The sequence below is a fragment of the Methylibium petroleiphilum PM1 genome, assembly GCF_000015725.1.
Classification (GTDB): domain Bacteria; phylum Pseudomonadota; class Gammaproteobacteria; order Burkholderiales; family Burkholderiaceae_C; genus Methylibium; species Methylibium petroleiphilum.
Genome location: NC_008826.1, coordinates 438,257 through 553,599 on the forward strand (window position 1 = coordinate 438,257; position 115,343 = coordinate 553,599).

The 115,343-nt window shown below is 65.1% G+C and carries 91 protein-coding genes, 9 pseudogenes and 1 riboswitch (2 of these 101 running past the window's edge); of the genes and pseudogenes, 56 read left to right on the forward strand and 44 right to left on the reverse strand.

Annotated features, from left to right (window positions below):
- Positions 1 to 85, reverse strand: partial view of a Tn3 family transposase gene (locus MPE_RS21905; RefSeq protein WP_011831781.1) — the beginning only. It extends 2,825 nt beyond the left edge of the window; the window shows 85 of its 2,910 coding nt (coding positions 1-85); its start codon is at positions 83 to 85; its stop codon lies beyond the left edge, outside the window.
- Positions 86 to 742: 657 nt separating this feature from the next.
- Between MPE_RS21905 and MPE_RS21910 the strand changes: the two genes are divergently transcribed.
- The gene (locus MPE_RS21910; protein ID WP_011831816.1) at positions 743 to 2,596 is read left to right on the forward strand and encodes an ATP-binding response regulator; all 1,854 of its coding nucleotides are present in this window, start codon (positions 743 to 745) and stop codon (positions 2,594 to 2,596) included.
- A gap of 33 nt (positions 2,597 to 2,629) precedes the next feature.
- Here MPE_RS21910 and MPE_RS21915 read toward each other — a convergent pair whose 3' ends face one another.
- Positions 2,630 to 2,908, reverse strand: a complete 279-nt coding sequence (locus MPE_RS21915; protein ID WP_112191486.1) for a hypothetical protein — start codon at positions 2,906 to 2,908, stop codon at positions 2,630 to 2,632.
- A gap of 118 nt (positions 2,909 to 3,026) precedes the next feature.
- Positions 3,027 to 4,244: a hypothetical protein gene (locus MPE_RS21920; protein WP_011831818.1), complete on the reverse strand. Its 1,218-nt coding sequence runs from the start codon at positions 4,242 to 4,244 to the stop codon at positions 3,027 to 3,029.
- 258 nt (positions 4,245 to 4,502) lie between these two features.
- Here MPE_RS21920 and MPE_RS24220 point away from each other — a divergent pair, with 258 nt between their 5' ends.
- Entirely contained in the window at positions 4,503 to 4,775 is a 273-nt protein-coding gene (locus tag MPE_RS24220; protein ID WP_041930423.1) for a hypothetical protein, read from the forward strand.
- 193 nt (positions 4,776 to 4,968) lie between these two features.
- Here the strand turns inward: MPE_RS24220 and MPE_RS21930 are convergent, their stop codons facing one another.
- From MPE_RS21930 to MPE_RS21965, 9 genes are all read right to left on the reverse strand, one after another.
- On the reverse strand, positions 4,969 to 7,191 hold the full coding sequence (locus tag MPE_RS21930) for a helix-turn-helix domain-containing protein (RefSeq protein ID WP_148211121.1): 2,223 nt from the start codon (positions 7,189 to 7,191) through the stop codon (positions 4,969 to 4,971).
- Between the two features lie 34 nt (positions 7,192 to 7,225).
- Entirely contained in the window at positions 7,226 to 8,263 is a 1,038-nt protein-coding gene (locus tag MPE_RS21935; protein ID WP_011831821.1) for an alcohol dehydrogenase catalytic domain-containing protein, read from the reverse strand.
- Positions 8,264 to 8,407: 144 nt separating this feature from the next.
- Positions 8,408 to 8,578 (reverse strand): hypothetical protein, encoded by a 171-nt coding sequence (locus MPE_RS24400; protein ID WP_158304650.1) that lies wholly within the window; start codon positions 8,576 to 8,578, stop codon positions 8,408 to 8,410.
- Positions 8,579 to 8,615: 37 nt separating this feature from the next.
- Positions 8,616 to 9,914, reverse strand: coding sequence for a malate dehydrogenase (locus MPE_RS21940; RefSeq protein WP_011831822.1), 1,299 nt, complete (start codon positions 9,912 to 9,914; stop codon positions 8,616 to 8,618).
- Complete coding sequence (locus tag MPE_RS21945; protein ID WP_011831823.1) at positions 9,914 to 10,531, reverse strand: BMC domain-containing protein; 618 nt, start codon at positions 10,529 to 10,531, stop codon at positions 9,914 to 9,916. The genes MPE_RS21940 and MPE_RS21945 overlap by 1 nt, the downstream gene beginning before the upstream one ends.
- A 3-nt stretch (positions 10,532 to 10,534) precedes the next feature.
- Entirely contained in the window at positions 10,535 to 11,353 is an 819-nt protein-coding gene (gene eutJ / locus MPE_RS21950) for an ethanolamine utilization protein EutJ (RefSeq protein ID WP_158304651.1), read from the reverse strand.
- 6 nt (positions 11,354 to 11,359) lie between these two features.
- Positions 11,360 to 12,757 carry an aldehyde dehydrogenase family protein gene (locus tag MPE_RS21955; RefSeq protein WP_011831825.1) on the reverse strand — a complete coding sequence of 466 codons (1,398 nt, stop codon included), beginning with the start codon at positions 12,755 to 12,757 and terminating at the stop codon, positions 11,360 to 11,362.
- Positions 12,758 to 12,932: 175 nt separating this feature from the next.
- Positions 12,933 to 13,250, reverse strand: a complete 318-nt coding sequence (gene eutM, locus MPE_RS21960; RefSeq protein WP_011831826.1) for an ethanolamine utilization microcompartment protein EutM — start codon at positions 13,248 to 13,250, stop codon at positions 12,933 to 12,935.
- 39 nt (positions 13,251 to 13,289) lie between these two features.
- Positions 13,290 to 13,601 carry a EutN/CcmL family microcompartment protein gene (locus tag MPE_RS21965; RefSeq protein ID WP_011831827.1) on the reverse strand — a complete coding sequence of 104 codons (312 nt, stop codon included), beginning with the start codon at positions 13,599 to 13,601 and terminating at the stop codon, positions 13,290 to 13,292.
- A gap of 200 nt (positions 13,602 to 13,801) precedes the next feature.
- Here MPE_RS21965 and MPE_RS21970 point away from each other — a divergent pair, with 200 nt between their 5' ends.
- The 23 genes from MPE_RS21970 (at position 13,802) to MPE_RS22075 (ending at position 38,859) form a co-directional block, all read left to right on the forward strand.
- The gene (locus MPE_RS21970) at positions 13,802 to 14,800 is read left to right on the forward strand and encodes a DUF7064 domain-containing protein (RefSeq protein WP_011831828.1); all 999 of its coding nucleotides are present in this window, start codon (positions 13,802 to 13,804) and stop codon (positions 14,798 to 14,800) included.
- A gap of 33 nt (positions 14,801 to 14,833) precedes the next feature.
- Positions 14,834 to 15,808: an HAD family hydrolase gene (locus MPE_RS21975; protein WP_011831829.1), complete on the forward strand. Its 975-nt coding sequence runs from the start codon at positions 14,834 to 14,836 to the stop codon at positions 15,806 to 15,808.
- 382 nt (positions 15,809 to 16,190) lie between these two features.
- The gene (locus MPE_RS21980; RefSeq protein ID WP_011831830.1) at positions 16,191 to 16,505 is read left to right on the forward strand and encodes a hypothetical protein; all 315 of its coding nucleotides are present in this window, start codon (positions 16,191 to 16,193) and stop codon (positions 16,503 to 16,505) included.
- Positions 16,502 to 19,036, forward strand: a complete 2,535-nt coding sequence (locus MPE_RS23075) for a pyruvate, phosphate dikinase (RefSeq protein WP_011831831.1) — start codon at positions 16,502 to 16,504, stop codon at positions 19,034 to 19,036. Before MPE_RS21980 ends, MPE_RS23075 begins: the two co-directional genes overlap by 4 nt.
- The gene (locus MPE_RS21990) at positions 19,033 to 19,335 is read left to right on the forward strand and encodes a BMC domain-containing protein (RefSeq protein ID WP_011831832.1); all 303 of its coding nucleotides are present in this window, start codon (positions 19,033 to 19,035) and stop codon (positions 19,333 to 19,335) included. The genes MPE_RS23075 and MPE_RS21990 overlap by 4 nt, the downstream gene beginning before the upstream one ends.
- Positions 19,336 to 20,062: 727 nt before the next feature.
- Positions 20,063 to 20,328: riboswitch (cobalamin riboswitch) on the forward strand.
- A 70-nt stretch (positions 20,329 to 20,398) separates the two neighbouring features.
- Positions 20,399 to 22,243, forward strand: a complete 1,845-nt coding sequence (locus MPE_RS21995) for a TonB-dependent receptor domain-containing protein (protein WP_011831834.1) — start codon at positions 20,399 to 20,401, stop codon at positions 22,241 to 22,243.
- A gap of 47 nt (positions 22,244 to 22,290) precedes the next feature.
- Complete coding sequence (locus MPE_RS22000; RefSeq protein ID WP_011831835.1) at positions 22,291 to 23,649, forward strand: cobyrinic acid a,c-diamide synthase CobB; 1,359 nt, start codon at positions 22,291 to 22,293, stop codon at positions 23,647 to 23,649.
- On the forward strand, positions 23,646 to 24,227 hold the full coding sequence (locus MPE_RS22005) for a bifunctional adenosylcobinamide kinase/adenosylcobinamide-phosphate guanylyltransferase (protein WP_011831836.1): 582 nt from the start codon (positions 23,646 to 23,648) through the stop codon (positions 24,225 to 24,227). Before MPE_RS22000 ends, MPE_RS22005 begins: the two co-directional genes overlap by 4 nt.
- A gap of 65 nt (positions 24,228 to 24,292) precedes the next feature.
- Positions 24,293 to 25,168, forward strand: a complete 876-nt coding sequence (locus MPE_RS22010) for an ABC transporter substrate-binding protein (protein WP_041930428.1) — start codon at positions 24,293 to 24,295, stop codon at positions 25,166 to 25,168.
- Positions 25,165 to 26,226 carry a FecCD family ABC transporter permease gene (locus MPE_RS22015; protein WP_011831838.1) on the forward strand — a complete coding sequence of 354 codons (1,062 nt, stop codon included), beginning with the start codon at positions 25,165 to 25,167 and terminating at the stop codon, positions 26,224 to 26,226. The genes MPE_RS22010 and MPE_RS22015 overlap by 4 nt, the downstream gene beginning before the upstream one ends.
- Positions 26,223 to 27,026, forward strand: a complete 804-nt coding sequence (locus MPE_RS22020) for an ABC transporter ATP-binding protein (RefSeq protein ID WP_011831839.1) — start codon at positions 26,223 to 26,225, stop codon at positions 27,024 to 27,026. Before MPE_RS22015 ends, MPE_RS22020 begins: the two co-directional genes overlap by 4 nt.
- Before the next feature lie 20 nt (positions 27,027 to 27,046).
- On the forward strand, positions 27,047 to 27,613 hold the full coding sequence (gene cobO, locus MPE_RS22025; RefSeq protein ID WP_011831840.1) for a cob(I)yrinic acid a,c-diamide adenosyltransferase: 567 nt from the start codon (positions 27,047 to 27,049) through the stop codon (positions 27,611 to 27,613).
- Complete coding sequence (gene cbiB / locus MPE_RS22030) at positions 27,613 to 28,515, forward strand: adenosylcobinamide-phosphate synthase CbiB (protein WP_011831841.1); 903 nt, start codon at positions 27,613 to 27,615, stop codon at positions 28,513 to 28,515. Before cobO ends, cbiB begins: the two co-directional genes overlap by 1 nt.
- Entirely contained in the window at positions 28,512 to 29,543 is a 1,032-nt protein-coding gene (locus MPE_RS22035; protein WP_112185775.1) for an aminotransferase class I/II-fold pyridoxal phosphate-dependent enzyme, read from the forward strand. Before cbiB ends, MPE_RS22035 begins: the two co-directional genes overlap by 4 nt.
- Positions 29,540 to 31,051, forward strand: a complete 1,512-nt coding sequence (locus MPE_RS22040) for a cobyric acid synthase (RefSeq protein ID WP_011831843.1) — start codon at positions 29,540 to 29,542, stop codon at positions 31,049 to 31,051. The genes MPE_RS22035 and MPE_RS22040 overlap by 4 nt, the downstream gene beginning before the upstream one ends.
- A 3-nt stretch (positions 31,052 to 31,054) precedes the next feature.
- The gene (gene cobT / locus MPE_RS22045; protein WP_011831844.1) at positions 31,055 to 32,113 is read left to right on the forward strand and encodes a nicotinate-nucleotide--dimethylbenzimidazole phosphoribosyltransferase; all 1,059 of its coding nucleotides are present in this window, start codon (positions 31,055 to 31,057) and stop codon (positions 32,111 to 32,113) included.
- 29 nt (positions 32,114 to 32,142) lie between these two features.
- Positions 32,143 to 32,913 (forward strand): adenosylcobinamide-GDP ribazoletransferase, encoded by a 771-nt coding sequence (gene cobS / locus MPE_RS22050; RefSeq protein WP_237706437.1) that lies wholly within the window; start codon positions 32,143 to 32,145, stop codon positions 32,911 to 32,913.
- Positions 32,910 to 33,461 carry a histidine phosphatase family protein gene (locus tag MPE_RS22055; protein WP_011831846.1) on the forward strand — a complete coding sequence of 184 codons (552 nt, stop codon included), beginning with the start codon at positions 32,910 to 32,912 and terminating at the stop codon, positions 33,459 to 33,461. The genes cobS and MPE_RS22055 overlap by 4 nt, the downstream gene beginning before the upstream one ends.
- Positions 33,461 to 34,189: a 2'-5' RNA ligase family protein gene (locus MPE_RS22060; protein ID WP_049820971.1), complete on the forward strand. Its 729-nt coding sequence runs from the start codon at positions 33,461 to 33,463 to the stop codon at positions 34,187 to 34,189. The genes MPE_RS22055 and MPE_RS22060 overlap by 1 nt, the downstream gene beginning before the upstream one ends.
- Entirely contained in the window at positions 34,186 to 34,806 is a 621-nt protein-coding gene (locus tag MPE_RS22065; protein ID WP_011831848.1) for a hypothetical protein, read from the forward strand. The genes MPE_RS22060 and MPE_RS22065 overlap by 4 nt, the downstream gene beginning before the upstream one ends.
- A gap of 499 nt (positions 34,807 to 35,305) precedes the next feature.
- Positions 35,306 to 36,325: a transposase gene (locus MPE_RS24805; RefSeq protein ID WP_237706438.1), complete on the forward strand. Its 1,020-nt coding sequence runs from the start codon at positions 35,306 to 35,308 to the stop codon at positions 36,323 to 36,325.
- Between the two features lie 11 nt (positions 36,326 to 36,336).
- Positions 36,337 to 37,455 carry a glutathione S-transferase family protein gene (locus MPE_RS22070; protein ID WP_011831850.1) on the forward strand — a complete coding sequence of 373 codons (1,119 nt, stop codon included), beginning with the start codon at positions 36,337 to 36,339 and terminating at the stop codon, positions 37,453 to 37,455.
- 312 nt (positions 37,456 to 37,767) lie between these two features.
- Positions 37,768 to 38,859 carry an IS630 family transposase gene (locus MPE_RS22075; RefSeq protein WP_011831851.1) on the forward strand — a complete coding sequence of 364 codons (1,092 nt, stop codon included), beginning with the start codon at positions 37,768 to 37,770 and terminating at the stop codon, positions 38,857 to 38,859.
- A gap of 258 nt (positions 38,860 to 39,117) precedes the next feature.
- On the opposite strand, the gene MPE_RS22080 is transcribed toward MPE_RS22075, so the two are convergent.
- Positions 39,118 to 40,422, reverse strand: a complete 1,305-nt coding sequence (locus tag MPE_RS22080) for an IS256 family transposase (protein ID WP_011831852.1) — start codon at positions 40,420 to 40,422, stop codon at positions 39,118 to 39,120.
- A gap of 88 nt (positions 40,423 to 40,510) precedes the next feature.
- Positions 40,511 to 41,582, reverse strand: a pseudogene (locus MPE_RS22085) (IS5 family transposase).
- A 254-nt stretch (positions 41,583 to 41,836) separates the two neighbouring features.
- Here MPE_RS22085 and MPE_RS22090 point away from each other — a divergent pair.
- From MPE_RS22090 to MPE_RS22115, 6 genes are all read left to right on the forward strand, one after another.
- On the forward strand, positions 41,837 to 42,841 hold the full coding sequence (locus MPE_RS22090; RefSeq protein WP_011831853.1) for a DUF7064 domain-containing protein: 1,005 nt from the start codon (positions 41,837 to 41,839) through the stop codon (positions 42,839 to 42,841).
- 570 nt (positions 42,842 to 43,411) lie between these two features.
- On the forward strand, positions 43,412 to 44,659 hold the full coding sequence (locus MPE_RS22095; RefSeq protein ID WP_011831855.1) for a hypothetical protein: 1,248 nt from the start codon (positions 43,412 to 43,414) through the stop codon (positions 44,657 to 44,659).
- 36 nt (positions 44,660 to 44,695) lie between these two features.
- Positions 44,696 to 45,157, forward strand: coding sequence for a hypothetical protein (locus MPE_RS22100; protein ID WP_011831856.1), 462 nt, complete (start codon positions 44,696 to 44,698; stop codon positions 45,155 to 45,157).
- A gap of 21 nt (positions 45,158 to 45,178) precedes the next feature.
- Positions 45,179 to 45,628, forward strand: a complete 450-nt coding sequence (locus MPE_RS23080; RefSeq protein ID WP_011831857.1) for a PEP-utilizing enzyme — start codon at positions 45,179 to 45,181, stop codon at positions 45,626 to 45,628.
- Positions 45,629 to 45,728: 100 nt separating this feature from the next.
- On the forward strand, positions 45,729 to 46,301 hold the full coding sequence (locus MPE_RS22110; RefSeq protein ID WP_011831858.1) for a MarR family transcriptional regulator: 573 nt from the start codon (positions 45,729 to 45,731) through the stop codon (positions 46,299 to 46,301).
- A gap of 290 nt (positions 46,302 to 46,591) precedes the next feature.
- On the forward strand, positions 46,592 to 48,874 hold the full coding sequence (locus MPE_RS22115; protein ID WP_237706453.1) for a helix-turn-helix domain-containing protein: 2,283 nt from the start codon (positions 46,592 to 46,594) through the stop codon (positions 48,872 to 48,874).
- A 74-nt stretch (positions 48,875 to 48,948) separates the two neighbouring features.
- On the opposite strand, the gene MPE_RS22120 is transcribed toward MPE_RS22115, so the two are convergent.
- A complete protein-coding gene (locus MPE_RS22120) occupies positions 48,949 to 49,620 on the reverse strand; it encodes a GntR family transcriptional regulator (RefSeq protein ID WP_112185765.1) in 672 nt (223 codons plus the stop codon).
- 119 nt (positions 49,621 to 49,739) lie between these two features.
- On the opposite strand from MPE_RS22120, the gene MPE_RS22125 reads away from it, so the two are divergent.
- From MPE_RS22125 to MPE_RS22170, 10 genes are read left to right on the forward strand one after another with little or no spacing between them, the layout of a single operon-like run.
- The gene (locus MPE_RS22125) at positions 49,740 to 50,150 is read left to right on the forward strand and encodes a cobalamin B12-binding domain-containing protein (RefSeq protein WP_011831861.1); all 411 of its coding nucleotides are present in this window, start codon (positions 49,740 to 49,742) and stop codon (positions 50,148 to 50,150) included.
- Between the two features lie 21 nt (positions 50,151 to 50,171).
- A complete protein-coding gene (locus MPE_RS22130) occupies positions 50,172 to 51,605 on the forward strand; it encodes a phenylacetate--CoA ligase family protein (protein ID WP_011831862.1) in 1,434 nt (477 codons plus the stop codon).
- A 16-nt stretch (positions 51,606 to 51,621) separates the two neighbouring features.
- A complete protein-coding gene (gene meaB / locus MPE_RS22135) occupies positions 51,622 to 52,605 on the forward strand; it encodes a methylmalonyl Co-A mutase-associated GTPase MeaB (RefSeq protein WP_011831863.1) in 984 nt (327 codons plus the stop codon).
- Positions 52,592 to 54,280, forward strand: a complete 1,689-nt coding sequence (locus tag MPE_RS22140) for a methylmalonyl-CoA mutase family protein (RefSeq protein WP_011831864.1) — start codon at positions 52,592 to 52,594, stop codon at positions 54,278 to 54,280. The genes meaB and MPE_RS22140 overlap by 14 nt, the downstream gene beginning before the upstream one ends.
- 28 nt (positions 54,281 to 54,308) lie before the next feature.
- Complete coding sequence (locus MPE_RS22145; RefSeq protein WP_128003303.1) at positions 54,309 to 54,563, forward strand: hypothetical protein; 255 nt, start codon at positions 54,309 to 54,311, stop codon at positions 54,561 to 54,563.
- Positions 54,564 to 54,593: 30 nt separating this feature from the next.
- Positions 54,594 to 55,175 (forward strand): cob(I)yrinic acid a,c-diamide adenosyltransferase, encoded by a 582-nt coding sequence (locus tag MPE_RS22150; RefSeq protein ID WP_011831866.1) that lies wholly within the window; start codon positions 54,594 to 54,596, stop codon positions 55,173 to 55,175.
- A gap of 25 nt (positions 55,176 to 55,200) precedes the next feature.
- Positions 55,201 to 56,961, forward strand: coding sequence for a 2-hydroxyacyl-CoA lyase (locus MPE_RS22155; RefSeq protein ID WP_011831867.1), 1,761 nt, complete (start codon positions 55,201 to 55,203; stop codon positions 56,959 to 56,961).
- Positions 56,958 to 57,980, forward strand: coding sequence for a gamma carbonic anhydrase family protein (locus MPE_RS22160; protein ID WP_011831868.1), 1,023 nt, complete (start codon positions 56,958 to 56,960; stop codon positions 57,978 to 57,980). Before MPE_RS22155 ends, MPE_RS22160 begins: the two co-directional genes overlap by 4 nt.
- Before the next feature lie 34 nt (positions 57,981 to 58,014).
- On the forward strand, positions 58,015 to 58,572 hold the full coding sequence (locus MPE_RS22165) for a cob(I)yrinic acid a,c-diamide adenosyltransferase (protein WP_011831869.1): 558 nt from the start codon (positions 58,015 to 58,017) through the stop codon (positions 58,570 to 58,572).
- Between the two features lie 51 nt (positions 58,573 to 58,623).
- Positions 58,624 to 59,481: a 3-hydroxybutyryl-CoA dehydrogenase gene (locus MPE_RS22170; protein WP_011831870.1), complete on the forward strand. Its 858-nt coding sequence runs from the start codon at positions 58,624 to 58,626 to the stop codon at positions 59,479 to 59,481.
- A gap of 61 nt (positions 59,482 to 59,542) precedes the next feature.
- On the opposite strand, the pseudogene MPE_RS22175 reads toward MPE_RS22170, so the two are convergent.
- The 7 genes and pseudogenes from MPE_RS22175 to MPE_RS22210 form a co-directional block, all read right to left on the reverse strand.
- Positions 59,543 to 60,028 (reverse strand): annotated as a pseudogene (locus MPE_RS22175) (transporter); the annotation flags it as partial.
- Positions 60,029 to 60,067: 39 nt separating this feature from the next.
- Positions 60,068 to 61,260 (reverse strand): IS3-like element ISMpe1 family transposase gene (locus MPE_RS22180; protein ID WP_085984391.1). Its coding sequence is split into 2 segments (ribosomal slippage): positions 60,068 to 61,005 and positions 61,005 to 61,260, totalling 1,194 coding nucleotides; the frame shifts between segments, so codons are not numbered across the junction.
- A 60-nt stretch (positions 61,261 to 61,320) separates the two neighbouring features.
- A complete protein-coding gene (locus MPE_RS22190; RefSeq protein ID WP_011831872.1) occupies positions 61,321 to 61,776 on the reverse strand; it encodes a transporter in 456 nt (151 codons plus the stop codon).
- Between the two features lie 412 nt (positions 61,777 to 62,188).
- Positions 62,189 to 63,040 (reverse strand): tyrosine-protein phosphatase, encoded by an 852-nt coding sequence (locus MPE_RS22195; RefSeq protein WP_049820973.1) that lies wholly within the window; start codon positions 63,038 to 63,040, stop codon positions 62,189 to 62,191.
- Positions 63,041 to 63,051: 11 nt separating this feature from the next.
- Positions 63,052 to 64,191, reverse strand: a complete 1,140-nt coding sequence (locus MPE_RS22200) for a PDR/VanB family oxidoreductase (protein ID WP_237706439.1) — start codon at positions 64,189 to 64,191, stop codon at positions 63,052 to 63,054.
- Positions 64,151 to 65,614: a Rieske 2Fe-2S domain-containing protein gene (locus MPE_RS22205; RefSeq protein ID WP_237706440.1), complete on the reverse strand. Its 1,464-nt coding sequence runs from the start codon at positions 65,612 to 65,614 to the stop codon at positions 64,151 to 64,153. The genes MPE_RS22200 and MPE_RS22205 overlap by 41 nt, the downstream gene beginning before the upstream one ends.
- 249 nt (positions 65,615 to 65,863) lie before the next feature.
- Positions 65,864 to 66,638 (reverse strand): annotated as a pseudogene (locus MPE_RS22210) (IS5 family transposase); the annotation flags it as partial.
- A 327-nt stretch (positions 66,639 to 66,965) separates the two neighbouring features.
- Between MPE_RS22210 and MPE_RS22215 the strand changes: the two are divergent.
- The 5 genes from MPE_RS22215 to MPE_RS22235 are packed head-to-tail and all read left to right on the forward strand — an operon-like array spanning position 66,966 to position 72,662.
- Positions 66,966 to 68,063, forward strand: a complete 1,098-nt coding sequence (locus MPE_RS22215; protein ID WP_011831877.1) for an Ldh family oxidoreductase — start codon at positions 66,966 to 66,968, stop codon at positions 68,061 to 68,063.
- Positions 68,063 to 68,503, forward strand: coding sequence for an HIT family protein (locus tag MPE_RS22220; protein ID WP_148211123.1), 441 nt, complete (start codon positions 68,063 to 68,065; stop codon positions 68,501 to 68,503). Before MPE_RS22215 ends, MPE_RS22220 begins: the two co-directional genes overlap by 1 nt.
- A 22-nt stretch (positions 68,504 to 68,525) precedes the next feature.
- Positions 68,526 to 71,057, forward strand: coding sequence for a pyruvate, phosphate dikinase (locus tag MPE_RS23085; protein ID WP_049820974.1), 2,532 nt, complete (start codon positions 68,526 to 68,528; stop codon positions 71,055 to 71,057).
- Positions 71,058 to 71,116: 59 nt separating this feature from the next.
- Positions 71,117 to 72,010, forward strand: coding sequence for an NAD(P)-dependent oxidoreductase (locus tag MPE_RS22230; RefSeq protein WP_011831880.1), 894 nt, complete (start codon positions 71,117 to 71,119; stop codon positions 72,008 to 72,010).
- A gap of 19 nt (positions 72,011 to 72,029) precedes the next feature.
- Entirely contained in the window at positions 72,030 to 72,662 is a 633-nt protein-coding gene (locus MPE_RS22235) for a histidine phosphatase family protein (RefSeq protein WP_041930431.1), read from the forward strand.
- A gap of 102 nt (positions 72,663 to 72,764) precedes the next feature.
- Here MPE_RS22235 and MPE_RS22240 read toward each other — a convergent pair whose 3' ends face one another.
- The 9 genes and pseudogenes from MPE_RS22240 to MPE_RS24405 all read right to left on the reverse strand — a co-directional run bounded on the left by MPE_RS22240 (position 72,765) and on the right by MPE_RS24405 (position 83,409).
- Positions 72,765 to 74,021, reverse strand: a complete 1,257-nt coding sequence (locus tag MPE_RS22240) for a phenylacetate--CoA ligase family protein (RefSeq protein ID WP_011831882.1) — start codon at positions 74,019 to 74,021, stop codon at positions 72,765 to 72,767.
- 15 nt (positions 74,022 to 74,036) lie between these two features.
- Complete coding sequence (locus MPE_RS22245) at positions 74,037 to 74,840, reverse strand: ABC transporter ATP-binding protein (protein WP_011831883.1); 804 nt, start codon at positions 74,838 to 74,840, stop codon at positions 74,037 to 74,039.
- Between the two features lie 31 nt (positions 74,841 to 74,871).
- On the reverse strand, positions 74,872 to 76,194 hold the full coding sequence (locus MPE_RS22250; protein WP_011831884.1) for an ABC transporter substrate-binding protein: 1,323 nt from the start codon (positions 76,192 to 76,194) through the stop codon (positions 74,872 to 74,874).
- Positions 76,195 to 76,259: 65 nt separating this feature from the next.
- Positions 76,260 to 77,336: pseudogene (locus MPE_RS22255) on the reverse strand (branched-chain amino acid ABC transporter permease).
- A 19-nt stretch (positions 77,337 to 77,355) separates the two neighbouring features.
- Positions 77,356 to 78,285 (reverse strand): branched-chain amino acid ABC transporter permease, encoded by a 930-nt coding sequence (locus MPE_RS22260; protein WP_041930432.1) that lies wholly within the window; start codon positions 78,283 to 78,285, stop codon positions 77,356 to 77,358.
- A gap of 11 nt (positions 78,286 to 78,296) precedes the next feature.
- Positions 78,297 to 79,064 (reverse strand): ABC transporter ATP-binding protein, encoded by a 768-nt coding sequence (locus MPE_RS22265; RefSeq protein ID WP_011831887.1) that lies wholly within the window; start codon positions 79,062 to 79,064, stop codon positions 78,297 to 78,299.
- Positions 79,065 to 79,201: 137 nt separating this feature from the next.
- A pseudogene (locus MPE_RS22270) lies at positions 79,202 to 82,003 on the reverse strand (Tn3 family transposase); the annotation flags it as partial.
- 44 nt (positions 82,004 to 82,047) lie between these two features.
- A protein-coding gene (locus tag MPE_RS22275) for an IS3-like element ISMpe1 family transposase (protein WP_085984391.1) occupies positions 82,048 to 83,240 on the reverse strand; the annotation gives its coding sequence in 2 pieces (ribosomal slippage) (positions 82,048 to 82,985 and positions 82,985 to 83,240; 1,194 coding nt in all).
- 28 nt (positions 83,241 to 83,268) lie between these two features.
- Complete coding sequence (locus MPE_RS24405; RefSeq protein WP_158304635.1) at positions 83,269 to 83,409, reverse strand: hypothetical protein; 141 nt, start codon at positions 83,407 to 83,409, stop codon at positions 83,269 to 83,271.
- Positions 83,410 to 84,126: 717 nt separating this feature from the next.
- Here MPE_RS24405 and MPE_RS24810 point away from each other — a divergent pair.
- Both MPE_RS24810 and MPE_RS24815 read left to right on the forward strand, forming a co-directional pair.
- Positions 84,127 to 84,408, forward strand: a pseudogene (locus MPE_RS24810) (transporter); the annotation flags it as partial.
- Positions 84,409 to 84,458: 50 nt separating this feature from the next.
- Positions 84,459 to 84,599: a hypothetical protein gene (locus tag MPE_RS24815; protein WP_011831890.1), complete on the forward strand. Its 141-nt coding sequence runs from the start codon at positions 84,459 to 84,461 to the stop codon at positions 84,597 to 84,599.
- A 248-nt stretch (positions 84,600 to 84,847) separates the two neighbouring features.
- Here the strand turns inward: MPE_RS24815 and MPE_RS22290 are convergent, their stop codons facing one another.
- Positions 84,848 to 85,225, reverse strand: coding sequence for a hypothetical protein (locus MPE_RS22290; RefSeq protein ID WP_011831891.1), 378 nt, complete (start codon positions 85,223 to 85,225; stop codon positions 84,848 to 84,850).
- A 255-nt stretch (positions 85,226 to 85,480) separates the two neighbouring features.
- Positions 85,481 to 86,815: an acetyl-CoA hydrolase/transferase family protein gene (locus MPE_RS22295; protein ID WP_011831892.1), complete on the reverse strand. Its 1,335-nt coding sequence runs from the start codon at positions 86,813 to 86,815 to the stop codon at positions 85,481 to 85,483.
- Positions 86,816 to 87,045: 230 nt separating this feature from the next.
- Between MPE_RS22295 and MPE_RS24235 the strand changes: the two are divergent.
- Positions 87,046 to 87,153, forward strand: a pseudogene (locus MPE_RS24235) (transposase); the annotation flags it as partial.
- A 170-nt stretch (positions 87,154 to 87,323) separates the two neighbouring features.
- On the opposite strand, the pseudogene MPE_RS24415 reads toward MPE_RS24235, so the two are convergent.
- The 3 genes and pseudogenes from MPE_RS24415 to MPE_RS23690 form a co-directional block, all read right to left on the reverse strand.
- A pseudogene (locus MPE_RS24415) lies at positions 87,324 to 87,465 on the reverse strand (IS5/IS1182 family transposase); the annotation flags it as partial.
- Positions 87,466 to 87,534: 69 nt separating this feature from the next.
- Complete coding sequence (locus MPE_RS23685) at positions 87,535 to 89,214, reverse strand: flavin-containing monooxygenase (protein WP_011831893.1); 1,680 nt, start codon at positions 89,212 to 89,214, stop codon at positions 87,535 to 87,537.
- 36 nt (positions 89,215 to 89,250) lie between these two features.
- On the reverse strand, positions 89,251 to 89,736 hold the full coding sequence (locus tag MPE_RS23690) for a nuclear transport factor 2 family protein (RefSeq protein WP_011831894.1): 486 nt from the start codon (positions 89,734 to 89,736) through the stop codon (positions 89,251 to 89,253).
- Positions 89,737 to 91,686: 1,950 nt separating this feature from the next.
- On the opposite strand from MPE_RS23690, the gene MPE_RS22300 reads away from it, so the two are divergent.
- The 7 genes from MPE_RS22300 (at position 91,687) to MPE_RS22335 (ending at position 101,267) form a co-directional block, all read left to right on the forward strand.
- A complete protein-coding gene (locus MPE_RS22300) occupies positions 91,687 to 94,104 on the forward strand; it encodes an efflux RND transporter permease subunit (RefSeq protein WP_011831896.1) in 2,418 nt (805 codons plus the stop codon).
- Between the two features lie 56 nt (positions 94,105 to 94,160).
- Entirely contained in the window at positions 94,161 to 95,528 is a 1,368-nt protein-coding gene (locus tag MPE_RS22305) for a DUF1329 domain-containing protein (protein ID WP_011831897.1), read from the forward strand.
- 122 nt (positions 95,529 to 95,650) lie between these two features.
- Positions 95,651 to 96,571, forward strand: coding sequence for a WD40/YVTN/BNR-like repeat-containing protein (locus tag MPE_RS22310; RefSeq protein WP_237706442.1), 921 nt, complete (start codon positions 95,651 to 95,653; stop codon positions 96,569 to 96,571).
- 25 nt (positions 96,572 to 96,596) lie between these two features.
- Positions 96,597 to 97,976 (forward strand): DUF1302 family protein, encoded by a 1,380-nt coding sequence (locus MPE_RS22315; protein WP_011831899.1) that lies wholly within the window; start codon positions 96,597 to 96,599, stop codon positions 97,974 to 97,976.
- 28 nt (positions 97,977 to 98,004) lie between these two features.
- Positions 98,005 to 99,197 (forward strand): IS3-like element ISMpe1 family transposase gene (locus MPE_RS22325; protein WP_085984391.1). Its coding sequence is split into 2 segments (ribosomal slippage): positions 98,005 to 98,260 and positions 98,260 to 99,197, totalling 1,194 coding nucleotides; the frame shifts between segments, so codons are not numbered across the junction.
- Between the two features lie 5 nt (positions 99,198 to 99,202).
- Complete coding sequence (locus tag MPE_RS22330; RefSeq protein WP_041930436.1) at positions 99,203 to 99,745, forward strand: hypothetical protein; 543 nt, start codon at positions 99,203 to 99,205, stop codon at positions 99,743 to 99,745.
- Between the two features lie 142 nt (positions 99,746 to 99,887).
- On the forward strand, positions 99,888 to 101,267 hold the full coding sequence (locus tag MPE_RS22335; RefSeq protein WP_041930437.1) for a DUF1329 domain-containing protein: 1,380 nt from the start codon (positions 99,888 to 99,890) through the stop codon (positions 101,265 to 101,267).
- Between the two features lie 311 nt (positions 101,268 to 101,578).
- On the opposite strand, the pseudogene MPE_RS24825 reads toward MPE_RS22335, so the two are convergent.
- The 8 genes and pseudogenes from MPE_RS24825 to MPE_RS23730 all read right to left on the reverse strand — a co-directional run.
- A pseudogene (locus tag MPE_RS24825) lies at positions 101,579 to 101,818 on the reverse strand (IS110 family transposase); the annotation flags it as partial.
- Positions 101,819 to 102,350: 532 nt separating this feature from the next.
- Entirely contained in the window at positions 102,351 to 103,730 is a 1,380-nt protein-coding gene (locus MPE_RS22340; RefSeq protein WP_011831901.1) for a DUF1329 domain-containing protein, read from the reverse strand.
- A gap of 142 nt (positions 103,731 to 103,872) precedes the next feature.
- Complete coding sequence (locus MPE_RS22345; RefSeq protein ID WP_011831902.1) at positions 103,873 to 105,723, reverse strand: DUF1302 family protein; 1,851 nt, start codon at positions 105,721 to 105,723, stop codon at positions 103,873 to 103,875.
- A 25-nt stretch (positions 105,724 to 105,748) separates the two neighbouring features.
- Positions 105,749 to 106,669, reverse strand: coding sequence for a WD40/YVTN/BNR-like repeat-containing protein (locus tag MPE_RS22350; protein WP_237706442.1), 921 nt, complete (start codon positions 106,667 to 106,669; stop codon positions 105,749 to 105,751).
- Positions 106,670 to 106,791: 122 nt separating this feature from the next.
- Positions 106,792 to 108,159 (reverse strand): DUF1329 domain-containing protein, encoded by a 1,368-nt coding sequence (locus tag MPE_RS22355; RefSeq protein ID WP_011831904.1) that lies wholly within the window; start codon positions 108,157 to 108,159, stop codon positions 106,792 to 106,794.
- Between the two features lie 58 nt (positions 108,160 to 108,217).
- The gene (locus tag MPE_RS22360) at positions 108,218 to 110,638 is read right to left on the reverse strand and encodes an efflux RND transporter permease subunit (protein ID WP_011831905.1); all 2,421 of its coding nucleotides are present in this window, start codon (positions 110,636 to 110,638) and stop codon (positions 108,218 to 108,220) included.
- 745 nt (positions 110,639 to 111,383) lie between these two features.
- Positions 111,384 to 112,676 carry an NAD(P)/FAD-dependent oxidoreductase gene (locus tag MPE_RS23710; protein WP_310733887.1) on the reverse strand — a complete coding sequence of 431 codons (1,293 nt, stop codon included), beginning with the start codon at positions 112,674 to 112,676 and terminating at the stop codon, positions 111,384 to 111,386.
- Between the two features lie 1,798 nt (positions 112,677 to 114,474).
- Positions 114,475 to 115,343 carry the final stretch of a winged helix-turn-helix domain-containing protein gene (locus tag MPE_RS23730; protein WP_112187925.1) on the reverse strand. 1,825 nt of this gene lie beyond the right edge of the window, so 869 of the gene's 2,694 nt are visible here — the last part of the coding sequence; its start codon lies off the right edge, out of view; the stop codon is at positions 114,475 to 114,477.

Below are 115,343 nucleotides of genomic sequence, written 5' to 3' on the forward strand. Positions count from 1 at the left end.
AGCTGAAGAAGGCCTGCAGCTCAAACTGGCTGAGCTCACGCGGCAGCTCGCGCTGGCCCAGATACGGTGATTGCCAGCCTTGCATGGCCTCGCTCCCAACTCAAGCCTCGGGCCGCCCACGATAAGCCCCTGCGCGAGCCAACAGGAAAGTTCATCGAATCAACAACTTACCGAACAGCGCTCGAACGGACCCGCGCCAATGCTGGCTCTACGGGCAGGAGCGTACCGTCACTTTTGGCACCGAAAACAAGGGGACCCCTTCGACGCCGATCTGGTTCGCCAACGACCCCGAATGCAGCCATGAAGACGAAGGTCGAGCGGCGGCGCCGTTGGTTCGGTTTTGGAGGGTGTCCACACGACCACCGCTCTCTTGGGGGCCCCCATACGGTGGGATGGACGTCTCCCTCCATCGGGCGCAGCCGCGGTCACACACGTCAGGGTGATCGGCGATCAGGTCGCGCCGCGGGAAGATCACCGAGGATTCCGACGGGGATCCACCAGGAGCCGATGGTCTGCGCGAGGTCGGCGAAGTCAACCATCTCTAGGTGCAAGTCCGTGTCCGTGTCAGAACGTGGAAACTTGGTCTCGCTGTCGCTGTTGGATTGAAGGCAGTGGTGTCTGCGTACCACGGTGAACCCCTTGCAGCCGAGGCGAGGTGGGGCACGCTGGCGCGAGGAACAGGCAACCGCCAGCCGGTCAGCAACCACAGCGGCCGCGGCCGGCTCGATGTAGGACGGCGCACATGAAAAGCGATCACGATCAGGAGGCAGGCAAGTCGACGGCTTCGAGGGGCGAGAAGCCCTCGAAGTGGGATCACTCGCCCGATGCGGGCGAGACCACGCGTGCGATGACGGCCAACGCGGTCGTGTCGGCTGCGGCCAACGTGCCGCTGCTGCTTGCCGCCGTCGGGCTGGTGATTTACCTCGCGTTCGAGGCCGGCCTGAACCTGCCTGGAACCATCTTCGGCGGGCTCAGCCTGGTTGTCTCCGGCTGGCGCTGGTCGATGAGCAAGCGGTACCGGGCGCGCGAGCCTCTGGATGAGGCAACCGAGCGGTTGGCTCGGCGCGAGGTCGAACTGAATGCGGGGCTGGCCGGCCTGATGTGGGGCTACGGTGCGCTGGCGATCTACCCACACCTGAAGGAGGTGGCACAGATCGCGTTTCCGATGATGCTGGCCGGCTCCGCCGGCGTCGCGGCGCTCTACGCGCCGCTGGCCGGGCGCGCGTACCTGTACATGATCGTGCCGCAGGTCGCATCTCTCGCCATGGCGCACCTGGCCTTCGATGGCCTGCGTTCGATCGGACTCGCGGCCGTCGTGGCCGGCTTCGGCTTCACGATGCACCGCTCCGCCCAGATGTCCAAGGCTGCGGGCGAGCGGCTCGCGAGGGCACTACTCGAGCGCGATCGACTGCGCGCCGACCATGCGCGACTGGCGCAGCTCGAGTTGATCGAGGCCAAGGTCGCTGCCGAGTCCGCGCGCAATGAAGCGGCAGCCACCCGGGACCTGTTCATCGCGAAGGTGTCGCACGAGTTCCGCACGCCGTTGCAGACCATCGTGGCCCTGGCCGACCTGCTGGCCCTGAAGACGGACGACGGCAAGTCCAAGGGGCTGCAGGAGCCGATCCAGCGGCTCTCGCGCGCAGCCGACCAGCTTATGCACCAGGCCAACGACCTGGCGGCCTTCGTGCGAGCGAACAAGGCTGCCGGCTACGAGATCCGCGAGCGGCCGGTGCAACTCGATGAAGTAGTCGCCGCATCCATCGTCGAGCTGCGTGAACTCGCGACTCGCAAGGGCATCGAGGTTCGCGTGGCAGTCCCGGATGTCTCGCTGCATGCCGACGACATGCGGCTGCAGCAGATCATCGGCAACCTGGTGAGCAATGCGGTGAAGTACACGACCGCCGGGCACATCGAGATTCGCGCCGAGATCGATGGTGGTGATCCCTGCACGATGTCGCTCTGGGTCAGCGACACGGGCAGCGGCATCGCCGAGGAGGCGCTGCCCAACGTCTTCGAGCCCTGGTTCCGCGGTACGCGCGAAGCGAGAGGCCTGGGGCTCGGGCTGTCGATCGTCCGGTCGCTAGTCGCGCAACTCGGGGGTACCGCGGAGCTCAACTCGGAGAAGGGTCGCGGCACCACGGCCTGCGTGCGCATTCCGGTGAAGGTGTTGGACCAAGCGCCGAAGCGGCCAGGCGCCGGGACCGCCAACCTGTCGAACATGCGGCTGCTGGTCGTCGACGACGAGGACTCCGTTCGCAACGCCGTCGCCGACCTGCTGCGCGCCAAGGGAGCTGTCTGTGTCGAGGCACCGGGGACCGAGGACGCCCTTCGAGAGTTCGAAGGCCAGGCCTACGAAGCCGCGTTGATCGACATCCAGATGCCGGGCGCCGACGGCTACGAACTCGCGAGGCGCTTCAAGGCTCGCCACCCGAAGTCGGAGACGCGGTTGATCGCGATGAGCGCGTTCGGTCTGGCACAAGAGCACAGCGGTCTCTTCGATGCCTACGTGGCCAAGCCAGCCAAGGCAGACACGATGGTGGGCACCATCGTTCGCGCATTGGAGCGTCGCGGGTCCGCGGCATCAAGCAGCAACTGAGCGGGCCGGCGGAACGCCGCGGCGCAGGTCGGCCTAACCGTCCCGAAGCGATGGAAGGACCTCTGCGACGGAGACCGCTCGCAGGTCACCGACCAGCCGACCCTGGGAGTCGGTGACGATGAGGCCCTTCTTCGCAGCCTCCTTGCAAACCGTCGCAAGCCGCGGATCGGCGAAACCGGTCGGCGGGTCGTACGCCTGCAGTTGCAGCCCCGCGATCGCCAGCAGTCCGTCGACGTTGGCAGGGCCGGCTTGTGCGGTCGGACCGCACAGGCCGGCAAGCGCCAGTCGCAAGGGGGATGTCCGGGGCTTCATGGCAAGGCGCGTGCAGGGATGACCATCCTGCGTCCCCTGCGAGGGCCGCGCAACTCGAAAGGCCGGTCCAGACCCCCGCCAAAGCAGCCACTGGTCGTTGCGCGTGACGCGCGCTACGTCAGTCTGCCTCGAGCGCGTTCGCCAAGCTAGCGCCGCCCGCGAAGCGCAGCGCCATCTCCCTGGCCCGCGAATGCCCGTCGCCATCCAGTACCGGCAATTCCACCGCCGGGGATCCGTCCACGTGCATCGGGCCGCCGAAGTCACTGTCGTAGAACTCGCCCGCGTGCTCGCCCTCGGAATGGTAGGCACGGTAGTCGGATTGGGTCAGGTCAACGCCGAGCGTGGCAGCGAAGTTCTGATAGGCCCAGGCACGCAACCTATCTCCGCTATCCACGGCCTCCTCGGCCAGCGTGCGCAGTGCCTCGACATCGCCTTCGCGCGCGAGCCGCTCCAATGCCCAGTTGTCGCCCGCATGTGCGAGATCGTCCAACGCCTGGTGCGATCCCTGGTCGGCCGCCGCGCGCAGCCAGTCATGCCGTTGTTCGACGGTGGGCGCGAGCTCGGCCATGGTCCGCGCGTCCACCTCGCCGTCGAGGCGCTTCGCGCGCTCGTAGAAGGTGGCGTCATCGAACTCCGCGGCAAATTCCGCGGCGGCCTGTCGCACGCCGCCGAGCGCCGCCTGGCGCAGGTGATGCTCAAAGGCGCGGTACTGCGGCGCCTCGATCAGGTACTGATTGACCCACGCCTGCTCGTGCTTGGTCAACACGCGTCCCTTCAGCGACTCCTCGTAGAGGTAAGGGTTGGGCTTGCGGCACCGAAACGCACGCGCCAGCTGGTGGTGGACCTGCGGGCTCAGTTCCCGCGATGCGAGCTCGTCGAGCAGCAGCGCCGAACCAGCGAGATGCGTAGCTGCCGACGGTGAAGCCTCTGGGGCGGCCTCATCGTCGAAGTCCAGGTCGTCCTCGTCGTCTTCGGCCCAGCCCTCGTCCTTGCTGCCTTGCGATGCCGCCGGTCGCGTTAGCGCCTCAACGTCATGCCACCGCATCGCACCGATGCGCCGTTCCTGCAGCAGTGCATGCAGGCTCGATGCGGCGACATGGCAAGCGCGCTGCGGAACGCTTAGCTGCAGGGCCCGGCCGGCGAGGGTGGGCCCGTTCTCAGGTGTCATGTCGCCGATGCCCGCGTCGCAAAGGACGCAGTCGGCGCGAAACGCCGCCCACGAGCCGTAGCCGAAGGCTGCAGCGAGCAGCTCATGGACATGGCTGCGCGGCATGGAGATGCCGCAGGCGGATTGGAGTTGGTGATGCGCAGTGTGCGCGAGTTGCTTCAAGGTCATGCGTCTTCCTTCCGTGTGCAACGTCGCATCAGGTCGAGCGCACGCGTTTAAGGACCCGGCGACGAAGCCCGGCTGGGAAGTACGTTGACGATGAAGAGAGGCCTTTTTCTACTCGCGTGCAAGTACGGTGGGCACCTTGATGGCGATTGTATGCAGCGTCAGGGCAGGCTCAAGGGGGCTCGGCCTGGCGGGCGGGATCTGTCGGCGCCGCCATGGCTGTACCACCCAATCGGGCGGCGCAGCACGACAGTCGAGTTCGTGGCCCGCTATGTCTTCGTCAACGCCAGTGCCCTGGACGACCAGGCGCTGGCGGCGGCTGTGAAGGCTGCGCGCTCGCGCGGCGCGACGGTCGTGAAGTCGCTAGCCGGCACGATGCTGCTGGAGGTAACGCCGGCGCAGGTGCCCGAGGTCTCGCAGGCCTTGGCGGGCTGGCGCTATGCGGCCGAACGCAAGAGGACCCGGGTGCCCGAGCGCAAGCCGCTGGAGCGTTCGAAGGCGCGCGGCGCGCTGGCGGCGGCCGCCAAGGGCTAGATCCATGACGCCTGCAGTTTGAATCCTAGGCTTTGTCGCCGTGATTTGCCCCAATTTGGGTGCAAATCTCAATGCATGACAAGGTTAATTATGTCAACTTTCTGACGCCGTTCGGAGGCGCCTTACGTCGAATGCTGCTCTGGCACGCCGCTGTCTTCAACGGGTGGTAGGCGTCCATCCCGTTGCTTACCAACTACCTGACGCGCCGATCCTCTGCATCGCCGGATGCTGTACCGTTGTTCAGCATCTGGAAGACGTACAGCGAAAGGTCCGCGACCAACCGGTCGTCGTGCGTACTGAGATCCAGGCCCGTCAGATCGGAGATTCGACCAAGCCGGTGTGCGACCGTCTTTCTGTGCACACCAAGCCTCTGCGACGCTGCTTCGTGTGAACAGTTCACGTCGAAGTAGACGCGCAGCGTCTGCAAGAAGAGGTCGCGCTGCTTCGGTTCCTCGTTCAGCAACTCACCAAGGTTCAGTTCCAGGAATCGCCGCATGCCGACATCATGGCGCAGACTCAGCAACATGCCGACTACGCCTGCACGGTCGTACACGACAGAGGCGGTCTTGCCCATCTGCCGTGAGACATCCAGCGCGATCTGCGCCTCCCGGTATGCGATTGCGAGAGCACGGGGAACGTGGCAGCGGCTGCTCCCACCCACCACAACCTGGCGTCCACCAAGACCGTCGCTGATGGCTTCTGCGAGACCCTTAGCAAATCGTTCGGCATCGTCGAGCGCCTGATCGGAACACAACACGGCGATCGAGATGCCCTGCAATGCGATCGCGCGCGCCTTCTCGCCACGTACGGTCTCCACTGCACGTGTGATCTTCTGCCGAAGGATAGAGCCCGAGCTCTGCGCAGATCCCGGAACCGTGGCGCCGAGTTCGCAGAGGTAGAGCCGCATCGGGCCCTCCAGATCCAGCTTGAGATCTGCCGCGCGGTCGATGGCCGCTGCACGTGCGGTCTCATCCGCGCGCAGCAAATCCCACAACGTTGCGTCGATCGACTCCGATCGTGCTCGGCTCGCCGATCGCTGTTCCAGCCGCTGCAAAGCAGCGATGACCGCAACTTGCGTGAGTGTCAACTCGATGAGCTCCGAGCGATGCGCGTCTTCGAGCGTTCCGAGGATCCAGGCCACCGCCTCGCCCTCGACAAAGATGGGTTGAACTCGCCAGGACAAGCCGCCCTGGGTCATCGACAGCCCCGCGGTGGCGACGCCTTGCGCGACGACGGCGGCGGCCACAGCAGCGACTAGGCCATGCGCCCGGTCACTACCACTCCATGCCAACAGTGTGCCGTCTCTGTCGATGATGGCCACGTCCGTCTTCAGCGTCGTGGACGTGGTAGAAACGATCGCATTCAATCCGGTGCCTTGGAGCAGCAGCAGCATGAGTGTCTGCGTGAGGCTTGAGACGCTGCGCACGACGTCGAAGCGCTGGTTGAGCGCTTCGTGCGCCTGCCCCAACTCCTCGACCATGCGGCGTTGCCCGGCGTAGAGCTCCGCGTTCTCTAGGGCGATCGATGTCAGGTTCGCAAGCGCTGTCAGCCGGGTCGTGTCCTGTGGCGTGAATGTCGAGGGTCGACGACGCCAGACTTCCAGCACGCCGATGATGTCGTCGCGTCCGAGCAGAGGGGCCGCCGACGCCGAGCGAACGAGTTCGGCCTCGGCTAGGTGGAAGAAGTCGCGGCTGATGGCTTCGCTGGTGACATAGTCCTCGACCGAAGCTGGCTTGCGGTGTGCTAGGACGAGCCCGGCCAACCCCTGCCCGGGTCCCATCTGCAGGTTCGCCGTTTCTGGCGAGCGGTTGCCGACGCAGCGGCGCATGACGATCTTGTCGTCCTCCCGCAACAGGACGCCGCAGATGTCCGCCGATAGCAGTTGCTTGGCCTCCTGCGTGATGAGCAGCAGGATCTCGCTCAGATCGTGGCTCTTGAGAATGCGGGTGGCGACCCGTTGCAGCGCCTGCACTTCGTCGAGGTTCTGGACGGCGATCCGCTGACGCTCACAGGTCTGTATAGCAAGCGCAAAGAACTTGCAGAACACGCCCAGATAGTCCGAGGCTTCGATCGTGACGGGATCACCCTCGATCAGCAGAGCGAGCGCGCCGGGCGCAACCGGGACAAACACGCCCCTCCCCACCCGCAGCGGAGCTTCGTGCGTCTCCAGTCCTCCGGGAAGATCCAGACCCGGTGTGTCGCCAACATGTTCCAGCATTGACGGGGCATACCAGGCGCCGCCAGTGCGCAGAATGACACGCCCGCGGGCGCCAGGGAGCAGTTCGGCGACAGCCCGTTCGGCCTCTGCGAGCACGAGGTCGTACTGCCCACGGGCCGCGGCAGTCGAGATCGGCTCGAGAGCGCCCGCCAGTGCGCCTGCCATCAGCGTTGTCTTGGAGGTGAATCGACTTCCCATGCCCCCGAGTCTGCGCCGCTATGCGCGCGCCAGATCATGGGGTCATCACTGCCTTCAGGCGCTGCTGCTTGGCGAGCAGTTCGTACAGCGCCGGCGCGTCGGCCAGTCGGCCACGTGCGTCCACCACCACGGTGGGATCGAAGGCTCCGCTGGTGATCAGCCGCAACAGCTTGCGACGCAGCCGAATGCTGTCGCCGATAGCGAAGCTGAGGGTCATCTCGTCCTTGAACGCGCGGCCGACTGGAAAGGCCCAGCTTTCTGCTACGTGCGCGCCCACGGAGACGACGCGTCCGCGCGCGCGCGCCAGCGACATTGCGAAGTCGAGCGGGCCATTGCCGCCGACCGCCTCGACGACGACCTCGGCACCGTCGCCATCCGTCAGTTTCCGCACCAGCGCCGCGGCGTCGTCCGGGTGCACGGCGACGGATCCCTGGGCAGTCGCGAACGCCCTGCGCGTTTCGTTGGGTTCGACCAGCACGACAATCCCCGCACCGGCCACCTGCGCCGACAATGCGGCGAGCTGGCCGACCGCGCCGCCGCCGATGACTACGACGAAGTCCCCTGCTTGGGTGCTAGCGCGCTCGATCGCGACCCAGCCTGTGGCGAGGTTGTCACCCATCAGCAAGGCTGCTTCCGGTGCACACTGTTCCGGCAATTGGCCCAGGGTCTGGTCGGCAAACGGCACCCGGACGTACTCCGCTTGCGCTCCGGAGAGGCTGGGACCGAATGCGGTGCCCGTGCCGAAGAAGGCCCGCTCAGTGCACTGCCAGTGTTCGGCTCGATCGCACCAGCGGCACTGGCCGCAGGCAGTGAAATCAGAAGACATCACCTTGTCGCCCAAGCGAATTCGGTGAACTGCACGACCTACTTCCACGACCTCGCCAACGAATTCGTGCCCAACCACCGCACCCGGCGTGATGCCCGCGAAGTCGCCCTTCACTACATGCAAATCCGTGCCGCAGATGCCGGCGTGCGTGACCTTCACAATGGCATCAGTCGCCTCGACAATGTGCGGTTCTGGGACGTCGCTGACTTCAACGTGCCCGGGGCTCTTGTAGACGACGGCTCGCATGAGAATTGTGGTCGACGCGGTATCCGCACTGGCCCCGACGATTCGAGAACGCCGGGACTGATTGTGGCCCAGGGGCCTCAGAATGCTTTCAGCAAGCGCAAATTGATGCGGTCCGACTCCTTCAGACCGTTGCGCATGGATAAGTCACGTCCATAGAGAGCTGCGAAGTGCCAGCCGGGCGCGAAGCCCCACCCGAAGCCGATATGCCATCAGCAGCAGCAGCAGCAGCATCGCCACCAGCGTCGGTGCTCTGATAAGTCCACCGAACTTTCGCTCAAGTGCTCCTTTGCAGCGAACCATCGGATCGTTTGTCATGCTGTCTCCTTTCGGCCGCACGAACGCGCGGCCCAAATCAGCAAGGGGCCGGGAGCTCGGCGATCCGCGCGGCGATCCGCGCGGCGGCGTCCTGCAACGCCTGCTGTTCTGCCGGCCGCAGCGTCAGCGGAACGATCTCCTTGAGACCGCGACGGTGCAGCCGCACGGGCAGCCCGACACGCGTGTCCACCGCCCCATAGGCGCCGCGCGAGCGCACGCACGCGGCGATGACCTCGCCGCTGTCGCGCACCATCGCGCGCACCATCGTCACGGCCGATTCGGCGGGCGAGAAGTACGCACTGCCCTTTTGCAGCAGCTTGACGACCTCGCCACCCGACTCCCGTGCCCGCTCGACCAGGGCCTTGAGCGTCTCGGCGTCGAACATCGACTCGATCGGTCGGTCGCCGACGAAGGCCTGGCTGAGCGGGATCACCATCTCGGGACCGTGACTGCCCAGCGCGACGGCACGGACCTCCTGCGGTCGCGCCTTGCCCGTCAGGCCGACGAGCGCGCAGAAACGCGCCGAGTCCAGCACACCCGCCATGCCGAGCACGCGCTCTTCCGGGAAGCCGGTCTGCTGCGCGGCCAAGTGCGTCATTTCCTCGAGCGGATTGCTCACGATCACGAGCGTCGAGTTCGGCGCATGCGTGCGGATGCCGCGGCACACCGACGTCATGATCTCGGCATTCACCACCGTCAGGTCGGTCCGGCTCATGCCCGGCTGGCGCGGCTTGCCGGCAGTGATGACGATGTACTCGGCCCCGGCCAGTGCTACGAGGTCATCGCTGCCCGACAGCCGCGTGGAGAAGCCGTACAGGCCGGCGCCATGCCACATGTCCAGTGCGAGCCCGGCCGCCAGCCCCGGCACCACGTCGACAAGCGCCACCTCCGAGAAGAGATCGCTTTCGGCCAGGCGCAGGGCTGTCATTGCGCCCACGTGGCCGGCCCCGACCACGCCCGCCTTGGGCCGCCCGTCGACCGCTCGGGAAGATTGTGCACTCGGCCCCAACGCGTTGCGGCGATAAAGAGCACCCGACGGCGGCAGCGCCAGCGGCCGAGAACCCGTGGCGGCGGGCGGCGCGACCGGAGTCGCCGGGCGTGCAGCGGGCACGGGTGCAGGGGCCGGAGCGGCAAGCGGCGACTTCACGACTGGAGCCGAAGTCGACGTGGGCGAGGCAGATGGCGTCGATACGCCAGATGACAAACCTGCGGCCTCGACGACGATGCCGAGCTCCCGGGCCCGATCTCGGGCCAGCGGCGTCAGGCGATCCCCTGCGGCGAGGATCAGCTTGCCACCTGCGGCTTCGACGTCGGCGGCAGTCAGCATGCGGGCCATCACTTGCCCTCCAGCTGCTCGATGCAAGCGATGGCCGCGGTAGCCGCCGCCTGCACGTCGCTCTCGGTGCCGGAAATGAACAACCGCCCGAACCGGCCCAGTGCGCGCACTTCCACGATGCTGATGTCGGCCGCCTTCTCGGCTTCGTTGGCGGCCAGCGAGACATAGGCGGCCGGAGACACCTCGAGCACGTACAGGCTTTGGCCGGGAATGAGCAGGTTGCCCTTGCGCCACTTGTTGATCAGCTGAGCCTGGTACGGATTGACGTTCGTCACGAACATCGACGAGGCGACCTTGGGTTTGACCCGGTCCGCCTCGGTGAGCCTCAGGTGCTCGAGCACGGCGGCTCCGGCCGCAAGCACCTCCGCCTGAGTACGCGAGTGGATCTCGAGTAGCCCGAACTCGCGCTCGACGACCTGAAGCGCAGGCCGGACATCGGCCGCCTTGAGAGCAATGTCGGCGCAGCGGAAGATCTCGTTGCCCGGCGCGACCTCGATGTAAAGCTCGGACATGCCGGCGATGGGCACGTCGCCTTGGCAGGTGGAGGCAACATGCGCCGCCGCCTGCGGCTGCATGCGGTCGACGAAGGCGTAGGTGCGCAGTTGAAAGTTGTCCATGGCTCAGCTCAGTGCAATTCCAAAGGGAGTGATCAGCTCGGCGTGTTCATAGCCCTGGACCTTCCAGCCTAGATATCGCGCGATAACGGCATCGGCGCCGGGGATCTGCAGGGCGCCGCCTGCCAGGTAGACGGTACCGGGGTCCTGTCCGGCGCATTGGCGCCGGACGGACTCGGCGACGCGCTCGATGCCCGGACGCAGCAGTTGCATGACTTCTGCACCGTGCTCGCGCTTGTGCACCTCGGCGACCTCGACAGGAAGCTTCAGTGCGCCGGCGAGGATCAGATCGAGGTGATGGCCGCCACCTGCGAAGTCGCTCAGGGTGGCGAGTTCGCCGCCACGGAAGACGCCGACGCCGGTCGAGCCGCCACCCACGTCCACGACCGCACCATCTTTGACTTGCAGGATGGCGTTCGCCGCAGTGACCTCGTCGACGAGGCTGCGACAGTCGATCCCCGCCTGCTGCAGCACGAAGGCACAGGCACGGCAGTCACTCACCGGCACTGCCGGCGGATGCGCGGTTGCCGCTGCTTCGATCTCCATCCCGAGTGCCGCTTCACTGCTGGCCTTCAGCTGCCGTACCGCCTGCACTGCGCCATGAAAGTCGACCACGACTCCGTCGCGGACGACCTGGGCGCTGATGAAATCCCAGTACACAGGCTCACCCTGCGCGTCCACGGCAGCGATCACGACGGTCGCCGTGCCGAGGTCCACCCCGAAGCGCAGCGGCACCTGCGGCGTCGACGGTTCGCGCAGACGCGCAGCGGCGCCGTCCAGGAAGCGCTGCACACGCGCCAAGCCAGTGTCGGTCTGGGTTCGCATGAGCATCTACAGCCCCATCGTCGGCAGGTAGATGTCGCGCCAGGGGCGGTTCTGGTGGGCGACGCGCTTGATGTTAATGAGATGCATCGGCGTGACGTTGTCCGACACGATCGAGCCACTCCACGTGCCCGTGCCCAGCATGAACGACGGATCGGTGCCGGCGCTGAAGCCCATGCCGCCGAGTAGGCTCGGCGTGTTGACGACGATGCGCGAGGCTGGCAGGTCCGACATGCGCGCCACCATCTCCGCGTCCTGGCCGTGCAGACCGAGCGTGTGGCCCTCACCGCCGAAGGCCAGCACCTCGCGGCAGCGCTGATGTGCGGCGCCAAGATCGCGTGTCCGATAGAACGACAGCACGGGTCCGAGGATCTCGGCTGACAGCGGTGTCTGCGGACCCACGTCGTCCAGCGCGGCGCCGAGCACCTTCGTCCCGGGTGGCACGGTCATGCCGATGCGCCGGGCCAGCTCGGTCGCGGTCTGACCCACAGCCTCCGGATTGAGCGCCCCGCGCCCGATAAACAGCAGCTCGGTCAGCCGGCGCTGCTGCTCGGCGTCGAGGAACACGGTGCCATGCTGCTCGAAGGCCTTGATGGCAGCGTCGGCGATCGGCTCATCGAGCACCACCGACTGCTCCGCAACGCAGGCGGTGCCGTTGTCGAACGACTTCGACGTGATGACCATCAGCGCCGCTTCCGACACGTCCGCCACCGAACGATGGATGTAGACCGGGACGTTGCCGGCGCCGACGGCCAGCGTAGGCTTGCCCGAGGAGTAGGCAGCCCGGACCATCGCAGCCCCGCCGGTCGCCATAACGAGCGCGGTGTCGCGGTGCGCCATCAGCTCGCGCGTGGCGGGCAGCTGGCCGCCAGACAGGCACTGCAGCAGGCCGATCGGCGCGCCGGCGCGCTCGGCCGCCTCGGCCATGATCTCCACGGTCCGCACGCAGCACTTCGCCGCCCGCGGATGCGGCGCGCAGACGATCGCGTTGCCCGCCTTGACCGCCGCCAGGCACTTGAAGATCGTCGTCGAGGTGGGATTGGTCACCGGGATGATCGCGGCGATCACGCCCATGGGCGCACCGATCGCCGTCACGCGTGCCACCTCGTCGGTCCACAGCACGCCCAAAGTGCGCATCTTCTTCATCGCATGCGCGCAGAACTTGGCGTTGTAGAGGTTCTTGAGGATCTTGTGCTCGTACACCCCGTAGCCGGTCTCGTCGACTGCCAAGCGCGCCAGTTCCGCCGCCGCCGCCTCTGCAGCCTGGCCCATGGCATCGACGATTCGGTCGGCCTGCTCCTGGGTGACACCCTGGAAGGACTCGAAGGCTTGGCGGGAGAGCTGCGCTTTGGTGCGCGCCTCGCCGATCGCCACGAGTTCTGGATCTAGAAGGTTGAAGTCGGTCACATCGTTACCTGCTGCTCGTCACCCGCTGCAACCCACGAAGCCGGGCGACGTCCTCGCGGATCAGGCCGCGGACGATCGCCTTGAACTTGTGGTCGTGGCAATGCCGTATCGCCCACAGGGTGCGCAGGCAGTCGCGCGCCCTTTCGCAAACGCTTGTCGCCATCACGCAAGCGCATCAGCGCGGCTTGGGCAGGATGCCTTCGACGTCTTCGTGCGGGCGCGGGATCACGTGCACCGAGACAATCTCGCCGATCTTCCCGGCAGCGGCCGCGCCGGCATCGGTCGCGGCCTTCACCGCGCCGACGTCGCCGCGCACCATCACGGTAACAAGGCCGCCACCGATCTGCTCGCGCCCGACCAGCCGCACGTTGGCCGCCTTGACCATCGCGTCGGCGGCCTCGATCGCGCCGACCAGACCCTTGGTCTCGATCAGCCCGAGCGCGCCGCGCGGGCCGTCGTTGACCGCGCCGGTCGTGGTGGGGTTCGTTGCCATTTCAGTATCTCCTTCGGGGGTTGAAAGTGCGCCAGCGGCCTAGCGCTTCTGGAAAGTGGTTTCGCCGTCGAACTGAACCGAGTCGACAATCGCGATGACGGCGGCGTCGGTGGGAGCGTTGTGTCCGTCCGAATCGACGCGCGCGGCGCTGCCCAGCGTCACGAGCACGATTTCTCCAACGCCGGCACCGGCCAGGTCGATCGCGACGTAGGTGGACGACGGTTCGACGCCGTCGGCGTCGTCCTGCGGTGCCGAGGCCCGCACCGGCTCGACCAACAGAAGCTTGTGCGATGCCAGACCGGCGGCCTTGATCGATGCGACAACGTTGCCGCGAACGCGAGCCAGCTGCATCGTGCCTGTCTCCGTATCTGTTTTGGGAATGGACTGAACGTTAGAGGGCGCGCAGTGCGGCGTCATTGGCCAGCGTGGAAGGTCAAAGGGGGGCTCCGTTGTCCATGCCGCCCCTGGTGGTCACCGTTCGCCGCCCCTAGAGTTGCCCCAGAGTTCGCAAGAACGAGCCTGCGTGCGCAAGGACCAAACGGAGACACGACGTGATCAAGGATCAGGACGCGGAATTCCACGTCACCGACTCGGACCCGACCTGGGCTGAGACGAACTTCTTCGGCTTCTTCAACGCCGAGCACAAGCTGAACGTGGGCGTGTATGCGCTCTTCCGGCCGAACCTTGGCGTCGTCAGCTCCACGATCTGTATGAATTCGGGCCGCGCCGTCACGCCCTGGGAAGCGGACTTCTGCGATCTGCGCTCCGCGATGCCGATCCCGACGCCGCGCTCGCTGCTGGACTACAAGCTGCTCAACACGCTGCACGTGCACTGCCTGGATCCGAACCGCGTCTGGCACATCGGCTATGACGACCAGCAGGGCACACGCATCGATGTGCGCTACGAAGCGCTGATGCCGGCGTTCGACATCCATGACCCAGAGATGGACCCGATGTGCGGCTCCGAGAGCGAGGCAGGCAAGTTCGCCTGGGGTACCGCGTACGACGGCCACTTCGACCAGACCGGCCACTTCAAGGGCAGCGTGGCAATCCGCGGACGCGAGGTGCCGATCGACTGCGTCTCGACGATGGACCACAGCTGGGGGGCCCGTCCCGAGCGTGGCAAGCCCAACATGAGCTGGTTGCACGCGCACTTTTCGAAGGACCTGGCCGTGCACGGCATCTTCGGGTTCGACCAGACGCGCAATGGCGTCGAGCTCTGGCTCGCCCATGGCTACGTGATGGAGCGCGGCCGCATCGTCGGGCTGAAGGCCGGCACGGGACAGGTCGAGCGCCCGCAGGAACGCTACCCCGAGCAGCTGCAGCTGCAGGTGACGGACGCCAAGGACCGCGTCTGGAAGCTGCGCGGCCGTGCGCTGACCACGTTCCCGTGGCAGTGCTGGCCCAACATGATCTCTTTCAACTCCTTGTGCGCGTGGGAGATGAACGGCTTGAAGGGTCACGGCGAGGTCCAGGACTTCTTTGAACTGCCGCAACTGAACGCGCTGAACAGCGTCGAGTCCACGCGCCGCCCGTCACGTCCCCTCTGACGTCCAACGAACCGAAAGGAGCCGAGGTACGCCGTGACCCGCGCGATCCTGTTCGACCTCGATGGCACGCTCGTCGACACGCGAGCCGCGTCATGGCAGTTGTTCTCTGAGACGAATCTCGCGTTCGCACTCGGAATCGACTCACGCGAGGCCTTCTTCCGGGCCTTCGAAGGCAACTTCTTCGAGTCCCTGGCCAAGCTCTGCCCCGATCCGCAGCGCGCCGCGGCGGTCAAGGCACACTTCATGGAGCTGCTGCGCACGCGCTACCACCCGGCACTGATCCCGGGCATGGTCGACGTGGTGCGCGCGCTGGCGCCTCACAGCACGCTGGCCGTCATCTCGACGAACGGCATCGAGGCGATCCGTCGCATTCTGGTCGGTGCCGATCTGGCCAACTGCTTCTCGCACGTCTTCTCAGGTGACGTGGAGCCGCGCAAGGCGGTTTCGATCCGCCGTTTTCTCGGGGACCACCGCTATGCGGTGCACCGCGCCTGCTCGCCGGCCTATCACGATGGCGAAGCCAGCCACGCGTCGCTGCAGGCGCAGGATGTCGTGTTGGTCACCGACACCGTCGGAGACGTCCGGGAGGCCCGCGAAGCCGGCATCCGCGCGATCGGCGTGACCTGGGGCATGCACAGCGAACGCCAATTGCTCGATGCCGGCGCCGAACGCGTGGCGCTGTGGCCGCAGGAACTGGTCGCCTGGCTGCGCGACGCCGATGCGCCTGCGACGAGTTGCGGCTGCTCGAGCGGGTCGGCAGACAGCTGCGCATTGCCGCCAGCACCAGCGCCTGCTGTCCGCGCTGCAGCCGCGCCACCAACGGGCGACCCAGTGAGAGAGGTGGCGCGCCATCGCCGCGAACGCCAGCTTCACACCCGCTTGCAGGCCGCTGCCGCGACAGCTCCTGCGGCACCCGGCGCCAGCATGGCCTCGGCAGCGTCCGGCCCGAGCGCACGCACCGAGCTGATGTCCTCGCTGCAACGAATCCTGAGAGAAGGAGACCACTGAGCGGCACACAACAGATCGCCTAGACGTCGAGGGCTCAGCCAGCGAACACCCTCCCTACCTCAAGACCAGGGAGACACCGTGAAGTCATTGTGGAAGGCTTCAACAGCTTCGAGACTTCGACGAGGCCGGACGATCTTCCTCGCCCCGGCGCTGAGCATGGGTGTAGCGGCGCAGTCACGCTGCCGGAAACCCCCGAGTCGCACGTCGGGAGCCTCTCGCGCGAGTTCCAGATCCTGCGCCCGACGACGAGAGACCGCGATTCGCACTTTGAAATGATGAGCAAGGCGGCGCTGGACGGCAAGCGTGGGCAGCTCAACTGCGAGGGCAGCCGAGCTGGGGCAGGTTGTGCTGGTGGACTAACAACAACGATCGGAGACAACACATGGACTATCAGAAACAGAAACGCGACCAGCCCGCCGACGACGGGCTGCGCTTGCAGGGCCCGACCTACGTCGGCCACTTCAATGACTTGCCGCCTGTTCTGGACGGAATCCTCGGCAACGGCATGATGAGAGCGCGCACGAAGGGCAAGACCCGCATGAAGGTCAGCAGGGCGAATGTGCTGTGCGACCAGCTCACGATCCCCGAGCTGAACGACCTCAATGACCAGCGTGCGTGGAACACCTACGACGTGGCCGTGATGCGCGCCAACGAGAGTGGCCCCGGAATGAGCCCGCGCCAGGAGAGCACGACATGAAGGCGCAGGGCTCCGCCGCGTCGGCGCCAGCCGTCGACGCTCCCTGCCTTGTCCACCTGATCCAGGAGATCGACGGCATGGACACGGCGAAGTTCGGTGGCAAGGCCGCGGGACTGGCACGCATGGCCGCCGCTGGTATTCCCGTTCCGCCGGCTTTCGTCATCGGCACGGACGCCTACCGCGCCTTCCGCGATTCCGGCGATCTGCCAGAGAACCTGATGCCCCAGGTCGATCGTGCGATGCGCGTGCTCGAGGGTCACACCAGCCGCTCGTTCGGCGGTCTGAGCGCGTTGCCGCTGCTCGTATCCGTGCGGTCGGGGTCGCAGGTCAGCATGCCTGGCATGATGGACACGGTACTGAACCTGGGCATCACCTGTCGTGGCGCGCAGCGCCTGGCGCAGGAGACCGGCAACGCCGACTTTGCCGTCGACACCTGGGTGCGCTTCTGGCGCATGTTCGCCGAGATCGTGCTGGACCTGGAGGCCGAGGTGATCGAGCACGCGGTTGTATCGCTGTTGGACCAGACGCGCCGTGAGCCCTCCGAGGAGAACTTCCTCCGGCTGGAGACCGCCGTTCTCGGCGCGATCGTTGCGCAAGGCGTCAACGAGGTCAGCGCCGATCCGGCCTGGCAACTGCGTCGGGCAATCGCCGCCGTGTTCGAGTCCTGGGACAGCCGGCGCGCGCGCGCCTATCGCGCGCACCACAAGATCTCCGACGAACTGGGGACCGCAGTAACCGTGCAAGCGATGGTCTTCGGCAACCTGGACAGCCGCTCGGGCTCCGGAGTCGCCTTCACCCGCAACCCGAACACCGGTGCGCGCGAGTTGTACGGCGAGTTTCTCGCCGGCCGCCAGGGCGAGGACCTGGTGTCCGGCTCTGCCACGCCGTCGCCGCTCGGGGCACCCGGCGGGCTGTCCGAGGCCCATCACCGCGAATTGGCCGACCACGGGCATCGCCTCGAGGAGATGTACGGCGACGCGGTGGACATCGAGTTCACCGTCGAAGGCGACCGCCTCTATTTCCTGCAGGTCCGCCCTGCCAAGCGGACAGCGGCAGCGGCCGTCCGGATTGCCACCGAGCTGGTCGACGAAGGCATGCTGGGCCGTGCCGCGGCGTTGAAGCGGGTCAGCGTCGAGCAGCTCAAGAAGCTGCTGCGACCCGCTTTCGAACCCGATGTGCTGGTACGAACCCGTCCGCTGCTTGAAGGGATCGGGGCCAGTCCCGGACACGCCTACGGCATTGCCGTGCTGGATGCGGACCGTGCGGCAACAGTGGCGGCCTCGGGCGAGCGAGTAATCCTGGTGCGCCCCACAACCAGTCCGCAAGACATCCGCGGGATGTTGGCCTCGCGGGCCATCGTCACGGCCAAGGGCGGCGCGCTCAGTCACGCCGCAGTGGTCTCCCGTGCGCTCGACGTTCCGTGTGTGGTCGGCTGTGAGGCCATGGAGGTCGACCTCGCTGCGCGCAGCTTCACCGTCGGCGATGAGCGCCTGGAGGAAGGTGCTCCGCTTTCCGTGGACGGTGCGACGGGCAAGGTGTACAGCGGCCTGCTTCCGCTGGAGCCGGCTTCGCAGGCGACCGAACAGATCGACCGCTTGCTCGTCTGGGCAGACGATCGCACCCAAGCGTCGTTCTGGGCAGGCAGTGTCGGCGCCGCGGATGCGCAGACCGCACTGCGACAGTCACCTCGCGGCTTCGGCGTCGTGGCGCTGACGGAGCTGATGATCGCCGACGAGACGCTGGGCGACTTTATCGATGCGGTCAACGACCTCGGGCAGCAACCCGACCGGAAGTCGACGCAGGATCGGCTCGCCTGTCTTGCCTACCAGGCTTGCCAGCGGCTGATGCTCGAGTCGGCCGGCACGCCGATCGACCTGCGTCTGCCCAACCTGGGTTCGCCCCGGGCGCAGCGCATGATCGGCAGTTGGGCATCGCTTGCACCGCGGCTGTTTCTGCCGCTGGGTCTCAAGGGCCTGTACGTGGCGCTGCTTCGCGGCATTGCGGATGCCGCTCGCGAGACCGGTCATGCGCAGACCACGCCGCTGGTGCCCGGCATCACGGCCGCATCCGAACTGCAGGCCTTCAAGCGCGCCGCAGCGGGCCTCGGACTGAACCAGGTCGGCGTGGTCCTGCAGAGCCCCGCCGGCATTGCGGAGGCGCACGGCATCGCCGAAGGCGCCAGCGCGGTCTGGGTCGACCTGCGCGAGATCATCAGGACGTACTACGGCTATCCGAGCGCGCTGTCCTTCGCCGACGACGTCTTCGAAACTTATGTCGCTGACGGGTACTTGGCGCACAACCCGCGGACGGCCTTGGGCAGCAAGCTCGCCGAGTTGTTCGCGGGCGTCGCGGCGGTGGCGGCGCACCGGCCGGAGGTGCGCATCGGCGTCGAATGCGGCGATGGCGCCGCGCTCAGCTTGGTCGAGGATCTGTACCGCAGCGGCGTTCGCTTGTTTTCGCTGCCCACCACGGCGCTGCCCTCGGCACGTCTGGCGCTCGGGCAACTGGTGGTCAAGGAGTCATCGACATGAGTGAACTGAGTCAACTGAGAGGCAGCGCCCTCGGCTTTGTCGAGACGCAGGGGAAGACGGCGGCGACACTGGCCGCCGACGCGATGGTCAAGGCAGCGAACGTCCGGCTGCTGACGATGCAACAGCCCGGGGGCGGCATCATCACAATCATCGTGCGCGGAGACGTCGGTGCCGTGAAGGCCGCTGTCGACGCGGGCGAGGCGGCGGCCAAGGTGGTCGGCAAGGTGCGCTCGGCGCACGTCATTCCACGGCCGCACGACGACGTGGAAGACCTCCTCGAGCGTCCGCCCGTCCGCTGAGGCACGGCGTGCGCCGTGCGTCGGACTCGCCGCGCAAGGGGCGTTCAACTTCCGCGACCTCGGCGGACAGCCGACGCGTGCGCGAAGGAGTGATCTTCCGGAGCGACGCACCGCACGCGCTGACGCCCTGTGCGTCGCGGTCCTGCGGGATCGCATGGGACTGCATGCCGTGATCGACCTGGGCCTCGCCGACAAGGTCGCCGAGGAAGGACGTTGCTTGCGGGGCGAGCATGTCATCCCGTTCGTGAGCATGGCATCCGTCGACAGGCCGGCGCCCGATCAGCTGATGGGCCATCTCCATGCACGCCGCTTGGCGTCGGACACGCTACCGAAGGCCGTCGAACGGAACGCCGAGTTCTCCGGGCTGCCGACGCAGTTCCACTATCGAGAGCACTTGGCTGCATGCCCTCGGCCGTCTATGCCGTCGAAGAAGCTCCGATCCGGCGCTTGCTCGCAACGTTGGAGAAAGAACGACTTCGGCGGCGCCCCGGGGTTGGGCCGCCCGCTGCGGGATCGGCTCCTTGCGCCGTCGCTGCGCTGGAACGGCAACGTCTGGATCCGCGCCGACTGCCGCGCCTTCCGCTGTACACCTGTGCGCACCACGCTGAATGCCGCGATGCCCGACTCCGTCGACGCGCTCCTCACTCGCTCTGCTGCCCGCCGAACCGACAGGCCGGCACTCATTGTCGATGTGCATCGGTGGGGCTTTGCGGAGCTGAGGCTGCGCTGTATCATCGTCGCCGTTGGTGCTCGTCGAGGCGCTCCGCCAAGACAGTTCAACGGGAATCAGGGAGGTCGAGGTCGGACGGACCGACACCTAACCTGAGCTGCCCCCGCAACGGTAAGCGGACGGCAAGGCCAGATCGGCCTGCCGGCTCGTGACAACATGCCACTGGGATGCATCGCCGGTCAAAGGATCGGGCGATGACGACTGGGAAGGCGTCACGGGTAGTCTCCGTCAGCCCGGATACCGGCCAACGAGGTGGCGAACGGCTCTTGCGGTTCGCTGTAAGGCGCATGGCTGCGGGGAAGCGGCCGAGCGCGATTGGTCCGTGTCTCCGTCATGACTTCCTCGTCCTTCGGCTGCGTGCAGCGTGTCGCTGCCGCTCTCGTTCCCTTTGCCCTTTCCCCCGTTGCCATGGCTCAGTCGGCGCCGCCGACCGCGCTCGAACGGGTGGTCATCACCGCCAACCGAACGCCGCAGCCGCTGTCCACGGTGCTGGCCGATCTCACCGTCATCGACCGCGACGAGATCGAGCGCGCAGGCGTTACCGGCGTGGCTGATCTGCTGGCGCGGCAGCCCGGTATCGAGATCACGCGCAACGGCGGCCCCGGCACCTCGACGAGCGTGTTCATCCGCGGCAGCGAGACGCGCCACACGGCCGTCTACATCGACGGCGTGCGCGTGGACTCCCAATCCACCGGCGGTGCCGTGTGGGAGCAGGTCCCGCTGGACCAGATCGAACGCATCGAGATCCTGCGCGGACCAGCCGCAGCCATCTATGGCTCGGACGCCGTCGCGGGCGTGGTCCAGCTCTTCACAAAGCGCGGCCAGGGATCTGCGCGTCCGACGGCGTCGCTGACCGTCGGCTCATACAACACCGTCCAGAGCCAGGTTGGCGTCAGCGGCTCGGCCGATGCGCTGAACTACTCGCTGTCGGCAGCCCACGGCCGCAGCGACGGATTCGACGCGACGAAGCCCGGCGCCTTCGGGCACAACCCTGACAAGGACGGCTGGAAGCGCAGTTCGGTGCAGGGTCGCGTGGGCTATCAGATCAACGCCGAGCATCGCGTGGATGCCTCCCTGCTCGCCAGTAACCTGAAGTCGGGCTACGACGGCTCGGCCACAACCAATGACGAGAACCACCACACGCTGCGCACCGGCAACGTGGCCTGGCAGGGCCGCTGGAACGCCGATTCGACGACCCGTCTGCAGGTCGGTCAGACCCGCAGCACCTACGAGACCCAGCCGAGCTTCTACCGGACCGAGACAACGCTGAACGACTACACCCTGCTGCACGAGCAGAAGGTCGGCGGCAACGTGTTCACCGGCACGCTGGAACGGCGCGAGGACAAGCTCTTCAACCCCGCGACCGCGTTCGGCTCGGCTTTCGGCGGCAAGCGTCACCAGGACGCCATCGGCCTGGGCTGGCGCGGCGACTTCGGCGACCACGGCGTGCAGGCCCATGTGCGGCGCGACGACGACAACGAGTTCGGCGGCAAGACCACCGGCAGCCTCGCCTGGGGCTGGAAGTTCCTGGCTGGGTGGCGCGTGACGGCCGCGGCCGCCACGTCCTTCCGCGTGCCGACCCTGTACCAGCGCTTCAGCGAGTACGGCGTGGCCAGCCTCGTGCCCGAGTCCGGTCGCAATGTCGAACTGGGCTTGCGTTGGGCTGCCGCGGGCAGCGAAGCGAGCCTGACGGCGTGGCGCAACAAGGTCACCAATCTGATCGTGTTCGGTTCGCCGGGCCCATGCATCAACACTTTTGGCTGCTACCAGAACGTCGGCCGCGCCGAACTGGAAGGCGTGACGCTCGCCGGCCGCACCGCACTGGGCGGCGTCGTGTTGCGCGGTTCGCTGGACTGGCATGACCCGCGCAACCTCGACACCGACAAGGTGCTGAGGCGTCGCGCCAAGCGGCTGGCGACCTTCGGTGCCAAGACGGTGCTGGCAGGCTGGACGGTGGGCACCGAAGTGCAGGTTGCGGGACTGCGATACGAGAGCGCGGCCAATACCCAGGTGCTCGGTGGCTTCGGCCTCGTGAATCTCTACGTCAGCACGCAGCTGAACCCGGGGCTGTCGCTCGAGGCGCGCATCGACAACCTCGGCGACAAGCCCTACGAGCTGGCGCGCAACTACGCGACCGCCGGCCGCAACGGCCAGGTCTCGCTGCGCTGGTCGCTCTGAGCCATCGCGACCCGACCCCCCGCCTGACAGTCACTCGAGTTGTCGACATGGCCGCCGCCCTGCTGATCGCCGCCCCGGCCTCCGGCCAGGGCAAGACCACGGTGGCGGCGGCACTGGCGCGGCTGCACGCACGGCAGGGCCGGCGCGTGCGCTGCTTCAAGTGCGGTCCCGACTTCCTCGATCCGATGTGGCTGGAAGCGGCGAGCGGCCGCCCGGTCGACGCCCTGGACCTGTGGATCAACGGCCCCGACGACTGCGCGCAGCGCCTGGCCGCTGCCGCCAGCAAGGCCGACCTCATCATCGTCGAAGGCGTCATGGGCCTCTTCGATGGCGAGCCCAGCGCCGCGGACCTGGCGCAGCGCTTCGGCATCCCGGTGGCGGCGGTGATCGACGCCGGTGCGATGGCCGGTACCTTCGCCGCCGTGGCGCATGGCCTGCGCCACTGGCGGCATGCCCTGCCGTGGGCGGGGGTCTTCGCCAACCGGGTGGGCAGCCCCCGGCACGCCGACATGTTGCGCGAAGCGCTGGACCCGGCGCGGCCCGACGACGGCGGCCCGTGGCTGGGCCAACTGTCGCGCAGCGACACCGTCGCTCTGCCCGAACGCCACCTGGGGCTGACGATGCCCGCCGAAGCAGCGGACACGCGGGCAAGGCTCGATGCCGCCGCAGATGCCGTTGCGGGCCAGCCCCTGGGGCGCGAACTCGCCGCCTGGCCTCGGTGGCAGCCACCGCAGGCCCCGCAGCCGGCGCCTTGCCGGCGGCCCCTGGCCGGACGGCGCATCGCCGTGGCGCGCGACGCAGCCTTCGCATTCATCTACGCGGCCAACCTCGAGGTCCTGCGCGAACTCGGTGCGCGGCCGGTGTTCTTCTCCCCGCTGGCCGGCGACTCCCTGCCGCCCTGCGACGCACTGTGGCTTCCGGGCGGCTATCCCGAACTGCATGCGGCGCGGCTGGCCGAATGCGCCCGGCTGCGCGCGCAGATTGCTGCACACGTGCAGTCGGGCAAGCCGCTGTGGGCAGAGTGCGGCGGGCTCATGGTGCTGGCCGAGCGCCTGGTCGACGCCACGGGCCGGTCGCACGCCATGTGGGGCCTGCTGCCGGGCACCGCCGTGCTGGGGCGGCGCCTCGCGGCCTTGGGTCCGCATGAGATGCCGCTCGCGGCAGAGGCGATGCCACTGCGCGGGCACAGCTTCCACTGGTCCCGCTTCGAGACGACGCTCGAGCCTGCCTCTTTCACCACGCCGCAGCGCCGGTCCGCAGCCGCCGGCGACGGCGACGGCGACGGCGACGGCGAGGCGGTCTACGAGCTTGGCAGCCTGCGCGCGAGTTGGTTCCACCCGTGGTTCGCCTCGTCACCTGCCGCGGCCGCCCGTTTGTTCGACATGCCCTCGCCGTTCCGGCCATGACGCAGGCACGACATGAACTGATCCTGGGCGGCGCCAAGAGCGGCAAGTCGCGCACCGCGGAAAGCCGTGCCGCCAGATGGCTGGGCGAAGGCGGCCACCGGCGCGCGGCGCTGGTGGCCACGGCGCTGCGCGGCAAGGTCACCGGCGACGCGGAGATGGACCGGCGCATCGCGAGGCATCGCGCGGACCGTGCGGCCCGCGTTCCTCAACTGCAGACCGTCGAAGCGGCGGATGCCCTCGGCGGCACCCTGCAGGGTCTGTCGGACCCGCAACTCCTCATCGTGGTCGACTGCCTGACGCTGTGGCTGACCCAGATCCTGATGCCGCCGCCCGGACGGGTCGCGTCAGCCGCGCTCTGGCACCAGGAACGGGAGGCCTTGCTGTCGGCCCTGCGCGAGAGCGCCTCTCCCATCGTGCTGGTGTCCAACGAGATCGGCCTGGGGGTGCTGCCGATGTCGCGCGAGGCGCGCGACTTCATAGACACGCTGGGTCTGCTGCACCAGGCCGTGGCCGGGCTCTGCGGCCGCGTGACCTTGATGGTGGCCGGCTGTGAACTGAGCGTGAAGGACGAAACTTGATCCGTACTGAACCGCCCATTTGGTCCTCCACACAGTCCATCGAGAAGACGCCGCAGCCTCGCGCCGTGTTGCGTTTGCTGCTGTGGCTGCACTTGGCGTTGGTTCCCTCATGGACAGCGGCCCAGCCCATTCAGATTCGAGACGACCGCGGCACCGAGCACCGCCTCGCCGCGCCGCCACAGCGCATCGTGACCATGCTGCCGTCGCTCACCGAGACCGCCTGGGTGCTGGGCGTCGATTCGCGGCTGGTGGGCGTGGACCGGTACTCGAACTGGCCGGCCGAGGTCGCGAAGCTGCCGCACCTGGGCGGGCTGGACGATGCGCAGATCGAGGCCATCGCGGCGCTCAAGCCCGATCTCATCCTGGCCTCCACCTCGTCGCGCGCAATGGAGCGGCTCGAAGCGCTCGGCTTCTCCGTCGTGCGCCTGAAGTCGGAGAGCCACGCCGACGTGCGCCGCACGCTCGACCTCGTCGCCCGCCTGCTCGGCAACCCCGACGAAGGGGCCCGGGTGTGGGCGCGCCTGGCGCGCGAGATCGATGCCGCGGCGGGGCGGGTACCGGCCTCGCTGCGCGGGCGGCGCGTCTACTTCGAGATCGGCGGCGGCCCCTATGCGGCCGGCACTACCTCGTTCATCGGCGAGACCCTGGCGCGGTTGGGGCTGGCGAACATCGCGCCGCCGGACCTCGGTCCCTTCCCGAAGCTGAACCCCGAGTACGTTGTGCGCGCCAAGCCCGACCTCATCATGGGCGTGCAGCGCGAGCAGTCGGCCTTGATGGCACGCCCCGGCTGGAATGCCCTGGCTGCCGTGCGTGAGCGGCGCTTGTGCGGCTTCGAGACGCCTCAGTACGAGATGCTGATCCGGCCCGGACCGCGCATGGGTGAAGCCGCCGGTCTGCTGGCGGACTGCCTGGCGCGGCTCGGGACGACGGCGACCCGATGAGCATGTCCTTTGTCTCGACGAACCAGCCGGCGTTCGACGCAGCGATGGGCGACGCAGAGGCACGCCGCCGGCTCGCGGCCGGGATCGCACTGGCCATCGTCGTGGGCCTCGCCTGCGGCCTGGCCACCGGCTCGACGGGCTTCGCGCCCAGGGACTTCTGGGCGGACCTCAACGGCAACGACGCCGCGCTCCTGCTCGGACAGATCCGCGCACCCCGGACGCTGGGTGCCGCGCTGGTGGGTGCGCTGCTAGGCCTGTCCGGCGCGATCGCGCAAGGCGTCTTCCGCAACCCGCTGGCCGACCCCTACCTTCTTGGCAGCGCGGCGGGCGCGGGGCTGGGGGTGGTGCTGGTGCTTGCCGCCGCCGCACTGGGCGGCGCCACCATCAGCCTAGCCACCGTGGCCTGGATCGAGCGCGTAGGGATTGTCACCGCCGCGTTCGTCGGTGCGCTGGCGGGGGTGTCGCTCACGCTGACGCTGGCCAGTGGCGCCGTCCACACCCTGCGGCTGCTGCTGGCCGGCGTGGTGATCGGCGTGCTGCTGGGAGCCGTCAGCGACCTCATCACGGTCGTCTCGCCGGACGCGCTGCGCGGCAAGCAGGCCTTCATGCTCGGCAGCACCGGCTTTCTCGGCTGGAACGCGCTGGCGCTGATGCTCGCCGGCCTGACGCTGCTGCTGGTGCTGGCACAGCGGCATGCCCGAGCGTTGGATGCGCTGACGCTTGGCGAGGACAGCGCCACCAGTCTCGGCCTGAACCTCGGGAAAGTGCGACTGGCCCTGGTGCTGATGCTCAGCCTGGGCACGGCGCTGGCGGTTTCGCAGGCCGGGCTGGTCGCCTTCGTCGGGCTGGTCGCCCCACATCTTGTGCGGCGCCGCGCACCGGGCACGCACGCCTGGCTGCTGGTGGCCAGCGCCGGCATGGGCGCCGCAATCCTGCTGTGGGCCGACGTCATTTCGCGCGCTCTGATCGCCCCGGAAGAACTGCCCGTCGGGGTGGTCACCGCCGTGCTCGGCGGCAGCTATCTGGTCTGGCTGCTCAAGCAGAGGACCGCCTCATGAACCCGACGCTGCAGGCGCTGGGCGTGGGCGTCCGGCTGGGCCGCCGCGACGTGCTGCATGCCGTGAGTCTTGGGATCGGCGGCGGCTGGACCGCACTCGTCGGCCCGAACGGTGCCGGCAAGTCGACGCTGTTGCGGGCCCTCGCAGGACTACAGCCCTTGGCGGCGGGGCAGGTCTTCCTGAACCCGGGCGCGGCGGCCCAGCCGCTGGATCTGCACCGGACCGCGCCCGCCGACCGCGCCCGCGTGCTGGCCTGGCTCGCGCAGCAGGGCGAGGTCACCGGCGAGCTGACTGTGCGCGAGACAGTCGAGCTCGGCCGCATCGCCCGTCTCGGTCTGCTGGGCACGCCGGTCGCGGCCGACCGCAAGGCTGTCGACCGCGCGATGACCTTGACCGAGAGCTTGCCGTGGCAGCACCGGCGGCTGCACGAACTCTCCGGCGGAGAACGCCAGCGGGTGCTGCTGGCGAGGGTAATGGCCACCGAGGCGCCGATGCTGCTGCTCGACGAGCCGACCACCCACCTCGATGCGCCACACCAGGTGGCTCTGGCCCGCCTGTTCAGGCGTCTGACACACGACCGCTCGGCGCCGCGCGCGGTACTGAGCGTGCTGCACGACCTGCCCATCGCACTGCAGGCCGATCGCCTGCTGGTGCTGGATGCGGGCACGCTGCAGGCCGACGGCCCGCCCACTGATCCGGCCGTGCAGGCCGCGCTGGTGCGCGTCTTCGGCGGCGCCATCCGCATCGAGTCCGACGCCCAGGGCCGCCCGCGTGTCGCTCTGGCCTTGGACGCCACCTGAGTCGCCCGGATCACCCGCCCATGGACATCGTCAAGCCACCCACCGCACCCAGTCCGAAGGCCGAAGGCGAACGCCGCGGCCTGATCCTCGTGCACACCGGCCACGGCAAGGGCAAGAGCACGGCCGCCTTCGGCCTGGCGCTGCGGGCGCACGGCCGCGGTATGCCGGTGAAAATCTACCAGTTCATGAAAGTGCCCTCGGCCCGCTTCGGCGAGCACCGCATGTTCGAGCAGCTAGGCATCCCGATCGAGGGTCTGGGCGACGGCTTCAGCTGGAAGAGCCGTGACCTCGAGCACAGCGCCCAGCTCGCCCGCGACGGCTGGGCACGCGCCGAGGAGACCATCCGGGCCGGCGAGCACTTTCTTGTCGTGCTCGACGAGATCACCTACCCGCTGCGATACGGCTGGCAGCCGCTGGAGCCCGTGCTGGCCTGCCTGCGCGAGCGGCCGGCCCATGTGCATGTGGTGCTCACCGGCCGCGATGCGCCGCAGGAGCTGATCGATCTGGCCGACACCGTCACCGAAATGACGCTGGTCAGGCACCACCACCAGCAGGGCGTGCCGGCGCAGCGGGGCATCGAGGACTGATGGTCGCCGCCGCCGCGCTCGCCCTGGCTTGGTTGATCGACAGTCGCTTCGGCGAGCCTCGCTCGGCCTGGCACCCGGTGGCCTGGTTCGGCCGCATCGCCGCGCCTCTGGGTCGTCGTGTGCACTCCTGGGCTGCACCTGCCGCCTTCGCGGCCGGTGCGGTGTTGTGGTGCAGCCTCGTCGCCGCTGTCGCAGGAGCGGCCTTCGCCGTGGAGCAGGCCGCCGGGGCAGCGCCGGCATGGATCGCGATCCCGCTGCTCGCCGCGGCACTGAAGCCGACATTCGCGTGGCGGATGCTGAACGACGAGGTGCGCGCCGTCGAAGCGGCGCTCGGGCAGGGGCTCGAACAAGGCCAAGCCCGCGTCGCCCGGCTGTGCAGCCGCGACGTCACCCAGCTCGACGCGGCTGCGGTGCGCGAGACGGCCATCGAAACGTTGGCCGAGAACTTCAACGATTCGCTGGTCGCGCCGCTGTTCTGGTTCCTGGTCGCCGGCCTGCCCGGTGCCTGGGCCTGGCGCGCCGCCAATACGCTCGATGCGATGTGGGGCTATCGCGGCCCCTGGGAATGGGCCGGCAAATGGGCGGCGCGGGCCGACGACGTGATGGGCTATGTGCCCGCGCGCCTGGCGGCGTTGCTGCTGTGGCGGCCGAGCGTGGGCGTGGCTCGTCTCACGCGCGAGGCTCCGCTGACGCCGTCGCCCAACGGCGGCTGGCCGATGGCGGCGATGGCGTTTCGCATCGGGGTCCGGCTCGGCAAACCGGGCGCCTATGCCTTGAACGCGCAGGCCCCGGCGCCGGATGCCGCAGCACTGACGAATGCCTTGACGGTCGGCGAGGGGGCGGCACGCGGGGCGATCGCGGCTGCGCTGCTGCTGGTCGTGCTCAAGGTGAACTTGTGGTGAGCCCCGGTACGGCCGCCCGCGTCCACGGCGGTGCCGACGCACACGGTGCCGCGCGCTGGGACTTCTCCACCTGCGCCAACGCGGCGGGACCGTGCCCGGCCGCGCTCGCAGCCGTGCAGGCAGCCGACGCGACGCGCTACCCCGACCCGGCCGCCACGGCAGTCCGGCAGGCGCTGGGGGCACTGCACGACGTCGAGCCTTCGCGGATCCTGCCCGCCGCCAGTGCGAGCGAATTCATCCAGCGTGTCACCGCGGTCACCGCTCGGCTTTGGCCCGGTGCCGTGCGGGTTCCCCGCTTCGCGTATGGCGACTACGCGGCGGCCGCCGCGGCGTGGGGCCGCCCCTTTGTCCCCCAGGATGTCGAGGTCCCGGGCACGCCGTCGCAGTGCACGCTGCGCTGGCACGCCGATCCGACGAGTCCGCTGGGCCAGGACGGCGCTGTCGCCCGTGACGACTCCTATTGCTGCCCCGCCGTGCTCGACGCGGTGTACGCGCCGCTACGGCTTCAGGGAGCGTCGGCGTGGACGGCATCCGCGCGCGATGCGGTCTTCGTGTTGCACAGCCCCAACAAGGCGCTGGGCCTGACCGGCGTGCGCGGCGCCTACGCGGTCGCGCCACGAGATCGCGGTGGCGCCGGCTACGACGTGCTGGCCTGCCGAGCCGCGCTGGAGGCTGCGGCGCCGTCGTGGCCGCTGTCGGCCCACGCCGAGGCCATGCTGCTGGCCTGGGCCACGCCCGACGTGCACGCCTGGGTGGCCGAATCACGCACCACCCTGGTGGCATGGAAGTCGGACCTGCTGCGGCGCCTGTCGGCACGCGGCTTCGAGGTGCGGCCGAGCGTGACGCCGTACGTCATCGTGCGCCCACCGCGCCCCGTGGCACCATCGCTGCTGCGCAGGCACCACGTCGCGGTACGCGACGCGACCTCGTTCGGCCTGCCGGGCTGGTGGCGCCTCTCGGCGCAAGCGCCCTCGGCACAGGACGCGTTGATGCACGCACTGGACCTGCTCGACGGGGGCCTGCCATGAAGACCGCCCTGATGGTCTGGGGTGCGAGCAGCGGCGCCGGCAAGAGTCTGCTCGCGACAGCACTGTGCCGCTGGGCCGCGCGCGAGGGCCTGGGCGTGGCGCCGTTCAAGGCCCAGAACATGAGCAACAACGCCCGCGTCGTGCCGCTGGCCGCGCACGGATCGGACGCGGAAGTGGGCGAGATCGGCTCGGCCCAGTACTTCCAGGCGCTGGCCGCCCGCGCGGCGCCGCAGGTGGACATGAACCCCGTGCTGCTCAAGCCCGAGCGCGACACGGCCAGCCAGGTGGTGGTGCAGGGCCGGGTCGACGCCGCGCTGTCGCGCATGCCCTGGCGCGAACGCAGCGCCCGGCTGGCACGGGCCGCGCGCGAGAGCTTCGATCGCATGGCCGCGCGGCATGAGGTTCTGGTGATCGAGGGGGCCGGCTCACCGGCGGAGATCAACCTCGCGCCGCAGGACTACGTCAACCTCGGCACGGCGCGCTGGGCGCGCGAGATCGCCACCCTGCAGGCACTGCTGGTGGTGGACATCGACCGAGGCGGCGCTTTCGCCCACCTGCACGGCACCTGGGCGCTGCTGCCCGACGACCTGCGCACCAGTCTTGCCGGGTTCGTGCTCAACAAGTTCCGCGGCGATGCGGCACTGCTGGCACCCGGGCCCGATCGCCTGCAGGCGCTGACCGGCGTGCCAGTGCTGGGCGTGCTGCCGATGAACCGCGACCATGGGCTGCCGGAGGAGGACGGGCTGTACGGCGCGGCGTCGGGCCCGGCCGGTGGCCTGCGCGTGGCCATCGTCGCCTGGCCGCAGCTGAGCAACCTCGACGAATTCCAGCCACTGGCCGCCGTGGCATCGGTGCGCTGGGTGCGCAGCGCGGGCGACCTGGACGGCGCCGATTGGATCGTGCTGCCGGGCTCCAAGCAGGTCAGCGGTGACCTCGCCTGGCTGAAAGCGCGGGGCCTGGACGCCGCCATCGTGCGGCACGCCCGCGCCGGGCGGCCGGTGCTGGGCATCTGCGGCGGCCTGCAGGCGCTGGGTGCCTTGCTCGACGACCCCGATGGCGTGGACGGAGAGGCCCATGGCCCGCTGCCGGGCCTGGGCCTGCTGCCGCTGGCCACGCGCTATGCCGCGCCCAAGCGGCTGCGGGCCGCGCCGGTGCAGTTCGCGCCTCTGGCCCACCCGTGGCAGGCGCTGTCGTCCCGACGCTGGCCCGCCTACGAGATCCGCTGCGGACGCACGCAGTCCATCGCAGGCGCCGCCTCCGCGGCCACGCTGGCGCTGCACGATGCCGAGGGCCTGCCGATCGGCTGGTCGGCCGCCGCGGACCCGGGGCAACCGGACCGGCACAACGTGCTCGGCATCGCCACCCACGGGCTGTTCGAGGACGCTGCGGTGCTGCGCGCCCTCTTCGGCCAGCAGGTGGGCACGCTGGACGCCACTTTCGACGGCCTGGCGGATTTCATCGACACCCATCTCGGCGCGGCCACGCTGCGCGCACTCTTTCACTGCTGACCCATGGATTCCGATTTCGACACCACCCTGCCTCTGCCCACTCTTGACCACGCCGCCCGGCGTCAGCATGTCCAGGCGGCGCTCGATGCCAAGACCAAGCCGCTGGGCGCGCTGGGCCGGCTCGAATCGTTGGCCGTTCAGCTCGCGGTCGCGCTCGGCACCGACCAGCCCGCCTTGTTCGCACCGCAGCTGGTGGTGTTCGCCGCCGACCACGGCATCGCCGCGCGCGGCGTCTCGGCCTACCCGGCCGAGGTGACGCGGCAGATGGTGCTGAACTTTTTGACCGGCGGCGCGGCCGTGTCGGTGCTGGCGCGCCAGCACGGCCTGGCCCTGACAGTGGCCGACTGCGGCGTTGCCGCCGAGTTCGAGGCTCACCCGATGCTGGTGCGGCTGAAGACGGCTGGCGCCGAGCACGGCACTGCCGATGCAAGCCGCGGCCCGGCGATGAGCGAGGCGCAATGCCGCACCGCCATCCTGCAGGGCCGCCGCCTCGTCGCGGCGCTGCCCGGCAACGTGCTGCTGCTGGGCGAGATGGGCATTGGCAACACCTCGGCGGCCGCCTTGCTGATGGCCCGCCTGACCGGCGCGCCGCTGCAGGTGTGCACCGGCCGTGGCACGGGTCTCGACGATGCAGGCCTCGCCGCCAAGCGCGCGGTGCTGGCCGAGGCACTGGAGGCCAACGCCCAGGCGACGCGGCCGCTGCAGGCCCTGGCCGCACTCGGTGGCCTGGAGATCGCCACCATGGTCGGCGCGGTGCAGCAGGCTGCGGTGAGCGGGCGCGTGATCGTGGTCGACGGCTTCATCACGACAGCCGCCGTGGCGGTGGCGGCCGCGCTGCAGCCCGCCGTGCTCGCCCACTGCGTCTTCGCGCACCGTTCGCAGGAGACCGGGCACACGCACTGGCTGCAGCGCCTGGGTGTGCAGCCGCTGCTGGACCTGGACCTGCGACTCGGCGAAGGCTCGGGCGCCGCGCTGGCATGGCCGCTGCTCGACTCCGCCTGCCGCGTGCTGGCCGAGATGGCCAGCTTCGCCTCGGCCGGGGTCAGCCAGCGCACGCCATGACGATGCTGGTGCGAGAGCTGAGGCTCTTCATGCTGGCGCTGCAGTTCCTGACCCGCGTGCCTGTGCCGGCGTGGGTCGGCTTCGACCCCGCGCAGATGCGCCGGGCGGTTCGGCACTTTCCGCTCGTGGGCGTGCTGATCGGGGCCTTCAGCGCCGGCATCGCGCTGGCTGCCAGTCGGCTCTGGCCGCCTACCGTGGCGGCCGCGCTGGCGGTGGCCGCCACCGTGTGGCTCACCGCGGCCTTCCACGAGGACGGACTGGCCGACACCTTCGACGCGCTGCTGGGCGCCGCCCCGCGCGACAAGGCGCTGGCAATCATGAAGGATTCGCGCATCGGCACCTACGGCGCCGTGGCGCTCGTGCTGTCGCTGCTGCTGCGTACGCTTTTGCTAGCCGAACTGATGGCACGCGATCCGGCGGCGGCCGCCGTCATCCTGATCGCCGCCCACGCGAGCGGGCGCAGCGCTGCAGTGGCGTTGATGGCGGCCCTGCCCTATGCGCGCACTGAGGAGGGTGATGCGGCGCAGGCCAAGGCGGGCAGCGTGGCGCGCGATGTACCCGGCATCGATGCGGCATGGGCTGTCGCCGTCGGCCTGCTCACGCTGGCATTCGCGGCCTGGACACAGGCATCGCCGATCGCGGCGGGTGCCTCGCTACTGGCGCTGGGCTGCATGGTCCTCATGTTGCGCCACTGGCTTCGACGTCACCTGGGTGGCTACACCGGCGACACCCTGGGCGCCGCTGAACAGTTCGGCGAGGTCGCCGTCCTGCTGTCGTTCGCCGCGTCGGCGTCGGGATGAGCGGGCTGCAGCTGCACGCATGGCGACACCCCGCAGCGATCGGGGCGGAAGGCCGGTGCATCGGGCGGACGGACCTGCGCGTCGATGCCCGGCGTGCGAAGCGGCAGGCGCACCGGATCCGCGCCTTCGCCCGCCGCCACGGCCTGCCCTGCATCGTCGTCACTTCGCCGCTGGAACGCTGCCGAGCGGTGGGGCGCTGGCTGTTACGCTGGGGCTGGCGACACTGGATCGACCCCGCGCTCGTCGAAGCGAACTTCGGCGAGTGGGACGGACAACCCTGGACGGCCGTTGCGCCCAAGGCGATCGACGCCTGGTGCGCCGACTTCGTGGACCATGCCCCGGGCGGCGGCGAGCCCGTCGCATTGGTGCTGCGGAGAGTGCGGTCCTTCGATCCCGGCGAGGCACGGCTGCTGGTAACGCACGGCGGCTGGCTCTCCGCCGCGCTGTGGGTGCGCGATCAAGGCGGCGCGCGGCCGAAGAGCGAGCAGTGGCCGGCTCCACCGCGCCACGGGCAACGGATCGACCTTGAATGGCAGCGGATCGCATGATGAGTCGCGCCGACCCGCAACCGGCCGTCACGGCACCAGAGTGCGACTGCACGATCGCGAGCCAGCAAAGAGACTTCTCCGAATGGCACCTGGGCCGGCCCCATTTCGCGGTATGGGCCCTCGCGCTGGAGGATCCAGCCCTGGACGTGCGCCTCAGACATGTTCGAACCGCCCTCGACGGTCACCTGCTGCGCGGCTACGAGCGGCAGCCGCACATCACTGTGCACGTGTGCGGCTTCCCCACGACGACGGCACGCCGGAACGACGACTTCGCGGTCGACGAACTCAAGGTGCAGATCGGCGCTCTTGTCCAGTCGGACATCGTCGCGTTCGACGTGCACGTCGGCGAGCCGTTCACGTTCACGTCCGCCGCATGCCTCTCGGTCGAGGATGCTGCGGGCAGCCTGACCCGCATTCGATCCCTCTGGGAACGGGCCGCGCCGACCTGGGACCGGACACACTATGTGCCGCACGTCACCGCCGGCCTCTATGCCGGCGCGTGGCCGTTGGCCGAGATCGAGGCGCGCCTGCGTTCGACTCCCTGCCCATCCCCCCTTGCCCTGCGAGTCCGTTCGGTCGACTGGATGTGCTACGACAGCACCCGGATTGCCGGTCCCCTGCGAACCCTGATTCGATTCGATCTTGAGCGCCGGCTGGCGCATGTCGTCGACGGCAAGCGGCTGCGACGAATGTTCGGACAGGGAGCGGGTCAACTCGAGCAGGCATGATCATCATGATTCCCTTCAAGTCCATGCGGGACCAGGCCGGGCTGAACCGGCAGCACATCTTCGATCTCGCACGGCTCCCGCCGGACCTGCTTGCGCCGCTGGACCTTGGCCAGCACGAACGTCAGCTCATCCTCCTCGGACACGCTGGGCGCCTCCTGTGGGAGCGCGTACAGAAGCATGCAACCGACCCGGTGCATCCGATCGACTCCTACACGATAGGCGTGGTCGAGCAATGGGCAGCCCTTGCGCTGCCCCATACGCGGATTCGCTTCGTCTACCCCAGGGGACTACCAGCCAACCGGCACGTTGGTCTCCAGCGCCTCGGGACGCTCGCGGGTTGGCACCATCCATCCCCGTTCATGGTGGGCATCGATGCCAGGTGGGGCAGCTGGTTTGCCTACCGCGCAGCGATCATCGTGGACTCGGAACTTCCGGCTTCACCGGTCGAAGACCACGGGCATCCATGCGTCGATTGCACCGCCAAGCCGTGCATCGGGACGTGCCCAGCCTCTGCGCTCGACTCGGGGACCATGGACATGAACGCCTGCACCGCCAGCGGCTCTTTGAAGCCTCGCCCTGCGCGTACGGCTGCCTGGCGCGACAGGCCTGCCCTGTAGGCGTCGAGCACCGGTACGACGAGTGCCAGGTCCGGCACAGCGGTACCGGATCGCTCGCAGCCATCAGGCGCTTGCTGAAGGCGTCGTAACCGCGCCGACTGGACGCCAAGCAGAAGACGAAAGCCGCGGGACAATCCGCTTGAATCAGTTGCCCCACCGCGCTTCGCGCGACCCGCGACGCACGAAGCGGGCATCCAATTGCGCTGCGGCGTCCGGCACAGAGGTCCGTTTCACTACAGACCGCGGTTGGCACAACCCGCGCCGGACGAGGCACCCAGAGTGCGTGTAAGCGATCGAGGCGCCGACCAGCAGAACCCATCAGGGACAGCGAGCTCGTCTCGCATCGGAAATCCGGATGTACGGTTGCATTCTCTTCCTTCGTGCAGCAGCGCGCTGGTAGCTTGGCAAACCGAGGGCGTCCATGTACGCCTGGGGAACACAGCTTGAACTGAAGCGGCCCGGATAGTGAACATGTGTCCGCGACAGGAGAGGCGGACACGTGAACACTTACGGCGTGGATCTGATGGGTCGTCGGCGCCGACGCCAACACAGCGCCAAGGTCAAGGCGACGGTGATCGAGGAATGCCTGAGGCCGGGCGTCTCGATCACCGCAGCGGCGCTGGCACACGGCCTGAACGCCAACATGCTGCGCAAGTGGGCGATCGACGCCGAGCACAAGGAGCCGGTGCCGCACCCTCGTGTTGCGAAGCCATTGCCCGATCCGCCGCCAGTACCGCCGGCGCAGTTCGTTCCACTGGCCCTGTCGGGGCCGACGGTCGATGGCGAGATCCGGATCGAGCTGCGCCGGGCCGGGACGACGGTCAAGATCGTCTGGCCCGCGCCGGCGGATCGGGACTACGAGGCCTGGCTCATACGAAACCGACGCAGCAAGCGACCACCGCGGATCCGGCTCTGCCGGGCCGCCAGCGGTGCCCCCTTGAGGGGCGCGCGAAGCGCGGGCTGCGCGACGCGAGCGTCGTCACGGTTTGGTGAAAGTCGTACGGCCGTCGAACTGCACCGAATCGACGATTGCGACAACGGCGGCATCGGTGGCACCGACTGGCCCTCGCGCTCGACGCGGGCGGCGCTGCCGTGCGCGACGAGGACGACCTATCCGATGCCGGCACCGGTCAGGTCGACAGCCACGTACACCAGCCGCGACACAGCTTCGGCATCTGCCGATCCGCCGAGGGCGGTCATACGCCGGCACCGGCTGCAACAGCAGCAGCTCGTGCGCCGAGATCCCTTGGCCTTGATCGAAGCGACGACGGAGCCGCGGACCTACGCGAGCTGCAAGAGCGTTGTCTCCGTCTTCTTCTTTCGCAACGCTTTGGAATGTCCCACTGGCGGCGAAGTCATTGTCCGAGCCGGACAACGCGCTCGGCTGCGATTTGTCCGCCGAGGCCATAGTTCCCGCGCCTGCCACCCTCTAGAGGCGCGGCCGCGGGCAGCCCCGATCGAAAGTTCAGCAGGACCGTCGATATGGGCACCATTGCTCCGCCGAGCGTCGCACGAGTAGGAGACAACCTCATGGACACGCAAACGCAGCAGAAGCCGCCCTCCGGCCTGCAACTCGGACCCGTCACTTTCTCGGTGATGAGCCTGTTGGTCATTGCGGTGGGCAGCTACCTTATCTGGGCCCTGTTCGCCGACCCGTCTCGAGCGGTATGGAAGACCTATCCGCAGCCGTTCGGCGTGGTGCTGTTCTGGTCGATCCTGTTCGTCGTGTTCTTCGGCTTTCTTGGGCAGCTGTGGGGGCTCGGTCACTTGCCTCAGCCGATCGGCGGCGTAACGTGGTTCCTGCTCACGACCGCGTTGGCGGTGGTCGTCCCGAGCGTCCTGCTGCACGGCTACGGGGCCCTTGACCCCGCCTTCGACATCGGCAAGGGCGGCTATACCGCGACGACGATGATCGTCCTTATCGGCTTCTACACCTGGGGCATCCTCGGCACGAGCATGGGGCATTGGCCCTGGGTCGACCTGGGCCTTAAGCAGCCGTGGGTCGGCATCGGCGGCTTTCTCTTCGGCTTCGTGCTCACCTTCTTCGGCTACCTGGTGCTGATCTATCCGAACCTCGCCAGTTGGACATCGCCGGAACGAACCGTGCTGCCGCTGACAACCGTCATCGGCTGGTTCTACAGCGTGATCGTGTCGTGGCTGACCACGTTCCTCATCCTGGATAATTGGCCATGGAGCAAGCTCGGGTCACGGGCGAAGACCGCGCTCGCCGCCTTGGTCGGCAACTTCATCATCGGCACCGCCATCTACTTCTTCCTTCTGGCGTTGCTCAAAGGCTTCCTGATGCCGGTGGAAGCGCAGACGGCGCTTGGCGCCGCGATCAACATCTGGCCGGCGCACCTGGGCGTGTTCATGTCGTTCTGGCTGATCTTCTGGGCCAACGTGGCGGGCAACCCTCCGCTCAATCTCGGTCCGGCGGCCAACAGAGTGGTGCGCCTCGTCGTCACGTTCGGCTTGGCCGTCGCCACGTTCGTGGGCTACACGCGGTGGTTCGCGGTCCAGGTCCTCAACGAGAAAGAAATCGCCCCAGGCTTCGGTGGCGACCCGCTGACCTGGGTCGACTTGATGATCTACGTCATGCTGGTATATGTCATCTACTTTGGCTCCTACGGCCTCAACCGAAAGACCTGACGGCGGCGCTACAGTCGCGGTCGAGCCGACGCGAGGCGCCGCCGATGAACGCGTGGGTCGAGCGAGCCGATCGCAAGCGCCATGAGCATCCGCTGCAGGCTCCGGCATGCGCGGCGCGCAGATGCGCAACGCACGCTGCGACAGCGTACCCCGCTCGACAGGTCGCGAGCGTCGAGCCTCCAGGCCGGGAAGTTTGGCACGTCCTTTTCGCGAAGCCCGGGATCGTCGGAAAGCGGCCTAGTGTCCCGTCCCGCAAATAACTGGCATTAAACATGCATGCCAGTGCGGTATCTTGGAACCGGAGATACCGTGATGAGAACGGGCAGGCCGAAGGCGGAATTGGTGTTGAGCGTCGACGAGCAAGCGCAGCTGCAGTCGTTCGCGCGCAGCCGCTCGCTGCCCGCCGCGCTGAGCAATCGCGCGCGCTTGGTGCTGGCCAGCGCCGCGGGCGAGCCGAACAACGCGATCGCCGCGCGGCTGAAGATGACCAAGCAAACCGTTGGCAAGTGGCGCGCGCGGTTCATCGAGCGGCGCGTCCCCGGCCTGTACGACGACGTGCGCCCGGGCAAGCCGCGCACGATCGACGATGAGCGCGTCGCGCAGTTGATCAAGACGACGCTGCACACCAAGCCGGCCAACGGCTCGACGCACTGGAGCGTGCGCACGGTGGCCGCCGAGACGGGCATCTCCAAGACCAGCGTGCAGCGCTACTTCCAGCTCTTCGGCCTGCAGCCGCACCGCAGTGAGGGCTTCAAGCTGTCCAACGACCCGTTCTTCATCGAGAAGCTGCGCGACGTGGTCGGCCTGTACCTGAGCCCGCCGGACAACGCGCTGGTGATCTGCGTGGATGAGAAGAGCCAGTGCCAGGCGCTGGAGCGCACGCAGCCGATGCTGCCCATGGGGTTCGGCTATGTCGAGGGCGTCACCCACGACTACAAGCGCCACGGCACGACCACGCTGTTCGCAGCGCTGAACGTGCTCAACGGTGCAGTGCTGGCAGCGTGCAAGCCGCGCCACCGGCACCAGGAGTTCCTCGCCTTCCTGCGCGAGATCGACAAGGCGGTGCCGGCTGAGTTGGACGTCCACTGCATCGCCGACAACTACGCCACCCACAGCCACCCGAAGATCAAGGCTTGGCTTGCAACCCGGCCGCGCTGGCACATGCACTTCATCCCGACCTACAGCTCCTGGCTGAACCAGGTCGAACGATTCTTCTCGCTGATCACCGACAAGGCCATCCGCCGCGGCTCGTTCACCAGCGTCAAACAACTCGTGCAGCGCATCGATCACTTCGTCACCGCGCATAACGCGAACTGCCAGCCGTTCAAGTGGACCGCCACCGCAGATTCGATCCTCGAAAAGCTCCATCGACTTTGCTCACGTATCAGCGGGACAGGACACTAGCAGGCTGTTGAATTTCGGGCGCGCAAGCGCCGATCAGTAGTTCCGATGGTGCCGTTCAGGCCAGGAACACGCTCGGCGTGCGGCTGATCGGTTCGAAGGCAGGCGGCTGGCGCTCGTCAGGGGATGCGCGCGGGCTTCGCAACGGCTCATGGAAGCACTCCTTGCGGCCCGGTACACAGTATTCGCGCCATCCGGACGATGTTGCTGGCCGTGGCAATGTCCCGCGGCCAGTTGGAACCGGTGGCGGCCTGAGTCATCTTACGCGGCGCGCCGTGCTGAGCGCGGGGGATCTCTCGCAAGGGCGACGGCCAGCACCCAGAGGTCCTTGACGCCGATGATTCGTCGGAACGACTTCTCGGCCTCCAGGAAGCCGGCGGCCACCCAGCGCAGCGCCATGGCTTGATCGCGCCAGCGCTTCACGCGGTTGGTCGTCGTGCGCACGATGCCGTTGGGGTTCTCGATGATGTTGGTCGTGCACAGGCAGCGCATCAGCGAGGGCGGCAGCCCCAGTGTGTTCACGGTGAAGACCTCCTCGAGTCCTTCGAGCATCGAGGCCGCCGCGTCGGCATGCTCGGCCTGCAGCCACTTGGCCTGCTGACGGATCTTGTCCATGCCGCGCTTGGCGTCGAGCTTGTAGGCCGCATTCATCACGCTCTTGGTCTGCGCCCGCATCTGGGTGGGCAAGGCCTCCAGCACGTTGCGCAGCTTGTGGGTGCGGCATCGCTGCACCTTGGCGTGATTGCCGAAGACCTCCTCGATGGCCGATCGCAGGGCCTTGCCGCCGTCGATCACGAACAGGTAGTCGCGGTCCACCGCCAGGCCACGCTCGCGCAGGCCCGTCAACAGCGCCTTGACGACCTGGGCGTTCTCCGAAGAGCCCGCACTCAGCCCCAGCATCGCCTTGCGCCCGTGCTCGTCCACACCGAGGGCCGCCAGGACGTGCGTGCCGTCCACGATGATCCCGTCGATGTAGATCGCCAGCAGCGCCGCATCGGCCAGCGCCCTCTCGTTGAGCGCGGCCAACTGCGCCGCAGAGGCCTCGATGAAGCGGCGCGACACCGCACTCTTGCTCACCCCCACGGTGCCGGCCACCTCGGGCAGCACAGCCTCGTACTTGCGCATCGATACGCCCTTGACGACGATGTCGCGCACCCGAGCGCCCATGCGCGCGTCATCGCGCAGCTTGTCGTACGCCGGCACATGCACCTCCTTGCCCGCCCGACCGCTGCTGCGCAGGCGCGGCCGCGTGAGGCGCAACTTGCGCTCGGCCAGCTGGATGAATCCGTCCTGAGCACCGTGCCACTGCACGGGGCCGCCGGCCTTGCCCCGGTGCTTCGCCCCGGCGATCTTGCTCGCCGAGGCCAGCAGCAGCTCTTCCACGACGGCGCGCGCCGCCTCGTTCATCAGCTCGTCGACGCTCGCCTGCGCGTTCTCCAGCAGCTCCAGCATCGGCAGCAGCGCTTGCCCGCTGCCTTGCGCCAAATGCCTCACAGCCGCACGATCGTTGCGGTGAACCACGCGCAACCCGTCCTTGGCCTTGCGGCCTGCATTACGATCCTTCATGGCGGTTTCCCTTCAGATCGAGGGTTTCAGTCATCAGCAAGCTCGATTCTCTCGAGCTCACCGCGGAAACCGCCACCTCAAGTTCCAACTACGCTTGGGACATCACCCTGGCCGTCATCGTGAGCTTGAAGTGCTGGTCGACACGTCGCAGCCCGCGGTACACCGTCTGTCGGATCCGGCCGACCGTCTTGGCCCAGCCGAAGTGCTCCTCGATGCGCTTGCGCGCGATCTGGCTGGCCGCGTAGCCGGCATGGCGAGTCGTTCGTCCATCGATGGCGCTACCGCCCCAACGGGTCTTGTGGCTGGCTACGTGCGGCGTCACGCCGCGCTGGCGGCAGCCGGCGATGAAGTCGCGCGTGTCGTAGCCCTCGTCGGCGCCTATCGTCTTGCGGTGCCCGCCGGGCACTGTGTCGAGCATGGCCAGGGCCGCTGAGCGTTCACCGTATCCGTCGGCCTGCGTGACCACCGCTGCGACCACCAAGCCCGTGCGGTTCTCCATCAGCAGCTGGCCTTGGTAGGCCAGGATGGCTGCGGTGCTGGCGCCCTTGCGGAACAACCGGGCGTCCGGATCGGTCTTGCTCTGGTGGGTGTCGTTGCTGCGTGCGCTGCCCTTCCAGTCGCGCTCCTGGTTGCGTCCCGCCTGGCTGCCACCCTCGCCTGGACCAGGCGTCGTCCTTGGGTACGAAGCTCTTGTGGCTGGCCCACGCCTGGATCAGCGTGCCATCCACCGAGAAGTGCTCCTTGCTCAGCAGATGGCGCCGCTCGGCCGCCCGCATCACCTCGGCGAAGAAGCTCTCCACGACAGCGTGCTCCAGCAGCCGGTCCCGGTTCTTGGAGAACACCGAGTGGTCCCAGACCTCGTCGTCGATGGCCAGTCCGATGAACCAGCGGAACAGCAGGTTGTAGCGGACCTGCTCCATCAACTGTCGCTCGCTGCGCACGGAGAACAGCACCTGAATGAGCATTGCTCGCAGCAGTTTCTCTGGCGCAATCGAGGCGCGGCCTGTCGAGGCGTAGATCGTGTTGAACAGCCCGTTCAGGCCCACCAGCGCCTCGTTGACCAGAGCGTGGATCGCGCACAGCGGGTGCTCCACCGGAACGAAGTCCTCGAGTCGCGCCACCGTGAACAGGCCCTCTTGCACTCCGTCAGCTCCGCGCATCGGTCCCTTGCCACGTCGTTGCGTCGCTTCAACCGTACCGCCAACCAGCCCAGCGCGGACCGGCAATTCCCCGGAGGAAGTTCAACAGCCTGCTAGGGTATTTCCCATGGGATCAAGTTTCGTTGGCGCGCCCGGACAGCGGGTCGTGCTTCGTTTTGTCTGCCATGGCTATAGCTCCGGATTCGACAGCTCCCTACAGTCGCTGCAAACAAGCTGGCCCCGAATCGGCACAGACCGGACCTGAGGAGACAATCGTGATTCGCGACGACGACGCAGACTTTCACGCACCCGATCCGACCCATCCGACCTGGGCGGAGACCAACTACTTCGGCTTCTACAACGCCGAGGAGCATCTCAACGTCGGGGTGTATGCCCTGTTCCGCCCCAATCTCGGCACGGTCACGACCTCGGTCTGCATGAACTCGCGCCGCACGGTGACGCAATGGGAGGCTGACTTCTGCGACATGCGCTCGGCCGTTCCGATCCCGCAGCCGCGCAACCTGCGCGACTACGCGCTCAGCAGCGGCCTGCACGTGCGCTGCCTTGCGCCCAACAGGCAGTGGCAGATCGACTACGACGACGGCCACGGCACCCGCATCGACGTTCGCTACGAAGCGCTCATGCCGGCCTTCGACATCCACGATCCGGCGATGGACCCGATGTGCGCGTCGGCGTCTCAGGAGGGCAAGTTTGCCTGGGGCACCGCCTACAACGGGCACTTCGATCAGACCGGCGCCTTCAAGGGCAGCGTCACGGTGCGCGGGCGCACGGTGCCGATCGATTGCGTTTCGACGATGGACCACAGCTGGGGCCCGCGCCCCGAGCGCGGCGCGCCCGCGATGAGCTGGCTGCACGCTCACTTCTCGAAGGACTTGGCGATCCACGCCATCCTCGGTTTCGATCCGGCACAGGACAACGGGCGTGAACTGTGGCTCGCGCACGGCTATGTGCTCGAGCGCGGCAAGGTCTTCGGGCTGAAGGCCGGCACCGGCCAGACGCTGCGCAAGCAGGAGCGCTATCCTGAGAGCATCGCCCTGCGACTGACCGACAGCACCAATCGCGTGTGGGAGCTGAACGGGCGCGCCGTGACCACGATGCCTTGGGTCTACGTGCCCAACAGCATCGGCTTCAACACGCTCAGCGAGTGGACCTGCGGCACGCAGCGCGGCTGGGGCGAGGTGATGGACTTCATCGAGTTGCCAGTCCTCAATACGCTCAACAGCGCCCCGGCCACGTTGCGCGCGTCCAAACCGCTTTGAGGCTTCGCGTGCAGCGCGCCATCTTCTTCGAGATGGATGACACCCTGGTGGACACGCGCACCGCATCGTGGAAGCTGTTCGCGCAGACGAACAGCGAGCACGGTCCGGGCATCCACACTCGGCTTGCATCCTCCGCCATCTTCGAGGACAGTTTCCTCGAGTCGCTGACGCGGCACTGCTCGCCTCCATCGCACCCTGCCTTTCAAACGAGTTTTCGGGCGACGTGCAGCCGCGCAAGGCCAAGTCGATGCGCCGCATCTTCGGGTACCACCGCTACGTCGCGCAGCGTTGCTGCAGCACGGCCTACCGCGAGGACGCGCCGGGCGGGGATATCCGCGGCGCACGGCCGCGGACGCCCAGGTGATTCAGGCGCCGCGCCGCGTGACCCTGAGGCCGGCGTGAAGGCGCAGCGGCGCGCTGGGTGGGCTGGCGCTGAACTCGTCGCCACGCGCCGCCCGCGCGACCACTCGCCGTAGCGCCGGCCTTGTAGTCAAGCCCGTGGTCGCGAGGCTACGCCACACCAACGCGACCACAGATAAGCCGAAGTTCCTTCCTCAAGGAGACACGAAGATGAAGTGCCTAGAACTGATGCCCCTCGAAGAAACCGTCAAGTGGGCCAAGCACAACTCCTGGTACGTGGCCGACCTGTTGGCCCGCCGGGGCACAGAGGGCGTGAACCCGCTGATTCCGCGCGCGGAATACGAAATGCTGTCGTTCCAGACCACGTTCTTGCAGCACCCATGGCTGTACATGTGGCTGGGCGAGAAGGTCGGCATGGAGGGCATCCGCGCAACCTGCAGCTCCGGCCATCGGGAGTTCGGGATCAAGACGATCACGCCGTGCAACATCCAGTGGGGCTGCGGGATCGCGCTGTTCGGCCGGCTGTTCCTGATCGACGGCGGTCTGATCGGGCCGAACGACTACATCGACAACCTGCGCATCATCTACAGTTTCTGGCGCACCGTCTTCGAGGGCTACATGCGGCAGAAGAAGCCTGCGGTCATGGACGTGGGCTATGCGCTGCAGGTACTCGACCAGGACGTGGTCGAAGATCTGGGCACGAAGGTGGAGCCGCTGCGCGACCCGGAACTGCGCGCCACCGTGGGCCGCTTCAACTCGCTGGCCCAGCTGATGGGCTTCCTCGACCACTACGACAACCGGCTCGGGCTGGGCGACACCGGCCCGTACGACCTCGGCGACCGCTTGATGCTGGTCCGGGACTGCTTCGTCAACGAGAAGTCGTTCCCGTGGACCTACGTCGTCGGCGACCTGCCGTTCTCGTACTCGTTGGTCCTGACCTACGACAAGAAGAAGATCATGCGCGACCGCCAGAGCGGCAAGCTGAAGATGTTCTCGATCTACAACACCGGCACCCTGTTCTGCGATCCGGCCGACTACGAGGAAGAGGCACTGATCGAGGCGGCAGTCTATATGCGCGACGCCGACTTCCCGAATGGCACGACCACGAGGATCCCGCTGAACGAACTGGAGACGCACATCGCGAAGATCGAGGCTGCGGTCGAGCGGATGTACTCGTATCTCGCGATGAAGCCGCATTTCGACAAGATCCTCGAAGGCAACTGGACCTATGTCGCTGCCTCGCTGCCCTACGTGCGGGCGCACGACCTCGAAGCCGAGGCCGCCTCGATGGGGTTCTGGGACATGGATCTGCGCAGCATGGAGTACCTGATCAAGGGCTACGGCAAGGCCGGCGAAGTCCAGCGCAAGGCCACGGCCGGCCTGGGAGCGCCTCCGCCGCAGCTTCCGGGGTTCCGCTGCCGGGGAACAAAGTTCGGCAGATACGAGATCAGCAACTGAGAAAGCGCCGCTTCATCAAATCGAAAGGAGCTGAACATGGCTGACATCAAGGTGAAGAAGGACGCCGAGAAGCGGTTTGCTTGGTCGCACGAGGAGTGGGCCCTGAGCAAGAACTTCCAGACGGCCGACGAGTTCGAGACTTGGCTGAACAACGAGTCGAAGTACTTCATCCGCTGCAACGCAGGCTTCTACGCCCAATGCGTGATCGTCTGCATCGAGTCCAAGGGCGACGAGTTCCTGGCTTACGTGGATGCGTACAAGGGCAAGTTCCCGCCCTGGTACACGGCCGAGGAACTGGCCGCGCTCGACATCGACGAGTTGCGCAAGGAGCCGGCGAAGATCAAGTGGGACGAAGACTGGGAATGGACGACTCTGCGCAAGACCGACTTCCCGCTGCGCCTGAAGGAAGTTGTCTTCCTCTACCCGCCTCAGGAACCCGCGATTCCTTGGCTCTTCCTCTCGCCCGAGGAGAGCGGCCTGAACAAGATGAAGATCTGACTCACTACAGGAGACTCTCAAATGGCTAACGAGACCGAGATCGACGGCTACCGCTACATCGGACAGGGCTACAACGTAGTTCCGGTCGGCCGCCACAAGGGCGTGGCGCTGAACGTGACAGAACCGAAACAGATGATCACCCTGATGAAGGATCTGCAGAAGGTCAAGGAGACGGTTGTGGTCACGCCCGGCGGCACGACGACCTTCGTCGCGCCGCTGCTGTACAAGAAGCCTGCCGGCATCATCACCTACGCCGGAACGCCGGAATCTCACCTCGGCATCGTGGGGCGCAACTTCCGCGTGCCGATCATCATGACGCTGATGCTCGAGGGGGCGGAGTCCATTCCCGACGGCACCCCGCTGCTGATGGAGTGCGACGGCAAGTTGGGCCGCGTCTATGCGAAGATGGAACTGAAGGCGGGGGCCCAGCAAGCGCCTGCGGACCAGTCGCCCGGGTCGACGCTCGGGTAATTTCCGAACCCGGCCGGCGTCCGGTTCAGGTCGGACCGCCGCCGGACCCCCAACGCTCGAAGGGGCGACAGAGCCGGCGCGATGCCGCCATGTGACGAACATGCTTACCGAAACTGAATTCCTCGTCCTCAATGCGGTCTATCTCAAGAAGATGGTCACTGCACCGCAGATCGTCGAAATGACAGGCGCCGAGGCAGACGACGTCGCACGCTGCCTCGAGGACGCGACGACGCGGGGTTGGGTGATGGACATGGGCGCCGACGGCGTGATGGTGCTCGACGACGGCGCCGCCGAGGTGTTGAAGCACTACGCCGAGGCCTACGTTGAACAGCGCAAGGATCCGGCGATGACCGCCTGGTACCACGGCTTCGAGGCGTTGAACACGCGCTTCATCGCTGCGGTGTCGCAATGGCAGGAGAGCGAGGGGGACCCGAGCTCAGAGCGCCGACTGCTGCAGGCGGCCGAACGGCTGGCCAAGGACATCGCGCTGCTGATGCCGGCGATCCCCCGCTATGCGGGCTACGTCGGTCGTCTGGAGCGCAGCATGGAAAAGGTCGACTTGGGCGAACGCGACTTCGTCTGCAACCCTACCGTGGACTCGGTGCACAACGTCTGGTTCGAATTCCACGAGGATATCCTCACGGTTCTCGGGCGCAAGCGCGATACGACGTGAACGTGCGCGCCGCCGATGCTGCGCAATGGCGCCGCCGCGCCGATGCCGCAGGGCCGCCGCTGGGCTTCCGTCCAGCGGGCGAGGCGGGGGCGCTGCATGGTCGTACACTGTGCTTCGCAAGGAGACCGCTTGTTGACGTGGGGCCGCGCGGTTTGGGGGGAGGGCTGCGCGCCGCGCATGCGAGTCCCCGCCCGCACGAAGAGGTCGAAGACATCGTCGTGCGGCCCTCCGTGCGCTGAAGGATGAAAGAGTCGATGCACAGGGCAAAGCGCAGCAGACACTTGGCCGTCGTGCCGCCTTCGGCTACGGTTGGCGACGCTTTGCCGGCCCCCTGGCCGCACCCTGCTCCCAGCCCCGCGCCGGCACTGCAGATCGGCGGCGCCCTGCGGGCGGTGGCCGACGCCGCGCTCGGTGGCGATCAACGAGTAAAGGAGGTTGCGGCAGCGTGCTTCGCCGCCGTGCTTGGCGGATGCGGCGTGGCCGTGATCGAACGCGTGGGCGCAGGTTGGCGCTGCGCCAGTGAGAATGCGTTCGGGCCGGGCGAACTCATTGCTGTTCTTCCGACGTCGGTCGCAACGTCGGGCGACATCTCCGTGCTGCCGGGTATCGGCACCTTCGTGCCGGTGAAGCCGGGGATGGGCGTCCTGGCGGATTGCCAGCTCGTCGACGCAGACCGCGCCCAGGTGCTGCGCTGTCTTGCGATCGGCTTCGAACTCGCGCTCACCGCAGCGAACCAGTATCGCGTCACGAGGGACGCGATGGACGAGATCGATAGCCTGCAGCAGGTCGCCAGGCGCATTCTGTCCGCATCCGAACTGGACGAGGTGCTGTTCTCGATCTCGCGCGAGACGGCCCGGCTCCTTGGCGCGGACATCGGCGGGGTGTTTCTTCGAGACGGCGACGAGCTCGTGATGCGCAGTTGCGTCGGCAACGACACGCTGGACATCGATCGGCTCAGGATGAAGCGTGGACAGGGCCTTGCAGGGCGCGTTCTAGAGACCGGGCGCCCGTGCAAGGTCGACGACTACCTCGCCAGCGATCAGGTCAGCCGCGACTACTTCTGGCTCGTTCGCGACGAGCAAATCCGCTGCGCGGTGGGCGCGCCGCTGCTTGCGCGAGAAGGCGTGATCGGCGTGCTCGAGGTTTGGCGCCGACGCGACGTGCCGTTCACCGATCAGGACGAGAAGCGCGTCGCCGCGCTCGCCAATCTGACGGCGATCGCGGTCCAGAATGCCCGGCTGTACGAAAGCCAGAAGGCTTCAGTGCAGCAGCTCATACAGACCAACGAGAGTCTGCGCCAGCAGCACGAGGTCGTGCGTGTGTCGGCACAACTCCAGGACGACGTCATCGGCGCCCTACTGGACGGCGGCGGCGTCACGGCGATCGCGCGGATCGTCGCCCGCCATGCCGGTGTGGAGGTCGCGATCCTGGGGACCGATCTCGGGGTAATGGCTGCCTATCCGGCGCAGGTCTCGAACGGCGACTGGCTCGAGCGGGTGGAGACCGCCGTGCGGCAGTTCCCCGGGTACGCCAACAACACCAGCGTGACCTCCCGAGAGCGCGATGGCTGGCTCTCGCTGCGTCCGATCGTTGCTGGCGGGGACCGGATTGGCTGGGTATGCATGCGCTCGAACAGTGAGCCGGCCGAGATGCAAGAAGCCGCGAGCCGTCAAGGAGCGGTCGCTAGCGCGCTGTATTGCCTTGAGCAGCGTGCTGCAAGCGTCGCCCGGGCCTCCGCGCTCGGCGCGCTGATGTGGGACTTGCTGGAGGGCACGCCGCCGGTCAGGCAATCCGCGCTCGAGCGCTTGACGGAGTTCCACATCGACCTGCGGGGCCCGCACCGCGTCGTCCATTGCACTATAGAGGGCCTGGCCGAGACGGCGCGCGGCGAGGGTTGGAACATGGACACGGTGCAGCGCAAGCAGCGCGACGTGCGAGATGCGATCGAGCGAGCGCTGAGCGCTGCGGGACTGAAGTTGGCGTCCTCCCGTGGCGATCTGATCGTGGCGATCATCCCAGCGCTGGACGCCGCGCAGGTGACGCGGCAGCTCAAGTCGCTGAACGAGGAGATCCTGGCGAGGGACAAGGTCAGAACGTTCTGGGGCGTCAGCGCTCCATTCGATTCGCCGTCGCAGCTGTCGAACGCCAACCAGGAGGCCAAGTGTGCCGCGCTGGCCGTTGGGAAGCTGGGCACGGCGCAGAGCCCGGTGGTAATTCACGAGCATCTGGGCGTGCTGACGTTGTTATTGAATGGTGGCGGTATTGCCGAGGGGCACGACCTTCGCAAGTACGTCGACCGCATGCTGGGCCCGATGCTCAAGTACGACTCCGCGCACCATGGCGTCCTGGCGAAGACGATCCGGTCCTATCTGGACAACGATTGTTCACTGAAGCTGACGGCGCTGCAGCTTTTCGTCCACGAGAAGACCGTCCGCTACCGTCTCGCCCAGTTCGAGGAGCTGACGGGCGTCGACTTGCGCCGCCACCGCGAACGGATGTCGGTCGACCTAGCGTTGCTGATGCACGACTTCGCGACCCGGTCGGCCGGCGTAGCAGGCAAAGGGGCGGGCTGACCACGCGCGGCGAAGTCGCCGTGCTGCGAGACGGCCACAAAGATGGCGACACCAGCCCGTCCGGCGCACGGCGTTCAGCTATGCGCGACTTGCCATTCTTTGCACCCGACGCGGTCGTGTGCCGCGGTGATATGGGCGCCGATGGCACGCGCCGCGCCAGCTGCATCACCTCGAGCGATGGCTTCCAGCACCGCGGCATGTTCATTCCACACATCGCGTGCCAACTCACGATGCTGCAACACTTCACCCATGGACCGGCGCAGGTGCTGCCAGTGGGCCTGCATCGACTGAACCACGAGCGGATTCCCGCTGGCCTGGTAGATCCACTCGTGAAAGTCCACGTCTGCCAGAAGTGCGGCGTGCGCGTCGCCTGCAGCTGCAACCTTCCGGCCGAACTGAACGATAGCCTTGCCGGCGGTGACCTGCCCCTTCGTCGCGCGTACTGCAGCCAGCGAAGCCGCCAGCGGCTCCAAGGCCGAGCGCAACTCGAAGATCGCGTCAAAGCGGGCGCGGTCGACGGGCGCCACTTGAAGCCCACGTCTTCCGCGGTCTACCAAGAAGCCTTGCACTTTGAGCTGACTCAGCGCAGTCAACACCGGCTGGCGAGACACCTGCAGCTTCTCCGCGAGTTCATCCTGCCGCACCGGGTCTCCTGGCGCCAGAACCCCCTCGCAGATCGCGTCCAGGATCTTCTCGTAGACCTGTTCGACGAGCGGCTTGGTTCGCTGAAGGGATTCGATGCTCATGGTGTCTGCATTATCGCTGCGGCCTAGGGTAAATACCGCATGTCGCATGTCGCATGTCGCATACGATAGATGCATTCTCAGCGACTTGCAACCTTCTTCACCGGAAACAATAGCTCGCCATGGACCAAATCCCGATCCGCGTTCTTCTCGCCAAAGTCGGCCTCGACGGCCATGACAGAGGCGTCAAGGTGGTCGCTCGCGCGCTGCGCGACGCCGGCATGGACGTCATCTACTCCGGCCTTCATCGCACGCCCGAAGAAGTGGTCAACACCGCCATCCAGGAAGACGTGGACGTGCTGGGTGTGAGCCTCCTGTCCGGCGTGCAGCTCACGGTCTTCCCCAAGATCTTCAAGCTCCTGGAAGAGAGAGGCGCCGGCGACTTGATCGTGATCGCCGGTGGCGTGATGCCGGACGAGGACGCCGCGGCCATCCGCAAACTGGGCGTGCGCGAGGTGCTCCTGCAGGACACGCCGCCGCAGGCCATCATCGACTCGATCCGCGCCTTGGTCGCCGCGCGCGGCGCCCGCTGAAGTCAGCGCAGGAGGCATGCGATGGAAGAGTGGAAGTTTCCCGTCGAGTACGATGAAAATTACTTGCCGCCGGCCGACAGCCGGTACTGGTTTCCGCGACGCGAAACGATGCCGGCGGCGGAGCGTGACAAGGCCATCCTCGGTCGCCTCCAGCAGGTGTGCCAGTACGCATGGGACACCTCGCCGTTCTACCGGCGCAAGTGGGAGGAAGCCAACTTCCACCCCAGCCAACTGAAGTCGTTGGAGGACTTCGAGACGCGCGTGCCGGTGATCAAGAAGACGGATCTTCGCGAATCGCAGGCCGCCCACCCGCCGTTTGGCGACTACGTGTGCGTGCCCGATTCCGAAATCTTCCACGTCCACGGAACCAGCGGCACCACCGGGCGCCCGACCGCTTTCGGCATCGGTCGGGCCGACTGGCGCGCCATCGCCAACGCGCATGCGCGGATCATGTGGGGCATGGGCATCCGCCCGGGCGACCTGGTCTGCGTCGCAGCCGTCTTCAGCCTCTATATGGGTAGCTGGGGTGCGCTGGCTGGCGCAGAGCGGTTGCGCGCCAAGGCTTTTCCCTTCGGCGCCGGCGCGCCCGGCATGAGTGCCCGCCTGGTGCAATGGCTCGACACCATGAAGCCGGCCGCCTTCTACGGCACGCCAAGCTACGCGATCCATCTCGCTGAGGTAGCGCGCGAGGAGAAGCTGAATCCGCGCGACTTCGGTCTGAAGTGCCTGTTCTTCAGCGGCGAGCCGGGCGCTTCGGTGCCTGGCGTCAAGGACCGTATCGAGGAGGCTTATGGCGCCAAGGTCTACGACTGCGGTTCGATGGCCGAGATGTCCCCTTTCATGAACGTCGCCGGCACCGAACAGAGCAACGACGGCATGCTGTGCTGGCAGGACATCATCTACACGGAGGTCTGTGACCCGGCCAATATGCGGCGCGTGCCCTACGGCCAGCGCGGCACGCCGGTGTACACCCACTTGGAGCGCACCAGCCAGCCGATGATCCGGCTGCTCTCGGGCGACCTCACGCTGTGGACGAACGACGAGAATCCCTGCGGCCGCACCTATCCCCGGCTGCCGCAAGGAATCTTTGGCCGCATCGACGACATGTTCACCATCCGCGGCGAGAACATTTACCCGAGCGAGATCGACGCAGCACTGAACCAGATGTCGGGCTACGGCGGTGAGCACCGGATCGTCATCACGCGCGAGTCGGCGATGGACGAGCTCTTGCTGCGCGTCGAACCCAGCGAGAGCGTTCACGCGGCGGGGGCTGCTGCACTGGAGACGTTCCGCGCAGAAGCATCGCACCGTGTTCAGACCGTGCTCGGCGTTCGTGCCAAGGTGGAACTGGTCGCGCCGAACTCGATCGCACGCACCGACTTCAAGGCGCGGCGCGTGATCGACGACCGCGACGTGTTCCGGGCGCTGAACCAGCAATTGCAATCGAGCGCCTGAGCAGGCAGGGACTGGAATGACCTACGTTCCCTCATTCGCCCTGCTCGAGCAGCTCAGAGCCGGCAACACCTGGGCGCTTGGCCGCCTGATCTCGCGCGCCGAGGCCGGTGTGGCCGAGGCGCGGCCGGCATTGGCCGAGGTCTATCGGCACGCCGGCTCGGCGCATGTGATCGGTCTCACCGGGGTGCCGGGGAGTGGCAAGTCGACTCTCGTGGCGAAGCTCACGGCCGCCCTGCGCAAGCGTGGTGAAAAGGTCGGCATCGTCGCAATCGATCCGTCGAGCCCGTACTCGGGCGGTGCGATCCTCGGCGACCGTATCCGAATGACCGAACTCGCCAACGATTCCGGCGTATTCATCCGCAGCATGGCCACGCGCGGCGCGACGGGGGGCATGGCGCGTGCCGCCCTCGACGCCGTGGACCTGCTGGATGTCGCCGGCTATCACACCATCATCCTGGAGACTGTCGGAGTCGGTCAGGACGAGGTGGAGGTGGCGCACGCATCGGACACGACAGTCGTCGTATCGGCGCCAGGCCTTGGAGACGAGATCCAGGCCATCAAAGCCGGCGTCCTGGAAATCGCCGACATCCATGTTGTCAGCAAGTGCGACCGCGACGACGCGAATCGCACGCTCACCGATCTCAAGCAGATGCTGACGCTCGGCACCATGGTCGGGCCCAAGCGCGCATGGGCGATCCCGGTCGTGGGTGTCAGTTCGTACACAGGCGAAGGCGTCGACGACCTGCTCGGTCGCATCGCCGCCCACCGCCAGGCGACGGCCGACACCGAACTCGGCCGCGAACGGCGCCGTCGCGTAGCCGAATTCCGCCTTCAGAAGACCGCCGAGACGCTGCTCCTGGAGCGATTCACCACCGGAGCGCAGCCCTTCTCGCCTGCGCTCGCAGACAGCCTCAGCAACCGTGCGTCGGATCCCTACGCCGCAGCACGCGAACTCATCGCCCGAACGATCCGCAAGGAGTACTCGAATGACCTGGCTTGAGCCGCAGATAAAGTCCCAACTCCAATCGGAGCGCAAGGACTGGGAAGCGAACGAAGTCGGCGCCTTCTTGAAGAAGGCGCCCGAGCGCAAGGAGCAGTTCCACACGATCGGGGACTTCCCGGTCCAGCGCACCTACACCGCTGCCGACATCGCCGACACGCCGCTGGAGGACATCGGTCTTCCGGGGCGCTACCCGTTCACGCGCGGGCCCTACCCGACGATGTACCGCAGCCGCACCTGGACGATGCGCCAGATCGCCGGCTTCGGCACCGGCGAGGACACCAACAAGCGCTTCAAGTATCTGATCGCGCAGGGCCAGACCGGCATCTCCACCGACTTCGACATGCCCACGCTGATGGGCTACGACTCCGACCACCCGATGAGCGACGGCGAGGTCGGCCGCGAGGGCGTGGCGATCGACACGCTGGCCGACATGGAGGCGCTGCTGGCCGACATCGACCTCGAGAAGATCTCGGTCTCGTTCACGATCAACCCGAGCGCCTGGATCCTGCTCGCGATGTACGTGGCGCTCGGCGAGAAGCGCGGCTACGACCTGAACAAGCTGTCGGGCACGGTGCAGGCCGACATCCTGAAGGAGTACATGGCGCAGAAGGAGTACATCTACCCGATCGCGCCGTCGGTGCGCATCGTGCGCGACATCATCACCTACAGCGCGAAGAACCTGAAGCGCTACAACCCGATCAACATCTCGGGCTACCACATCAGCGAGGCCGGCTCGTCGCCGCTGCAGGAGGCGGCCTTCACGCTGGCCAACCTGATCACCTACGTGAACGAGGTGACGGAGACCGGCATGCACGTCGACGAGTTCGCGCCGCGCCTCGCCTTCTTCTTCGTGTCGCAAGGTGACTTCTTCGAGGAGGTAGCGAAGTTCCGCGCCCTACGTCGCTGCTACGCGAAGATCATGAAGGAGCGCTTCGGCGCGAAGAACCCCGAGTCGATGCGGCTGCGCTTTCACTGTCAGACCGCGGCGGCGACTTTGACCAAGCCGCAGTACATGGTCAACGTCGTGCGTACGTCGCTGCAGGCGCTGTCGGCCGTGCTCGGCGGCGCGCAGTCGCTGCACACCAACGGCTACGACGAAGCCTTCGCGATCCCGACCGAGGATGCGATGAAGATGGCGCTGCGCACGCAGCAGATCATTGCCGAGGAGAGTGGTGTCGCCGACGTGATCGACCCGCTGGGTGGCAGCTACTACGTCGAGGCGCTGACCACCGAGTACGAGAAGAAGATCTTCGAGATCCTCGAGGAAGTCGAGAAGCGCGGTGGCACCATCAAGCTGATCGAGCAGGGCTGGTTCCAGAAGCAGATTGCGGACTTCGCTTACGAGACCGCGCTGCGCAAGCAGTCCGGCCAGAAGCCGGTGATCGGGGTGAACCGCTTCGTCGAGAACGAAGAGGACGTCAAGATCGAGATCCACCCGTACGACAACACGACGGCCGAACGCCAGATTTCCCGCACGCGCCGCGTTCGCGCCGAGCGCGACGAGGCCAAGGTGCAAGCGATGCTCGACCAACTGGTGGCTGTCGCCAAGGACGAGTCCCAGAACCTGATGCCGCTGACCATCGAACTGGTGAAGGCCGGCGCAACGATGGGGGACATCGTCGAGAAGCTGAAGGGGATCTGGGGTACCTACCGCGAGACGCCGGTCTTCTGAGCGTCGGCCGGCCATGTCGGGATCCAGCATGCTGTCTCGTGCCGAGGTGCGCCAACTGAAGTCGGCGGTGCGCCGCGAGGCGAACCCGGCTGCGGCCGAGCGGCTGCTGGCCGACAGCGTGCGAAAGGGACACGACAAGCTGGCGCTGCATCGATACTTGGCACTGCACAGAATTGACGCGGCGCGGTGCGCCCCCTACGAGGATTACTGCTGTCAGGTGGCCGGCCGTTTGCCAGGCGAGTCGCTGCGTCGGGTCCTCCGTCACGCAGGCTGGATCGGCTGAGACGCTGAGCACGGCGCAAGGAGTGGTGGCATGAACAGCGATGGCATATCACACGACCCCCGTCGTGGCGACGACGGTACGACGTCATTGGCCGGCGGTACACGGGTCGAGAAGAACAGCCCGTACATGCAGGCTATCGGCGTCGTAGATGAATTGAACAGCCTGATCGGCATGGCAATCGCTTCGGAGTGCGGCTCCGATCTCCGCGTGGTGCTGTCGGAAACGCAGGACGAACTGGTGGCGCTGTCCTCCGAGCTCTCGTCGCCGGGCAGCATCGTCTTGACGCTTGCGGCGCTGCAGCGTGTCGACAAGGAGCTGACCAGGTGGCTTGCGGACTTGCCTCCGGCGGCCGGCATCGTCCTGCCGCGCGGAACGATGGCCGCGGCGCTGTGCTTCAAGGCACGAGCGACATGTCGCACGCTAGAGCGCGAACTCGTCGGTCTCGAGGAGGCGGATCGCGAGTCTTGCGCGGATTCGTTGCGCCTGCCGTATGTCAACCGGCTGTCCGATCTTCTGCATGCGCTCGCCCGAACTGTGAATCGACGTGCCGACGCCGAGGCGATCGTCAGGGCCGCCGGTGTCCAGGCTGGATCGGCAAGTCGGAGCGACTGATACTTCGACCTCGAAAGGAGCGGCGATGAGCCCGGCCACCGTTGGTGTGAACAGCGCCGCTGCCGTGATCGCACGCAAGCTCAAGGCGCTTGAGGTTGATCGCGTCTTCGGCCTGTGCGGCGGCCACATCATGCCGATCTGGATGCGGCTGGATGCGGAAGGCATCCGGATCATCGATGTGCGCGACGAGCGCGCTGCGGTCTACATGGCGCACGCCTATGGCGAACTCAGTGGCAAGCCCGGGGTGGCGCTCGTGACGGCCGGACCAGGCGTCACCAACGCCATGACAGGTATTGCCAACGCGCATGTCTCGCGTGCTCCAGTGATGATCCTTTCGGGCGTTCCCCCCAGGCCGCAACTCAGCCGCGGCGCCCTGCAGGATCTCGACCACGTTGGCATGGTCAAGGGCATCACGCGCTTTGCCCTCACCGTGCACGAGGCAACGCAGGTGCCACGCGCCATGAACCAGGCGTGGGCTATGGCCCTCGGTGACTCAGGCGGCGAGCCTGGTCCCGTGTTCCTAGACTTTCCCACGGACACGCTCCGCGTCGATATTTCGCCGGCCGAGCAGGGGGACGAACATGCGCGCCCAATTGCGCGCGGCGAGATTCATGCCGATCCAACCCTTGTGTCAGAGGCGGCGGACCTGATCTTGCACGCACGGCGGCCGCTCGTGATCGGTGGCCGAGGGGCGCGCGCGGCGAAAGCCGAACTCGAGGAGTTCCTCGCGGCCAGTGGCGCGGTGTTTCTCGATACCGGGGAATGCAAGGGCGTCCTGGCCGACGACCACCCTGGACTGGTGAACGCCATGCGCGCCACGGCCATGGGCGAAGCCGACCTCGTGATCACCCTCGGCCGCAAGCTCGACTTCCAACTGGCCTACGGCTCTCCCGCCGTGTTTAGTGCGGCGCGCTGGTTGCGGATCGCCGACAACGTCGCGGAACTACAGGACAACCGACGCGGAGCGGTGGAGCTCCTGGCTTCGCCACGCCTGGCGCTGCGCGCGCTGACTGCAGCCGGACGAGGACGCGCGTCATCGGTGGACCGAGCTTGGCGGGATCGCCTTTGCACCGGACATGCGGAACGATCGGCGAAGCTCGCTAAGGACATGGCCACAGCCGGCGATGGGTCGGACGGCCGGATGCACCCGAACCGCCTGCTCGCCGGAGTGCAGCGCGCGATCGGTGACGACGCCGTGGTGGTTGCCGACGGCGGTGACTTCCTGGCCTTCGCGCGGGTGGGCATTCGCTGCGGCACCTATCTCGACCCAGGGCCATTGGGCTGCATCGGCGTGGGAACGTCCTTCGGCATCGGCGCCGCGCTGGCCTGCCCTCAACGCACGGTCGCCGTGCTGACCGGCGATGGCGCCTTCGGTTTCAACGCCATGGAGATCGATACTGCCGTGCGCCACGGCGTACCGGTGCTCGTGGTGGTGGCGAACAATGGAGCTTGGCAGATCGAGGTGCACGACCAGACGACCACGCATGGCAAGGTGGTTGGCACGCGGCTGCAGCACGCCGACCATGCCGCGATGGCACGCGCGTTCGGCGCGCATGGCGAGCGCGTGGAGAGTGCGGAGCAACTGCCGCTCGCGATTGAACGGGCGATGGCGGCGATCAAGTCAGGACAGCCCGCGCTGTTGGACGTGCTGGTGAGTGGCGAGCCCATGTCGTCGGATGCGAGGTCCGGGCTCGCATGGGTGCCGGATCTGCAGGCAATAGCTGCCTGGGATGACGCCGAGCGTCAGTGGCGCGCAGGAACCACGCGAATCGGTATCGTGAAATGACTCTTGGGCTCAACCTGATTGCGTACCAGGGTACGCTCCCCGCGTTCGCCTCTCAGCCCGCGGCGGCGCTCCCTGGTCACGCCGTCGTAGGCCGCGTCTCGCTGGGTCGCAACGCATGGCTGGGCGCTGGCGCGGTCATCCGTGCCGACGGACACTTCGTGCGGATCGGTGACGACTTGCACATGGGCCGAGGCGCGACAATCCATATCGCCCACGAGGTCTATCCAACCTTGGTTGGCGCTAGGGTGTCCATCGGCGCTGATGCGGTCGTGCATGCCTGCACCGTGGGTAACGATGTCGTCGTCGAGCGGGGATCCGTGATCCTTGACGGTGCGAAGGTCGGTGACGGTGCCGTCGTCGAGGCTGGGAGCATCGTCTATCCGCGAAGCACGCTGGAGCCTGGCATGTTGTACGCGGGTCGGCCCGCCAAGCTGTTACGGGCGCTTGGCCTGCATGAAGTGCAGAGCCGAGCCGAACTGCAGCGAGCGCGCAATGAGGCATGCGACGTCCGCTGGACGTGCCAACCGATTCCGACCGGAGCTGCGCCCGATTCATTCGTCGCCGGCACCTGCGATCTCTCGGGCAGCGTTCACTTGGCCGAGGGCGCCAGCGTGTGGTTTGGCTGCCGTCTGGATGGTCGCGAGGGGCCGATTTCGATCGGCAGACTCTGCAACGTGCAGGACAACTCGGTGCTTCGGGCCGGATCCCTGGGGATGTCGTTGGGCGATCAAACCACGGTCGGACACAACGTCCAGCTGGTGGACTGCAGCGTCGGTTCCCGCTGCCTCGTCGGCATCGGCAGTAGCATCGCACCCGGCACGCGCATCGATGACGACACCTTCGTCGCTGGCGGCAGCGTCACCGAACCCGGCCAGCACCTGACGGGCGGACGGGTTTGGGGCGGCGATCCTGCACGGCCTATCGGCGAGATGAACGAGGCCAAGCGGACGGCGATCTCGAACATCGCGATCGTTTACGAAAGTTATGCGCGAGCGTTGCATGCCAGCGTACTAGGCTGACTGCAGGAACGGACCGGCACGGAAGCGAGAAAGCATGGGCAAGCGACTCACGAGCATCGTCACCCGCACGGGCGACAACGGCACCACGGGCCTGGGCGACGGCAGCCGACTTAGCAAGACAGCGCCTCGCGTGATGGCCATGGGCGACGTCGACGAACTCAACTCCGCCGTGGGAATGCTGCTGTCCCTCGGCGTGAATGTCGACGAGGACCTGAAGACCTCGACCTTGCTGCGCACCGTCCAGCAGGATCTGTTCGACCTGGGCGGTGAACTCAGCATCCCTGGCTACACGCTGCTGAAGGCGGAGCGGGTCGTGGCCCTGGACGAGTGGCTGCGTCAAGCCAATGCGAGGCTGCCGCGCCTGGAGGAGTTCATCCTGCCCGGTGGCTCTCTGGCCGCTGCGCAGGCACATGTGGCGCGCACGGTATGTCGTCGCGCCGAGCGCTCCGTCGTCGCGCTGGCCGAACAGCATCCCGTCAATGCGACTGTCCTTCAGTTCCTCAACCGCCTCTCCGATCTGCTGTTCGTGCTGGCGCGCCTGGTGAACCGGGTAGCGGGCGGCGTCGACGAGCAGTGGAACCGAAGTCGCTGAGTGCGCCCGCGCACGCCGAACGTTCTCCTCTATCCATACAGGCTCCTTCGCATGGCAAACCCTCCAGGCTCCATCGGCGTCATCGGCGCCGGCACCATGGGCAACGGAATCGCGCAGGTCTGCGCGGTGGCCGGCCTCAACGTGACGATGTTGGACGTCGACGACGCCGCGTTGAAGCGCGGCATGGACACCATCATCCGCAATCTCGACCGCATGGTGGCGAAAGAGAAGCTGACGGCCAGCGCCCGCGATGCCGCGCTGGCGAAGATCAGTACCGGTCTGGACTATGGCGCGCTGCAGTCCGCCGATATGGTGATCGAGGCTGCGACGGAGAACCTGGGACTCAAGCTGAAGATCCTGCGGCAAGTCGCCAACTGCGTCGGCAAGGACGCGATCATTGCGACGAACACCTCGTCGATCTCGATCACCCAGCTGGGCGCTGTGCTCGACGCGCCGGAGTGCTTCATTGGCATCCACTTTTTCAATCCCGTGCCGCTGATGTCGCTGCTGGAGGTCATCCGCGGCGTGCAGACGTCGGACGCGACCCATGCTGCCACGATGGCGTTTGCCCAGAAGGTGGGCAAGGCGCCGATCACGGTCCGCAACAGCCCCGGTTTCGTGGTCAATCGCATCCTGTGCCCGATGATCAACGAGGCCATCTTCGTCCTGCAGGAAGGCCTGGCGTCTGCCGAAGGCATTGATGTCGGCATGCGCCTGGGATGCAACCATCCGATCGGTCCGCTAGCACTGGCCGACATGATCGGCCTCGACACCTTGTTGTCGATCATGGGCGTGCTTTACGACGAGTTTAACGATCCCAAGTACCGCCCAGCGCTGCTGCTGAAGGAGATGGTCGCCGCCGGCCGCCTCGGCCGGAAGACCAAGCAAGGGTTCTACAGCTACTCCTGACGCACGACAGCGGAGATCCCGGCGATTCGAAAACGCCGGGTTTCATTGTGGCTCAGGGGCCTCAGAACGCCTTCAGCAGGCGCAAGTTGATGCGGTCCGACTCCTTCAGGCCGTTGCGCACGGTCAGGTCACGTCCATAGAGCGCCGCGAAGTGCCAGCCGGGCGCGAAGCCCCACCCGAAGCCGAACTTGGCGTTGGTGGTCCGGGTGCGATCGTCGCTGGCAACGCCGTCGACGGAGGTCTCGCCGCCGACGAAGTGAGACGTGCCGGCGCGCAGGTCGAAGCCGCCGCCCAAGTTGTACTTGAGCCAAGCCTGGAACTGGTACAGCGGCTTCTGGGTGAGCGTCTGGCTGTTGGGCCCGTAGTCGTCGTTGTGGCCAAAGCCGGTGACGTCGGCCGCGAGTTGCAACGACAAGTCCTTCGACCCGAGCGGCGTGGTGTAGCCGGCCTGCAGCAGATACTTCCAGCGGTGCTCGCCGAGGTTGAGGGGCTTGTTCTTGTCGTAGGAGCCGATTGGCACCCAAACCGCCGGCGTGACACCGAAGAATGACCTTGCCCCTGAATCCCGTAGCTCTTAGCATCCTTGTTACGCGGCCTTGTTGAGCTGTGCCGCGACCCAGCGCTCTTCATACTGCCTGGGGCTGAGGTAGCCCAGCGAGGAATGTAGCCGGCGGTGGTTGTAGAAGGCCATCCAGTCGATGACCTCGTCCATAGCCTGCCTCCTGGTGGCGAACTTACGCCCATGCAGTCTGCCGACCTTCAGGCGCCCCCACAGGCTCTCGGTCGGCGCGTTGTCCCAGCAGTCGCCCTTGCGGCTCATCGACGAGCGCATCCCGTACCCGGTCAGCGCCTTCTGGAACTCGTCGCTGCAGTATTGGCTGCCGCGGTCCGTGTGCACGATCAGCCCCGGCGGTGGCCGACGCCGGAACCACGCCATGCGCAGCGCGTCCGTCACCAGGCTGGCGCGCATGTGGGGCTGCATGCTCCAGCCCACGATCATCCGACTGTGCAAGTCGATGAAGGCCGCCAGGTACAGCCAGCCTTCGTCGGTAGCGATGTAGGTGATGTCGCTCGTCCACTTCGCGTTGGGGCCGTCGGCCGCGAAGTCCCGCTGAAGCAGGTCTGGCGCGATCGGCAGGTTGTGCTTGCTGTCGGTGGTGACGACGAACTTGCGGCGGCCCCGAGCCTTGATGCCGTGCTGCTGCATCAGGCGTCGAACCCGTTCCTTGCCGACGCGGTGGCCCCGGGCGCACAGCTCCTTAGTCATCCGCGGCCATCCGTACTCCTGACGGACCTCGGCGTGAATGGCACGCACGTGCGCCAGCAAGGCCTCGTCGCTCAGACGCCCCGAGCCCGGCCGGCTCGGCTGGCGTCGATACTGGCGGCGTTGGTGCTCGAAGTACCCGCTGACGCTCACGCCCAGCACCTCGCAGCTCAGGCTCACCGGCCAGCTCTCCTTCATCGTCCGGATCCAGGCGTACTTTGCAGAACATCCTGCGCAAAGTACGCCGCCGCTTTTTTTGCGATGTCGCGCTCCATCTTCACGCGCGCCAGTTCCGCCCTCAGCCTGGCCAGCTCCATCTGCTCTGGCGTCACCGGCCGGTCGCCAGCGCCACCAAGCTGCCCCTGCTCACTGGAGCGCACCCAGTTGCTCAGGCTGGCCTTGGGAATGCCCAGCACCTTCGCCGTCATCCCCACCGACTGGCCTGCCCTGACCAGCCTGACGGCCTCCAGCTTGAACTCCTGCGTGTACTTCCCACGCACTTGCTTGTCATTCATCTCGTAGCTCCTGTCTCTGATTCCATCATCAGCCAAGAACTACGTTTTTCGGGGGCAAGGTCAGAACTCGCCCTGGTCGGGCTTGTTCACCAGCCACACGGTACCGGTAACGATCAGATCGCCCACGCCGCTTGTGCTGCCCAGGGCGTTCAGGTCATTGCTGGCCTTGAGGCTGCCGAACGGCAACAGGATCTGCGGGTCGGCGCGGAAGCCGCCAATGTCCACAAAGCGGACCAGACGCAGGATTCCGACGTCCGACTTGAGGTCTCCGCCGGCGACTTGATTGCCGTCGCTGTACACCTTGTTGCGCTGCGCGTGCTGGTAGTACAGCAAGGCGAGGTTCGTTCCCGCAGGTATGGCGCCGGAGGCGTAGTCGTCGGCGTCCAGATCCAGCGCCCGCGCCGGCTGGCTGTGCATTGCAAGCAGCGGCAACAGCGCTGCCACCGCCAGTGCCCTGAGGTCACCGAAATGGCGAGCCATTGCCCCTTTGAAGCGAACTCGCGAACCGTTTGTCATGCTGTCTCCTGTGGCTAGTGCTTGAGTACGAACTGCGCTTCATGCGCTTCATTGCCTCACATGTGCGTGAGCAATCCGTCGTCGACCCGTGCCACTTCGGACGCGGGGTAGTCAATCAACGAGCGGCCGGGAGCTCGGCGATCCGCGCCGCGATGCGCTCGGCAGCCTCCTGCAGCGCCTGCTGTTCTGCCGGCCGCAGCGTCAGCGGAACGAGTCCCATGTCACCGAGTGCCCGACAAGCGCCTTGTCGACGCCGTAGTCGACACCCGGCCAGCACCCCGTGGCGCGGGGGTGCCTTGACCAAGGAGCCTGCGGAGTTGCTCAAGCGCCATTTGCGTCTTGATGGCGAAGGCCACCTCATCAGGCACGCCGGCGCTGCGCGTTCGCGACCCACCTTTATGACTCGCCACTCTCACGGGTTGCCGGCTCTTCTCGGAGAGAGCAGACTTGCGCTGCCCGTGGCCGGTTCCGTCAGGCACTCGCGCAGGCGCTGCAGCCGCTGCTCGCCAAATCCCAGGCCGTGGGCGAGGTAATCGTCGATGCCGCCGAACGCGGTGTCGATCGACTCGAACGCGGCCTCGATATAAGCCGGCCTGGCGGCGGTAAACGCCTCGGCCACCGACTCGGTCGTTCCGGACGGCATCAAGTGCCCGATGTCACGTCTGCAGTCGTTCGTCAGCAGGTAGTCCTCGACGATCACCGTTCGAGGTACGCCGAGCGCCATCAGGATGACCGCCGCACCGAAACCCGTGCGATCCTTGCCGCTCACGCAATGGATCAGCGTCGGCCGCCCCGCCGCCTCTTCCACCGCTTCAAGCATGCGCCGATACTCGGCGCGATGGTGCACCGCATAGCGTCGGTAATGCCCGGTTACGGCGCGCTCAATCCCTGCGGCGTCGATGCGCAACTCGCGCAGGGCCTTCAACATTTCAGGTACGCCGTCCGGCCAGAAGCCGATCTCCGTGACCTTGGGGCCGGCACCAACAGGCAGCCGGTTGGGATGCAACTCGCGCTCGTGCGGAAGGCGGAAGTCGACGACGCGGTACAGGTCGAGTGCAGCCACGAGCGCCAAGTCCTCTTCAGTCAGCGCCCCCAACGAGTCGGATCGGAACAGCCGGCCCCAGCGCGTCCGCCGCCCATCGCCGACCGGATAGCCGCCGAGGTCGCGGAAGTTCACAGCGCCTTGCAGCGGAACCCGGCGCTGCGCCAAGTCGCCGGTTGAGCCCGCCTGGGGTGAGGCCGGTGCATCGCAGTGCGTTCGCATGGCGCGCGGCTTCAAAGATCCAGGACCAGCGTCGCGCCCTTCGAGCGCGACACGCAGGTGGTCAGGAACTGCGTGCGTGCCTCGGCGGACAGCAAGTAATCCCGATGCTCGACGTCGCCCGCGAGATAGCGGACCTTGCACGTACCGCACAGGCCGCTCTGGCATGATGTCGGTACTTCGATGCCGTGCTCGCCAAGCACCTGCGCGATCGACTTGTCGTTCGGTACCGTCAGGACCGTTCCCGTGCTGGCGATCTTGATCTGGAACCCGAGCGCCAGCGCATCGCTGCCGATGTCGTGGGGGACTCCCTCGGCGGGAAGCACCGGCGCGCCGACGAAGTACTCGAAGTGCACCGCCTCGGCGGGCCAATTGGTGCAGGCACGTGTGCAGGCCTCCATGAACCCGGGGGGGCCGCAGTAGTAGAGCTGCCAACCCGGCTCGTACCGCCGCAGCAGCGCCGCGATGTCGAGGCCCTTGGCCGGATTGCCGCCGTCGAAGTGCATGATCACGCGCCCCTTGGCGGCCAGCGGCGCGAGTTCCTCCTGGAACGCCGCGTGGGCGCTCGACTTCGCGCAGTAGTGCAGGGTGTAGTCCGCGCCTATCCTTTCCAACCGATGCACCATGGCCTTCAGCGGCGTGATGCCGATGCCGCCGGCCAGCAGGATCTGGTGGGGCGCCCCCTCAATCAGCGGGAAGTTGTTGCGCGGGTGTCCGACCGCGACGAGTCGTTGCGTGTGCACGCGTTCGTGGATCGCGATGGAACCCCCGCGCCCATTGTCGTCGCGCAGCACCGCGATCAGGTATCGCCGACGCTCGGCGGGGTCGTTGCACAACGAATACTGTCGCACGCGTCCGTCGCGGAAGTACAGATCCACGTGGGCCCCGGCGGTGAACTCCTCCAGTTCGCCGCCGTCCTCGCGCACGAATTCGTAGGCGTTGATGCCGATCCCCTGGTAGGTGATCTGCCGGACCCGCAGGTTCAGCGCCGTCTTCGGGTACTTGCCGGTGTGACTCAACTGATACATGTTGCTCTCGGCCCCGGTCTGCGCCGACGGTTCAGCGAAAGCCGGCACCGCTCCGGGGTCGGGACAGAGTTGCGAGGGGCGTCGATCAGAGGCTCGCTTCGATCTCGTCGAGGCGCCGCAGGACATGCGGCCTGCGCTGCACGACCGGCAGTTCGTCGCACTCCTTCATGATCGCGAAAACCTGGTGCGCGGCCTTGCGGATGACGTCACTGTCCGCTTCCCGGCTCGGCCGGCGGCGGATCCGCAGTCGACTGTCCGACGCGTATCGCGGCAGCGTTTGCCCATCGGTCGACCCAGCCTTCACGCGCACCGGGTCGGGCGGCGCCTTGCCGGCCACAGCGTCGCGAAGCAGCGAGCGACACATGTACACACCCACGTCCGACCGGCCGGGATGCTCAAGGCCGTGGACGGCTATCGGCCCCTGGCTGACGATGGCTTCGTAGTCGCCCGGAACCCGCTGCCTCTCTTCATAAGGCCGATGCCGGGTCTGACCGATCAGAAAGTCGATCTTGTCGACCCCGCACTCCTCTTCCCTTCCACGGTGCTCCGGGTCCACCTCGTCGTTGAAGTGGCGCCAGCCGAAGGCGATCGAGTGCTCGTCGTCGACCGGCACCTGCCAACGCGACATCGCCGGGCCGGAGTGTCGCTGCGGCGCCGCCGCCACGATGGCGGCGTTCTGCATCCAGTTCGGCAGGCCCATCTGCGAGATTCGGATCCAGACTTCGTCGTCCGACAGGCGCCGGCCGGCGGTGAAGATCATGCCGTTGTTGTCGTCGGTCGGGTGCCAGTCGATGATTGGCATCTCGCCGAAGCCCCCCTGCAGCGTCGCGCCGTCGGCCAGCTTCGAGTCCACGCCGGCGACCGTCATGTTGTTGTGCAGCAGCGCGGTGTGGTAGTGGTCGATCTGGTTTTCGTAGACCTGAAGCCAGTTGCAGTCGAAGACATTGGAGAACGGAATCAACCGCGTTCCCTTCGGCAACACGTAGCCGTCGAACACCGGGAACTCCGGTCTGCGATCCGCCGGCCCCATGTAGGCGAACACCAGGCCGTCGCGCTCGAAGGCCGGATAGGCGCCCTGGCAGACGGTTTCCTTCAGCTTGGTGTCGGGGGGTTCCGCCGGCGCCTCCAGCAGTTTGCCGTCGACGTCGAAGTGCCAACCGTGGTAGCAGCAGCGGATCCCGCGTTCCTGCACGATGCCGAACTCGAGCGAGGCCCCGCGGTGGGCGCACTTGCGGTGCAGCACGCCGACGTTGCCCTGGCGGTCCCTGAATGCCACCAGATCCTCGTGCAGGATCCGGATCGCCTTGGGCACGTCGGTCAGTTCCTGCGACAGGCATACGGGCTGCCAGTAGCGGCGCATGTACTCGCCCATCGGCGTGCCGGGGCCCGTACGAAGGATTTCCAGGTTCGTGGGGGCGGCATTCTGCAGGTCGCGCAGCCGGTACCCGCTGTAGGCTGTGCCCTGCCCGGCCGCGGCCAAAGGCTCTCTGTTACCCATCTGAAGATCTCCTCGCAATCCGGAGCGCCCCGATTCGAGGCGGCTTGCCATCCGCTGTTTGCCGAGCCAGTCTAGTCAGCGGCAGGCGCGACGTCTTTGGCGCAGTCGGACAAAAACGGCGCCAGGCGTTGGCAGGCAGTGCTAAAGACCACTGAACAACACGACATCGGCCGCAGCATGACGCGGCTGATCGCCGGACCGTCATCGCGGCGAGATGCGGTCGTTGCAGGCTGTCGGCGCGCGCTTTGAGGGCCACGATGGCTCGATCTTGAGGCTGCGGGCACCAACTCCCACAGGCGGCAAACGCCACCTTGCGATGTACAGGTTCGCGAGCGCCGCATGCACCTTCGCGCGGGCCGCGTTCTTGGCCAGGCCGCGGTAGCTGACCTTGCGGTAGCCGAACAGGTTCTTGATGACGTGGAACGGGCACTCGACGCGAGCGCGCGAGCGGGCCTTGATCCGTTCGCAGATCTGCGTCAGCGGCTTCACCGGCCCCTCGGCCATGCCGCGTAGCGTGTCCGGCTTCATGGCGAAGTTCCACTTGATGTCCTTGTGCAGCTTGCCCTTACGCTGCGCGTGCGCAATGTCCGACTCGTTGGCGGCCGTGCAGACCACGCTGTGGGCCAGGGGCCCGAGTCGACATCGACGCCCGTGTGCCTTGCCGCATCAGCAGGCCTCGCTCGGTCAGGTGCGCATTGACTTCGGCGCGGATCGCCGCGCCGAGCTCGTACTCCTCGAGCAGACGGCGAAACTTCAGAAGCGTCGTTGCATCAGGCACGTTATGCCTGGCCAGATAGATGCCGACAAACTCGCGCATGGCTTGGCTGTTGTACAGCGCGTCCTCGAGTGCTTCGTCGGCCAGCGTGTACCACCGCTGCAGGAAGTACATGCGCAGCATCTTGGTCAGCCCGATGGGCGGTCTGCCGACCTTGCCGCTCTTGGGGTTGTGCGGCTCGATCACCGCCTCCAGCCGCGCCCACGGCACGACCGTCTCCATCTCTGCAAGGAACCTCTCCCGTCGCGTCTGGCGCTTCTTGCCCGCGAACTCCGCGCCGGCAAAGCTGGTTTGCTTCATGCGGGCATCTTGGCCCGCTCGGGCATCGTCGGCCATTGAGGTCAGCCCGGACAAATCAGCTTCCCCGACGGCACGCCGTGATCGCAGTGCCGACGTGGACCGGCAGCGCCGATGTGCGCCCCTGCCGCCCGGGAGCCGGTGCCGGCAGACCGGACGAGGCATCGCGTCCCGCTAAGCCCCCGCGCGGCGTGCGCCACGCCCGGTGGCATGTGCGGTCGCGGACAAAGACGCAGGGGCGTTTTGCTCGCTCCGAGCTAGAGACGGCAGCCCGCCGTTCGACCATAGTCCTTCCGTCTACAAGCGCATCAGCAAGGGGAAAAATCAGCCATGAACGCACCGATCATTAAGAAGGTTCTTGTCGACAGCGGCGAGCTGAGGATGAAGGTGGCCGGATTGTTCCAGGCGGTCGGAGTGTCGCCCGAGCATGCGGACCAGATCGCCGAGGTCGTCGTCTTCGCCGATCTGCGCGGCGTCGAGTCGCACGGGGTCCAGTTCACGCCGCGATACGTCCGCGGCATCGCCCGCGGCCACCTGAACCCGAAGCCGGACATCCGCGTCGTCCACCGACGCGGCGCGGTCGCCGTCGTCGATGCCGACAACGGACTGGGCTTCCTGTCGGCGCGCCGCGCGATGAAGGAGGCCATGGCGATCGCCGCCGAACACGGCAGCGGCTCGGTGGCGGTGCGCAACAGCAACCACTTCGGACCGGCGGCCTTCTACCCGATGATGGCGCTGGAGGCGGGAATGATCGGCTACGCCACGACCGACGGCCCCCCCCACACGGTCGTGTGGGGCAGCCGCAGGCCGGTGCTTTCGAACGACCCAGTCGGCTGGGCCTTCCCCACCCTCGAAGGCCTGCCGATCGTCGTGGACACCGCGTTTACCGGCGTGAAGGAGAAGATCAGATTGGCCGCCCAGCGCGGCGGCACGATCCCGGCCGATTGGGCCGTCGGGCCCGACGGCAATCCGACGACCGACCCGAAGGTCGCGCTCGAGGGTTACCTTCTGCCCATCGGCCAGCACAAGGGCTCGGCGCTGATCATCGCCAACGAGGTCGTCTGCGGCGCCTTGGCCGGCGCCCTCTTCAGCTTCGAAGTGTCGCCGAAGCTCGTGATGGGTGCGGACCATCACGATTCATGGAAGTGCGGCCACTTCGTCCAGGCGTTGGATCCGGGCGCCTTCGGCGACCGCGACGCATTCTTGCGCCGCACCAGCGAGTTGGCGTCGGCTCTGCGCAACGCGCCGCGCGCCGAGGGCGTGCAGCGCATCTACATGCCCGGCGAGATCGAGGCCGAACTGTCGGCGCAGCGCTTGCGGGACGGGCTGCCGCTGGCGGTCACCACGCTCGAGGCCCTCGACGCCGTGGCCCGCGAGGTCGGCGCGCCCGTACCGTCGGCGACGCTGGCCACGCGCGAGATGCCGTGATGGCGCACAAACCGGTTCCGGCGGCTTGGGCCTGTGCCAGCTGCGGGTTCAGGATGGGGGAGCCGATCGCGAGGCTGGGGGTCAGCGAGCTCAGTCTGGTCTCGGACCGTCGCTTCCCCGGCCGCTGCGTCCTCACGCTGCGCGAGCACGCCACCGAGCTGTTCGAGGCGTCGGCGGCGGCGCGGCAGGGGTTCGTCGAGGACATGAGTCGCGCGGCACGCGCGATCAAGCTGGCGACGGGCGCCTTCAAAATGAACTATGAGATCCTCGGCAATGCCGATCCGCACGTGCACTGCCATCTGATCCCGCGCCGGCAGGACGAGCCCAACCCGCGCGTACCGGCGTGGCTGCATCCGCAGGCGCAGACCGAACTGGACGAGGCGAGCGCGCAGCAGATAAAGGCGCGCATCCGGGAGTTGCTCGATGCCAAGGACATTTAGGATCAAAGGGAGACACGAGTCGATGACCAGCGTCACCGCCGCTGAGCGCTTCGTCTACTCCTTCGCCGAGGCCACGCATCTCGACGCGGCCGCGCTCGGCGGCAAGGGCGCCGGGCTGGTCCAGATGACGGCCGCGGGCTTTCCCGTGCCGCCGGGTTTCGTCATCTCGACGCAGGCATGCCGGGTCAGCAAGGACGGTGCGGTTCCCGAGGCGCTGTGGCGCGAGATCGTTCAGGCCGTGCATCAGCTCGAGGAGCGGACCGGCTGCGGCTTCGGCAAGGGGCCACGGCCGCTGCTGGTGTCGGTCCGCTCGGGCGCGCCGGTGAGCATGCCGGGCATGATGGACACCGTTCTCAACCTCGGGATGAACGAGGAGACCACGGTCGCGCTGGCGAAGGCGACCGGCGGCCGCTACCGCTTCGCCGCCGAGACCTTCGCCCGGTTCGCGCGCATGTTCGCCGACATCGTGCTTGGCGCCGCTGACGAGAGCGCCGCCGACGGCGCGAGCCTCGACACCGTCGAGGACGAGAGGTCGCTGCGATCAGCGGTCCGACTCGTCGCCGAAGGCGTCGGTGCGTCCGGCACCTTTCCGGCCGACCCGTGGGCGCAGCTCAGACAGGCGGTGGTCGCGGTGTTCGAGTCATGGAACTCGCGCCGTGCGATCCGCTATCGCGACCATCACGGAATCGCGCACGATCTGGGTACGGCGGTGGTCGTGCAGCAGATGGTCTTCGGCAATCTCGGTAGCCCGTCGGGAACGGGCGTGGCCTTCACCCGCGATCCGCGGGACGGTTCGCCGAAGCTGTTCGGCGAGTATCTCGAGAACGGCCAGGGGGAGGACATCGTCGCGGGAACGCACACCCCGGAATCGCTCGATGATGTGGGGCGCCGCTATCCGGAGCTGATTGGGCAGTTCCACTCGTTGGCGCGTTCGCTCGAGAAGACCTACCGGGACGTCCTCGACATCGAGTTCACGGTTCAGGAGGGCGTGCTCTACCTGCTGCAGGTGCGTCCGGGCAAGCGCACCGCCGAGGCGGCGATCAGGATCGCGGGGGATCTGTACAAGGAGGGTCTCGTCGACCGCGAGACCGTGCTGCAGCGCGTGACGGCCGATCATCTGCGCCAGGTGCTCCGCCCCCGGTTCCTCGTGGAGGCCGTCGAGGCGGCGCGCGCCGGCGGTGCGAGGTTGGCACAGGGTACGGGCGCCTCACCGGGGCAGGTCAGCGGACGCATCGTTTTCGACCCGGATCGGGCCGAGCAGGTGGCCTCAGGAGGAGACCCGGTCGTCCTGATGCGGCTGTTCACGAGCCCGCGGGACTTGCACGGGATGCTCGCCGCGCGCGGGATCGTGACGGCCCGAGGAGGCTCGACTAGTCACGCGGCGGTCGTGGCGCGCGCTCTCGACAAGCCGTGCATCGTCGGCTGCGAGTCGCTCGACATCGACGCCGAACGACGCGTGGTTCGCGTGGCCGACCGCGAACTACCGGAAGGTACTCTCGTTTCGCTGGACGGCTCTACTGGAGAGGTGTTCGAGGGGACGTTGTCGACCGGCGCCCTCAGCACCGACTCTGTGAGCCACATCGGCGCCATCCTGGGGCTGGCCGACGACCTCAGCGGCTGCACCGTCTTCAACCGGGTCTCCACGCCGGACATGGCGCGTCAGGCCATCGCTGCCGGCGCCCACGCCATTGGCACCCGCATCGACGAGACACTGGCCGCGACTGCGGGATTCGAAACGCTGGTCGATGCCGTGTCGGCCTACAAGCGCGGAGTGACGTCGGCGGACTCCAACTCCAACGCGCTGGCCGCGCTTGAGGAGGTGATCGCGGAGGCGTTGACCGACGTCATGCGGGCCGTCTATCCGAAGCCGTTCGCGGCGCGGATCGCCAACCTGTCCAGCGGGGTCGCTGGCGAAGCGGTGTCGGATTTCACTGACGTCGCACCCTCGCCGGCCATCTGGCTGCCGCTAGGTTCGCCGCAGTTGCTGCGCGCGCAGATCCGAGGACTGGTGCGCGCGAAGGAGACCACCGGCTACCCGGACAACGTGATCTTAATGGTCGGCGGCATCAACACGGAAGCCGAGGCGATCGCGTTGAGGGCCGCCTGCCGCGAGGCGGGCGGCGCCAAGCTTAGGCTCGGCGTGGCCGCGCGCAGCCCGCACGGGCTGCTGGAGTTGCCCCGCATCGCCCGCCACGTCGACATGGCCTGGATCGACTACCGGTCACTGTGTGCCGCGATCTACCGCTATCCCGACGACCTGATGCTCGCGCAGGACGCATGGAAGTCGTACATCGCCGACGGTTTCATGCCGCTGGACCCTGCCAATGAAGTAGACGAGGCGATCAAACTGTTGATGCCCACCCTGACGCCGGACACACACGCCTGCGAGTTCGGCGTCACCTTTTATGGCTGGGGGGTCAGCGAGAAGGTGGTGCGCTTCTTCACCGAGCGCGGTTTCAGGAACTTCGGCGTCGAGATGAACGGACTCGCGGCCACCCGGCTGCTGCTGGGCCGCCTGGCATCGCAAGAGGGTGCATTCGGCCCGCCCGCCTGAGGCGCTCCGGTTTGGTCGCCGCCACGAGCAATAGACACAAATCCTTAAGGAGTTAATCCATGAAAGAGATCGGCCTAATCGGCCTTGGAAACATCGGCGGCGGAATGTGCCGGCGCCTTCTCGACCGCGGCATCGGCGTCGTCGGGTTCGACCTTTCGCCGGCGGCCACGAAAGCCGCCGCGGAACACGGCGCCCGGATCGAGGTCAGCCCCGCGGCGGTCGCGCAGCAGGTTGATGTCGTTGTCACGTCGCTGCCGAATCCCCCCATCGTGCGTGACGTCTACCTGGGCAAACAGGGTCTGGTCGCGCAGGCGCGGCCAGGGAGCACGCTGATCGAGACCAGCACCATCGACCCGAACACCATTCGTGAGGTCGCGCAGGCGGCGACCAAGTCCGGCATCCGGATCCTCGACATCGCACTGTCCGGCGAGCCGCCGCAGGCGGTCCTTGGCGAACTGGTCTTCCAGGTGGGTGGCCCCGACGAGTTGATCGACCAGCATCTCGAGTTGCTGCAGGTGCTGGCGAAGAAGATCAACCGCACGGGCGGCATTGGGACCGCCAAGACGGTCAAGCTCGTGAACAACCTGATGTCGCTGGGCAACGTCGCTGTGGCCGCCGAGGCTTTCGTCCTGGGCGTGAAGTGCGGGATGGAACCGAAGCGGTTGTACGAGATCCTGTCCGTCTCGGGCGGACGCTCGGCGCACTTCATCAGCGGGTTCCAGAAGGTCATCGAAGGCGACTACGGCGCCAGCTTCAAGACCAGCCTGGCGCTGAAGGACATCAACCTCATTCTCGACCTCGCCAACGAGGAGCACTACGCGGCGCGGCTCGCGCCGGTCATCGCATCGCTGTACCGCGACGCCGTTGGGCGAGGGCTGGGGGAAGAGAACTTCACGTCGGTGGTCAAGGGCTACGAAGCCACTGCAGGCATTCGCGTTGCCGAGTCCGGCTAGCGCACTGGACGCACATGGCATGGCTGCCACGCAGTTCGTCGTTGTTCGGCACGTCGAGACGGAATGGAACCGGGACGGTAGGATCCAGGGCCACTTGGACAGCCCGTTGACGTCGGAAGGGATCACCCAGGCGCAGACCCTCGCAAGGCGGCTGAGCGAGATGCGGTTCGACCTGCTCGTAAGCAGCGACTTGGGCCGCGCGAGCGCGACGGCTGCTTACATCGCTACCGAGACGAAGCTGCCCGTCCTGCTTGATGCCAGGCTGCGCGAGCGGAACTACGGAATCTTCCAAGGCCTCACACGCCCTGAGGCGCAGGCCAAGTTTCCCGAAGCCTATCGGCGCTACAGCGACGAAGACGTCAATTTTGCGATTCCCGGCGGGGAAAGCACACAAGCCGCCTTCGAACGCAGCCTGGGATGCTTGGAGGAGCTTGCGGCGCAGCGGGCTGGGCAGCGGATTCTCGTCGTCACGCACGGGGGCGTGCTGGACGGCCTCTATCGACACACGACGGGCTTGCCCCATGTCGGCTCTCGCGTGTTCACAATGGTTAATGGAAGCATCAACGGGTTCTCTTACGAGTGCGGCGTGTGGCGCCTGGATTTCTGGGCCGATGTGGCGCATTTGGACGGCAAACCGTTGGATGACGTTTGACGCACGCAAGCGAAAGGGTAGTCTCGATCGGCAAGATCACTCAGCCATGCAAACCTAAAGAAGCCGCGTTCTGGTAGGCCGTCAGTCATTCGAGGCTGATGGCTATCGATAGCTGCGCGCGTCCTCGATGAGCTTGCCATCGTTCGGAAGGCTGCCGGGCGGCAGCAGCAGGACGTCGCTGCGCAGCTTGGTCACCTCGCGCACGCTACCGGCGATGCGCTCGGCCAGGCCTTCCGGCCGCTCGGACACTTCGACCTGCAAGGTCATGCGGTCGCGGGCCACCTCGCCGTCCATGACTAGGCGCGCCTTGATCACTTCGCGGTGGCGTCGCACGATGTCTGCCACCTGGCCGGGGTGCACGAACATGCCGCGCACCTTGGTGGTCTGGTCGGCTCGCCCCATCCAGCCCCTGATGCGCCGGTTCGTGCGGCCGGTCGGGCAACGGCCCGGCAGCAGTGCCGAGAGGTCGCCGGTGCCGAAGCGGATCAAGGGGTAGTCCGGGTTCAGGGTCGTCACGACGAGCTCGCCGACTTCGCCGTCGAGCACCGGGTCGCCGGTACCGGGGCGCACGATCTCGACGATCACGCCCTCGTCGAGCACCAGGCCCTCGCGCGCGGCGGTCTCGTAGGCGATGCGGCCGATGTCGGCGGTGGCATAACACTGATAGGCGTCGATGCCACGTTCGCCCAGCCACTGCTGCAACGACGCCGGGAACGCTTCGCCGCTGAACAGCGCCTTTTGCAGCGATGCAGCGCGGATTCCCAGATCGAGCGCCTTCTCGAGCAGGATCTTCAGGAAGCTCGGCGTGCCGACATACGCGTTCGGGCGCAGATCGGCCATCGCATGCACTTGCAGCTCCGTATTGCCCACACCACCCGGAAACACGGTGCAGGCCAGCGCATGCGCGCCGCTTTCCATCATCCCGCCCGCGGGGGTGAGGTGATGGCTAAAGCTGTTGTGCACGAGGTCGCCAGCGCGAAAGCCGGCCGCATGCATCGCCCTAGCCACCCGCCAGTAATCGCAGGCACGGCCCTCGGGCTCGTAGATCGGGCCGGGCGACTGGTACACCCGCAGCGCGCCCCGACGCGCACCCCAGCCGATGGCCGAGCAGCCTCCGAACGGGTCGCTCGCTCGCTGCGCCTTCTGTCGCTCCAGCAGTTCATGCTTGCGGACCACAGGCAGCGCGGCCAGCGCGCTGCGGCTCGTCACCGAGGCCGCGTCGATGTCGCGCAGCGATTCGGCAAACGCGCTGGTGGCCACCTTCGCATGCGCCACCTGGCCGGGCAGCGCGGCCATCAGTGCGGTTTCGCGTGCGGCGGGGTCGCGCGTCTCGAGCGCGTCGTGGCACTCACCGCTCATGACATGCAGCCTCGCCTATGCCAGCCATCGCTTGCGCCGCCGGTAGCTCTTGGATTCGCGAAAGCTCTTGCGCTGGCCTGCGCCCATCCCGAGGTAGAACTCCTTCACGTCCTCGTTGCCGGCCAGCTCGGGAGCGGGTCCGTTCATCACCACCCGCCCGTTCTCCAGGATGTAGCCGTGGTCGGCGTATCTCAGCGCCATCTGGATGTTCTGCTCGGCAAGCAGGAAGGTCACACGCTCCTTCGCGTTCAGGTCCTTGACGATCTCGAACACCTCCTCGACGATCTGCGGCGCCAGCCCCATCGATGGCTCGTCGAGCAACACCAGGCTGGGGTTGGCCATCAGGGCACGCCCGATCGCACACATCTGCTGCTCGCCGCCGGAGGTGTACGCGGCCTGCGAGGCGCGCCGCGTCTTCAGGCGAGGGAAGTAGGTGTAGACCTTGTCGAGGTTGGCGGCGATCTCGCCGCTGCGCTTGCGCGTGTAGGCACCCGCGAGCAGGTTCTCCTCGATCGTCAGGTGCGCGAAGCAATGGCGGCCCTCCATCACCTGCACCACGCCGCGCTGCACCAGCTGGGCCGGCGACAGGTCATCGATTCGCTCGCCGCGCAGTTCGATCGAGCCCTTGGTCACCTCGCCGCGCTCGCCCCTGAGCAGATTCGAGATCGCCCGCAGCGCCGTCGTCTTGCCGGCGCCGTTGCCACCGAGCAGCGCCGCGACGCCGCCCTCGCGCACCTGCAGCGAGACACCCTTCAGCACGAGGATGACGCGGTCGTAGATGACCTCGATGCCGTTGACGGCGAGAACGGTGTCGTTCATGCGGGCTCCATGCGCGTGCAGTTCGACCGCCTCAGGAGGCGCAGTCGTCGGCGACTCTGCGTGTCAGCTGCTTGTCGGCGGCGTAGCGCTTCGTCGCGACCTCGAGCAGCGGATCCAGGATTGCGGGGTCGGCCCGTAGCCAGTCGGAGCTCACCTCCCAGGTCGTGCCGTTCCACGTGTAGGCACGCGCCGCTGACGGACCCATGTGGTCCTTGCAGCTTGTTGCCGTCGGCCGCATGACGTCGGCAATGCCGAGCTCCTCGAGCCGCTTCTGGTCTATCTGAAGGTTCTCGTAACCCCAGCGCGCCTGCGCCGGCGTCATCACCTGGCCGATGCCGAACTTCTGCTGGGCGCGGCGCACGCCTTCCACGGCGAACATCGCGTTCATCAGGCCGCGCATGTACAGCGCAGAGCCGACCTCTTCCTTCGGGCCCGAGCCCTCGCCCTTGGCATGGAGCTTGTCCACAACCTTCTTCGCGATCTTCGAATCCAAGGCGGGTCCTGGCAGGATGAGCACTGCGCTGTAGCCCTCGGCACCTGCCACGCCCTTGACGTCGGAGTCGGAGCCGGACGGCCACACGCCCACCACGCGGTTCCTCGGGAACCCGGTGGCCTGTGCCTCCTTCAGCGCCGTGCTGTTCATGACGCCCCAGCCCCACAGCAGCACGAAGTCGGGCCGGCTCTTACGGATCTGCAGCCAGGCGGACTTCTGCTCGACCCCGGGGTGCGGCACGGGAATGGTGACCAGTTCGAAGCCGTGCTTCTTCGCCCGCGCGGTGAGCACCGGGATGGCTTCCTTTCCGTAAGGGCTATCGTGGTAGAGCAGCGTGATCTTCTTGCCCGCCAGCTTGTCGAGGCCGCCCGCCTTCTGCGCCACGTACTGAACCTGCGTGTCGGCCGAGGCCCAGTGGGTGCCGGCGATCGGGAAGCTCCACTTGAAGACTTCTCCGTCGGCGCTTTCGCTGATGCCGTAGCCGGGCGTGAGGATCGGGATCTTGTCGGCGGCGCCGCGCTCGGTGAGCGCGAAGGTGATGCCGGTCGACATGGTCTGTAAGACAGTGGCGCCGCCGTTCTTCCCCTTCATGCGCTCGTAGCATTCGACGCCGCGGTCGGTGGCGTAACCCGTCTCGCACTCCTCCCAGAGCACGCGCACGCCGTTGATGCCGCCCTCCAGGTTGACCAGCTTGAAGTAGTCGACGAAGCCGTTGGCCCACGGCGTTCCGCTGGGCGCATAGGGCCCGGTGCGGAAGGTGAGCAAGGGGAAGTATTGCGACTTGTCTGCCGCGAAGCTCGGCCCGGCAGCGGCCGAGATCGTCAATGCCGCGGCGGCGATGAACGCGCGTGTTTTCGTCATGTTGTCTCCAGTCGTGTTCGATGGGTTCGGCCGTACTTGCTCACGCAGCCCCTGGCTGCGCTGCTTCAGTGAGGAAACGGCCAGATCCTCAGCTTCTGCTTTCCGAGCGACCACAGCCGGCTCAGGCCGTGCGGCTCGACGATCAGGAACCAGACGATCAGCGCGCCGAAGATCATCGTCTCGGCGTGCGATACGGCCGTGGTGGAGATCACGACGCCGACGAGATTGCCGATGCCCGGCAGCGCCTGGTTGAGGAAGATCGGCAGCAGCACGATGAACGCGGCACCGAAGAAGCTGCCCATCACGGAGCTCAGGCCGCCGATGATCACCATGAACAGCAGCTGGAACGAGCGGTCGATCGAGAACGCCGCCGGCTCCCACGCGCCCAGGTGGACGAAGCCCCAGAGCGCGCCGGCCACGCCGACAATGAAGCTGCTCACCGCGAACGCCGTGAGCTTGGCGTAGACCGGGCGGATGCCGATCACCGCCGCGGCCACGTCCATGTCGCGGATCGCCATCCACTCGCGGCCTATTGCGCTGCGCACCAGGTTCTTGGCCACCAGCGCGAACACGATCACGAAGGCGAGGCACAGCAGGTACTTCTGCGCGGGTGTCTCGATCCGCAGCCCGAACATGCTCAGGCCGGCCACGCTCACCGAGCCCGAGGGCGAGTCGTTGGTGAACCACTTGATGCGCAGGAAGGACCAGTCGATGAAGAACTGTGCCGCCAGCGTGGCCACCGCGAGGTACAGCCCCCTGATGCGCAAGCTGGGAATGCCGAACAGCACGCCCACCAAGGTGGCACACCCACCGCCGAGCAGCAGCGAGGCCAGCAGCGGCATGCCCTGGATGCGCACCTGGAAGTTGTAGGCCGCTTAGGCGCCCACCGCCATGAACGCGCCGGTGCCCAGCGAGATCTGACCGCAGTAGCCGACGAGGATGTTGAGGCCGAGCGCGGCCAGCGACAGGATCAGGAACGGGATGAGGATCGCGCGGAACAGGTACTCGCTGGCCGTCCACGGCACGAGCACTGCCGCACCGAGCAGCAACATCGCCATCACCCAGCGATCCTGCAGGATCGGGAAGATCTGCTGGTCAGCGCGATAGGTGGTCTTGAGCTGGCCGTTCTCGCGATAGAGCATGTGGTGTCTCCTTGTGTGCTCAGACGCGGTCGATGACCTTCTCGCCGAACAGCCCTTGCGGCCGCAGGAGAAGGAAGACGAGCGCCAGCGCATAGGCGAACCAGATCTCGATGCCGCCACCGAGCGCCGGGCCGAGGTAGACCTCGGAAAGCTTTTCGCCCATGCCGATGATCAAGCCGCCGACGATGGCACCCGGCACCGACGTGAGGCCTCCGAGGATCACCACCGGCAAGGCCTTCAGCGCCACCAGCGACAGCGAGAACTGCACGCCCAGCTTGCTGCCCCAGATGACGCCGGCCACCAGCGCGACGAAGCCCGCCACGCTCCAGACGATCACCCAGATGCGGTCGAGCGGGATGCCGATCGACTGCGTGGCCTGATGGTCGTCGGCCACCGCGCGCAGCGCGCGGCCGGTGGAGGTCTTCTGGAAGAACAGCGCCAGCAGCGCGACCAGCGCGGTGGCGATCGCGGCAGCGTACAAGTCCTCCTTACTGATCAGCAATCCGCCCTGCAGGGTGCTCTCCAGCACCGTCAGCGGGTCCTTGGGCAGGCCAACGTCGATGGTGTAGATGTCGCTGCCGAAGAGGCTCTGGCCGAAGCCGTCGAGGAAGTGCGCGATGCCCAGCGTGGCCATCAGCAAGGTCACGCCCTCCTGGTTGACCAGCTGGCGCAGGCACAGCCTCTCGACCGCCCTGGCCACGGCGACCATCACGGCGATCGCCGCCGCGAAGGCGAGCACGTTGGCCACCAGCCGACTGTGGATGCCCAGCAGCGACGGGATCCACTCGGCGAAGCGCGCCATCGCGAGCGCCGCGAACAACACCATCGCGCCTTGCGCGAAGTTGAAGACGCCGGAGGCCTTGAAGATCAGCACGAAGCCGAGCGCGACCAGCGAATACAGCATGCCCGACATCAGGCCGCCGATGAGAGTCTCGAGTAGGAAGCCCATCATCGTGTTCCTCAGTCGGTCGTGCCGAGGTAGGCCTTGATGACCTCGGCGTTGCCGCGTACCGCGTCGGGCGTGCCATCGCCGATCTTCTTGCCGTAGTCGAGCACCACGACGCGGTCGCAGATGTCCATCACGACGCCCATGTCGTGCTCGATCAGCACGATGGTGGTGCCGAACTCGTCATTCACGTCGAGAATGAAGCGGCACATGTCCTGCTTCTCTTCGACGTTCATGCCGGCCATCGGTTCGTCGAGCAACAGCAGCGTCGGCTCCATCGCGAGCGCTCGGCCGAGATCGACGCGCTTCTGCAGCCCGTACGGCAGGCGCCCGACCGGTGTCTTGCGCCAGACCTGGATCTCCAGGAAATCGATGATTCGCTCGACGACCTCGCGGTGCGCGATCTCTTCCCTCTCGGCTGGCCCCCAGCGCAGCGCCTGCAGGAACAGGTTGCTCTTCATGCGCAGATTGCGGCCCGTCATGATGTTGTCGAGCACGCTCATGCCCTTGAAGAGCGCAAGGTTCTGGAACGTGCGTGCGACGCCCATCTCGGCGACCTGGCGCGAGCTCATGTGCCTGAAGGTCTTGCCGCGAAAGGCGATCGAGCCTGCCTGCGGCTGGTAGACGCCGTTGATGCAGTTCAGCATCGAACTCTTGCCCGCGCCGTTCGGGCCGATGATGGCTCGGATCTCGTGCTCGCACACGTCGCAGCGCCGCCGACGTGCCGCAGCAGCTCGAGGCCTATGTCGTCGATCTCGGGGTCCCCTTGTTTTCGGTGCCAAAAGTGACGGTACGCCTCTGCCCGTAGAGCCAGCATTGGCGCGGGGTTCGCTTTCAGACCGCGCGCAAGTGCTTGTCAGGCAATGAGTTCCTGTTGGTCCTCCGATCGGCCGCTGAAGGCCTGTTTGTGGGGTCGATCTCAGCCAGCAGCACCTGTTTTCACTGCAGTTTGTGACGGCAGGATCTGGCCCGCGTAGCGCTCCAGCGGGAAGCGGAAGACTCCCCGCAGGTTGATGCCTTCAAGGCGCGTGGGCGCAATGCGCCCGGTCAGCTCGGCCGGCACGATCTGCCGCCTATTGGCCCACCGGTCCAGCACTACCTGCATCTGCGCCGTGTTCCATGCCATCACGATGTTGGCCAGCAGGCTCAGCGCATCGGCCACCGCTTGCATTTCGTCGGCTCTCCGTGCCTGCGCTGGCCCCACACGGCCGGTGTAGATCGCCCGCTTCAGCGCATTGACCGCCTCGCCGCGGTTGAGGACCCGTCGCAGCTCGCGGCGGAACGCCTCGTTGACGAAGTAGTCGGCCAGGAACGCCGTGCGCAGCAGCTTGCCCAACTGGACGCCGGCGTCGTAGATCGGGTCGCCTCGGGCGGCCGAGCCGAACCTGGCCAACGCCGTGACCGCGCTGGCGTGGCCCGTGATCACCGAGGCTGCCAGATGCACCAGACTGTCCCAGTGGGTCTCTATCAGGGCCGTATCGATGGTGGCCTCGCACACGGCAGCGATCTCCTCGGGCACCTTCATGCCGCGCGGCACGAACAGGTGCCGCTGATTGAGCTCCCTGAGCCTGGGACACAGATCGAAGCCCAGCAGCCGAGCCAGGCCCATGGCGAAGTCGGTGTAGCCGTGCGTGTCCACAGCCAGTTGCGTGGTCTCGACCTTCTCCTGCCGCACCACGCCCTCGATGGCCGCGCCAGCCTGACGCTCGTTGAGCACGATGGGCTGGGCATGGAAGATCCCCCAGCGGTCCTTGACGTGGCTGTAGATGCCGATCGAGGCCGTCTGCCGCCTGGGGTCCTGCCGTGCCTGCCAGACCCGGCGGCTGGTCTCCAGGCTCATCATGTCTGACGAAGCCAGATCCGCTCGGCCCCAGGTGGCGGCGATCGGTTGGCGTTGCATGTGCTCCAGCACCGCCTGGCAGGCCAGCGCCAGGCGCCGCTCGTCACCGGCCCAGCGCATAGCCTGGCGAATACTGGTGGCCGACAGCTGCGGGATCATCCGTGCGCACTCGGCCGCAGTCAGGCTGGTGCCGTGGGCCAGGATGCCGGCGTAGACCATCAGCAGTTCCTGGCCAGATCGCGGCTCGCGTGCGAGCATGATCCAGCTGAAGCGCACCTGGGCGTCCACCGCCAGGATGACCTCGGGCAGTTGCACTTCGCCGATGCGCTGATCGAGCCGGCTGCGCAGCCTGCTGACTTCGGGGTCCTCATCGTCGGCCGCCAGCGGAGCCAAGTGCAGTTCGTCGTCGACACGCAGCGCGCCGGTGCGTACCGCCGTGGCCACGGCGTCGACGCCGGCGCGCACGCGCTCCAGCAGCGGCGCGAGGTAGTTCGCTGCCTTGGCCGGCATCTGTAGCCTGGCGTAGTGGCGCCGGGCCTCAACCTCCCAGCGCTCGTCCGGGATGAACAGCCGCTCGCGGCCTCGGAAGCTCAGCGAGTGTTCGATCCAGATCGAGCCATTGCGCAATCCCCGGCGCAGCGCGAACAGGGTGGCCACTTCCAGTGCCCGGAACGCCCGCTCCCGGTCGGTGTCAGCGATGTCCTGGCGCCACGCTGCCCCCAGCCGTGCAGCGGTGACATCGACAGGCAAGGTCTTGTCGCCGGCTGCGTACTGCGCGCGCAGGATGTCCAGCGCCTGCAGCGCCGGGTGCTCACCCGTGGCCGTCCACGACAGGCTCCCAGCGGCCACCAGCAGCGAGCGCACCGGGGCGATGGCGGCGATCAACTGCCGACGGATGCCCGAGGCCCGGCTCGGTGTTCTCTGCGCGCGCCGGGCTGCGACCAGTTCGAGCAGGCGCGTGCGCAGTTCGGCCGTGCCGGCTTCGTCCCGGGCCAGCTCGGCCAACTCCTGCAGCAGCAACTGGTACTGCCGCGACCAGTCGATGGGGGCAACCGCATCGTCGGCACATTGGCGCCAGAGATCGGCGACGCGGCGCTGGAACATGAGGATGAACTGGTCGGTGGCCGTCAGCAAGCAGTAGCGCAGGAAGCAGGCCGTCTCGACGGTCCGGGCGGGCTCCTTGACGCGGGCGTTGACCGACGGCGCTCGCGAGGCCATGCGTCGCGCGTAGCGGCGCACCAGCACGTTGTTGATCTCGGCCAGCGCGCGGTCGACGCCGAGCTCCTTCAGGCAAGTGATTCGCTCCAGAACCTCTGCTATCTGCCGCGTGGAATGCTTGGCCGGCGCGCTCCACAACCAGGACTGGCAGGGTTGTCCATCAGGACGCGGGGCATCCAGCACCGCGCTCCAGCGCTTGAGGGTCGAGACGGGAACCGACTGCCGAACCGCCTCGGCCGTCGTGCGCTCGAGCTCGCTCAGGGCGGCCGCCACCAGGCCGCGGATGTCGCGCTCGCGCAAGACCAGCAACCTGTGGCTGTACAGCCATTGCCGGGCGTGGACGATCAGACGTTCTCGGTCGGCGCACTGCGCGACTTCATCGCGCAGCACACGCACGAGCGCACGACGCTGGTGCTCAGTCATCCAGCCAAATCCCAGGGACTCGCAGGCCAGCTGTTGGTGATCGAACAGGGTGCGGCCCCGTGCATACAGCGCCCGCACGGACGCCAGATCGGGAGTCTCGATGCCGAGTTCGCGGCCCAGGTGGGCCAGCAGGACGCTCGGCACGACGCGCACGCTGTTCAGCGGCCGGCCGGTCATGCGCACGAAGCCGATGTGCAGCGCCAGGCCCAGCCGCAGACCGTCGCCGCGGCGTCGCGCGATCAGCTTGACCTTGCCCCTGAATCCCGTAGCTCTTAGCATCCTTGTTACGCGGCCTTGTTGAGCTGTGCCGCGACCCAGCGCTCTTCATACTGCCTGGGGCTGAGGTAGCCCAGCGAGGAATGTAGCCGGCGGTGGTTGTAGAAGGCCATCCAGTCGATGACCTCGTCCATAGCCTGCCTCCTGGTGGCGAACTTACGCCCATGCAGTCTGCCGACCTTCAGGCGCCCCCACAGGCTCTCGGTCGGCGCGTTGTCCCAGCAGTCGCCCTTGCGGCTCATCGACGAGCGCATCCCGTACCCGGTCAGCGCCTTCTGGAACTCGTCGCTGCAGTATTGGCTGCCGCGGTCCGTGTGCACGATCAGCCCCGGCGGTGGCCGACGCCGGAACCACGCCATGCGCAGCGCGTCCGTCACCAGGCTGGCGCGCATGTGGGGCTGCATGCTCCAGCCCACGATCATCCGACTGTGCAAGTCGATGAAGGCCGCCAGGTACAGCCAGCCTTCGTCGGTAGCGATGTAGGTGATGTCGCTCGTCCACTTCGCGTTGGGGCCGTCGGCCGCGAAGTCCCGCTGAAGCAGGTCTGGCGCGATCGGCAGGTTGTGCTTGCTGTCGGTGGTGACGACGAACTTGCGGCGGCCCCGAGCCTTGATGCCGTGCTGCTGCATCAGGCGTCGAACCCGTTCCTTGCCGACGCGGTGGCCCCGGGCGCACAGCTCCTTAGTCATCCGCGGCCATCCGTACTCCTGACGGACCTCGGCGTGAATGGCACGCACGTGCGCCAGCAAGGCCTCGTCGCTCAGACGCCCCGAGCCCGGCCGGCTCGGCTGGCGTCGATACTGGCGGCGTTGGTGCTCGAAGTACCCGCTGACGCTCACGCCCAGCACCTCGCAGCTCAGGCTCACCGGCCAGCTCTCCTTCATCGTCCGGATCCAGGCGTACTTTGCAGAACATCCTGCGCAAAGTACGCCGCCGCTTTTTTTGCGATGTCGCGCTCCATCTTCACGCGCGCCAGTTCCGCCCTCAGCCTGGCCAGCTCCATCTGCTCTGGCGTCACCGGCCGGTCGCCAGCGCCACCAAGCTGCCCCTGCTCACTGGAGCGCACCCAGTTGCTCAGGCTGGCCTTGGGAATGCCCAGCACCTTCGCCGTCATCCCCACCGACTGGCCTGCCCTGACCAGCCTGACGGCCTCCAGCTTGAACTCCTGCGTGTACTTCCCACGCACTTGCTTGTCATTCATCTCGTAGCTCCTGTCTCTGATTCCATCATCAGCCAAGAACTACGTTTTTCGGGGGCAAGGTCAGCTCTCGCTCGGCGGGGCTGAAGCTGAAGAAGGCCTGCAGCTCAAACTGGCTGAGCTCACGCGGCAGCTCGCGCTGGCCCAGATACGGTGATTGCCAGCCTTGCATGGCCTCGCTCCCAACTCAAGCCTCGGGCCGCCCACGATAAGCCCCTGCGCGAGCCAACAGGAAAGTTCATCGAATCAACAACTTACCGAACAGCGCTCGAACGGACCCGCGCCAATGCTGGCTCTACGGGCAGGAGCGTACCGTCACTTTTGGCACCGAAAACAAGGGGACCCCATGACGGGGATTCGGGACCAGCTTGGAGCGCGCCTCTCCGTCGTAGCATTACCTGCTGCGGTCATCGGAACCGGCAGTGAGCACGAGTGTGTCGTTGGGCGCAGGTATTCGGTTGGTCCTGGAGTCGACCTGGTATTCGCTGGGACGTCTGAGCTGTCACACGCCAGAGAACAGGCGCTTGTGTTCGCTGTGTCGATGACTGTCCTGCACGAAACCACAGATCAGCTGGGACGCTGAGCGCAGAAGCGAACTTGCAACAGAAGCTGGCCGCTCGGTGGCGCACGCCGAAAGCTCAGCGCCTCGGCTTTCTGGCGCCGGCGCTCGGCTTCGAGGTGTTCGAGCGCGCCTATCCAAAGGCTACCCGGCTCCGCGATGTGAAACGGCAGGTTGACCCATCGAGCCGGTTCACATCGAGCTCTGGAGGAAGTACCTCTAGCTCTTGCCCACGCGGTAGAACTATCCGAGCTCAACGGCAGCTCAGAACGCCCCCGGCCGATGTCGAGCAGGTCACACCGCCAGGACCGAACATGAGTCCGCGGCCACCCTCGAGCCTTCCAGTTGCACGTCGTTGCGCGTACCGCAGCGAAGGGCGGCATCAAGCGGCCGGAAGTGTTGCGTGCAATCGAGGACTTCCAGGCGCACATGCAGGCTGACCCTGCGCTAGGCGGCGTGAAGGCACTGCCTGCGTTAGTGCGCTCGGTGAACCGGCTGACTCACAGCGACGATCCTCGCTGGATGCAGATCCCTGACAACGCCAACGAGGTTGGGGGACTGATGTTCACCTATATGGCATCCAGCCCGATTCCCGGAGCGTTGAAGGAGTTCTCGAACATCTGCCGCAGATCCGCGGTGTGCTCGAAGGACTCCGCGAAGACATGCGCGACATCAAGGAGCGGATATCGGCCCTCGAGGGTGGCTTCGGCACGCTGGCGGTAGCAATCGCCAGCCAGAGCGCGCGCATGGACCGCATCGACTCCCGGCTCGAGCGCCTGGAGCACCCGGACGCAGTGCTATGAAACTGCAACGAGGGCAACGGTTGCAGTCACGGTACTCGTTATCTTGAAGCGGCAATGCGATCACCGCCTCGTATCTTAGGCCAGGAGGCGCGGGGAGAAAGGAAGGGACGGCATGGATGCGAGGTGATGTTCTGGGACGCCGCTCTACAGGGTGTGCGAGAGGGCGGCCGAGTGTCACCGGAGGCTCGATGGTCCGCATCCACCCTTAGAGGGATTCCGTGCGGCGGATGCCACACGCCCGTGCCCGTTCAGGAGCTCGATCTTCCTCGGTGGGCGACGAACCACCAGGTCACGGCGCCCGGCAGCGCGCACATGAGGTCAATGGCAACAACGGCCAAAACAGTCAATGCGGCATCTCGCGTACCGAAGGAGCCGGGGTCTGCCAGGAACGTCCCGCCGCCTGCGCTGATAGCCACTGCGAACATGGAGGCGGCCAACAGGGACCGACGTAGGCTTCGCATGCCAAGCGCTAGAAGCGACAGACCGCAGACGGCAGAGAGCACCGCAAGGGTGACATAGATGATGGGGAAGCCGACCAGCATTAGGCCGAAGGCGCGAATCGGCGCATCGTCGAACGTCCCTTCGATGATCGCCGGCTCCTGGGCCGCCTCGTAGAAGCCCAGCAAGTAGAGCGGAGCTAACGCAGCCAGGGCGCAACGAGGCTTGCTGAGACCAGCTTCGGAGTCGGCTGAATGGACGACACGCTAACGTGCGGTCTAACGTTTGACATGAGAGGCGGCGCAAGGGCGCAGCCCTCGAGCGACGATCCGTCGAAGCAAGGCTCGGCTTGATCTTCACGTGACGCATGTACTTGCCCGTACCCTCCGTTGAGTCTCGGGCCCTGGGCTGCGGCACATCGCCATGTCGCCCTGAACCAAACCTCAGAAGTAACCACTCGGGATCAGCCTGTTTTCATAGGCCTCGCGCTCGAGTGCCTCCCGGAAGTCGGGATGAGCGATGGAAATCAGCGCCCTCGCTCGCTCGGCGACCGACCTGCCCTTCAGGTTCACCATGCCGTATTCGGTGGCTACATACATCATGTCCGTTCGCGGTGTGGTCACGATGTTGCATTGGGTCAGACTCGGGACGATTCGGCTGCGCCGTTCTCCACGCTTGTCGTAGGTCGAGGCGAGGCAGATGAATGACTTGCCACCCTTCGATGCATAGGCCCCGCGCACGAATTGCAACTGCCCGCCCGTTCCGCTGATGTGCCGATGGCCGTCGGATTCGGAAGCCGCCTGGCCCTGCAAATCGATCTGCGTGGTGTTGTTGATCGCTAACACGCGATCGTTCTGCATGATGATGTGAGGCAGGTTCGTGTAGTCGACCGGGCAGAAATGAAAGTCCGCATTGCGGTCGATCGTGTCATACAGGTGGCGCGAGCCGAGCGCAAACGTGCAGGCGATCTTGCCGGGATTGAGCTGCTTGCGTGCGCCGGTGATGCGCCCGTCTCGGTAGAGATCGATGATCCCGTCGGTCAGCATCTCGGTGTGGATGCCCAGGTCCTTCACGGGACTTTCGCGCAGCAGGCTGCAGACGGCGTTGGGCATGCCGCCGATCCCGATCTGAAGGCAGGAACCGTCCTCGATCTCGCTGATAATCAGACGTGCGACCGCCCGGTCCACGTCCGTCGGTGGCGGATTGGGCAATTCCGCCGCAGGTGCATCGTCACCTCGGATGATGTAATCCACCTCGCTGATGTGTACTCCGGTCTGTTCGCCCATCACGTGCGGTAGCCCTGACGATTCCTCCACGATCACCATGCGCGCGCGCTCGATCAACGCACGATGCCAAAAGCTGGCCGCGCTCAGGTTGAAGTAACCGTCCGCGTCCATGGGACAGGTCTTGAGAATGACGATGTCTACCGGGTCAATGAAGCGCCGGTAGTAGTCCGGAATCTCGCCGAGGTTGACCGGCAGGTAATTGGCGATCCCGGCGTCGTGCTTCCTGCGGTCATAGCCGGAGAAATGCAGGTTGATCCAGACGAAATGATCGCCGGTCGGGTCTGCCTCCAGTACGGCGCGAGGTCGCATGGTCAGACATGCGCGTATCTTGACGCTGCGCAATTCCTCCATTCGCTGGGCGAGCTCGGCGTCGAAGACATCGGGCTGACAGAGCGAGGCTCCATAGTCGAGCCACATGCCCGATGTGACCAGGCCGGCTGCCTCCTTCGGCGTGATCCTGCGCGCGCCCACCGCTGCGATCCTTTGTGCCATGTTCCTTCCCCCCGGTGATTCAACTGACAGCCTACAAGGTTGAACTGCGTGATCGGTGTAGCCAAAGCGAAAGTGTGCATAGCCTAATTCCCACCTGAATGAATCGGCCGACATTGAGCTGAGCGGACGCCGGTGGAGGTCCGCCCAAGCGAAGGGGTAAAGGAAGGTCTGACAAACCCAGAGCTGATCCGCATTGCGTGATCGAGACCAGACGAAGACGGGTCGCCCCGCCGTTAAGCCTCGAGACGTTGCTGCGCATCCACTGCGTGCAACAGTGGTCCGGGCTGAACGATCCGGCGATGGAAGAGGCGCTGCACGACGTTTCGCTGTACCGGGAGTCGCCAAGCTCGACTCGAACTCGGCGCGAATGCTGCCCTTCTTCCCTTTGCCGCGCTCGGTTACTAAGTCCGCTTCGATGAAGGGATTGAGCCGTCGGCGCAGGTCCGGTCGAATCGCCACGTGCCACTTCGGGGCCACCAGTCCCGGGGCTGCATCAAGGCCTGAAGTCTGCCTTCATGCCGAAGTACCAGTTCTTGCCCTTCTCCGTCTGCCTCACCTCAGGGTCGTGCCCTCCGTCGGCGTTCTTTGTCGAACTTGGCGCGGAGATCAGCGTGGTGTCCCACCGCCGTGCCGGTGCGCAGCAGCAGACCATTGGCCTACCGCATGTCATTGACCAAGCGCAGCATGTCAGGCGCGAGGGTCATGTCTTACGACCTTCCTCAGTTAGGACTATTAAGTGCCGCTCCTTGAGTCTGTCTGAGATCACGGTCGAACTGGAATCCACGATAGCCGTCCTCCACGATCTCCTCGCAGTATCGTCGATAAGGGCCCATTCCGCCGGCATACGGAGTGAATCTCGACGATTTGCCGGTCACATTTTTCCCTGTGTACCATGAGTCGGTGAGCGGGTAAAGCGTCGAATTGGCGATCTCGTCGACCATATCGGTCCAACTGCACTCTGCTTCGACGTCGGGTTCAATGGTTTGCTTTCCATCCCGTTCCATCGACGCAATACAATCGGCAATCCATTCCACGTGCTGCTCAATCGACACGATCATGTTGACGAGTACGCACGGGCTACCCGGTCCAGTGATCGTAAAGAGATTCGGGAATCCCTCCATCATCAGACCCAGATAACTCTGCGGCCACCCCTGCCACTTACGCCGCAACGATCTTCCATTGCGCCCGCATATGTCCATCCTCAGAAGAGGTCCGGTGATCGCGTCATATCCCGTGGCGAAGACCAATACGTCAAGATCGTAGTCTTTGTTGAGCGTCCTTACGCCAGTGGTCGTGATAGATTCGATCGGTGATGTGCGCACGTCGACCAAGCTAACATTGTCCTGATTGAAGATCTGATAATAACCAGCATCAACACACAAACGCTTTGTCCCGAGTGGGTATCCCCGCGGCACAAGCAACTCGGCGGTCTCCGGGTCCTTCACTGTCTCACGAATTTTGCGTTCGACGAACTCAGCAGCTGTCCTGTTCGATTTTATGTCGAGCAACAGATCGCTGTAGCTGAGGACAAAGCAGAAGCCGGCGCCATTCCATGCGGCTTCAAAGTTTCGCTCGCGCGAGCGGTCCGTATCCTCAATGGCTTTCTTTTCGTTCCCGACGTAGGGAATGCCAACCTTAGAGTATCGGCAATGTGCGCGTATGCTGCGATAGTTGGATTTGGCCTCGGCAAGCTCTTCCGGATTGAGGGGGGCATTGCATGACGGCACGCTGTAATTCGGAGTTCTCTGGAAGATCGTCAGGTGCCCGACGGATTGCGCAATCGCTGAGGAGAACTGGATGCCCGTCGAGCCTGTGCCGATAACTCCAACTCGTTTCCCTGTTGGATCCACCGGTTCATGCGGCCAGTTCCCGGTGTGATACCAGGAGCCTTTGAATTCGTTGAGTCCCGGAAAGTCCGGCACGATGCCCGCCGATAGGCATCCGACCGCTGAAATCAGGAACCGCGCACGTGCGCACGTGCCATCGCTTGAGATAACTTCCCACTGGTTCGATGTTTCATCAAACATCGCCGCAGTGACCGTCATGCAAAAGCGGATGTCACGCCGCAGATCGAAGCGATCAGCCACATGCTTGGCGTATTCCAGGATCTCAGGTTGCGCGGCGTAGCGTTCGGTCCAGTTCCATTCTTGTTCAAGTTCCGGAGAGAAGGAATACGAGTAGCTCAAACTTTCGATGTCGCATCTGCAACCCGGGTATCGATTCCAATACCATGTGCCACCGACGTCGTCTCCTCGCTCGTAGACGCACACACGCATTCCGAGTTGACGCAGCCGATAGAGCATGTACATTCCGGCGAAGCCGGCACCGATGACGATGGCATCGTACTGGGTGTTTGAGCCGCTCTGAGCGGGTCTTGACTCAATCAAAGCGGTTTCCACTTGCGATCCTTTCGAGATGCGTGCGCGGTGTGTTGCTTAGTTCTTTGGGAACTTCGACTCCTTTGTGAGTCCCCAGCCCTGCAACAGTCCCGTTACATAATGGGTCTCTACCATACGGCGACTGATGGCCCATCGCCCGGCCCGACGTTGGAATTCGTCCAGATACGTTGCCGCCAAGATGATAGGTCGTCCGCTTGCCTCGGTCCCGTGCATGTTCACTTCGGAAATGCCTGTGGCGCGGTCGCCATCGACTTTCAGAAGTAGATTGGTTGTGAAATGCCAGGTTTCAGGTATGGCAACAACAACTTGGTCGTACACGCGGCGGATTTCGTCCGCACCGCGGAAGTCTCCGAATAGGCCAGGCATCAAGTATTCGGCGTCTTCATGGAAGACCGATAGCAGAAGATTGACATCATGTCGGTCCCATCCAAGTGCGTATCCGGATACGAGATCCCGAATTGCGTCTTTCGACTCCAACACATCGAGCCTTTGCTCGGCGGTGAGTTCGCCAAACTTGGTCATTTAGTCCACCTCGTGTTTTTGGTTACATTAATCCGCGTGGGATAACAAGCCCATTAGCCCAAGCAGTGCGTCACTTCTCGATGCAGCGTCCACCCGTAAACCGCGGACTACGAACGGTATCTTCCGACCACGTTCCACATAATCATGAAGGACACGCGACATGGGCCGCCCCTCTCTAAGGGGGTGGCTTTGGGGGGAGAGTTGGCGCCACTCGGTCGCATCCGATGTAGGGAACTGGAATCGGTCGTTGAGTCCCCGCCTCTGTGGAGCAGAGGACGCCGTGCCCCCTCAATAACATCTCTTCTGGGAGGGGGCGGCGTCGGACGGTGCGTACGCTACCTTTGTTCGACGCTCCCCCTCGCGCCAATTAGGCTCCGACGTGCACGCGTGTCTTTGGTATGTCAAACCGTTGAACTGACGTCGCTCGTCACGCCGACACTCCGCTATCGGAAGTAAAACCTCCCTTACCCCCCCTTCCAGAAGGTTGCGCGCAAGCATGTATGAACGAAGATTGAAGCGTACACGGCTGGAAGCGCGCTTCTCGCCGCACAAAGTAGCTGATCCCCCTAGATAACAGGGTCGAGCTTGTGTCCGTATGGCGTACTTCCCTAGAGGCTTGTTCTTTGAACGAACGACGCCGAGTAAGGAGCCGTTGTAGCTGTTGAATTAATTCGGTATAAAAAGAATGCTAGCCTAAACATGGCATCACTTCTCAGCGGCGCCCTCTTGGCTCCAGGCAGCGGATTTTCATACTCTGGCTAACATGCGCTGCGCGCTGAGGGTCGTTTATAGGACGTTATCGTGAGCACACAAGCCAACGACGCTTTTGAGCTGCGCTTCCAATCGCTCTTCAACGAGGAGCGTAGGTTGGCATTCCCTTGCAACATAGCTGGCCAAGTCGACATGGATGCCTTGAGCAGGTCGGCACTTATTAACTATCTCTACGCACGCGCGCTAGTGGGACGTGAATTTTTTATGCCATCCGTTGAGGATCGTGCGCCTCTATGCAGCCCGGTCTGATCGCGGCACCCAGTGCTGGTGGTGTCGACGCATCCTGATACAGGACTACCAGACTTCCCGTGTTCGGCTCGTCCGTATGCGGACTTACCGCGTAGCTAGTGGCTCCTTTGATGCCCTGGCACTCGCCAGTGTCGCGCGTACCGTTGGGGCGGACATATTCGGAGGGTTCGGTGATCTGCATCCGACGCAGTCCCCCGGCAAATTCTCTGCGTGACGTGCGCATGTTTATGGTCGGCAGCGAGCTCGGGCTGCAAAACCGTCACTGTGTTGATCTCCTCCTCTTCGCGGCTTCTACGATTTAAGCGCCGGTGACCTCCCGCTGTTCGATATGCAGGTGTGTCAACGTTTGTATGTGCACGCGGAAGCTCGCTTACCACCATGCGGCACACACGTTTGTAGGGCGCCATCTGCTTAGGCACGCGAAGGGTTGGATCGTCGCTGCCAGCGGGAAGGCTTGTGGGCCGCGAGGTGCAGCCGGCTGGGCACCACGGCGGTGCCACCGCCTCGTGCTCGATAAGGGCTGCTCTACAGCTTGAACGGGCTGATGCGGTAGTCGGACGCCATAAACACGCCGTCGGAACGACGACGAACGTGATGCAGCTTTCGGGGTCCGCACGCCGCGACTTCGCTCGCGTGGTAGCGGTCGTTGCGCATCGCCTCGTCAGTCTTCTCGGTGCTGTCCCGGTTGCCGATGCTCGCAGAGCACGATGCCGGCGTTGCCCACGTTGGCCTTCTCATCGAGGGCTCAAACGAGGGGCGTTTGTGGGTGCGGAGCTAGATTGCGCCTGGCTTTCCATCCCCCCCTTCAACCTCCCCTTCGGGGGGGCGCGTGATCAAAAGCTCGATGGGACCATAAAACACTCAGCGCCAATGGCGTGAGCTGTCTGAACAGAGAGAGTCGTCGGAGTTGCTCATTTTCTCGGGGATGTGATGGGTAGAAATGACCTAAGGCACCGGCTCGCCCGTTTCACTCTAGGCAACCGATGGACAATCCTGGTTGCCATGGCGTTGATCACGACCTTCTTCGCCGTCGGCATGACCAAGGTCGAGATCCGGACGATCTTCTCGGACCTCTTTCCCAAGGATCACCCCTTCGTTCAGGTCTTCAAGGACCATCCGAACTTCGGCAGTCCACTGACCGTCACGCTGATGATCAAGCGAACGGACGGCAAGGACGTCTTCCAGATCGATACGCTTGACAAGGTCTGGCGCCTATCGCGCGCGATCGATCTCGCTCCCGGCGTCGACCACGATCAGATTCTTTCGATCGCGTCGTCCAAGGCCCGGTACACGGTCGTCACCCCGGACGGGATCTTCTCGAACCCGATCATGGACGAACAGCCGCCTAAGTCGGCCGCAGACCTGGCGGAGATCCGTCGCCGGGTAGGTGAGTCGGCGGCCGCGGCAACGTTCCTCGTGTCCTCTGACCACACGGCGACGATCATCAATGCCACCTTTATCGAGAGCAAGCTTGACTACGGCGAGGCGTTCAACTTCATCCAAGAGATAGTCAAGAAGGAGCAGGACGGTCAGCATGAGATCCACGTCGCCGGCTTCCCGATCATGACCGGTTGGATCTATGCCTTCGGCGAGAACACCGCTGAGATTTTTGGCCTCACGCTGCTCCTCATGTTCGTGATGCTCGCACTCCACATGCGCAACCTTTCGGGCATCGTTGGACCGCTGATCGTGAGTTCGGTGTCGGCCGTCTGGGGGTTCGGGCTTGTCGGCTGGCTCGGACTACCGGTCGAGCCGCTGCTGATGGTTGTGCCCCTGATGCTCATCGCGCGCTGCTTCAGCCACTGTGTTCAGGCTACTGAGCGCTACTACGAACTGCTTCACGACGGCCATGAGCAGCGCAAAGCTGCCGAGCTGTCGCTCGTCTCCCTTATGGCGCCCGGCACCCTAGGGATCTTCACCGACGTTTGCGGACTTCTGCTTGTCGCGCTTGCGCCCATTCCGGCGATGGAGCGATTCGCACTGTTCACCGGCCTTTGGGCGCTGAACCTCGTCCCCTGTAGCGTCTTCCTTACCCCCGTCGTGCTGAGCCTGCTGCCGAAGCCAACGAACCTATCTCATGTCCTCGGCAGCGTTGGTCACAGCGGCCCGCTTCAACGCAGCATGCGGCGCACGCTGGAGGCGTTCTCCAGCTTGGCTCATGGGCGGACGGCATGCTACACGGCAGGCATATTTGTCTTAATTACTGTGGTTTCGGTGTACTTCATGTTGCGCATCCCGGTCGGCAATCCGGTCGAAGGGACGAATCTCCTGCGTTATGAGTCGGAGTTCAATGCCGCCGTCCGGGAGATCAACAGGAACTTTCCCGGATCGATGACGATGGAGCTTGTCTTTGAGGGCAAGGGCGGCGCCCGCATCGTGCGTCAGACCGAGACAATCACCGCGATGCGAGATCTCCAGCATTGCCTGGAGGCCAGCCCAAATCCGCCCACAGCCACGCTGTCGTTCGCCGACCTCGTGCCGGAAGCCAACCGCGTCTTCAACGGCGGCAATCCAAAATGGACGCCGCTGGACAACGACGATGCCGCCGTCGCGGCAGCGGTCACGGGCCTGATGGCAGGAACGAATGCCAAGGCCTTCCTGAACGTCACGGACTTCGACCAGCGCAACACGACCGTATCGCTCTGGTACGCCAACAACAAGCAGCATACGGTAGACAACGCCTTAGCTCAGGCGAGTGCTTGCGTTGAGAAGATTGGAGCAGAGCATACAAACTTTCGCGTTCGCTTGGCTTCCGGCACGATCGCTTTGCAGCAGTCGATCAACGACACGGTGGTGCACTACGAGTCTCGAATCATCGGCGCGCTGAACATCGTGATCCTGATCGGCTGCTCGCTGGCCTACCGCTCGATCGTGGCAGGTTTGCTGCTGCTGATCCCGGTGAATCTGGCTAACACCATGCTCACCGCCGCGATGTCTCTCGCCGGGCTCGGTCTCGACGTGAACACACTTCCCATCCTGGCCATTGGCATTGGCGTCGGTATCGACTACGGCATTTACTTGCTCACGCGGATCTGCGAGGAATACCAGGGGGCGGCCAGGGGAGATGTCGGTGTGGCCATTCGAATCTCGCTGACAACCTGCGGAAAGGCAATCTTCTTCACCGCGGCGTTGATGACCATCGGACTGCTGCCCTGGTACTTCCTATCAGAGTTGAAGTTCCTTTCCGATATGGGTCTACTGCTCGTGATCGTGATGTTCATCAACATGGTCCTGGCGCTGATCCTCCTTCCGCTGCTCGTCTACCTGATCAAGCCGAAGTTCCTCGACGGCGACATGTCAGGCCTGTCGGAGTCCGTGGGGGCGACACCGCAGAGGGTGCCTGCCTGAGCTCAGTTCCGCAACCCTCGGGTTTGCAATTCGTTAGAACAAAGTAGGAGACAGCCATGCATATCAGAAAGTATGACCACGACTTCAGTCGGCGCTTCTTCTTGGAGCAAACCGCCAAGGGTATCGCCACGGCCGGCGTCCTGGGTCCGCTTTGGCCGATGATCGGAAAGTCCGCGGACATCTCAAAGGCCTATCCCGACGAACTGATGTCGGTCGATGCTTGGTCAAAGGGAAAGGTCAAGTCAGGCGACTTCGTCACCGCAGACAACGTCGACATCGTCAAAGACTTGCTTGACCCCGTGGCTTACATGCAGATCAAGACCATGGGTCGAAAGATCAAGATCGTGCCGACTACGCGAGATGTCACGCGGATGTACCCGCACGAGCACCTAGAAGCCACGCTGAGAAACCAAGGTAAGGCAAAGTTTGACGCGAACGGAAATGTAGTCACTCTAGATGACAAGCCGTGGAACGGCGGCAATCCGTTCCCTGATGCGAAGACAGGCGCTGAAGTCGCAGCCAATCTGACACTGTCATGGGGTCGGCACGACAACTCGCTCTACTGCATTCGCGACCAAGAGGTCTCGCCTGATGGTTCACTGAGCTATCAGTACGACTTCGCCTGGGTTGAGCAGAACACCCAGGCTCGTACTGACGGCAAAGTTTTCCCCGGCGCAGAAGACAAACTGCGCTTCAACACGGTGCTCTTCACTGCGCCCAGCGATTCGAGAGGAACCAGTTACCTCAGTACCTGGTACTACGACCAGCGCAAGTTTCCGGAATTGGTTGGTTACCTGCCAGCGTTCAAGCGGGTTCGCAAGTTTCCGACCAATCAGCGGTTTGAGCCAATTGCCGCCGGCATCAATTTTTATCTTTCGGATGGGTGGGCCGCCGGTGACCCAATGCTGACGTGGGGAAACTACAAGGTCGTTGGTCGCGGGCCATTGTTGGGCGCGGTGTCGCAAACCTGGTATGGAGATCATCCGAACTGGGAGCGGCCGGTGCATGGTGGTCCGAAGGGTGTCACCTTCTATGACGCAAACATGGAGCTGTGCCCTGATGTCGTAGTCTTCGAGGCGGAACCAGTCGGCTTCCCGCGTGCGCCGGTCAGCAAGAAGCGTGTTTGGGTTGACGTACGCAACATGATGTTTATCGCGTACGCCACTTATGACCGTCGTGGTGAGCTCTTCAAGTCGCTCGAGACCCATTTCAGCCTCTACGAAAAGGGCGACAAGAAGTTGATGGATGGCAAGCACTCCGCTTGGTCGTGGACGGCCTGCATGTTTCACAACGTGCAGGACGGGCGAATGACTCGGTTTGAACAAACTAAGAGCATCGCTGGTGGCATTACCCAGGGCTACAACGTCGAGGGGTATTACGAAAAGTACATGACTGAGCAAGCGCTTCAGCGTCTGGGGACCTAAGCATGTCAGCGCGTCATCAACACCAGCGGTGCGCCGCTCGTGGGGGCCGTCCGCGGCCTGTTGCGCTGCTAGCGCAGCTTGGGGCGGCGGTAGCAATGCTCTGCGGCGGAGCGCCCTCGACGGTGGCACAAACTGATGCCGGGACGCCAGTTCCGGCTGGCGTCCAGCAGATCCGTCATGGTACGGCCCACGACGCGCTCTACGACGTGGCATTCGAGGGGGAGCGTGGTATCGCCGTCGGCGCCTTCGGCACCGTGCTCGTGACGGCCGACGGCGGCGCGACCTGGCTGGCGCAGCCCTTCCCGATGAAGCGCTTGGCGCTGATGTCGGTCGCAATGCGCGGTGGCAAGTGCATTGCCGTCGGACAGACTGGAGTGGTGTACGCCGCCGCGGACTGCCGGAACTGGAAGGCCGCGCCGCCGATAACGAAATCGCGCCTTCTCTCGGTGGGCGTAAACCGGCAGGGCGTGGCTTACGCAGTGGGCGCGTTCGGAACCATCCTCAAGTCAACCGACTGGGGGAATTCTTGGACTGCGCAAACGGTGGACTGGAGCAGCATCACCCAAGACGGTGCCGAGCCGCACCTCTACGACATCCACGTGGCGGACGATGGCACGGCTACGGTGGTGGGCGAGTTCGAGCTCGTCATGCGCACCACCGACGGCAAGCAATGGAAGGCCCTTCACAAGGGCGAACGCTCGCTCTTTGGATTGGCCGTCGTCGAAGGCGGAAAGGTCTATGCGAGCGGCCAGAGCGGCGCGCTGCTGACCAGCGCCGATGGCGGTGCGACCTGGGAGTCACGCAAGACAGGTACTGGGGCCATCCTAACCGGCGTGTATGCGACGGCCCAGGGCGATGTGCTGGCGAGCGGCATCAACGCGGTGGTGGTCAGCCGAAACGGCGGATCGACATGGGCTGCGGTGGATTCGAAACTGGTGCGCAACGCCTGGTATCAGGCTCTGGGGGCCAGCAAAAGTGCGGGCGGGAAACAGCGCCTGGTAGCGGTTGGAGCAGGTGGTTCGATTCTAGAAGTCGATCTTTGACCTATAAAACGAGGAGACAAACAGCGTGAGAAGAATTCGCTCAGAAATTTCACAGCGACACGCAGTCGCTGCGGCTGTCTTGCTGGCGCTCTTCAACTCGACCCAGGCGGCCGAGTGGGCGGTTTCCGGCTTCATTCGTCAGGAACTGGCGGTAAAGACTACCGACGACCAGAACAACGCCAACCAGTATGGCAATGCGCAGAACGGCATCACGTACACGAACCACGGTGTAGTGGCTCCTCCGGCGTCGACCCTGCAGCGGCCGGCCACGTTCAAGGACGAGGCCGACATCAACTGGTTCGCATCCCGGGTCGACCTCAACTTCGACGGCAAGCTCACCGAATCATTGAAGGCAACGATCAAGCTTCGCGGTATCCTCGATGAGACTCGGGTCGTTGACAACGTCTACGGGACGCACACAGCCGGTGGCGTCAATACCGGTTCCGGCGATGTCAATTCCGGCAGCAGTTTTCGCCAATCGTTCGGCGGCACCGCCGGCGGACCGCTGGCCTACGCGAATGACCGCGCGCTCGTCGACCTGCCGGCCTTCTACGTCGACTACAACAACGGACCGTTGTGGATCCGCGCCGGCAACCAACAGATCGCCTGGGGCGAGGCGTTGTTCTTCCGCGTGGCCGACCAACCCAATGGTCTGGACCTGCGGGGCCATCTGTTCGGCGTCGCGGCAGAGGAATACTCCGACACGCGCCGCTCGGCGCTCGGTCTGCGGATGAACTACCGAATTAACGAGACGACGGACGTCGACGGCTTCGTGCAGCGCTTTGCGCCCACGCTGTTACCGAACGGTGAGACCGCCTACAACGTTATTCAGGACCAGTTCACCGTGGACCAGAAGCCAGGCTACGATGACGTCAAAAACAAGTGGAACATTGGCTTTCGGTTGAAGGGAGAAGCGGGCGGCTTCGGCTACCAGGCCTTCGCGATCAATCGGATCAATCCGGACGGCGTCTTCAAGTGGTCGGCGGCCGAGGGCGCCGGCGCCCTACCGGGCACCGCGTTCGCGATGAATCCGACCGGCGTCTACAGTTCGGCGGAGTGGTTCAAGTCAGCCGCTAATAGTCGGCTACACGGCATCGAGGCCGTGGGCACCTCGATGAACTTCATCGGCACCAATGGAGATCCGTACGGTCTGGTCGGACTGGCGAGGGCCTGCGGCGCCGCGCGAGCTGAGCTCGGCAATTTCAAGATCGGCAGCAAGGCGGCGGCCGAGTGCATCCTGGACACATTCTTTACTCCGGGCGTCGCAGGTCCGCTGCGCGGCTGGCTCAGCCGCGAGTACAAGCGCGAATCGGTTTTCGGCGGCGGCGTCAACCGCGTGTTCGCTGGCGAGCAGGATTCTCTGCTCGATCTGACCTTGCCCCCGAAAAACGTAGTTCTTGGCTGATGATGGAATCAGAGACAGGAGCTACGAGATGAATGACAAGCAAGTGCGTGGGAAGTACACGCAGGAGTTCAAGCTGGAGGCCGTCAGGCTGGTCAGGGCAGGCCAGTCGGTGGGGATGACGGCGAAGGTGCTGGGCATTCCCAAGGCCAGCCTGAGCAACTGGGTGCGCTCCAGTGAGCAGGGGCAGCTTGGTGGCGCTGGCGACCGGCCGGTGACGCCAGAGCAGATGGAGCTGGCCAGGCTGAGGGCGGAACTGGCGCGCGTGAAGATGGAGCGCGACATCGCAAAAAAAGCGGCGGCGTACTTTGCGCAGGATGTTCTGCAAAGTACGCCTGGATCCGGACGATGAAGGAGAGCTGGCCGGTGAGCCTGAGCTGCGAGGTGCTGGGCGTGAGCGTCAGCGGGTACTTCGAGCACCAACGCCGCCAGTATCGACGCCAGCCGAGCCGGCCGGGCTCGGGGCGTCTGAGCGACGAGGCCTTGCTGGCGCACGTGCGTGCCATTCACGCCGAGGTCCGTCAGGAGTACGGATGGCCGCGGATGACTAAGGAGCTGTGCGCCCGGGGCCACCGCGTCGGCAAGGAACGGGTTCGACGCCTGATGCAGCAGCACGGCATCAAGGCTCGGGGCCGCCGCAAGTTCGTCGTCACCACCGACAGCAAGCACAACCTGCCGATCGCGCCAGACCTGCTTCAGCGGGACTTCGCGGCCGACGGCCCCAACGCGAAGTGGACGAGCGACATCACCTACATCGCTACCGACGAAGGCTGGCTGTACCTGGCGGCCTTCATCGACTTGCACAGTCGGATGATCGTGGGCTGGAGCATGCAGCCCCACATGCGCGCCAGCCTGGTGACGGACGCGCTGCGCATGGCGTGGTTCCGGCGTCGGCCACCGCCGGGGCTGATCGTGCACACGGACCGCGGCAGCCAATACTGCAGCGACGAGTTCCAGAAGGCGCTGACCGGGTACGGGATGCGCTCGTCGATGAGCCGCAAGGGCGACTGCTGGGACAACGCGCCGACCGAGAGCCTGTGGGGGCGCCTGAAGGTCGGCAGACTGCATGGGCGTAAGTTCGCCACCAGGAGGCAGGCTATGGACGAGGTCATCGACTGGATGGCCTTCTACAACCACCGCCGGCTACATTCCTCGCTGGGCTACCTCAGCCCCAGGCAGTATGAAGAGCGCTGGGTCGCGGCACAGCTCAACAAGGCCGCGTAACAAGGATGCTAAGAGCTACGGGATTCAGGGGCAAGGTCAATCAGCTGATCGGGCGCTTCGAGTTCTCGTACACGCCGGACAAGCGTTTTACCAACCCGACACTGGGCGACTACATCAAGAAGGACGAGTACCAGTTCGCGCTCATCCTCGAGAAATACCACAAGTTCACCAGCGCTTTTCCGGCTACCTATTTCGTAGCGCAGTGGCTGCACAAGTCGCGCAGCGACCTGTTTGGCCGCTACCTCGGGGGCGTGGACAACACCCCGGGCCAGTCGCCGAAGGGGCAGTCCAATGGATTCAACGCACTGGCTCTCGCGTTGCAACAGCCTTCACCGACGCTGGAGTACCGCTACGATTTTGCGATCCTGACCGACACTAAGGGAGGCTGGTACATGCAACCGGGCGTAAAGTGGAAGCCGACTAAGTCTATTCAGGCGGACCTTTACCTCAACGCCGTGTATTCGCAGCACAAGGGCGAATACCGCGACTTCGTTGATGGCCTGCAGCACAACAACGAGATCTTCGCGCGACTGGCTTATCAGTTTTGATTGTCTCCTCGTTGTGGGCGTTGACCCGGCCGCGCAAGGGGACGGGTCTCGACAACGACATGCACCGGACGCTCACGCAACCGGTGCTTTTTTCCTTTGTGCTGTTGCCCCGGTGACGTGGTTAGGGCCGAGCAAGTAGTTCATGGCGCACCTCTTGCGGTTCGACCGCGACTTCAGCCGCCGTGTCTTCCTCGAGTCCACCGGAAAGGGACTCTTGCGAGCGGGCGTTTTTGGTTCAGCCTGGATGTCGTTCCTGAGTACCGGCTCGGTCGCTGCGGCCTACCCAGATGAACTGCTGTCGATTGAGATGTACACGAAGGGACGGCTCAAGCCTGGCGGAGTCATCGATGTCGGCAACGTGGAGCACGTGAAGGACCTGCTCGACCCGGTGCGCTACCGCCAGATAGCCACCATGGGCCGCAAGCTAGTGCTGGCGCCGACCACCACCGAGCTGAGCCGCCTGAATCCGCTTCCCTATCTGGAAGCCACCGCGCGCAACCGCGGCAAGGCGCGCTTTGATGCCACGGGCAACATAGTTACCGTCGACGGAAAACCGTGGATTGGCGGCAACCCGTTTCCGGAGCCCACGTCGGCGCTGGAGATGTTCGCCGCGCACACGCTAAGCTGGGGACGCCATGACGTGTCGGTATATGCCAGCAAGGAATACGACCTAGATCCTTCGGGCAACCTCCAGTATCAATATTCATCGGTGTGGGCCGAGATGTCCACCGTCGCGCGCACCGTCATCAATCCCAAGCCCTACTGGTCGGGTGAAGCGGACAAGTTGCGCTACCAGTCGGTGCTGTTTGCAGAGCCGGCCGATGTGCGCGGTACGAGCTTCCTCAGCATCTGGGCGTATGACCAGAACCAGTTTCCGCAGCTCTATGGCTACGTACCGGCCTTCAAGCGCGTGCGCAGCTTCCCAACCAACCAGCGGTTCGAGCCACTTGTGGCCGGTGCTGAACTCTATCTGTCGGACGCGTGGGCAGCAGGCGACCCGTTCTTGACCTGGGGCAACTATCAGGTCGTGTATCGTGGGCCGCACCTCGCTGCAATTTCAGGCGGCTGGACGTCTGCACATCCGAACTGGGAACACACCAGCCACGGCGGCCCAAAGAACAACTTCTTCTGGGACCAGGCGGTCGAACTGGTACCCGAGGTAATTGTCATCGAGGCCGTGCCCATGCGCTACCCGCGTGCACCGGTCAGTCGCAAGCGCGTGTGGTTCGACGCCCGCACTCTGGTGCCGTTCCAGATGGTGTCCTATGACCGCCGCGGCGAACTGTTTCGCCACTTCGACGCGTCCTTTGCATATTACGACGACGGAAAGGCGCGTGTAATGGACGGCAAGCTGCCCTACTGGTCATGGGCGACTGTACATGCTTACAACGTTCAGACTCGCCGCATGACTCGCATTGAGCAGGTGCGCGAGGTCTCTGGCGGGCACACGATGCGCGTGGACGACCCCAGCGTCTACGACAAGTACCTTACGACTTCCGCCATGCAGCGACTCGGTGACTAAGACGCTGCAAGCACGACCAGGACGCGGAGCTAAGGAAGGTCTTATGTGGGCGCCTCCCGGATCGCAAACGACTTGGTCGCGTGATTGATCAGGAGGCAGGGCTGCAGTCTTATGTCCGGCCTGTTGTGCAAGCCGTTGAAGCCTGCTGGCCCTGATGGCATTCGCCGACGAGGTTCCCATCTGCAAATCGAGCTTGATGCTCAACTTCCTTATCGGAGTGTTCCCGTCCCGGTCCAACCTGTCTGATCCATCACACGCGTGAGTCGCTTGCTCTCCTTCAAAACGCTTGGTTCAAGGCTTCCTTCGCTCAATCATGCGGCCTGCCATGCAGTGGGCCGCCAAGCCTGGCCTCTGGCGAGCACGGCCCAGATCGTCCTGGCCAGCTTGTTGGCTACGGCAGCTACGGCCACGCTGTAGGGCCTGCGCTTCAATAGCTCGGCCAGCCACACCCAGTTCCTTGCTCTGTCCGAACAGACGATCGCGCGAGCACCGTGCATCAGCAAGGTTCGCAGATACGCGTCGCCGCGTTTGCTGATTTCTATCCGATTAACGACGATCCAAGCTGAAACTGCGGTCATTCTCACAGCAGTTATATCATCCCACAAATCACTGAGAGTTCTGTGCAACCTGCTGGTCCCCGCGACATGTCCGTCATGGGTGATGAGATAAAAATACAGTTTGCCTACGGTAGACGTTTTGACCTCGTAGGAGCGGTCAAACGAGCAGCTCGATTTGATCAAGTCGATCTGACGTTCTGCTTCCGAATCAGTACGAAATGTACCTCCGTGCAAAATCGTTTCACCGCTAGGCGATTTCAGCGAAACTTTGCTTATTCCGTAACGAGAGCTTTGTAGCTCGAACCAGCTCGGCATATGACGTCCTCTCTTAGATATGTGAGTTCGGCAGGTTGCGTTCCTGTCCTCCGTGATCCTGGCGACGTGATTGCAGCGCAGATCTGATTCGGTTCGTCTTTTGTCCTCAACTTGCGCAGCAATAGATCAGGAAGCGAGTGACGTTACGTGTTCGTCACACAATGATCTGTTCGGACGTTAGCATCCGATCGCTGTCTCTACTCCTAGCGAATCAGTTGCCGAGCCGTTGCATCGCGGAAGTGGTCAGGTACTTGTCGTAGACGCTGAGATCGTTGACGCGCATGGTGTGGCCGCCACTCACCTCGCGCACTTGCTCAATGCGCGTCATGCGGTCGGTCTGCACATTGAAGGCATGCACGGTGGCCCAGGACCAGTAGGGCTGCTTGCCGTCCATCACGCGCGCCTTGCCGTCGTCGTAGTATGCGAATGAAGCGTCGAAGTGGCGGAAAGGCTGACCGCGGCGGTCGTAGGACACCATCTGGAAAGGCACCAATGTGCGAGCGTCGAACCACACGCGCTTGCGCCCAACCGGTGCGCGCGAGTAGCGTACCGGCTCGGCCTCAATGACGATCGCCTCGGGCACTAATTCGACCACTTGGTCCCAGAACAAGTTGCCTTTCGCCCCGCCGTGGGTGGTGTGCTCCCAGTTCGGATGCGCAGACGCCCAGCCTCCTGAGACCGCCGCGAGGTGCGGCCCGCGATGCACCACCTGATAATTACCCCAAGTCAGGAATGGGTCGCCTGCCGCCCAAGCGTCCGACAGATAGAGCTCAGCACCGGCGACCAACGGCTCGAAGCGCTGGTTGGTTGGAAAGCTGCGCACGCGCTTGAACGCCGGCAGGTATCCATAGAGCTGCGGGAACTGGTTCTGGTCATAGGCCCAGATGTTGAGGAAAATCGTTCCGCGCGCATCGGCCGGCTCGACAAACAGCACCGACTGGTAACGCAGCTTATCTGCCTCACCCGCCCAATAAGGCTTCGGATCGATGACGGTGCGCGCGACCGCGGACATTTCGGCCCAAACTGACGAGTACTGGTATTGCAGGTTGCCCGAAGGGTCGAGGTCGTACTCCCTGCTGGCATAGACGGACACGTCATGGCGTCCCCAGCTCAGCGTGTGTGCGGCAAACATCTCCAGCGCCGACGTGGGCTCCGGAAACGGGTTGCCGCCGATCCAAGGCTTTCCGTCGATGGTGACGATGTTGCCGGTGTCATCGAAGCGCGCCTTGCCGCGGTTGCGCGCGGTGGCTTCCAGGTAGGGCAGCGGATTCAGGTGGCTCAGGTCCGTGGTGGTGGGCGCCACTACTAGCTTGCGGCCCATCGTAGCGATCTGGCGGTAGCGCACCGGGTCGAGCAGGTCTTTCACCTGCTCCACGTTGCTGGCCTCGATCACGTCGCCCGCCCTGAGCCGTCCGTTCGTGTACATCTCGATCGAAAGCAGTTCATCTGGGTAGGCCGCCGCGACCGAGCCGGTACGCAGGAACGACATCCAGGCCGAACCGAAGACGCCCGCGCGCAAGAGTCCCTTACCGGTGGATTCAAGGAAGAACCGCCGGCTGAAGTCGCGGTCGAAACGCAGGAGATGAGCCATAAACTACTTGCTCGGGCCGCCGCCCCGTCGCCGCAGCAACGGCACAAAGAAAAAGGCACCGGCTGCGTGAGCGGCCGGTGCATGTCGTTGTCGCAGACCGGCCCCTTGGGCAAACTGGTCAGCGCCGACAACGAGGAGACACTTAGAACTGATAAGCTACGCGCGCAAAGATTTCGTTGTTGTGCTGCAGGCCGTCGACAAAGTCGCGGTATTCGCCCTTGTGCTGCGAATACACCGCGTTGAGGTAAAGGTCCGCCTGGATCGACTTGGTGGGCTTCCACTTTACTCCCGGCTGCATATACCAGCCGCCCTTGGTGTCGGTCAGGACCGCCAAATCGAAGCGGTACTCCAATGTCGGTGAAGGTTGTTGCAACGCCAGGGCCAGTGCGTTAAATCCATTGGACTGTCCCTTCGGCGCCTCGCCCGGCGAGTTGTCCACACCTCCGAGGTAGCGGCCGAACATGTCGCTGCGCGACTTGTGCAGCCACTGCCCTACGAAGTAGGTAGCCGGAAAGGCACTGGTGAACTTGTGATACTTCTCGAGGATAAGCGCGAACTGATACTCATCCTTCTTGATGTAGTCGCCCAATGTTGGGTTGGTGAAGCGCTTGTCGGGCGTGTACGAGAACTCGAAGCGCCCGATCAGCTGGTCGAGCAGAGAATCCTGCTCGCCCTCGAACACGCGATTGATGCCGCCGCCGAACACTGTTTCGCGCTTGTACTCACGGCTGATCCAGCCGCGCAGCGGACCTGCGATGCCCGGCGTGAAGAAGGTGTCCAGGATGCACTCAGCCGCCGCCTTGCTGCCGATCCGGAAGTTGCCGAGCTCAGCGCGCGAGGCACCGCAGGCCCTTGCCAGGCCGACCAGACCATACGGATCGCCGTTAGTGCCGATGAAGTTCATCGAGGTGGCCACGGCCTCGAAGCCGTGCAGCCGAGAGTTGGCCGCCCCCTTGAACCACTCTGCCGAGCTGTAGACGCCGGTCGGATTCATCGCGAACGCGGTGCCCGGCAGGGCGCCGTCGCCCTTGGCTGCCGACCACTTGAAGACGCCGTCCGGATTGATTCGATTGATTGCGAAGGCCTGGTAGCCGAAACCGCCTGCTTCGCCCTTCAGCCGAAAGCCAATGTTCCACTTGTTCTTGACGTCGTCGTAGCCCGGTTTCTGGTCAACGGTAAACTGGTCCTGGATGACGTTGTAGGCGGTCTCACCGTTCGGTAGCAGCGTGGGGGCGAAGCGCTGCACGAAGCCGTCGACGTCCGTCGTCTCGTTAATGCGGTAGTTCGCGCGCAGACCGAGCGCCGAGCGACGCGTGTCGGAGTATTCCTCTGCCGCGACGCCGAACAGGTGGCCTCGCAAATCCAGCCCGTTGGGCTGGTCGGCCACACGGAAGAACAGCGCCTCTCCCCAGGCGATCTGTTGGTTGCCGGCGCGGATCCACAACGGCCCGTTGTTGTAGTCAAGGTAGAAGGCGGGCAGATCGACGAGCGCGCGGTCGTTCGCGTAGGCCAGCGGGCCACCGGCGGTGCCGCCGAACGATTGTCGAAAACTGCTGCCCGAATTGATATCGCCGGAACCGGTGTTGACGCCACCGGCTGTGTGCGTCCCGTAGACGTTGTCAACGACCCGAGTCTCATCGAGGATACCGCGAAGCTTGATCGTTGCCTTCAATGATTCGGTGAGCTTGCCGTCGAAGTTGAGGTCGACCCGGGATGCGAACCAGTTGATGTCGGCCTCGTCCTTGAACGTGGCCGGCCGCTGCAGGGTCGACGCCGGAGGAGCCACTACACCGTGGTTCGTGTACGTGATGCCGTTCTGCGCATTGCCATACTGGTTGGCGTTGTTCTGGTCGTCGGTAGTCTTTACCGCCAGTTCCTGACGAATGAAGCCGGAAACCGCCCACTCGGCCGCCTGGGTCGAGTTGAAGAGCGCCAGCAAGACAGCCGCAGCGACTGCGTGTCGCTGTGAAATTTCTGAGCGAATTCTTCTCACGCTGTTTGTCTCCTCGTTTTATAGGTCAAAGATCGACTTCTAGAATCGAACCACCTGCTCCAACCGCTACCAGGCGCTGTTTCCCGCCCGCACTTTTGCTGGCCCCCAGAGCCTGATACCAGGCGTTGCGCACCAGTTTCGAATCCACCGCAGCCCATGTCGATCCGCCGTTTCGGCTGACCACCACCGCGTTGATGCCGCTCGCCAGCACATCGCCCTGGGCCGTCGCATACACGCCGGTTAGGATGGCCCCAGTACCTGTCTTGCGTGACTCCCAGGTCGCACCGCCATCGGCGCTGGTCAGCAGCGCGCCGCTCTGGCCGCTCGCATAGACCTTTCCGCCTTCGACGACGGCCAATCCAAAGAGCGAGCGTTCGCCCTTGTGAAGGGCCTTCCATTGCTTGCCGTCGGTGGTGCGCATGACGAGCTCGAACTCGCCCACCACCGTAGCCGTGCCATCGTCCGCCACGTGGATGTCGTAGAGGTGCGGCTCGGCACCGTCTTGGGTGATGCTGCTCCAGTCCACCGTTTGCGCAGTCCAAGAATTCCCCCAGTCGGTTGACTTGAGGATGGTTCCGAACGCGCCCACTGCGTAAGCCACGCCCTGCCGGTTTACGCCCACCGAGAGAAGGCGCGATTTCGTTATCGGCGGCGCGGCCTTCCAGTTCCGGCAGTCCGCGGCGGCGTACACCACTCCAGTCTGTCCGACGGCAATGCACTTGCCACCGCGCATTGCGACCGACATCAGCGCCAAGCGCTTCATCGGGAAGGGCTGCGCCAGCCAGGTCGCGCCGCCGTCGGCCGTCACGAGCACGGTGCCGAAGGCGCCGACGGCGATACCACGCTCCCCCTCGAATGCCACGTCGTAGAGCGCGTCGTGGGCCGTACCATGACGGATCTGCTGGACGCCAGCCGGAACTGGCGTCCCGGCATCAGTTTGTGCCACCGTCGAGGGCGCTCCGCCGCAGAGCATTGCTACCGCCGCCCCAAGCTGCGCTAGCAGCGCAACAGGCCGCGGACGGCCCCCACGAGCGGCGCACCGCTGGTGTTGATGACGCGCTGACATGCTTAGGTCCCCAGACGCTGAAGCGCTTGCTCAGTCATGTACTTTTCGTAATACCCCTCGACGTTGTAGCCCTGGGTAATGCCACCAGCGATGCTCTTAGTTTGTTCAAACCGAGTCATTCGCCCGTCCTGCACGTTGTGAAACATGCAGGCCGTCCACGACCAAGCGGAGTGCTTGCCATCCATCAACTTCTTGTCGCCCTTTTCGTAGAGGCTGAAATGGGTCTCGAGCGACTTGAAGAGCTCACCACGACGGTCATAAGTGGCGTACGCGATAAACATCATGTTGCGTACGTCAACCCAAACACGCTTCTTGCTGACCGGCGCACGCGGGAAGCCGACTGGTTCCGCCTCGAAGACTACGACATCAGGGCACAGCTCCATGTTTGCGTCATAGAAGGTGACACCCTTCGGACCACCATGCACCGGCCGCTCCCAGTTCGGGTGATCGCCATACCAAGTTTGCGACACCCCGCCCAACAGCGGACCGCGACCAACGATTTTGTAGTTTCCCCACGTCAGCATTGGATCCCCGGCGGCCCACGCATCAGATAGATAGAAATTGATCCCCGCGGCAATGGGCTCGAACCGCTGATTGGTCGGGAATTTGCGCACACGCTTGAACGCCGGCAGGTAGCCAACCAGGTCCGGAAACTTGCGCTGGTCGTAGTACCACGTACTGAGATAACTGGTCCCCCGCGAATCGCTGGGCGCTGTGAAGAGAACCGTGTTGAAGCGCAGTTTGTCTTCTGCGCCGGGGAAAACCTTGCCGTCGACACGAGATTGGGTGTTCTGCTCGACCCAGGCGAAGTCGTACTGATAGCTCAGTGAACCATCGGGCGAAACCTCTTGATCGCGAATGCAATAAAGCGAGTTGTCGTGCCGGCCCCAGGACAGTGTCAGATTGGCAGCGACCTCGGCACCCGTCTTCGCGTCAGGGAACGGATTGCCGCCGATCCACGGCTTATCATCCAGAGTGACAATATTTCCGTCCGCATTGACCTTGGCCTTACCTTGGTTCCTCAGCGTAGCTTCCAGGTACTCATACGGATACATGCGCGTGACATCTCGGGTCGTCGGTACGATCTTAATCTTGCGACCCATGGTCTTAATCTGCATGTAGGCCACTGGATCGAGCAAGTCCTTGACGATATCGACGTTCTCAGCGGTGACGTAATCGCCGGTCTTGATCTTTCCCTTGGACCAAGCGTCAACGGACATCAGCTCATCGGGATAGGCTTTCGTGATATCCGCGGAGTTGCCGATCACCGGCCACAGCGGGCCCAGCACGCCGGCCGTGGCAACCCCCTTGGCGACTTGCTCCAAGAAGAAGCGGCGGCTGAAGTCGTGGTCATACTTTCTGATATGCATGGTTGTCTCCTACTTTGTTTTAACAAAGCGCAAACCTCAAAGGGTTGCGCAAGAGGGTTTAGACAGGTACCGCCATCTGTGGTCTCTTCTCCACGGACTCCGACAATCCCGACATGTCGCTGTCGAGGAACTTCGGTTTGATCAAGTAGACGAGCAGCGGAAGGAGGATCAGCGCCAGGACCATGTTGATAAACATCACAATCACGAGCAGCAGACCCATGTCGGACAGAAACTTCAGCTCCGACAGGAAGTACCAGGGCAACAGCCCGATGGTCATCAATGCCGCGGTGAAGAAGATGGCCTTGCCGCAGGTCGCAAGCGAAATGCGGATGGCCGCTCCGAGATCCTTCCTGGCCGCCCCCTGGTATTCTTCGCAGATCCGCGTGAGCAAGTAGATGCCGTAGTCGATGCCGACTCCGATTCCGATGGCCAGGATGGGCAGCGTGTTCACGTCGAGCCCGAGGCCGGCGAGAGACATCGCGGCCGTGAGCATGGTGTTAGCCAGGTTCACCGGGATCAGCAGCAGCAAACCGGCCACGATCGAGCGATAGGCCAGGGAGCAGCCGATGAGAATCACGATATTTAGCGCGCCGATGATTCGAGACTCGTAGTGCACCACCGTGTCGTTGATCGACTGCTGCAAAGCGATCGTGCCGGAAGCCAAGCGAACGCGAAAGTTTGTATGCTCTGCTCCAATCTTCTCAACGCAAGCACTCGCCTGAGCTAAGGCGTTGTCTACCGTATGCTGCTTGTTGTTGGCGTACCAGAGCGATACGGTCGTGTTGCGCTGGTCGAAGTCCGTGACGTTCAGGAAGGCCTTGGCATTCGTTCCTGCCATCAGGCCCGTGACCGCTGCCGCGACGGCGGCATCGTCGTTGTCCAGCGGCGTCCATTTTGGATTGCCGCCGTTGAAGACGCGGTTGGCTTCCGGCACGAGGTCGGCGAACGACAGCGTGGCTGTGGGCGGATTTGGGCTGGCCTCCAGGCAATGCTGGAGATCTCGCATCGCGGTGATTGTCTCGGTCTGACGCACGATGCGGGCGCCGCCCTTGCCCTCAAAGACAAGCTCCATCGTCATCGATCCGGGAAAGTTCCTGTTGATCTCCCGGACGGCGGCATTGAACTCCGACTCATAACGCAGGAGATTCGTCCCTTCGACCGGATTGCCGACCGGGATGCGCAACATGAAGTACACCGAAACCACAGTAATTAAGACAAATATGCCTGCCGTGTAGCATGCCGTCCGCCCATGAGCCAAGCTGGAGAACGCCTCCAGCGTGCGCCGCATGCTGCGTTGAAGCGGGCCGCTGTGACCAACGCTGCCGAGGACATGAGATAGGTTCGTTGGCTTCGGCAGCAGGCTCAGCACGACGGGGGTAAGGAAGACGCTACAGGGGACGAGGTTCAGCGCCCAAAGGCCGGTGAACAGTGCGAATCGCTCCATCGCCGGAATGGGCGCAAGCGCGACAAGCAGAAGTCCGCAAACGTCGGTGAAGATCCCTAGGGTGCCGGGCGCCATAAGGGAGACGAGCGACAGCTCGGCAGCTTTGCGCTGCTCATGGCCGTCGTGAAGCAGTTCGTAGTAGCGCTCAGTAGCCTGAACACAGTGGCTGAAGCAGCGCGCGATGAGCATCAGGGGCACAACCATCAGCAGCGGCTCGACCGGTAGTCCGAGCCAGCCGACAAGCCCGAACCCCCAGACGGCCGACACCGAACTCACGATCAGCGGTCCAACGATGCCCGAAAGGTTGCGCATGTGGAGTGCGAGCATCACGAACATGAGGAGCAGCGTGAGGCCAAAAATCTCAGCGGTGTTCTCGCCGAAGGCATAGATCCAACCGGTCATGATCGGGAAGCCGGCGACGTGGATCTCATGCTGACCGTCCTGCTCCTTCTTGACTATCTCTTGGATGAAGTTGAACGCCTCGCCGTAGTCAAGCTTGCTCTCGATAAAGGTGGCATTGATGATCGTCGCCGTGTGGTCAGAGGACACGAGGAACGTTGCCGCGGCCGCCGACTCACCTACCCGGCGACGGATCTCCGCCAGGTCTGCGGCCGACTTAGGCGGCTGTTCGTCCATGATCGGGTTCGAGAAGATCCCGTCCGGGGTGACGACCGTGTACCGGGCCTTGGACGACGCGATCGAAAGAATCTGATCGTGGTCGACGCCGGGAGCGAGATCGATCGCGCGCGATAGGCGCCAGACCTTGTCAAGCGTATCGATCTGGAAGACGTCCTTGCCGTCCGTTCGCTTGATCATCAGCGTGACGGTCAGTGGACTGCCGAAGTTCGGATGGTCCTTGAAGACCTGAACGAAGGGGTGATCCTTGGGAAAGAGGTCCGAGAAGATCGTCCGGATCTCGACCTTGGTCATGCCGACGGCGAAGAAGGTCGTGATCAACGCCATGGCAACCAGGATTGTCCATCGGTTGCCTAGAGTGAAACGGGCGAGCCGGTGCCTTAGGTCATTTCTACCCATCACATCCCCGAGAAAATGAGCAACTCCGACGACTCTCTCTGTTCAGACAGCTCACGCCATTGGCGCTGAGTGTTTTATGGTCCCATCGAGCTTTTGATCACGCGCCCCCCCGAAGGGGAGGTTGAAGGGGGGTGTCACAGGCAAGGTGTCCGCCCATCCCGTACTTTCAAGTTCCGCTCTTCTCGGCCGGCAACGTCGGCAACGAGGGGCAGACCTGCATTCGGCGAACGACGTCAACGCTCGGCTTGATGGTTGGTCGGCGCTACCCGCACAGCGCAGAGAGGACCGCCGAGGCGATCCGCGACAGCCGCTACAACACGGGAGGCTTAGGGCGGACGCCGCGAGTACGAGGCAATGGCCAAGTCGCCTCGGTGCGCTCGGATAGCGTTCTTCGCAAGGCCGCGGCCGGCCAATCCAGAACCACGTAGACAGGGGGCCCGACCGGGTAGAGCTCGAGCTTGTCTGGCGCATGCGGTCCGCATTGACGCATGCCGTCCGCATTGACAATCAATAGCGCGCTGGCACAGGGTATCTGAATCGCCCCTGGCATCGATTCATGCTTTCCGCCAGTTGAGGGCGCTCAGTTGCGTCCATGGACTCGCGCGCGCCTGCGGTAGCTTCCGATCGTCACGGCGGTCCTAGATCACGCCGCGGTCTCGCAGAAGGATCGACGGACATTGCGCGAGAAGATGCCATGAATCTGCATCTCGGAGCAGACCGCCGCACGTACAAGGCTCATTCGCGACTAGGAGGACTCCGCTGCGGCTACTCTCTCGAGCGAGAGCTTTGGCAGAAACTGCGCATCGGTCAACTCCCGGGGCGTTGGTAGCGGCATGCCACCACTGAACAGCTTCCGAACAGCCGCATGGTCTGCTGAAGAATTAACCGATTCTACGCATGACAACGTGCCACCATTGAATCGAAAGATGGAGAATTTGCCCGACGCGGGGTCTCCGCTCACCCAACGCTCGTCGTTACCGTCGCCGATTCCGGCAATCTGAATCGACGTGCTGTACTGGCGTGTCCAGAAACACGGTGTACCTTGGTAGACTTCACCCATCATTCCAGTCAGTCGACCGGCGACGTACTTGGCCTGGTCAACTGCGTTCTGCACAGACTCAAGTCGCACTCGCCGACGCGCATGAACACTGGGGAAACTAGAACAATCACCAATAGCACTTATCCGCTCATCTGAAGTGAGAAGAGATCCATCGACTACAATTCCGTTATCGACCGTCAAAGCGGCCTCTTCCGCAAGAGCGATGTTCGGCGATACCCCGACTCCCACCAAAACAATGCGAGCCGGCAACCGTACACCATCATCAAGTTCTACGGCGGAGACGCGTCCCGATCGGCCATGAAAGGCCACGGCGCAACGACCCGTCATGATCGAAACACCATGCGCTGCGTGCTCGCTGGCAACATAGCCAGAGATCTCCGGGGCGACAACGCGGGACATGACCCGGTCCTCAGCCTCCACGACCGTGACACGCTGACCAGCTTTGGCAGCCACTGCAGCCACTTCCATCCCGATGAAGCCGCCACCGATCACCACCATGTCCCCTGGTTCTCGGAACAGATTGCGAAGTGCCTCTGCATGCTCGACTGTGCGCAAACTGAGCACGCCTTCGAGATGCACCCCGGGAACACGAAGTGCCCGCGGAGTGGCGCCCATAGCAATCACTAGATGGTCGTACCCTATTCTCTCACCTGAGTCCAGCGTGACGATGTTCGACGACCTGTCGATGGCGAGCCCCTTCTTCCCAAGCCGCATCACCAGTTCCAGGCTTTCCTGGTTAGCCCCCAACCGCAGCGCGAGCGTGCCGGCGGAGTCGGAACCTTCTAGATACCCCTTTGACAAGGGCGGACGGCGATAGGGCCAGTGTGGTTCATCACCAACGAGCGTGACACACCCTCTGTATCCGAAGTCCCGCAACGAGGCAGCGACCTGGAAACCAGCTTGGCCGGCTCCGAGGACGAGGATTGCCCTCGTATCTCCGCGCTCTTGAGCTGTAGAAATCACCCTATCGTCTCCCACGATTCGACTCTTCTCTATCTTGTGACCGTGAACCAGACCCGTCGAGGGCGTGGGCAGACTTCCGTTCGCTGGAAGCGTCTCCACGTGTGAGAGCAACCATCTTGGCCCTAAATAGCCCCGTCGACACAGCGATGAATTGTCGACACACAATCCTCTTGGTCGCCACAGTCCAATTGCACAGCATCCTGCAAGACGATGCCCCCCTCTAAAGAGAGGTTTCCGAACCTCCCCGAGATCTTGGAGGCTCTTGACGTGAGCCATACACCGCTCTGGAGATGGGTGAACGATTTGTGGTCGAGCCGATCGCTGCAACTCCTCGAATGCGAGGTCCTTCCATCGACCGACAGCGAACAGAAGCGCGCTGACCTCACCGTCCGGTTCACCCCGGAATCGTGGCGCGCAAAACCGTGACGCGGACATCAGACGCTCGCGATGCAGACATGAACAAACCTCCACCGCAGAACCGTTGGCCCGATCCGCTCGTGCAGACGGCGACTTATGAATATCGCGCGTCAGGTCATCTTCGCGAAATGCTACTAGCCACGCCGGCACTCTGTATTGTCGCGCGACGTAGCGCCCTCCCGCTGCGATGCGCCTACACCTGCGTGAAGGTACGTCGAGCCATCCAACACTTCATGCTCCGTGGCGCCCGGCCTGCAGCCGCATGAACGATTTTCAACGAACGGAATAAAAAACTCACGCCCAACCAGGGCTCGCGCGTAGAGATAGTTACTCAGCGCTGCCCTGCTCAAGCGATCCATGTCCACACGCCCATCGATAGTGCACGGGAAGGAAAGTGCACGCCCCGCGTTGAAAAGCGACTGAAAGCGCAGCTCAAAGTTGAAGGCGTTGTTGACTTGTGTGCTCACGACGACCTCCCAAACCAGGCGACATATCAGCGTGACCTGTATGTTCGATATCTATAGCCCTGCGCCACAGAAGAATGCTGATTCGCGTCGTGCGTTCCCGTGGACATCTGGCAATGAAAGCCGCGAGCGAGACAGTGGACAGCTTGAGCCAAGAAGTACGCGATTGGATCATCTATGCCATGATCTTCGTTCACTGATAGCGCGGAGGCAACCTGCCGAAAGGGAGGTTTTGGGGAAGGTTGTGCTGGTGCCCTTCCCATATCGCAACGATCGCGCACGAGCAGCCCTCTGATGCTCATTGCATCGCGAGCTAGCGATTGCCAGCGCCCAGTCAGCGACCGAGGGCGCCTGTGCCGCACTAATGTAAATTATTTCAATGGGTTGCTTCTGCGGCTCACTCGGTTGCGCCGCCGACGGCGCGTAAGTGGCTCGTGCGCTACTTGGCCGAAGAAGAGACTGAGACTGCGCTGCAGGGCCGCGCACGGCGCGCTTCCCCGGACGCCGCGCTGGCGCCGCTCGATGATCTTCAGTGCCTTTGCCGGCTTGGACGCTGCAGCGCCAGATTGCTCATGGGGGTGTCGGCCTCCACGTCGGCCGCGCGCTGTCAGGCGCCGACCTATACAAGCTCGGCGATCTGCAGCTTGCAGCGCTACGTGCACACGGCGCCCGCGAATTGCTGTACTTCGACACCAAGAAGGTGGCCACGTCGCGCTGCGCGAGTGAGCCCACCTGTCATGACCTCAGGCCAGCGCACGCAAGCTCCGCTCAGCTGGCATCATCTCTAAATCCGGCATCGGTTCCATGCCGGAATTAGCGGTGTTGCCCCCGTTGAGATGGCTTCCATGGCAGGTGAGCAACAACCTCTTGACCGTCCAGAATAAGTAGCAAACGGCGGATTTGCGCGCCACAGCCCTCAATCAATCGGTAATTCAACTATCTAACAGCCCAAGTTTTCTCCCTGCGGTGACAGCCGTCAGGCGGTTAGTCACGTTCAACTTTCCGTAAATGTTCTTCAAGTGCCATTTCAGTGTGCCCTCGGTGATGTACAGCGTATCGGCAAGCTGCCGATTGGATAGGTCCGATTGCAACCTCCGCAAGATTTTCAGCTCACGCCCCGTAAGCGACTCGGCCCCGGCTATGAACGCCGACGTCTTTGGATCGCTCTTTTGAACACTGAAGGCAGCCAGGATCTGGCGCAGATACTCGCCGGTAGGAGAACTGGCCCGGGCCGCCAATCCCGCAGCGGAGATAAGCAGCAACCGCATCTGCTCACCCTCGTCTACGAATACTCGGACATAACCTTCCGACATCGCGACTTCGATAGCCCTTTGAAGAGCGTCCCCAGCCCTCTCATGTTCCTTCCCGGCCTGGGCGGCAAGGGCCCGAATCAATAGAAGTTCGACCTGCTTCCTTTTCTGGCCGGTCCGAATCGCTCGCTGTAACGCAGGCTCGGTGAGTTCGCAGGCAACTGAATTGTTCCCCTTCAACAACGCTATCCGGCTTTCGATGCGTGGGGCCTTGTCAGACATCGCGCTCTCAAACGCATCGGCGGGACCGCACTCCGAGAAGTTCTGCAACTCTAGCCACTGTGCCTGCGCTTGGCCAAGCTCGCGATGTCTCAGAAGGAGGTCAATCCGCTCTGCCGCCAAAGCCACGACTAGCCGGGACAGACCGTGCGTCCTGCCGATCACTTCACCTTCAGCAAGCGTTTCGAGTGCGTCGAGATGGGAGCCTTGAGCGTTCTGCAGCCTCGCTAGCGCAACGTGGCCCATAATAATGGAGTCGACCGAGGTTTGCT

Bases quoted from the DNA above. Each gene is read 5' to 3' on its own strand.
- eutJ (WP_158304651.1), bottom strand. From the start codon at position 11,353: ATGCGAACCCAGACCGACACTGGCTTGGCGCGTGTGCAGCGCTTCCTG.
- MPE_RS22000 (WP_011831835.1), top strand. From the start codon at position 22,291: ATGGCCGCCGCCCTGCTGATCGCCGCCCCGGCCTCCGGCCAGGGCAAG.
- MPE_RS22260 (WP_041930432.1), bottom strand. From the start codon at position 78,285: ATGGGCTTCCTACTCGAGACTCTCATCGGCGGCCTGATGTCGGGCATG.
- cbiB (WP_011831841.1), top strand. From the start codon at position 27,613: ATGGTCGCCGCCGCCGCGCTCGCCCTGGCTTGGTTGATCGACAGTCGC.
- MPE_RS21980 (WP_011831830.1), top strand. From the start codon at position 16,191: ATGGACTATCAGAAACAGAAACGCGACCAGCCCGCCGACGACGGGCTG.
- MPE_RS22075 (WP_011831851.1), top strand. From the start codon at position 37,768: ATGAGAACGGGCAGGCCGAAGGCGGAATTGGTGTTGAGCGTCGACGAG.
- MPE_RS22295 (WP_011831892.1), bottom strand. From the start codon at position 86,815: ATGGCACAAAGGATCGCAGCGGTGGGCGCGCGCAGGATCACGCCGAAG.
- MPE_RS22160 (WP_011831868.1), top strand. From the start codon at position 56,958: ATGACTCTTGGGCTCAACCTGATTGCGTACCAGGGTACGCTCCCCGCG.
- eutM (WP_011831826.1), bottom strand. From the start codon at position 13,250: ATGGCAACGAACCCCACCACGACCGGCGCGGTCAACGACGGCCCGCGC.
- MPE_RS22165 (WP_011831869.1), top strand. From the start codon at position 58,015: ATGGGCAAGCGACTCACGAGCATCGTCACCCGCACGGGCGACAACGGC.
- MPE_RS23690 (WP_011831894.1), bottom strand. From the start codon at position 89,736: ATGACCAAGTTTGGCGAACTCACCGCCGAGCAAAGGCTCGATGTGTTG.
- MPE_RS22340 (WP_011831901.1), bottom strand. From the start codon at position 103,730: ATGGCTCATCTCCTGCGTTTCGACCGCGACTTCAGCCGGCGGTTCTTC.
- MPE_RS22015 (WP_011831838.1), top strand. From the start codon at position 25,165: ATGAGCATGTCCTTTGTCTCGACGAACCAGCCGGCGTTCGACGCAGCG.
- MPE_RS22335 (WP_041930437.1), top strand. From the start codon at position 99,888: ATGGCGCACCTCTTGCGGTTCGACCGCGACTTCAGCCGCCGTGTCTTC.
- MPE_RS22150 (WP_011831866.1), top strand. From the start codon at position 54,594: ATGAACAGCGATGGCATATCACACGACCCCCGTCGTGGCGACGACGGT.
- MPE_RS22005 (WP_011831836.1), top strand. From the start codon at position 23,646: ATGACGCAGGCACGACATGAACTGATCCTGGGCGGCGCCAAGAGCGGC.
- MPE_RS21940 (WP_011831822.1), bottom strand. From the start codon at position 9,914: ATGGCCCGCATGCTGACTGCCGCCGACGTCGAAGCCGCAGGTGGCAAG.
- MPE_RS21935 (WP_011831821.1), bottom strand. From the start codon at position 8,263: ATGCGAGCCGTCGTCTACAAGAGCCCCGGGCACGTTGAAGTCAGCGAC.
- MPE_RS22155 (WP_011831867.1), top strand. From the start codon at position 55,201: ATGAGCCCGGCCACCGTTGGTGTGAACAGCGCCGCTGCCGTGATCGCA.
- MPE_RS22065 (WP_011831848.1), top strand. From the start codon at position 34,186: ATGATCATCATGATTCCCTTCAAGTCCATGCGGGACCAGGCCGGGCTG.
- MPE_RS21995 (WP_011831834.1), top strand. From the start codon at position 20,399: ATGACTTCCTCGTCCTTCGGCTGCGTGCAGCGTGTCGCTGCCGCTCTC.
- MPE_RS24815 (WP_011831890.1), top strand. From the start codon at position 84,459: ATGCGCGACATCAAGGAGCGGATATCGGCCCTCGAGGGTGGCTTCGGC.
- MPE_RS22250 (WP_011831884.1), bottom strand. From the start codon at position 76,194: ATGACGAAAACACGCGCGTTCATCGCCGCCGCGGCATTGACGATCTCG.
- MPE_RS22330 (WP_041930436.1), top strand. From the start codon at position 99,203: ATGCTAAGAGCTACGGGATTCAGGGGCAAGGTCAATCAGCTGATCGGG.
- MPE_RS22230 (WP_011831880.1), top strand. From the start codon at position 71,117: ATGAAAGAGATCGGCCTAATCGGCCTTGGAAACATCGGCGGCGGAATG.
- MPE_RS24405 (WP_158304635.1), bottom strand. From the start codon at position 83,409: ATGCAAGGCTGGCAATCACCGTATCTGGGCCAGCGCGAGCTGCCGCGT.
- MPE_RS23075 (WP_011831831.1), top strand. From the start codon at position 16,502: ATGAAGGCGCAGGGCTCCGCCGCGTCGGCGCCAGCCGTCGACGCTCCC.
- MPE_RS22190 (WP_011831872.1), bottom strand. From the start codon at position 61,776: ATGACAAACGGTTCGCGAGTTCGCTTCAAAGGGGCAATGGCTCGCCAT.
- MPE_RS21910 (WP_011831816.1), top strand. From the start codon at position 743: ATGAAAAGCGATCACGATCAGGAGGCAGGCAAGTCGACGGCTTCGAGG.
- MPE_RS22040 (WP_011831843.1), top strand. From the start codon at position 29,540: ATGAAGACCGCCCTGATGGTCTGGGGTGCGAGCAGCGGCGCCGGCAAG.
- meaB (WP_011831863.1), top strand. From the start codon at position 51,622: ATGACCTACGTTCCCTCATTCGCCCTGCTCGAGCAGCTCAGAGCCGGC.
- MPE_RS22070 (WP_011831850.1), top strand. From the start codon at position 36,337: ATGGACACGCAAACGCAGCAGAAGCCGCCCTCCGGCCTGCAACTCGGA.
- MPE_RS24400 (WP_158304650.1), bottom strand. From the start codon at position 8,578: ATGACAAACGATCCGATGGTTCGCTGCAAAGGAGCACTTGAGCGAAAG.
- MPE_RS21990 (WP_011831832.1), top strand. From the start codon at position 19,033: ATGAGTGAACTGAGTCAACTGAGAGGCAGCGCCCTCGGCTTTGTCGAG.
- MPE_RS22215 (WP_011831877.1), top strand. From the start codon at position 66,966: ATGAACGCACCGATCATTAAGAAGGTTCTTGTCGACAGCGGCGAGCTG.
- MPE_RS22095 (WP_011831855.1), top strand. From the start codon at position 43,412: ATGAAGTGCCTAGAACTGATGCCCCTCGAAGAAACCGTCAAGTGGGCC.
- MPE_RS22245 (WP_011831883.1), bottom strand. From the start codon at position 74,840: ATGAACGACACCGTTCTCGCCGTCAACGGCATCGAGGTCATCTACGAC.
- MPE_RS23085 (WP_049820974.1), top strand. From the start codon at position 68,526: ATGACCAGCGTCACCGCCGCTGAGCGCTTCGTCTACTCCTTCGCCGAG.
- cobS (WP_237706437.1), top strand. From the start codon at position 32,143: ATGCTGGCGCTGCAGTTCCTGACCCGCGTGCCTGTGCCGGCGTGGGTC.
- MPE_RS21920 (WP_011831818.1), bottom strand. From the start codon at position 4,244: ATGACCTTGAAGCAACTCGCGCACACTGCGCATCACCAACTCCAATCC.
- cobO (WP_011831840.1), top strand. From the start codon at position 27,047: ATGGACATCGTCAAGCCACCCACCGCACCCAGTCCGAAGGCCGAAGGC.
- MPE_RS22060 (WP_049820971.1), top strand. From the start codon at position 33,461: ATGAGTCGCGCCGACCCGCAACCGGCCGTCACGGCACCAGAGTGCGAC.
- MPE_RS22120 (WP_112185765.1), bottom strand. From the start codon at position 49,620: ATGAGCATCGAATCCCTTCAGCGAACCAAGCCGCTCGTCGAACAGGTC.
- MPE_RS22080 (WP_011831852.1), bottom strand. From the start codon at position 40,422: ATGAAGGATCGTAATGCAGGCCGCAAGGCCAAGGACGGGTTGCGCGTG.
- MPE_RS22305 (WP_011831897.1), top strand. From the start codon at position 94,161: ATGCATATCAGAAAGTATGACCACGACTTCAGTCGGCGCTTCTTCTTG.
- MPE_RS22020 (WP_011831839.1), top strand. From the start codon at position 26,223: ATGAACCCGACGCTGCAGGCGCTGGGCGTGGGCGTCCGGCTGGGCCGC.
- MPE_RS22200 (WP_237706439.1), bottom strand. From the start codon at position 64,191: ATGTCCTGCGGCGCCTCGACGAGATCGAAGCGAGCCTCTGATCGACGC.
- MPE_RS22235 (WP_041930431.1), top strand. From the start codon at position 72,030: ATGGCTGCCACGCAGTTCGTCGTTGTTCGGCACGTCGAGACGGAATGG.
- MPE_RS23080 (WP_011831857.1), top strand. From the start codon at position 45,179: ATGGCTAACGAGACCGAGATCGACGGCTACCGCTACATCGGACAGGGC.
- MPE_RS22055 (WP_011831846.1), top strand. From the start codon at position 32,910: ATGAGCGGGCTGCAGCTGCACGCATGGCGACACCCCGCAGCGATCGGG.
- MPE_RS21930 (WP_148211121.1), bottom strand. From the start codon at position 7,191: ATGGGAAGTCGATTCACCTCCAAGACAACGCTGATGGCAGGCGCACTG.
- MPE_RS22220 (WP_148211123.1), top strand. From the start codon at position 68,063: ATGGCGCACAAACCGGTTCCGGCGGCTTGGGCCTGTGCCAGCTGCGGG.
- MPE_RS22110 (WP_011831858.1), top strand. From the start codon at position 45,729: ATGCTTACCGAAACTGAATTCCTCGTCCTCAATGCGGTCTATCTCAAG.
- MPE_RS22205 (WP_237706440.1), bottom strand. From the start codon at position 65,614: ATGGCAAGCCGCCTCGAATCGGGGCGCTCCGGATTGCGAGGAGATCTT.
- MPE_RS22125 (WP_011831861.1), top strand. From the start codon at position 49,740: ATGGACCAAATCCCGATCCGCGTTCTTCTCGCCAAAGTCGGCCTCGAC.
- MPE_RS22360 (WP_011831905.1), bottom strand. From the start codon at position 110,638: ATGGGTAGAAATGACCTAAGGCACCGGCTCGCCCGTTTCACTCTAGGC.
- MPE_RS21965 (WP_011831827.1), bottom strand. From the start codon at position 13,601: ATGCAGCTGGCTCGCGTTCGCGGCAACGTTGTCGCATCGATCAAGGCC.
- cobT (WP_011831844.1), top strand. From the start codon at position 31,055: ATGGATTCCGATTTCGACACCACCCTGCCTCTGCCCACTCTTGACCAC.
- MPE_RS22140 (WP_011831864.1), top strand. From the start codon at position 52,592: ATGACCTGGCTTGAGCCGCAGATAAAGTCCCAACTCCAATCGGAGCGC.
- MPE_RS22130 (WP_011831862.1), top strand. From the start codon at position 50,172: ATGGAAGAGTGGAAGTTTCCCGTCGAGTACGATGAAAATTACTTGCCG.
- MPE_RS22240 (WP_011831882.1), bottom strand. From the start codon at position 74,021: ATGAGCGGTGAGTGCCACGACGCGCTCGAGACGCGCGACCCCGCCGCA.
- MPE_RS22100 (WP_011831856.1), top strand. From the start codon at position 44,696: ATGGCTGACATCAAGGTGAAGAAGGACGCCGAGAAGCGGTTTGCTTGG.
- MPE_RS22300 (WP_011831896.1), top strand. From the start codon at position 91,687: ATGGGTAGAAATGACCTAAGGCACCGGCTCGCCCGTTTCACTCTAGGC.
- MPE_RS22170 (WP_011831870.1), top strand. From the start codon at position 58,624: ATGGCAAACCCTCCAGGCTCCATCGGCGTCATCGGCGCCGGCACCATG.
- MPE_RS22355 (WP_011831904.1), bottom strand. From the start codon at position 108,159: ATGCATATCAGAAAGTATGACCACGACTTCAGCCGCCGCTTCTTCTTG.
- MPE_RS22195 (WP_049820973.1), bottom strand. From the start codon at position 63,040: ATGCGAACGCACTGCGATGCACCGGCCTCACCCCAGGCGGGCTCAACC.
- MPE_RS22145 (WP_128003303.1), top strand. From the start codon at position 54,309: ATGCTGTCTCGTGCCGAGGTGCGCCAACTGAAGTCGGCGGTGCGCCGC.
- MPE_RS21915 (WP_112191486.1), bottom strand. From the start codon at position 2,908: ATGAAGCCCCGGACATCCCCCTTGCGACTGGCGCTTGCCGGCCTGTGC.
- MPE_RS21945 (WP_011831823.1), bottom strand. From the start codon at position 10,531: ATGGACAACTTTCAACTGCGCACCTACGCCTTCGTCGACCGCATGCAG.